Consider the following 112,744-nt stretch of genomic DNA (forward strand, 5'->3'; position numbering starts at 1 on the left):
CGTAAGGATGTCCTCTTTATAGATGCTTCAGGGGAAGAAAATTATGAAAAGGGTAAAAACCAAAATAAACTAAGAGAAGAAGATATAGAAAAGATTATTAAAACATATGAAAAATTCGAAGTGATTGAAAAATACTCTTATGTGGCGAATATAGATGAAATTAAGGATAACGACTTTAATCTTAACATTCCTAGATATGTAGATACATTTGAGGAAGAAGAGCAAGTCAATATGGAACAGGTAAAAGAAAAGATTATTGATATAAAACAAGAGCTTCAAGAAATAGAATCACAGATGGAAAAGTATTTAAAAGAGCTAGGATTGTAGGTGGTTACAATGAATAAAGCACTCGGAGAAAAAAAGTCCATTGTAAAAGAAGTTCCTGAAAATTGGGAAATCAAATTAGTAGGTGAAATAGCCAATATTTCAACAGGCAAAAAAGACACAATTAATAAAGTGACAAATGGTAAATACCCTTTTTTTGTTAGGTCCCAAACAATTGAACGAATAAATAGTTATTCATTTGATGGTGAAGCAGTTTTAACCGCTGGAGATGGAGTTGGTGTAGGAAAAGTATTCCATTACATAAATGGAAAATTTGATTACCACCAAAGAGTTTATAAAATAAGTGACTTTAACGATGTAAATGGACTTTTCTTTTTTTATTTTTTCAAGAGTAATTTCTATAAGCAAATTATGAAATATAATGCAAAAACTTCTGTTGATTCTGTAAGGTTGGAAATGATCTCAAAAATGGAAATCGCTATTCCTCCTATTAAAGAACAAATAAAAATTGCATCTATTATTAATATTTGGGACAGGGCAATTGAGCTTAAGGAAAAGCTCATAACTCAAAAAAAGGAGCAAAAAAAAGGATTAATTCAAAAGCTCTTGTCGGGTAAATTAAGATTTACTGGGTTTGTAGAGGAGTGGAACAAGGTACGTTTGGAAAATGTTATTGTAGGAAAAGGTTCTTACGGTATTAATGCTCCTTCAACAGATAAAGATTTATCATTACCAACTTATCTGAGAATTACAGACATTAGTGATGATGGATATATAATAAAGGACGGGTTAACATCGGTTGATCATCCCGATTCTGAGAATTATTACTTGGAGAAAAATGATATAGTCTTTGCACGAACAGGAGCATCAACAGGTAGAGCGTATCTATACGAAGAATCTGATGGAAGATTAGTTTATGCGGGATTTTTAATAAAATTTCAAATAGACTCAACAAGGGCAAACCCTAAATTCATTAAATACATTACACAAACAGAGAAATATTATAATTGGGTTAAAGTCATGAGTGTAAGAAGTGGTCAGCCAGGTATTAATGCGGAAGAATATAAACAATTACCTATTTTTTTACCTCCTCTTAAAGAACAACAAAAGATTGCAGACATATTATCTGATTTGGATAGGAATATTTCATTATTAATAAATGAAGTAGAGGAACTAAATAAGCAAAAGAATGGACTTATGCAAAAACTTTTAACAGGAAAAGTTCGAGTAAAGGTGTAATCCTTACAACTTTTCAGTGTTTGAAACGAAGGTGTGACGATGGAAAGAGATAAAAGTTATGATGAACGTTACATTAGCCAAAAGCCTGCAATAGAGGTTTTACAAAGTATAGGATATGAATATATTGCTCCTGAACATGCAGAGATTATGCGTGGAAATCTTAACAATGTTTTACTTAGAACGGTATTGGAAGAAAAAGTTAAAGAGTTTAACTTCTATGAATATAAAGGAAAAACATATAAGTTCAGTGATTCAAATATTCAACAAGCTATTCGCGATCTTGACGAACAACTAACAGATGGACTTATAAAAACTAATGAAAAGATTTTTGATACTCTAATGTTAGGACGAACTTATACCGAATTCCTGACAGATGGTTCAAAAAAATCTTTTACGATTCAGTTTGTTGACTGGGAAAATTTCCAGAATAATGTTTTCCATGTTGTAGAGGAATTCTCTGTCGAAAGAATGGATGGTCGTGGCAATGTTCGACCTGATATAGTCCTTTTTGTGAATGGTATTCCGTTTGCTGTGATAGAGTGTAAAAAAGCATCAATCTCTATGGAGCAAGGTATTAGCCAAATGATTAGAAATCAAGGAAAAGATTATGTTCCTCAGTTGTTCAAGTTTGTTCAAATTGTTATGTCCACAAACAAAAATGAAACCAAATATGCTACTTGTAATACACCGAAAAAATTTTGGTCTGTTTGGAAAGAAGAACAGGAACTATGGTTGGGAACTTTATTGGATAATAATATAAAAGGGCGTATGCCAACGATGCAGGATAAAAACATTATCTCATTGTTCCATCCTGAGCGTTTATTAGAGCTTACACATTTTTTTACTTTATTTGATAAGGATGTAAAAAAGGTCACTCGTTACCAACAATACTTCGCTATCAAGGAAATTATTAAGACCATTGAAGAGCGTGATGAAGAAGGTAATCGACAAAGTGGAGTAATTTGGCACACACAGGGATCTGGTAAGAGTTTAACTATGGTCATGTTGGCAAAGTATATTTTGTCTGACTTAAGCGACTTTAATCCACAGGTGGTTGTTGTGACTGACAGAGTGGAGTTGGATAAACAGATTCATAAGACATTTAATCATACTAGGTTAAAAGCGAGTCGAGCCACATCAGGCAGCCATTTAGTAAGTTTAATAAACGACAATAATGCTGATATTGTCACCACTTTAGTCCACAAGTTTGATACAGCTTCTACAAAACAGAAGCCAATTCAATCAAAAGACATTTTCATTTTAGTTGACGAATCGCATAGAACTCAATATGGTGAACTTCATATTAAAATGAAAAAAGTGTTCCCAAATGCTTGTTATTTAGGCTTTACAGGAACACCACTTATGAAAAAAGAAAAAAGTACAATGATTAAATTTGGGAAGCTCATTCATACCTATACTATTGCGGACGGAGTTAGAGATAAGGCAATTGTTCCATTGTTATATGAAGGAAAAATGGTGGAACAGTCAGTCAATCGGCAAGCGATTGATAATCGTCTTGAAATGATTACGCGAAATTTAAATGGTAAGCAAAAAGAAGATGTCATGAAAAAGTGGAGTATTTTTGAGAGAATAGCTTCATCAGATCAGCGAATAAGTATGATAGCCTTTGATATTAACCAGCACTTTTTAGACAACTATAAAACACAAGGCAATCAATTTAAAGGAATGCTTGCAACAAACAGTAAAATTGAAGCAATTCGTTATTTAGAAGCTTTTGAGGAGCTTGAGGATTTAAATTGTGCAGTGGTTGTTTCACCACCTGATCAACGAGAAGGACACGAGACGGTGGATGAGGAATCGAAAGATAAAGTACAACGTTTTTGGAAAAGAATGATGGATCGATATGGTACTCCTGAAGCGTATGAGGATGCCATAAAAGAAGAGTTTATAAATGGTGATGAAATAGACTTACTGATTGTCGTTGATAAATTACTTACTGGCTTTGATGCTCCCAGAGCAACAGTACTTTATATCGATAAATCGATGAAGGAACATACTCTACTTCAAGCCATTGCAAGGGTTAATCGACTTTATGAAGGAAAGGACTACGGTTTTATCCTTGATTATCGTGGCTTGTTGGAAAAACTTGACCAAGCACTGGAGATGTACTCAGGTGCAGGATTAGAGAATTTCGATCCAAAAGACATAAAAGGTGCAATCCATGATGTGATTAGTGTAATTGGACAATTACGTCAATGCCATTCTGATTTACAACAGCTTTTTGCTCCTGTAAAAAACAAGAAGGACGCAGAAGAATTTGAGGTTTTTCTTGAAGATGAAGAACTTAGAAGTGAATTTAACGATGTATTAAGTAAATTTGGTCGTAATTTAGGTATCGCATTGGAATCTGAAAAAATATACATTTCACTTCCACCTGGAGAGTTACAAATATATAAAAAAGATTTAAAGTTCTACCAAGAGCTACGGAAAAGTGTTAAGTTACGTTACTCGGATACAATTGATCATAAAGAGTATGAAGCCAAAATGCAAAAGCTAATGGACAACTACATATCAGCAGAACAAGTTATCCGTATTACAAACCCTGTTGATATTTTAAATGAAAAGGCATTTGAGGAAGAACTGAACCGATTGGGCTCAAAACGAGCAAAAGCAGATGCTATCCGTACTAGATTAACAAAAAGTGTGAGTAAGAAATGGGACGAAAATCCTGCTTTTTATAAAAAGTTCTCAAAACGTATTGAAGAAGCAATTCAAGCGTATAAGGATAAAAGAATTTCTGAATCAGAGTATTTGAATAAAATGAAGGACATAATGAAAGATTACCGAAAAGGTGAATCTGATGATAATTATCCAGATGCTATTAAAAAGAACCAAAATGCTCAAGCCTTTTATGGAGTTACAAAAGATATTATGAGTGAGGTTAAAGAAACATCGCAAATCTATGATGTACTAGGTAATTTAGCACTAAAAATGGATAATATTATTAAAGAATACAAAAAAGTTGATTGGCATGATAATATCCAGATCCACAATCGAATTGCTCAAGAGTTAGATGACCTCCTTTATGATTTTTCGATGGAACATAAAATGGATTTGGATTTCGATCAAATTGACAAGATTATAGAGCAGGTCAAATCAGTTGCTCTAAGACGTTACTAAGGTTGTGACCAACATGGAAAAACATCACGTTAAATATGGAACCAAGGTAATTGAGTTTATTATTGAGAGGAAGAATGTAAAAAATGTTAATCTCAGTATTAGACCTGATATGACGGTATCAGTATCTGCTTCAGAAAAAGTACCATTAAACTTTATATATGATTTTGTTAAAGGGAAAGGCGCATGGATTTCAAAGCACGTAAAGAATTTTGAGAACGTGCAACCCTATAAGCAAAGTGAAAGAGAATATGTTAGCGGAGAAGCATTCAAATATTTGGGTAAACAATATAGATTACGAGTCCAGGAAGTTGAATGTGAAGAAACCGTAAAGTATTTTCGAGGATTTATCTATTTGTATATAAAAGATAAGAACGATTTTAATCGAAAAGCAAAACTAATGGACCAATGGTACCGTGGAAAGGCAAACAAAGTATTTCAAGAGTCGTTAGATAAATTGTTTCCATTGGTACAAAAATACGGTATTGAAAAACCAACTCTTGAAATTCGAGTAATGAAAGCAAGATGGGGTTCAGCTTTAATTGATACAAGTACAATTCTTCTAAACCTGGACCTACTTAAAGCACCGAAACATAGTATTGATTATGTAGTATTACATGAACTAATTCACTTTAAATACAATGACCATAGCGACAGTTTTTACGGAATGCTTTACTCCCTAATGCCAGATTGGGAGAAAAGGAAAGCTATTTTGGATGAAGAGATTGTCAGAGAAATTTGATCTTTGGTACAAATCCCCACTTAATTGGAATAGTTGCCTACTGTGGATCGGCTATCCAATTTCGGGAAATACAGCGAGCGGAAGTCTGAATATACAATTTAAAGGAGGATCAATCCATGCCAGAAATTAAATTTGAAATTAAAGAAACAATAGGGACTTTATCACAGTCCCCTAAAGGGTGGAATAAAGAACTTAACCTTCTCAGCTGGAATGGAAAAGAGCCAAAGTATGATTTGCGTGATTGGGCACCAGAACATGAGAAGATGGGGAAAGGTGTAACGTTGACTAAGGAAGAGTTAAAAGAATTAAAGAAGCTACTAAATAGTATTGAATTATAAAGAACCATCAGAAGCAGGATCATCTGCTGGTGCGTTAATACACTATTGGAGACCCCCCCAGAACTAATAAGGTACCTCTCATTAGTTCTGGGGGAGTCTCCAATTTTGGGAGAAAGAAAAGTCATTTTAGATGTAAATTATTAACACCTCGTGAAGGGATATTTATGTGTTTATACTTTAATTGTTTCAACATATAAGTTTAGGATGCTAAATTCATAAATAATAAAAGTTGCAGTTTTCCGCCTTTTTATATCCAATGAACTCCCCGAAATTGTGAATCCACTTTGTATTTTCCATCGCCTAGTGATATAAAGTATTTTTTGTACGTTAAGCTATGAGTAAGAGATGCACCGTTGGTTAAACAGGCGTTGATATAATTGTCTGGTATATTCCATGATTTAGTTGAAGCGAAATTTCTTATATCTGTAATTGCAAAAGGCTCGTTAATTACTTGACCGTTTACTGCACCTACTATTTCTCTATTCAGCCCTCTACCGTATTTAACCATTTCATTTCCCCCTTTATATTAGTACTCCTATAAGATCAAACAGCGTTTTTAATCGTTCTTTATACAAAGATTCATAGTATTTTCCGATAAATTCCTTTGCTTTTTCAGGACGTTCAAGTTTAACTTCAATTTTAAAATTTCCATTAATTATAGTAGTTTTGTTAAACGTATTTTCAATTTTGGTTGTTCCAGTGCTTTTTAACAAGTCGGGATTTTTAGCTACAATGAAAGCTACTAATAAAAGAATGGTAAGATCAAGGTTACGGTGTAAAGGAAGTTCTTCACTTTGACGGCTCCATTTTTCACCCTTATCAGCATATCTCCACACTTTCACAGAAATTTCTTTTGGATTCCATTGTGCTATTCCCAAGCTTAACCCTTTGGCATCACTATCCCCAGCCCTATAACCATCCATGTCTTCATATTGCTCTACTACCATCAGGGGCTGGTGTTTTAGATTTCTTGGAACCATATAATCCATTTTAAGTCCTCCTTCAAAAATTTAAGATTATCATTCACTAAAATTCTACTGCGTATCTACTAAATATATAGTAAACATTTACTAAGTGATTGTCAAATATATGAATTAACAAGAAATTTAAGTTTGTTGATTATTTTTTAATCGAATATGTAACTATCGAATATAGATACAACTTTATATAATTAGGTTAAGAAAGGATGGTGCTGAAATTGAATTTGAAAAATTACCACAAACAAACACAGATTAGAACTAAATACCTAATTTTATTTAAAGTCCTTAAATTTCTTTCTTTTTCTTCATCGATTGAATGTACATTTTTGTTAGACGAAAATTTTGAAGAAATACCTGATGAACTCAAAAAAGACTTATTACTCGCAAAAAAAACTGAAGAAATTAGCAGAATGGCTTTCGGGTGGTTAACTACAAATGTTGAAAAAATATATAAAAAGCAATGGGTAAAGAGATATGGGCTGCTTGAAGAATTGCAAAAATATTTAATTTCGACGCAAATGTTAAAAGATAATGACCCAAGATTAAAAAAGATGTGGGAGAAATTAATAAATTCATTGATAGTTCAAGAGGAGAATTTAAAAGGGGCAAAACGTTCTCAAAAATTAAATTTAATATTAAATCAAATCAATGGAATTTATCCAAATAGAATGGTAATCAAGGATGCGATAAATAACTTTGGTAAGTTTGTTGAAGAAAATGAAAGTACAAAATTATATTATGCATTAAATGATTATTATGAATGCTTAGAGTCAGAAATGAAAGACGAGCAAATTAGTGTTTCTTATGGGAAGAACCTTATTTTATTTTTACGGTCTCAATTGTTGGAGAAAAAATATCAAAAATATGATCAAAAGTGTGAAAATCCTAAAAGTATATATGATTGGATTAAATATCAAGAATATAATCATTATGTTATTACCCTACACTTATGTAAATATATCAAGGAATTATTAAAATTTGATGATTCAATTATATCTAGCGAGTTAAAAAGTGATTTTCAAAATATCGACAGCATAGATTGTCCGTTTTTGATAACTGAAGAGTTAATCAAGAAAGCACATAATAGAGAAGGAGCTCAGGTGAGGAATACTCATTCTTTTAAGGTTAAAAGAGATACGATAAATCAAAATCATATGTTAATCCAGCATGTTACAGAAATGTATAAAGGTATAAAGAAGCCAAAGAGAAATAAAAAAAAAGTTACATTACTAGTTGAACATGATCTAAATAAAAAAAGTAAAGAATTAATGAGTCATGATGAGTATTCAGCAAAAGTTATTGAGATAAGCAAACAAAAGTTCAATTTATATAATGATATGGGGGAATAACAATGGAATATCTCAAGTTGGGGATGGATAAAGCATATATTGAAGGATTAAAAACTATAAATCAAACATATAGACGACCTGCTGGTTTAGGCTTAAATAAAGGTTTTCCTGAAACCATGACAACTTATAATAAAAACAGAAGGATAATAGGAAGAATGGAAAAGGAACATTATGAGCAATTAAAACAAATCGAGAAAGACTCGAAGAAAGAAACAAGGAAAGTTTAGGGTATCTTTATATCAGCCCAAGGCTAAGATTTTAACATCTATGCGATAGGATGGCTGGGCATCTTACTGGCATCAGCGAATTCTCCGCGAGATGGAATTAACGAGTGATGAAGCTATCGAATTTGCCAAGTTAAACGCAGGTGTAGTCATCCCATCCAAAACAGGTATAAATCCTTATTATCTTGGAGTAAAAATATTTGAGGATATTGAAGAACGCTGGAATAACCCGACAGAAGAAATGATGAAGCGGGGCGAGAAGCCAAATTCCGGACGTGAAAAAATATTCGAGGTAAGAGAAATTGAATCCGATATATCATTTTTACGAAATTATTTAACAAAGGACCTTGTTATGAGAGAAGACATGTATTTATTTCAAAAACAAGGCCGTGATTACAAAATTGTCGATAAGGAATGGAAGCAGGTTCGGGATCAGCTCGTCAGTATGCGTGTAAATGGTGGTTTTCCTTATATCACGGTCAATGATGGAGACTATATGAAAAATGGGGAACTCTATTTAAAGCACTGGTACGAAGGCATCGAGCTTGATTTAAAATATCTTGAAAAAGTATTGTCATATTTGCATCAGCTATGGGGAAGAACCGTTCATATGGAATCGGTTATCGAAGGTAAGGAAATGCTGTTTAGTTATGATGGCAGGAGTGTGCAGAGAAAGTATTTGTAATACAAAAAATCCATTTTATTTGAAAATGGTTATATAAAATTTATTTTGCATGAATTTATTTAGGTTAACTAAATCGGATTAGATTTTTAATTAGGATACACAAGACAAGGAAGATGTACTTCCTTGTTTTTTTATTTAGATTAGTGTTTCCTGCGATGGCATATACAGATACAGGGGTGGATACAAAGAATGCGTCTTTGCTATTTGGTACAGGTAGCCTAAGTTGGATAGTGTTCAGGCTTGTGAAACATAGGGAAGGTTTAATAAAAATTTGTTAATATAATGGTTAAAGGAGGTTATTATTTTGGTAATCCAATCAAATATGACTTCAAAAGCTATTCGTGAAATATGGGAAGAAACATCAGAAGTTTTTCAGAAATATAATGTTCCTATTATAGAAAAAGCATTACAAGAATTAGTTAATGACAACATTCTTCATCTATTAATAACTGAATTAAATAAAGTAGTAGGAAGCTCCAATGCTACTTGCATAGAAGGTGGCTGAAGAATGTCGTCTCGTACAGAGTAGGTTACTCCTCTTAAAATCTTTTTTAGGAAGTGGAAATGATGGACTATTGTAAAGATATGAGAGAAATGATTGGGGATTCTCCACTAATTATCGTACGGCCAAGTGCTGCAATCCTGAATAATAAAGGAGAAATTATACTGACCCGAAATGTAGGTGGAACATGGACTATTCCGGGGGGATTTTACAGTTAAATGAATCAGTTGAAGAGTGTATTACTCGAATTGTATTTGAAAATATAGGCGTAAAGATTAAATCATTAGAATTGTTTGGAGTCTATTCAGGTAAGGAATCAATCAATCGAGTCGACGAAAGGTATCATACTGTTGCAATAGGATATTTATGTACCGAGTATGAGGGAGAAATTACACCTAATAGTAATCAAGAAATAGAAACCGGATTTTTTAGATTAAATCAATTACATAAAGAAATGGATCCTTTTATTAAGAAAAAGTTAATCGAATGGAAAGATCGTTTAAAAAATAAGATCTAAAGGGGCTCGGCTGCACCAATCAACTCAGATTTATACTTTTCTTATTTGTAGACGATTATCATTTAAATATATTGTTCTGTTATAGCCTTTTTAACAGGAGATTATGGAGGGAAAACAAAGTATATTTATAATTACCAGAGCGGGATTAGGTAAAACGAACTTTGCGACCAAGTGTAAGTGAGTTCTTGCTGCGGTTAAAGGATATACACCAGTCGGGCAGCTTTGGACTGTTTTATTTGTTCAGGGGATTACACATGAATTCAAAACATAAACAATCCCTTATTCCCATCGCACTGATTGCAGCCTATTGCTAGTGGAGGAATCCATTCTTTATATTTTGCTGCCGACACATTTCTAAAAATATATGAAGAGACCGAGTTTGGTCTCTTTTATTTGTCTTTGCAAAATCTTAACAAAGATTTTCTTTAAGAAAACATATAAGTGATTTATTATATAAGTGGAAAGTTATATATTTTTTTCTTCATTATTAAAAAAGCAATTTTGAAAACGCATAAGTATATTATTTACTTATTTAAAAAGAAAGGAGGGTCAGGGATAACATGACCGAACCAACATTTCAAATAGAACAAGCTGCCAAAGTCTTAAAATTACTTGGTGATCAAACACGATTAACGATGATTAAAATGATGGATCATCATGATTGTTGTGTGTGTGAGTTTGTAGAAATATTTGAAACTAGTCAACCTGCTATTAGTCAGCACTTACGAAAGCTAAAAGATGCTGGCTTAGTGAAAGAATTTAGAATGGGACAATGGATTATCTATTCATTGAAAAAAGACAGTAAATATTATCCGTTAGTGCAGGATCTATTAGTACATATACCTGATCAGACTTTTCGATTAAAAGAGCTAGAAGCAAAAGGTAAGCGTATTTCATGTAATTAACAGGAGGATTCATCATTGGTTTCAACTATCTTAGCAGTATTTATTTTTTTAATCACCCTCATTTTAGTTATCTGGCAACCTAAAAAATTATCTATCGGGTGGTCCGCTTGTGGTGGAGCAGTTTTAGCCCTGCTAGTGGGAGTCGTTGATTTTCACGATGTAATAGAAGTAACGAAAATTGTGTGGAATGCTACATTTTCTTTTATCGCTATCATTATAATTTCTTTAATCTTAGATGAAATTGGCTTCTTTGAGTGGGCTGCTCTTCTTTTGGCAAGAACGGCAAAAGGAAATGGAATTAAAATGTTTGTTTACGTGAGTATTTTGGGAGCACTAGTCGCAGCTTTCTTTGCGAATGATGGAGCCGCTCTTATTCTTACGCCAATCGTATTGGCGATGGTTCGAAATTTAAACCTCGAAGAAAAAATGATTTTTCCGTTTATTATCGCTGGTGGATTTATCTCTGATACAACATCTCTTCCACTAGTCGTAAGCAATTTAGTCAACATTGTTTCAGCTGATTTTTTCGGAATTGGATTCGTTCAATATGCTACAAAAATGATCGTCCCTAACTTGTTTTCTTTAATAGCAAGTATTCTTGTGTTATTTCTATATTTTAGACGGAATATTCCAAGACAATATGATATATCAAAATTAAAAAATCCAGTCGACGCAATCCAAGATAGGAAAATGTTTCGGATGTCTTGGGTTGTGTTAGTAGTATTATTGGTAGGCTACTTTATCAGTCAGATATTCGATATTCCAATTTCCGTTATTTTAGGTGCCGTAGCTATCATCTTCTTAGTAATTGGAAGAGAAAGTAAGGCAATTGAAATCAAAAAGGTGCTTAAAGGTGCACCTTGGGCAATCGTATTTTTCTCAATTGGCATGTATGTGGTCGTATATGGACTACGAAATGCTGGTTTAACTACTTTATTAGGAGATGTGATTCAATCGGCAGCAAATCAAGGTTTACTGGTTGGAACAGTATCGATGGGATTTTTGGCAGCATTTCTGTCTTCTGTTATGAATAACTTGCCAACCGTAATGATTGATGCTCTTGCCATCGCCGGTACCAATACGGAAGGTGTGCTAAGAGAGGGACTGATATACGCGAATGTCATCGGTTCGGATTTAGGACCGAAAATTACGCCAATCGGCTCTTTAGCAACACTCTTATGGCTTCATGTATTAATATCCAAAGGTGTAAAAATATCATGGGGGACGTATTTTAAAACGGGTATTATTTTAACCATCCCTGTCTTATTGATCACCCTTTTAGGACTGTACCTATGGTTACGGCTTGTTTAACCTAAACGGAGTAAGGAGAATAATTATGTCTAAAAAAACAATCTACTTTTTATGTACTGGTAACTCTTGCCGAAGCCAAATGGCAGAAGGATGGGCCAAAAAATACTTAGGGGATGAATGGATTGTGAAAAGTGCTGGTATTGAAGCACATGGTTTGAATCCGAACGCCATAAAAGCAATGAAAGAAGTAGGGATTGATATATCCAATCAAACTTCCGACATTATTGACACAGAAATATCAAATAATGCGGACTTAGTGGTTACGTTGTGCGGGGATGCAGCAGATAAGTGCCCTGTCACACCATCGAAAGTGAAACGTGTTCATTGGGGATTTGACGATCCTGCTAAGGTGCAAGGAACAGATGAGGAAAAGTGCGCTTTCTTTAGACTTGTACGTGATAAGATAGGGGAACGTATAAAACAATTTTCAGAAACAGGAAATTAATTTATTTAGTCATTGGCCGATTTATATGTCTCCAAATCTTTAACCTATTACTTCCATCCTTAAACTATAGCGGTGGAGGTTTTTTTATGGTTTACATTTCATCAAATTTTTTTGATAAAACAATTGACAGATGAAAATGTTGGAAGTATGATTAATACATCAAGATAATTTGATTTATAAGAAGGTGAAAAGCATGAATCAAGAGATTCCATTACAAGATGTATCCTTGGAAAAAGCTTTTGAAAAATATGAGCAGAAGTTTAAAGCACTTGCGGATAAAAAGAGACTCAAAATTATGAATATATTAACTCAGCAGGGTACGATGTGTGTATGTGATTTAGCTCCAATGATGGATATGTCGCAATCAAAACTGTCTTACCATTTAAAAATCTTACTAGATGCTAATATTATATTAAAAGAGACGAAAGGTACATGGAGTTATTATACGCTAAATCAGGAAGAACTTAATCATTTACTTTCACATGAACTTTGTTGTTTATTTAAACCTGGTTGTTGTTAATTATTTTCGGATGATAAATCAATTTTTTTTGATTTAATAAATAAAATATTAAAATTATAGGAGGAAGAGCATATGTTAAATGAATATGAAATAATTCAATGGATTAAATTTCGCCAAGAAGAAATAGAAAGAAAAGCAAAGAATGCATGGAAACTACAAAGGGATTCTAATGAAACAAAACCTTTCATCAAGCGTGCTGTTTCTTTTAAATCTTCTATCCATCAACCATGCTGCAATTGTGCATAGCTATAAAGTGAGGGAGTAAAATGACGGTTAACCATGCTGGTATATTAAGCAAAGAATATTTTATCGCCTATTTGAAATTAATAATGTCTCTTTTCGTAACTTTGTTGAGGCTTATAATCAATTGATGGAGAATTAATCAAAAAAAGTTGATTAATATATTGATTCCAATCTTATATTGGAATCTAATATAGATATTATCTATTCAAGGGAGGAGGATGGAAAATGGAATTAACGAATAAAGGGAATGAAAAACAATCAACTTCGTGCTGCGGTACAAATTCGGCAGAAGAAAAAGAAAGTCAAACTGCTGCATCATCTTGTTGTGGATCCAACGCTAATACGGAATCATGTTGTGAATAATGTAATGTTTTATGACTCCTTTGATAAAAATTGAAGGAGTCATTTTAGGGTATAAACAATCTGTATACTTTGAAATCATGCTGAAAAAACAAAGTGCTTTTCAATAATTTCGTTCTTACCATGCAGTATTTATCACTTCTTTTCCTTGGATAATTTATCCCGATCCTGCGCTAATGGAGGTTGCTCTAACCACCTATTTTCAATCATCAAATCCAACCACTCACTCCCTATTTGAGCATTATCAGCAATAGCAGATAGATAATTCGGCTTCAAATCTCGCCTTGGAGAGGTTGCGAATCCTGTCTCGTAATAAATCATAGCCGTGGAATATAAAAATCCAACATGAAACATCATTAATTTATCTGAAAAAGGAGCGATATTTGTATCAGTTACCTCTGCATCTAGTAAAGATGGTACAGGAAGGTTATCCTTATTTAATATTTCATAAAAAGTTTTAATATGCTTATCTTTCGTCTCTACTGCTTTCAATAGAAATTTTCGAAGCTTTTCTGAATGGATAACTTGGCTATAAGCAATGGTTACTGCTTTAGCTAATATACTTTTCTTTAAGTTAAAATAAATATCAGTGATCTCAATACAACTTAAAGGTCTTATATCACCTAGCCATCCGGCAATAAATTGGTCAGATTGAACAAATTCCACTTTATCCGGTGGGAGCAGTGCTGGAGGTCTTTGGTACAACCCTTTATCTAACATAACATCTTTTGTTCGATTACATATTTCCATGGCAGAAATCATACATTCTGTAAAATAGTCACGGACATCCTTGCGAGAACAAGTAGTAACAGCTCCACTATAACCATGACATCCATGGATAGCCATAATGTTGATAAAATGTAAGCTCAAGTTATCGGAAAACAGAGGTTTTGTGTCCGCTATAGTATCATTTTCGGTAAAACCAATCGGTATCGGAAAATTCTCTGCTTTAAAAAATTCTTTTATCTTTTCCATATGTTTTTGACTAAGTAAGACTGCTTGTTCAAAAATGGCTTTTATTTCTGGATCCTGTAAGTGCATTAGGATATGTTTGTTAAAGCAAATGGCAGCGGAATCATTAAGATATTGGGACCAAAGTGCTGCAATCTCAGCTGAAGTTAGTTTTGGATTATGACTAGAATTCATTATTACACCTCAATGGAGTTTTATTTATGTTTTGCAATAAGAGAATTTAATATGCCATCTGGATACATGAGTGGACAAAAATATTGGGAAATACTGCATGAGAACTCTCGCGGGGGGAAGAAGACCATGATAAAATCGTAAATAAGGGATTTGAACGGTTTAACAGACATGAAAAGCTTAGGGAGGAATTTCGATTGGGACGTATTCTGGAGGTTTTAAAGGTTTCAACACGACTAGGACTCACGTCTTTTGGAGGACCTATTGCTCATTTAGGATACTTCCATGCGGAGTACGTAAAAAGGAAAAAATGGTTGGATGAGAAGAATTATGCTGATTTGGTTGCTCTTTGTCAGTTTCTTCCCGGACCAGCAAGCAGTCAAGTTGGAATTGCTATTGGCATTCAACGGGCTGGATTAATCGGTGGATTGATGGCATGGTTAGGATTTACTCTTCCTTCTGCCATCGCACTCATGATTTTTGCCTGGATACTGAAAGGGATTAATATCCAGCATGCAGGCTGGTTACATGGCCTAATGATTGTAGCAGTAGCTGTTGTGGCTCAAGCTGTCTGGGGCATGGCCAGTAAGCTTGCAACAGGAAGAATACGAGGTACCATTGCAATACTCTCAGCGGTAGTAACTTTATTGGTTCCTGCCTCAATGGTTCAAGTTGCGATCATTATCATAGCAGGAATGATTGGATGGTTATTTTTAAAAACGGATTCGCTACAGGAAATGAAACCGATACAAATTCCAATCAGTAAAAAAACAGGTATTGCTTTTTTATCCCTATTTTTTGGATGTCTTTTCCTCTTACCACTTTTAAGGCTCGGTTTTCATAATCAAGGCCTTGCCATGTTTGATAGTTTCTATCGTGCAGGAGCATTAGTATTTGGTGGTGGTCACGTAGTTTTACCTCTATTACAGCAGGATGTAGTGCCAACAGGGTGGATGACAAATGCACAATTTCTAGCAGGATATGGAGCTGCACAAGCTGTGCCAGGACCGCTTTTCACCTTTTCTGCCTATCTCGGTTTCGTAATGAAATCATTTCCTAATGGAATTATCGGTAGTTTGTTTGCACTATTAGCTATTTTTTTACCTGCATTTTTGCTGGTTGCAGGGGCCATGCCATTTTGGAATATTATTCGTATGAAACCTGGCTTTCAATCCGCCCTTGCTGGAATTAACGCATCAGTAGTAGGGATTTTGCTTGCATCTTTATATAATCCAGTATGGACCAGCGCAATTAAAACACCATATGATTTCTGCTTAGCAATTATAGCCATAGCTTTACTTATGATTTGGAAGCTTCCACCGTGGATTGTTGTAATTATTTGTGCACTCGGCGGGATCTTATTATCATGAAAAAAGGGGAAGGTTCTTTCGTTTGAATCGAGAAAACGAAAGAACCTTCTCCCTTTGTTTAATGGAAAGCCACTTTTGGAAATAAGGTATATACTGAATATTACTTTGATTGTAGGAAAAACTATGTAAAACACAAAAAGGGAGCTTTCTGTATGGACACGCTTAAACCAATTAATATAGACACACCGAAATCGGACCTGAGTGAAGAACTCACATCCGCCGAAATGGGAAAACTGTGGGCTACATATATGGGAAACAGTATGTCAAAATGTATTTTGAAGTATTATCTTCAACATGTTGATGATCCAGATATAAAAACTCTGTTAGAAAATGCATTAACATTAAGTACAGAGTTTCTAAAAATAACGGAAGGAATTTTTAAGAAAGAAAATTTCCCTCTTCCTAAGGGGTTTTCGGAAGAAGAGGATCTTAACATAGGTGCCCCTCGCTTGTTTCAAGATGAATTCTATGTGCATTATTTAAAATACGCAGCCAAAGCAGGGATGAGTATTTATAATGTGGCAGTACCTCTCGTTTTTAGAAAAGATGTGGAAGAGTTCTTTGTTTATTGTATGGATTCTACTATGGCATTAATGAAACAAATCAAAGAAATTTTAATTGGGAAAGGCCTCATTAGCAAACCACCTATTATACCAATCCCCGATAAAGTAGAATTTATACACAAGAATTTCTTAAATGGTTTTTTGGGTGATGTGCGGCCACTACATGCATTAGAGATTACCCATCTTTACGATAATATTGAAAACAATGTCACTAGTAAAGCACTCATAATGGCATTTAGCCAAGTGGTTAAATCAGATAAAATTCGAGATCTGTTTATTCGAGGAAAGAATTTCACTCATAAGCATGTTGAAAACTACATAGCAAAGCTTCATCATGAAGATTTGCCTGCACCATCTTTTATTGATCATTTGGTTACAACATCAACATTTGCTCCATTTTCAGATAAATTAATGTTATTTCATAAAATGGACATGTTCGCCATGAAAATTAGAGGATACGGGAATTCTGTGGCTGTAAGCGGAAGACATGATATCGGGCTTATGTATACAAAGTCATTAATGAACCTTGCATCATTTGTTGAAGATGCTGCAAAGCTTATTATAGAGAATGGTTGGTTTGAGCAGCCACCTTATGCCGTTGATAGAAACAAGCTGGCGAAAGACGAATAGCCATCACTTGAAGCAACTACCTGCTTTCAAAACATCCAAAAGAAAATGGTTGTCCGTGAAAAAATGAAGCAGTCATAGTTCTTTAGATGGGAGCCCATTCACTGGAGCTCCTTTCTTTATTAAAATTACTCGTTACTTTCTTTTATTTTTCTCCTATCCTCCATTTGCGGTGGTTCTTCCAACCAACCATACTTAATCATAAGCCTGATTCCTTCATCTGCATAAAAATATATATCTTTTACGCCCCATGCCGTTTTTAAGGAAAAATCATTTTCTTAAACTGAAAATAGTGCGGAAGCTGCCGCCTATAATACCGAAACCATTAGGCAGAAAAGAACAATACATCATTAATTTTTCGGGAAAGGTGCTATGGTTAACTTCGTTACTATTGCTCCGGAAGTCACAGAAAACTGAACATCACTTTCTATGAGTATCTCTTCAAATGTTTTAATTAGTTTTTTCGTAATCTTATTTGAAAATTTAATAAACTAAAAAACAGTGAATGTTTCAATACTAATAATAGAATTATTAGTGGATAACATCATTTTTTTTATCGATATACAAGCTTCCATCTTTTTGAACCTCCGCATAAAAAACATCTGAGATAGAGGGGATTCCTGCATCCTTGAGTTTTTCCTCTAACCACTGTTCATCTAAGTTCAATTTAGATAGATTCCCATTGATAATTTTACCTTCCGAAACAACTCCCGTTGCAATGGGGTAAATATCCATGTTTTGTGTGATATGCATATCACTTTTTGTTACAGATTGTTTTTCTTGTTTTTTTATAACAGATATACTTCCATCTGTTTCAAAGATTGCGTAATCTACATCAGCAACAGAAAAAACATTTTTTTTTCGCAATAGAGAATTTAATGTATTTACATCTAGCCGTGCCCTACTTAAAGTATCTTCTAATATTTCTCCTTTTCTGATAAGAATAATTGGCTCACCTTGAACAGCATAATGGACCTTTTTTGATTTTATGTCTAAATAATCCAGCGCTATTGTAAAAAGACTCCAACCTATTAACGCAATTAAACCATTGCGGATACTGGTAGATGGACTCATCGCAAGTGAGGCGCCAATTGTACCGATGGATATGGCAGAAACAAAATTGAAAAAGGTTATCTGAGAGATTTCTTTTCTCCCCATTATCCTAGTTAAAATAAGTAAGGTTATAAAGGCAATGGCAAGTCTTAGTATTAAAACTCCAACGGACAAGGTTTTATCCTCCTTCATCTGGAAAGATTTCGTTATTATTCTTTCTTACAGATGTAATTTCATACAGTATTTTCCTTCCATATAACAAATCTCTAATGCTGATACACCTTTGAAATAATTCGTAATAAACAATCCCGACTTTTCCATGACAGGATTAATTTCGGTAAATGTATGAATCAGGATATTATTACCTAAACCTCGCGAAATAGGTTCATAGCAATTATATGTGGCATTCAAATACAATCCCCAGATTTTGGATAATGAAATACTATGTTACAGCTGATAGCCTAGTAAGTAAGACAAACAGTGAAACAACTAGGAGGTTATATAGATGAATAAACTGAAAAAGCTACTCTTAGCGACAGGTTTAATCGCATCCATGTCGACCTTTGCATTAACAAATCAATCGGATGCAGCCACATCGAATTATAAGGTACAAAAAGGTGAAACATATTGGAAGATTGCAAATAAATTTGGTGTTTCGGTAAACAGTTTAATGGAAGCAAATCATGCGAAAAATTCTAATCTTAACGTTGGACAAAGTATCATCATCCCTAATTCAGCTGTATCGTCAGCAGATAAGGATCTAATGGCGAGGCTTGTACATGCTGAAGCAGTAGGTGAGCCGTATGCCGGGAAGGTTGCCGTTGCGACGGTTGTATTAAACCGTGTAAAAGATTCTAACTTTCCTTCCACCATTAAAGGGGTTATTTATCAAATAGAGTCGGGACATTATGCATTTACACCTGTTCAAAATGGAAGAATTAATCAACAGGCAGATGCAGAATCGAAAAGAGCGGTTAATGAAGCAATAGCATTTAATAGTCAAAGTCAAGGATCATTATATTTTTACAATCCAAAAACAGCAAAAAGCAGCTGGATATTTTCACGAAAAACAACCGTAACGATTGGGAATCATCGTTTTGCTAAATAATTCGAAAAGAGCCACTTCTACAAATTGGCTCTTTTCATTTTACCCTTGGAATTCAAATTACCATCTGTTAAACTATTTGTAATAAGATGGCGATGGAGTTCGCCAAAACCGCTTTTTAAGCTAATGACTCCTACCAGTAATATTTTTTATTGGTAGGAGTCTTTTTGTTGTACATATTAGTTTTTAGAGGTGAAATAATTGGTATATCTATTTGTTGGCATCGCAGGTATTATCGGGGCTTTATTAAGGTATTATTTTGGGGTTGCGGTACATTCATGGTGGCATTCGGCGTTTCCGCTTTCTACGCTATTACCCAATATAATTGGTTGTTTTGTACTTGGTTGGATCACTACATACTTATCAAAAATAGATAAAATTCCTTCCAATCTCATTACAGCATTTGGAACCGGGTTAATAGGTTCCTTTACAACCTTTTCAACCTTTAGTGTTGAAGCCGTTCAATTATTAGAGGACTCCCGATGGTATTTAGCAATAACCTATATATTAATCAGCATATGGGGTGGACTTCTGATGGCATGGGGTGGCTTTCGATTTGGCAGGTATCATATTCGAAAGTCGATCAGCCTTAAAGGTGGGAACAAATGATGGTCATAAACAGCCTTCTTGTAGCAATAGGCGGATTTTTTGGAGCAATCGCACGTTTTGGTATAAGCAATCTTGTGAAAAAGCACTATCATTCCTCCTTTCCCATTGCAACCATATTTGTCAATTTACTCGGTGCTTTTTTACTTGGATTTATGAAAGGAGAAGGGATTGGAGATATAGGGACATTACTGTTTGGGACGGGTTTTATGGGGGCATTCACTACTTTTTCCACCTTTAAGGTGGAGAATATCGAACTCTATGATCAGAAAAAATGGCTTGTAATGGTTTTGTATTTGGGAGTAAGTTATACATTTGGCATCCTGTTCGCATTTTTGGGGATGGTTTTAGGGAGTTAATAAGAAAAAGGAGAGGGGAGTCCTCTCCTTTCCTTAATTTATATTTTAAGTTCAATTATTGGACGAGTATATTTTTTGATAAAATAGCTTCCTAAAAATACACATATTCCAAATGAGAGAATGATTAGGGTTATATATTGATCAGACATCGCATCTAAGGTGTCGTTGGAAACAAATGACTGAATCGTCTTGATGATAAATCCATGTAACAAATACACATACAATGTCCGCTCTCCGATTACGGTTAATTTAAAGCCCCCTGAAGGAACGATGGATAAAAATCCATAAATGACAATTGCTGTTAGAAAATATTGCGAAGCACGAATAAGTCCATCCGTTATTTCTTTTGTTCCCATTCCTGCGTAAGAAGTATCACCTAACAGCCAAGAAACGGCATCTTTTGGAAACAACGTCCCGAATAGCAGCATCGTTCCAATAAGAACAGTAAAGCCGATTATCGTAGAGTATCTTACCTTTTTTACTAGCTGTAAATGTTGTGGTTCTAATAAATATCCCAAAAGAAAATAAGGGAAAAATACAAATGTCCTAGAAAGGGAAAGAAAGCTGCCGACATTGTCCAAATACCCTATTCCAATTCCAATTAATACGGCAATAGCCAAGCCAACCCATTTTAATCTTGCAAATACATAGAGTAAAAGATTCCAACAGAATAAGCTTAATAAAAACCACAATGTCCAATGTGGATTTAGCAGATCAAATTTTAGGTTTGATTCATGGCCATTCCAATAATAGAAAACAGAATAAATGACTTGAAAAATGATATATGGAAGCAAAATTTTCTTGATGGATTTCCAAAGATGCCCTTTTTTGTTAAAGCTTTTTGAAAAATAACCGGAGATTAAGATGAAAGCGGGCATATGAAATAAAAAGATAACCGTATATAAAGTAAATAATATGTCATCATTTCTTTTTAAGGGGCTAATTACATGACCGAACACTACTAAAAAAATTAATATGAATTTAGCGTTGTCGAAGTACTGACTCCTGGACGAGGAAGCCATACTTAACACCTCCTAAAGCAATTTAAACCTATACTAGTATAACTCTTTTTATACCCAAATTAAGTGTGGGTAAACTAGTATAAATATCACGAATCAATAAAACATGTAGAAAAAATGAAGTGATATTTTCGAGATAATAGTTGTCCAATCTACACAAATACTACTTTACGATATTAATATTACAATTACATGATAAAGGTTTTAAAAAGAGGTGATATATTAATATGTAATTTGCCATATTTGAAAACATTGAAATAAAGAAGATAAATTAGAGGCTGAATTGGGGGGAAGATTAAAAAATGTAGAAAAAAAAGACACTTTTATATCAAATGATAAAAGTGTCTTATAGAATCATCTTATTACTTTACAAGTTAGCCATGTCTAGCTCCAAGTGAAATTGCAACTCAAATTTCAATAAGTGAAATTGCAACTCAAATTTCAATAAGTGAAATTGCAACTCAAATTTCAATAGGTGAAATTGGCAATTCAAATTTCAATAAGTGAAATTGGCAATTCAAATTTCAATAAGTGAAATTGGCAATTCAAATTTCACTCATCCATACGCCGATATGCAAGGCGCTTACATCTTTCATATCAACAACAACGGTTAACTTTTCCACTTTCGTATTTTTCTTTTAAGGCATACATATAATATTCCTTTTCCGACATAATTGGCTCATTTGGATGCTTCCTTTTCCGATGGGCAACATATTGATCGTAATTAGGAAGTCCAAAGATGATTTTAATATTACATTGAATTTTCTTGATGGTAGCAGTAATGGTATTCATTTAGGATCACCTGCTGATTGGTACATTCGGAAATTTTGTCTGAACAAAAGGAGTTTCGTGCAATTCTGATTTCTTTTTCTTAATCAGAATATTATACCATACCCTTAAGGAGGCAATTACCATTAAAAGTACGATAGCAATAAATATAATAGTCAGGGTTGCATCCAGCCGGTCATTGAAAACAATTTGCTTCATGACATCCATATTGGTTGCTGGACCAATTACTTTTCCGCTATTGATACCATCCTGATATATTTTTGCATGGGCAAAAAATCCGATGGCAGGTACGGATGAAAATAGCTTCATAAAAGCTGCAGTAAGCGTAGTAACGGTCAAGAAAACATAAGGAACTATTGTCACCCAAGCGTAGCTTGCTTTCCCCATTTTAATGATTATGGTGGTTGCTACAGCCAAGGCAATAGCCGCTAGCATTTGGTTGGATATACCAAATAGTGCCCATAAGGAGTTTATTCCTCCGAACGGATCAATTGCACCTTGATAGGTGATATATGCCCAGCCAATCGTGATAAGTGCTGAGGCAATGATATTTGCCACAAGATTATTTGTTTTCCCAAATGGCTTATAGAAGTTTCCTACTAGATCCTGAAGCATAAAACGTCCAATTCTTGTTCCAGCATCAATAGTCGTTAAAATAAATAATGCTTCAAAGAGAATGGCGAAGTGATACCAAAATGCTTTCGCTCCAGCTAGAAAGCTTGTGAAAATTTCTGCCATTCCTACCGCAAGTGTTGGAGCACCACCAGTTCTGGAGAGAATGGAAGTTTCCCCAATTTCCTTTGCAGCATTTGTTATATCACTTGCTGACACTTGAAAACCCCAGCTTGAGATAACGGATGCTGCATTTGCCGCTTCCGTTCCAATGGTAGCTGCAGGAGCGTTCATTGCAAAATAAAGTCCAGGGTGGAGAGAACAAGCGGCAATTAATGCCATTATCGCTACACCAGATTCCATTAGCATTCCACCATAACCAATAAATCGGGAGTGGGATTCTTTTTCTAACATTTTTGGTGTAGTTCCAGATGAAACGAGTGAATGGAAGCCGGAAACAGCACCGCATGCAATGGTAATAAATAAAAATGGGAATAAGTTACCTGCAAAAACCGGACCACTTCCATCCATGAATTTGCTGATTTTTGGCATATGAAGATCAGGAAGTACAATTAAAATACCTGCGGCTAATAAAAAGATAACACCAATTTTTAAGAATGAGCTTAAGTAATCGCGAGGAGCAAGTAATAGCCAAACCGGAAGAATAGATGCAACAAATCCATAAATTCCAATCATTATAGCCAGTTGGCCGCCAGTAAAGGTGAATGCTTTTGCAAGTTCAGGGTCGGCCGCAATGTATTGTCCTCCCCAAAGAGCCATCATAAGTAGGATAAATCCAATAATAGACCCTTCTAATACTTTTCCTGGGCGAATAAAACGCATATAAATACCCATTAAGATAGCAATAGGAATCGTACAAGCAATAGTAAATACTCCCCATGGAGATCCAGCAAGCGCTTTCACTACAACGAGTGCTAAAACGGCTAGTAAAATAATCATAATAGCTAAGATGCCAATGGAAGCGATAATTCCCCCAAATGGACCAACTTCTTCTTTAGCCATTTGCCCTAGAGACTTTCCATTTCTTCGCATGGAACCCATTAATATTACAGCATCTTGAACTGCTCCCGCTAGAACAACTCCGATAATAATCCATAGAGCGCCAGGCAAATATCCCATTTGTGCAGCCAAAATTGGCCCTACAAGCGGTCCAGCCCCTGCAATCGCCGCAAAATGATGGCCAAACAGTACCCATTTATTCGTCGGTACATAGTCTTTTCCATCATCATTAATTTCAGCAGGTGTTGCTCGATTATCATTTAATTTGAAAATCTTATAGGCGATAAATTTACTATAAAAGCGGTATGCAACTGCATAAGTACAAACTGCGGCAATTACAAGCCATGCAGCAGAAATGGTCTCTCCATTTGCCAGCGCAAGCAATGCAAAAGCAACAGCACCTAGAATAGAAATAAGCGTCCAAACTAAAATGGATAGAATTTTCTTATTCAACTCTCTTAACTCCCCTCTTTTTATTATGAACCGGAAATATTGAGTTGTAAGAATTAACCCCCTTAACGAATGATTTAGAATATTCCCAATTCAACAAAAATGATAACCTAGACAAACTGTTTAATCAAGAGTAAAAATGGTTATTTTCCAGAATGAAACATGACATTTTACGACATTTGCACATGTTTGAAATTTTACGAAATCTCCTTTCTGCTATATGAATAACCACCTATTTAGGTTAGATTTGTTAAAATAAATAATAGTAAGGAGGAGAATCTATTGATTAGACATGCTAAAAAAAATGATCCGGAATTGTATGTTAAGGACATCTCAGAGTTAACATATGAGATTTTAAAAGACTTAGGAATAAATGTTCTTGATCAACAGTCAAAAGCTAAAATTGTGGAATTTCTAAAGGAATTGTTTTATAAAGAGGGCAATCGTTTTAGCTATCATAATATTTTAGTAAAGGAAATGGATGGTCGAATTGTTGGAATTGCGATAATTTATCATGGCAAGGATGCAGCAGATTATGATAAAAATTTCGTTTCTTTTCTGCAAGAAAAGTTTGATGCTACTCACGTTATTCTTTCAAAAGAAACGGAGACAGATGAATTTTATTTAGATTCATTAGCAGTTTCTGCAAACTATCGAAATAAAGGTATTGGTGGTCAACTGCTAAAAGCATTTGAAGAAAAAGGATACGCAATGGAATATAGTAAATTATCCTTGAATGTGGATAGGGACAACGAAAAAGCATATCACTTATATTTGAAAAATGGATATGAATATGAGTCTACATTTGATTTATATGGGCATCCTTATTTACATATGGTGAAGAAGCTTTCATAATTCATTTTATAACTGGTTGGAAAAAGTTTCGCTAGAACAACATTTTTAGAATGATTTCAAAGAGTTCACCTCATATTAAAAGCGTACATTCGGGCAAAAATCTTTCTCTAGACCCACCTGATAACGATTTGTTACGATAACCATGTTGCTTTTTATAAATCGTTATTTTTTAAATTAAAAAATCATTTAAGTAAAGTATTGGAGTATCTTTTCTTAGAGAAAAATAAATAGTAACAAGTATGAGAAAAGCAACTCAGGACGGAATACTATTAATTTTGAGGTGTTAATATAGTGGGTGCTCGTGAATCTTTAGCGAGAAGAGTCGCTTGGATAAGTGTTTGGAGTAATTTGTTCTTAACTGTAGGAAAGATTATTGCCGGTTGGTTTGGACGAAGTGATGCCGTTTTGGCTGACGGTATTCACTCAGCTGCTGATGTATTTGCCTCCATCATTGTTCTTTTGGTGATTAAAGTTGCTAACAAACCTGCCGATGAAGATCATCCATATGGACATGGGAAAGCGGAGGTCATCGTCTCCGGTGTAGTAGGAATTTTGTTATTTCTAATATCGTTTTACATTCTGTACGAAGGAATTACAGGATTTTTCCATCCTATAGAACCGCCAAGATTATTAGCAATGTGGATTGCCATTCTCTCCTATATTATTAAGGTGTTATTATACAAATGGTCTTATAAGGTTGCTAAACAGAATAGCAGCAAGGCAATTGAAGCAATTGCCTTAGATCACAAAGCTGATATTGTTGCTTCTATTGCAGCTGCCATTGGTGTATTTATATCCTTCCTTGGCATTCATTTCGATATGAAAATATTATTGTATGGAGATAAGGTCGCCAGTATTTTTGTCGCTTATTTAATTTTTAAAATATCAAAGGAAATGTTAAACGAGGCTTTTCAAATTTTGATTGAACGAAATATTGATATGGAAATTATCCAGGGGTATATTTCAATCATATCCGAGTTTGAAGAAGTAAGAAGGATTGATAAAATTCGAGCGCGTGAGCATGGAAATTATATTTTAGTTGATTTGCGAATTTCCGTTGATCATTTTAAAACAATCAAAGAAGGCCATGATCTTTCCCGAAAAATTAAACAGAAGCTCATGGAGAAAAATGATAATATTCGGGAAGTGCTTATTCATCTTAACCCTTATTTTCCGGCGGAGATGAAAGAAGAAAAATAATGAAGCATATGTACCGGTAGGAAAAATGTTCTGTGAAAGCTAGAATGAAAGACATTTTTCCTGTGTATTACGATAAAAAGTCCTTCACAGCCGGTATGAAGGACTTTTATTAGGTTCATCAACAATAAAAAGTTTTTTGAGAATTCCACCCCTACCTCCAAAAACTTAAATCTTATCATTAAACCAGCCTTTCTTTTTAAACCACAGCGGGAGTCCGATTCCGATTATAAGCATGATTATCCATACAATGATATATCCGTATTTCCATTTCAACTCGGGCATATTGTCAAAATTCATTCCATATACTCCAACAATAAAGGTTAGTGGAAGAAAGATCGCGCTTAACAGGGTAAGTTTAATGACAATTTGATTGCCGTGAAATGCATTTAAGGAAATGTAGGAATCTCGTATATCTGCAGTTAGTTCTCTTGAATCCTCCACAATCTCCGATAGCCTGAGCAAATGATCATATATATCGCTAAAATAGCCGTGATATTCCTGAATACCAGTAATGCGGCTTGAATTTAAAATTCTATACACTAAATCACGCATTGGATAGATTGTTCTTCTAAGACGTAGAAGATCGCTTCGAATATCGAATACCTCGTCCATTAATGCGGTTGTCGTTAACCCTTTTGTATTCTCCTCTGCATCATTCAACCTATCCTCCATCGCATAAATGATGGGGAAATAAAGGTCTACTGCCTCATCTAAAATAGAGTGGAAAATACGCAGTGGAGTCGGGAGATTTCCTGATTCAATTTTTTTATAAATTTTATCTAAATAAATGAGTGATTCAAAATGAAAGGTAACAATAAAATTTTGACCTAGGAAGCAATCTATTTCCTTTACTACGGAGGTATCGGGATTTAATGCATGAAATACAAAAAAAGTATAATCTTCGTAATGATCAAGCTTTGGTCTTTGGATATATAGAAGACAGTCTTCGATTGCTAAAGGATGAAAATGAAAAAAGCTTGATAATAGCTCCGATTCACTTTCGGTAGGTTTTTCAAAATCAACCCAATACCATTTATATTTAGCGAAGGATAAGTCATTTAAAGTAATATCTCTATGCAGTTTATTATCATGAGTTAGTGCTATAATCCGTAACATATAATTCACCTTGTCCTATGATCTATTCCCAGGTTTCATTTCGGATATACTCTTAGTCTAACCTTACTTTCAGAAAGCACCTGAGACAGCAGGTAGGGTAGTTTACCCCTCTAAAAAAGAAGCTCCATTTTTTTCATGGAGTCATTCAGTGTTCTTATTATAATATACTTTTTTGGTCCAAGGAAATCATCATTTGAATATAAATATTCTTGATACTTTTATCAAAAAACTTAAACGATTTTAAAATGGAAAATTTCTGGTGAAGGTCAATAAGAAATAATAAAAGATATTCTGTGTCTAGCAATGTGGTTTAATCGATTTGACATTAATTATTTCCTACCACTAATCCCTAAGATCTCATTATTGAAGTCATTAATAAAAACTTTAATTTCACCAAGGCTAGGGTCATTTTTTGTTATAAAAGTAACTTTTGTTACCTTTAGCCCTTTTATATTTATTTCTTTACCATTTAATTTATCTATAATAAATAAGTCTGTCTTTGGAGTGAAACTTTCTACCTTTGCATCTTTCCAATTTATTATAGTTTTTTTTGTCGTTGGCGCGAGGTAGTTATAGGATAATTCAATTCTTTTGCTATTTTCTGAGTTGCATCCTAACACTATTAAAATTATGGAAATACATAGAATAATTCTTAACCTTTTCATTAGCATAGTGCCTCCTAGACTGCAAAATAATTAGCAAACAGAATCTTGTAGGACATTTATGGCAAATATATAAATTGTAAATTATTTACTCTCAAATTTAGTTTAAATAGTCTTTATATAGTATTTCTAGTTCGCTCCTCCATTTATTATGTTTATCTAAGATTTCCTTTTCATATAAAAATGTTTCGAGGTCATCTAGGTTATTACGTTCATTTATTTGGAAAATTATATACTAGAAGTATATAATGAAAAATCTTAAAAATTTTAATCACTTTACAAGTTAGTGAACGATCACCTTCCCCCATCATCAATTCCTTTTAAAAATGTGTACCTCCCTTTGATTCGAGACACCTCATATATAGTGAATGTATTATTTATTTTATAGTTTAAAAAACGAATTATTAAATAAAATTGGGAATGTTTCAATATGAAAACCGACTATTAATGAATAAGCAAAATTTCTTTTATCATTAAATTAGTGAGTTAAATATTGGACTAATTTTATCCAGTGATGCAGTAAATGCAGAATAATAAATGAGTAATACAGTACAATCCTGAATTTTGGCAATTTGTTTTTTTGTATTCACCATTCTCTTTTTGGAACATTATAGTATGTGACTATAAAAGATCTGAACATCTATATTTCGAAAAACATGTCCTATGGATTTGAAAAAGTAGATTGACACTTAAAAAAATTTTTCAAATGATAAATAGTAATTATCGTAAATTCAAAAAATTGCGATATAATTAATTTGCAAAAGTTTTTTTCCATCATTTTCATAGCATGTTTTAAATCGTAATACAGATCAGTGTTTCAGAGGCATCTTTTCTTACTTACAATGTTGATTTATTTTTATCCAATTTAGTTGTTATCTAAGGTTTTTGGATACAAAAGGAATAATTTTAAGACAAGAGTATTTAAAGGAGGAGAAATACGGTGAAACCGATTATTGGAATTACGTCACATGTTGAGCTAGATTCGAAGCATACTCTTGCCAATGATTATATCCAGGCGGTGATAAAAGCAGGAGGAATTCCGGTTATCTTACCAATTGGAATTGACAGTGATGTAAAGCAATTAGCAGAAAAGTTTGATGGTTTGGTATTATCCGGTGGGGGAGATATAGATCCAACCTTATTTGGGGAAGAACCACACCCACATCTGGGGTCAATTTCTCCGGGAAGAGATTCTTTAGAAGTATTGCTTATCCAAGAAATGCTGCAAAGGGATAAGCCAATTCTAGCTATTTGCAGAGGTATTCAAATATTGAATATTGCAGCTGGCGGAGATATGTACCAAGATATCTATCATCAAATGGAAACTCCATTGCTACAGCATGCACAAAAAGCGGCGAGATCCCATTTATCTCATTATGTAAAAGTGGAACCAAATAGCCTGCTGGCTAGAATTGCAGGTCAAACCGAGTTTAAGGTGAATTCCTTCCATCATCAAGCTGTAAGAAATGTAGAACATCCGCTTGTTATATCTGCTGTTGCTTCAGACGGAGTGATCGAAGCGATTGAAAGTGTTGAGCACTCATTCGTGGTTGGGGTGCAATGGCATCCGGAACCATTATCCTTAAATGGTGATCATATTTCTAAACGAATATTCCATAAGTTTGTAGAGTGCTGCCAAAATATTAACGAGAGGTGAAAGGAATGAATATCATTGATCTACACTGTGATGCACTAATGAAAATTGCTGATAGCAAAGGTAAGTTAAATTACGCGGACGCTCCTGAATTAGATACTAATAAAAATCGCCTTCAGAAAGGCGGCGTAAAAGTACAATGCTTTGCTATTTTTATCCATCCAAATATGAAGGCGGAACAAAAATTTCAAGCAGCACTTGATCAAATTGATTATTTCTATAATGAAGTGCTTGCGAAAAATCCTGAAATGAAACAAATAAAGGATTGGGAGGATTTTGACCGTCTAATGCCGGGTGAAATCGGAGCAATGCTTACACTTGAGGGTGTAGATGCAATTGGTAATGACATGCATAAATTAAGCATATTATATCAATTAGGTGTCCGCTCCGTTGGATTAACCTGGAATAATGCTAATTTAGCTGCAGATGGTGCTGGTGAAGAACGTGGTGCTGGTTTAACTACTTTCGGCAAAGAAATTGTGCAGTTTAATAATCAGCATCGGGTTTTAACCGACGTTTCACATTTATGTGAGAAGGCTTTTTGGGATGTAATGGAATACGCTGACTATCCGATAGCAAGCCACTCAAATGCAAGAGCCGTTTGTGATCATGTCAGGAATTTATATGATCAGCAGGCAAAGGCTATGTTTGATAGGGGCGGACTTATTCATGTCGTATATTGTCCTCCGTTTGTAAAGTCAGGAGGGAAAAATGTAACGATTTCTGATTTAATCAAGCATATTGATCACTTCTGTTCTCTAGGAGGAGTTAGCCAGATCGGGTTTGGTTCAGACTTTGATGGAATTGATACGTATATTCATCATTTAGAAGATTCCTCCATGTATCAGAATCTTATTAATGAGCTATTAAAGTATTATTCTGAAGATCAAGTAAGGGGCTTTGCATATGAAAATTTTATGAATCATCGCCCGAAATAAACCATTTTCAGTGAAAAGAGAATACTTACAATACAATAGCATAACCCTATATATATCCAAGGTTTTGAAGGGATGAAGGTTTTTTTGGCGGGATAAAATCCCGTCGCCCTTCCCTCGATTTCTTGGATCACCTGCTCTCTCTTGCTTATTACCCGAAGAAAATGTTTGAAACTATGAAAAAAGGCAGAAAAGAAATCGCTTGCCCAAACAAAAATGATGCTGCCAACTAGTAAATAGACCAAGCCTATATAGAATAAGACATTGACCCAGTGCAGCAAACTCCAGTGATGAAACACAAGAAATATATAGAAGAATGATAAGATTAAAGTAATAAATGCGCTTGTATAGACTTTCCTCATTGTATTTCCCCTTTAAAAAGATTTAAATATTATTTTATCACATATTTTTAGAATATTTAAATTAGTATTGAAAATAGAATAAAAAGAGTATAAACTATTTCGTAAATAGAAAAAATTCTATCAATTAGGGGGAAGGATATGAAAAGAAAAAGAGTAATATCTTTTATCATTTTTATGTTAATTGCTGCCTTATCACTTACCGGATGCGGATTTGGTTCCAATAAGGAAACCGGATCACAGCAAAGCGAAAAAGGTAACAGTGGAAGTAAGAAACAAGTTTTAAATGTAACCGCTTCAGCAGAAATCCCAACCATGGACTCCACGAAAGCTCACGACGCAGTAGCCTTTACCGTATTAAACAATACAAATGAAGGACTGTACCGCCAAGACCAAAATAATCAACCAATATTAGCAATGGCAGAACAAGATAATGTTAGTGCAGATGGAAAAGTACACACCTTTACAATTCGAGATGCAAAATGGAGTAATGGAGATCCTGTTACTGCCCATGATTTTGAATATGCATGGAAAAGGGTAATGAAAGAAGCAGGTCCTTACAATTATATGTTTGTAACTGCAGATGTAAAAAATGCTCAGGCGATAATGGATGAAAAAATATCTGCAGATGAATTAGGAGTTAAAGCGTTAGATGACAAGACATTGGAAGTTACCTTGGAAAATCCAAATCCATTGTTAGAAACATTGCTTACCTTCGGAACATTCCTTCCACAAAACCAAAAGTTTGTAGAAAAAATGGGAGATAAGTATGCACTGGAGGCTGACAATCTATTATCCAACGGGCCTTTCAAATTGGCTGAATGGAAGCATGAATCAAGCTGGAAATATGTTAAAAATCCTACGTATTGGGATGCAAAAAGCGTAAAGCTTGATGAAATCAATGTTTATGTTGTAAAAGATGACACAACAGGCTTAAATCTGTATGAAAGCAAAAAAGTCGACAGAGTTGGCTTAACTGCCGCTACTGTAGATAATTATCGTGACGATAAAGAATTTAAAACAAACACATTAGCAGGTATTGGATTTTTACGTTTCAATCTAAATAATTCGATTCTAAAAAATAAAAATATCCGGAAAGCCATCAATTTTGCAATTGATAAAAAAGGCTTAACCGATATTGCATTAAATAACGGGGCTGTTCCGTTATATGGGGTTGTGCCTAAAAATTATTACTACTCCCCAGATAAAAAGGACTATCGCGAATTAAATGGAGAATTGTTAAAAGGTACAACGGATGATGCAAAAAAATATTGGAATGAGGGATTAAAAGAAACAGGTGCTAAATCTGTAAAATTATCTATCAATATATCAGATGCTGAATCCAGTAAACAAATGGCGGAGTTTATCCAATCTCAATTAGAAACAAATCTTCCTGGTTTCACATTAGAAATTAAAGCGGTACCATTTGAACAAAGACTGGAAATTGAAAAAGCCATAAAGTATGATATTTCCTTATCTACATGGGGACCTGATTATAGCGACCCGATGACATATTTGGATATGTGGGTAACCGGGGGCTCCGCTAACCGTGAACATTACTCTAATCCAAAATATGATGCACTAGTTGAAAAAGCTCGTCTTGAAACAGATAAGGCAAAGAGATATGAAATGCTTTTACAACTTGAAAAAATGCTGTTAGAGGAAGATGTAGCGATTGCTCCTTTATATCAATCTGGAGAAGCAATACTACAGCATAATAATATTAAAGATCTCATTGAACATCCGAGTGGGGCAGATTTCAGCTATAAATGGACTTATATAGAATAGAAACAAGGCTGCTTATCATTTATTTGGTATAAGTATAAGTTTATTACCATAAAATGTTTTACCAAGTTTAGTCTTGTCTAGCTCCAAGTGAAATTTGAAGTGCCAATTTCACTCATTCGTAAGCTAGATCCGCGGCGCTTGCGCTTTTCCTATTGGGGTGTATCAATTGGTGCATCCTCTTTCTTTTCTTCTTATATTAAGGTTGTTTTTGTATGGATTGTTAAATTCCAAAAGCTGATTTTGACCTGATGTTATACGTTTTTTGTTATAAAACCTAATAAAGTCGTAGCTCGGGGCATCTTTTCTTAAGAAAGTTATTCTTCATAACAAATCAGTTCATTACAAGATTTCGTCAGTAAAAGCAACCAAGTTTAAGGAAAGAGCCTATATGAATGAAATCCAACCGAATAGAGGTGTTCAAGTGAAAACGTACTTTTTAAAGAGACTTGTATATATGCTCGTTACCCTTTTTATCATCGTCACTTTTACCTTTTTCTTAATGCATCTTTTACCGGGAACCCCCTTCAATAATCCTGAAAAGCTTTCAGATAAGCAACTGCAAATATTGAATGCCAAATATGGTTTGGACAAGCCAGTTGCCATCCAATACCTTCGTTATTTAGGAAATCTCGTCCAAGGAGATTTAGGAATGTCCTTCCAATATCAGGGGAGAACCGTTGACAGTATGATTATAAGTCGTATAGGACCTTCTGCATTAATTGGATTTCAGGCTATGATATTGGGAACAATAGTGGGTCTAATTCTAGGGATTATCTCTGCACTAAGGCATAATACCATACTAGATTATGGTTCGGTCACATTAGCTGTCTTGGGAATGTCTATTCCTTCCTTTGTATTCGCAGCATTACTTCAATATTATGTTGGAGTTAAACTCGGATGGCTTCCACCCGCACTATGGGAAAGCTATGAATACACATTGCTTCCTTCCTTTGCCCTTTCAGTAGGTGTAATTGCAACGGTTTCACGATTTATCAGGACTGAAATGCTGGAAGTCTTAGGTCACGACTACATTATTACGGCAAGAGCAAAGGGGCTTTCAGAGTCCAAAGTAATTTCAAAGCATGTACTGCGCAATGCATTAATCCCAGTAGTAACCATGCTTGGTCCGATTGCTGTCGGAATTATGACGGGTACTTTGGTTATCGAGAAAATTTTTGCTGTTCCGGGGTTGGGGGAACAATTTACCTTGTCCATATTAGTCAACGATTATAGTGTCATTATGGGAATTACCATATTCTATAGTGCATTATTTATTTTTGTAGTATTTATCGTGGATATTCTATATGGAATCCTTGATCCTCGCATTAATTTAAAGAGAGGAGCGGAAATATGAAACTGGATTTAAATAATAATGCTTCCCTCCGAATGAAGCATCCGCAACCATTAGAGAAACAGGTAATCCCAACAGAGATTACGGATGATCTTTTTGTAGCTGCACCCATGGATTTAACGAAGCAAGACGAGATTTCATCTCCGCCGGTAACTTTTTGGAGGGAAGCAATTGGAAGGCTATTAAAAAATAAAGGGTCTGTTTTATCTATTATTATATTAGCTTTAATGATGTTACTGGCACTGCTTGGACCACAATTAAGTGGGTACACCTATAGACAGCAAAATATAGCCCATACGAATTTGCCACCCAAAATATCAGGCTTGGAATGGCTTGGTTTCAATGGAAAGGATGTTCATGGCATTGACCAATACAAAAAAAGAAATATTAAAACAAATCATTGGTTTGGAACTGATGAATTTGGAAGAGATTTGTGGACAAGGGTATGGAAAGGAACGCAAATATCTCTGTTTATTGCTTTAGTAGCGGCATTGCTTGATTTGATTATAGGTGTTTTGTATGGTGGCATTTCTGCCTTTTATGGGGGAAAAATAGATAATTACATGCAAAGAATTATTGAAATACTAGTAGGAATTCCAAATTTAATCGTTATTATTCTCTTTATTCTTATCCTTGAGCCAGGTATACGTTCTATCATACTAGCAATGATCGTAACAGGCTGGGTCTCAATGTCCAGGGTTGTTCGCGGACAAGTTCTTCAGTTAAAGGGTCAGGAATATGTGCTAGCCTCCCGAACATTGGGAGCTTCGAATGGACGATTGATAGGGAAGCATCTTCTTCCCAATTGTTTGGGTCCTATTATCGTTACTATAATGTTCACGATTCCAACCGCTATTTTCTTCGAGGCTTTTTTAAGCTTTATTGGACTTGGTTTGCAAGCACCGCTGGCATCACTTGGTGTTCTCATTGAGGATGGATATAAAGGGATGCGCTTTTTTACATATAAGCTTATCTTCCCTGCGGTTGTGATAAGTGCCATCATGATTAGCTTTAATCTTCTAGGAGATGGTCTTAGAGATGCGCTAGATCCTAAAATGAGAAAATAAAGGAGGATTTTCTTTGAAAGATCCAATCTTAGAAGTGGAAAATTTACATGTATCCTTTCACACTCAGAATGGTGTCGTAAACGCTGTAAGAGGTGTAGATTTTACATTAAATAAAGGAGAAACCTTAGCCATTGTAGGGGAATCAGGTTCAGGCAAATCCGTGACAGCAAAGGCAATCATGAGGTTGCTTCCAAAACAGAATGCAAGGATAACATCCGGAAAAATCAATTATGAGAATAAGAATTTAATAGAAATGCCTATAAAGAAGGTTCAACAAATTCGAGGCTCGGAAATTTCAATGGTATTTCAAGACCCAATGACTGCATTAAATCCTACTATGAAAATCGGAAAGCAAATAATGGAAGGTTTAAAAAAACATCAAGGTCTTACCAACCAACAAGCTAAAACAAAAGCGATTGAAATGCTGAAAATGGTTGGTATTCCTAATGCAGAGGAACGTTTGGATTCTTATCCTCACCAATATTCCGGAGGTATGAGGCAGCGTGTTGTCATTGCCATGGCATTGGCATGCAATCCCAAAATATTAATCGCAGATGAGCCAACAACAGCGTTAGATGTAACGATACAAGCACAAATATTGGAGCTAATGAAGGATTTACAGAAAAAGACAGGTGCTGCTATTATCATTATCACTCATGATCTCGGTGTTGTAGCGAATATGGCGGACCGGGTAGCTGTTATGTATGCGGGTGAAATGGTCGAGATGGGATCAGTAGATGAAATATTTTATAGCCCACAACATCCGTATACAATGGGATTACTGCAATCGATGCCTAAGCTTCATGAAAGCCGAACAAAGCCGTTAATCCCAATTCATGGATCTCCGCCCGATTTGGCTAATATGATTGCAGGATGCCCATTTGCTCCAAGATGTCCTTATACAATGAAGGTTTGTCATTATTTTTCTCCTGTTAAAACGGAGGTGAAAAATGGTCACTCTGTTTCTTGCTGGTTACAAGATCAAAGAACGCCAAAGGATTTGCAGCCTATTGGGATTGGAGGAACCGTCTAATGCGGGAAAGGAAGCCATTAATTGAGGTTGAAAATTTATCGAAGCATTTCTCTATCGGCAAAAACAAAACTCTTTATGCAGTGGATGAATTAAGTTTCACTATCCATAAAGGTGAAACATTGGGGTTAGTAGGGGAATCTGGATGTGGTAAGTCTACCGTAGGGAGGACACTAATTCAGCTTTATACACCTACTTCTGGGCGAATCAAATTTGCGGATGAGGATTTGGCGGATAAAAGAGGAAAAGGGGATAAAAAGTATATTCATAAAAATATGCAAATGATTTATCAGGATCCTTATTCGTCGCTTAATCCGCGAATGACTGTGCTGGAAATAATTTCGGAAGGATTAGTGATACACCATCCTGAAATGAGTTCAAAGGAAAGAAGACAGCGAGTGTTAGAGTTACTGGACCTGGTTGGTCTCAATCAAAATCATGCTAATCGTTACCCGCATGAATTCAGCGGAGGACAAAGACAGAGGGTAGGGATAGCTAGAGCATTAGCAGTAGACCCCCAATTCATCGTAGCGGACGAGCCAATTGCAGCATTGGATGTATCTATCCAAGCGCAAATTGTCAATTTACTTAAAAATTTGCAGGAAGAAAAAGGGTTAACGTATTTGTTTATTGCCCATGATTTATCCATGGTCAAGCATATTAGTGATCGGATTGCAGTAATGTATTTGGGACATATGATGGAGCTAGCGGAAAGCGAGGAATTATACAGCGACCCCCTCCATCCTTATACCCAAGCCCTACTATCTGCTATTCCCTTGCCAGACCCAAAATTAGAAAGGGCACGGGAAAGGATTATTCTTAAAGGGGATGTACCAAACCCCTTAAGTCCGCCAAGTGGATGCAGATTTCGAACAAGATGTCCGAAGGCAATGGATATTTGTTCGAAAGAAACACCAAAATGGTTGGAGGCGAAGAAAAACCATTTTGTAGCATGCCATTTATATTCGTAAACAACATAATAATTAATAGGAGAAGCAATTCGCTTCTCCTTTTTTCTTTCTTCTAGAGATTAATGTTAACCCGCCTATTTTTCAATAACTAAGTGACCACTGTGTGAAAAATGAATACAAATGAATAAGGATACATCATGATATTTGCTGGGGGGGTAGTGATGAGATATCTTGCAATTGGCGATGGGCTGTGCGCCGGAACAGGGGCGTCATTTTTAACGCCTGGTTTTACTTACAGACATGCAAGGATGGCAGAGGATGTTCTGAAAGAGCGAGTATATGTAACCAATGTAGCTCGCTCCACCTATCGTTCTCAAGACATTCTTAAGCTTCTCGAGGAAACGAGAGTGAAGGATTCGATAAAGAGCAGCGGTATTATTGTTCTTTCCGCTGGTCATCAGGATTTTATCGCTGCGATGGATAAATATAATGAGAACAATAATGAAGAAGAGTTTTTTCATTCATTAAAGACTTGCAAAAGTAATATTGATGACATTATTCAAAAAATAAAGGAAGTTAAATTGGAGCAAAAGGATAAATATATGTTATTCATCATAGGTTTGCATAATCCATATCATGACAACCTGATTGCTAAAAAGTGGATTAAAATATTAAACCGTCAAACCGATTGTATGGCAGGGAAGAAGCATATATATGCGGTTAATTTGTATAAGCACTTTAAGGGAAATGAAGACAAGTGGTGTACCAGGGATTTTCTTTATCCTAATAATGAGGGGCATCTAGAAATCGCAAGAAAATTGCACGATTTAGGATATGAGGCAATTCAAGAAGGAGTACATGTTAATGAAAAATAGCTAATAAGCCAATATAAAAAATCAGCAAAAGTCCCATAACGAAAAAGTTCAATAATGAATAGTGTGGGTATGTGAGCATTTTTTATTGAACTCCTTCTTAAGGAGGTGATAATTTATGTGTGGATGCGGCGGATATGGCATGGGATATGGAGGATATCCTGGATATGGCTATGGCGGCGGTTTTGGTGCCGGACGTGGATTCGCGTTAATAGTAGTATTGTTTATTCTTCTTATCATCGTTGGTGCTGCTTATGTATACTAGATAACCAAAGATCCATTCCCTAATATAAAGGAATGGATCTTTTTCTTTTACCATGGAATCAGTTTATAAAATGAGCTCTAGCCCTGTACGATTGTCCATCTCAATTTAATTGTATATCCATACACTAAAGTGTAGGAATTTATTGGAGGTGAACAACGAGTGAATTACTATCATATGTGTCAACGTGGGATTGGTAGACCCGTAGAAATTCGAACAAAAGATGGAAGAATTCATCGGGGAATTATTCATCGTGTAGATAATCGAATGGTCTATTTAAGACCTCTTTCAGGTGCTGGATATGGTGGATATGCATATCCATTCTATGGTGGTTATGGATATCCCTATTGGGGAGGCTGGGGCTGGGGCTGGGGCTTCGGCGCTGGAATTGCACTAGGTGCTATTGGTGCACTCGCCTTTTTGCCTTGGTTTTTCTGGTAAGAAATTCATAGATCAGTATAAACAATGGTGCTCTCCCAAAAAAAATGGGAGAGTAACTTTCATATAGGCTCTTTTCTTAAACTTTGTTGCTGTTTCAGTCAAAACCCATGAACGAACTAGCTTTTGGTAATGGTACACCTCCGAAAAAAGGCACGGAGCTAATTCTATATTAGGATTTATAACAATTACGGAAACCAACACTCTATACGAAAATAGCGGCATATATCATATTATGTATGAACGGTTACTGTACTAACTATTACTTGGTAAAGTTATCCTAAAAACAGTCCAATCATCTGTAGAGCTGCAAGTTAACGTACCTCCATGCTTTTCAATTGTATTCTTGCTAACATACAGTCCTAAGCCAGTCCCTGTTTTCTTTTGCGATACAAATGGTTCAAATATATGTTCTATAAATCCTTCGGGAATCTTAGGTCCATTATTGGCAATTTCTACTGAGATGAATTGTTCTTGTTCTGATAATTCAATGCGAATTACGGGTTCTTTTACATCTAATAAAACATCTATTGCATTAAAAATAATGTTAACGAAGACTTGTTTGATTTCATCATAGTACCCAAGAATATTGTAATCTTGTTTGATTTCTCGCTGTACTTCAACATTAACTTCCAATATACGTGGGTATAAAAAGGATAGAACCTGCTCTATTAATTCATGAAGTGAAATAACGGTCATTTCCTGTTCAATAATTTCTTTTTTTGATAGCATTAGAAATTGCGAGATACTAAACTTTAGCTGCTCAAGCTCATTAGATATGATGTCCAGATAAGGTAAAGTTGGGTAATCCGCTTTCAGCAATTGGACGAAACCGTGAATGGATGTTAGTGGATTGCGAAATTCATGGACAAAACTGGAGGTCATTTGTCCAAGAAGCGTTAATCGGTCATGATGGGTGCTTGTAATATACTCGTTTTTTTCTTTAATAATCATTTCCTGTGTTTCGGAATAATAAAAAACTGCATAGTAAAGAAATTGATCAAACGTGTAGTTTATTTGATCAATAGCCTGCTGCAGCTCTATCCAATCAGTATGAAGCTGATATAAATCCTGGAATATGATGGACCTACCCAGATTAACATTGAAGACAAATTCACCAATATTAATTTTCGCGTAACATCTTTCCTCCACAATCTTTTGTGCTAAAGGCTTTACTAGCTGATCTACTTGATTTTTTGACATCGTTATGGATTGAATAAGGATTCTATACATAGAATCAGCATTGGTACAAATTTCATTTTTAAATAAATCTTCGTCATTAATTAATATCTCACTCTTCCATTTTGCTAAAAAGGTTTCACGGTAATCCTCCAGATAACGAACAAAAACATCTCCTACCGGAATCATTGATTCACCTCCAATTACTTGCATAATGAATGATTGCATACTCATTTTAAATATATCAAAATAATCGAAAACTTTCCAATATTTTAGAAAAATATGCATTTTTTTCTTGTGAATAACCAAGCTTATTGTCGATTTTCAACAACATAAAGAGAAATCTATAAAAATGATTGTCAATTTCATAAATTCATAGTATATTTAAAATGATGAATTGAATATTCCCACAAGGGGAGCCATTTTGGCTGAGAGTGAACGTTAGAGTTCTGACCCTATGAACCTGTTAGATAATGCTAGCGCAGGGACTGTGGTTTGATGGAATGAAGCAATACATGGACTTTCCTTAAAACCGTCCTGTATTGCTTTTTTATTTTATGGCGGCAAGAAATGAGCCTCAAAAAAACAATACATTCTTCAACCTCCCAGTCTGGATATTCAATTGAAATAATGAATGGAGAAGGGGAAGATAATAGTGAATAGAAAGACTTTGTTTCTCGTAGAAGTTGCAGTTTTGGGGGCGCTTGCCTATTTGTTAGACCTAATATCAGGTGTTATTTGTCAAGCAATTTGGCCGGAGGGAGGATCGGTAACATTAGCAATGATTCCTGTTTTTATCATGGCTTATCGCTGGGGTATAAAGGGAGGATTATTAACAGGTTTTCTTTTAGGTTTATTGCAATTTGTAGCCGGATTCCCAAAAATATATACTGTAACACAAGGAATACTTGATTATTTTGTAGCCTTTACTGTTATTGGATTTGCTGGTATATTTGTAAATCAAATTCGGAGTGGATTATCAGCATCCAAAAAAGGAAAGTGGATTACTTATTCTATTATAGGCATTTTTGTTGGCAGTTTATTAAGATTCGCTGTTCATTTTTATACAGGTATAATCTTTTTTGGGTCATATGCACCACCTGGACAGCCAGTTGCCATTTATTCATTCCTATATAATGGCAGCTACATGCTTCCTAGCTTTATACTTAGTGTTATATTAGTAATATTTATTCTTCTGATCTCTCCGAGACTGGTTTTGCGAAAGGTGAATAATGGGTAAAAGGGAAGGGGTTGCCTTTCCTTTTTTTATTGATTTTTTTTGAGTTAAATAATATCCTTTAGCATAGTAATAAAGAAATGTTTATTACGATAAATGGAGTAAAAAAATAGAATATTCCAGACGAATAAGAAGGTAGGGAACAAAATGGAACGGTTACAGCAGTTTTGGACGGCTGTAAAACGGTTATGGAAGAAAGCACATATGAACCAAATAATACTTCTGGCAGCATCACTATTTTTGTTAGGATTTTTAGGCTTCTTTGCCTATTTTGCCAGCACTGTAAATATCGGTTCCTTAAAAAAGGGACTATCCCAATCAACAGCGATATATGATAAAGATGGTGATCTTGCTAGTAAAATATCAGCCAATCGAATAGATGGTGTGGCTATTAAACAAGTACCGACTAACTTAAAAAATGCGGTAGTGTCAATTGAGGATCATCGCTTTTATGAACATAGCGGATTTGATGTTAAAGGAATGACTAGTGCCTTTTTTAAAAATATAGCTGCAGGGGGTGTCACTGCAGGGGGCAGTACTATTACTCAACAATTAACAAAAAATGCACTTCTTTCACCTGAACGAACATATAAAAGAAAAGTGGAAGAACTCTTTTTAGCTGTTAAGATTGAAAAATATTATTCTAAAGACGATATTTTACAAATGTATTTAAACCAAATTTATTTCGGTCATGGTGCATGGGGAGTGCAAAATGCCTCTAGAAAGTACTTTGGAAAAAATGTGGAGAATGTGGATTTAAGTGAGGCAGCTACTTTGGCCGGAATTATTAATGCGCCTTCCGCTTTGGACCCATATCGACATATGGATAAGGCGATAGAACGTCGTAATGTAGTTTTGGGGGCAATGAAAAAATATGGCTACATTACAAAGGAACAATATAATAAAGCAGTAAATGAGAAATTAGTATTGAAGGATGCGGGCGGAGACTCGCTAAAGGGAAAATATCCTTATTATGTGGATGCTGTTTTAGATGAAGCAACCAAACGCTACGGTTTAACTCAAGATGAAATTTTGACTCGAGGCTATCGAATCTATACGGAAATGGATCAAAATATCCAATCAGCACTGGAACGAGTATACAAAAACGATGCAGTATTTCCTGCTGGCCGTGGTGGAGACCTTGTGCAAAGCGGGGGCATTTTACTGGATCCTCATTCAGGAGGTATTAGAGCGTTAGTTGGCGGAAGAGGAGAAAAGGTATTCCGGGGCTTTAATCGGGCAACGCAATTACAAAGGCAGCCGGGTTCTACAATGAAGCCTTTGGCGGTCTATACACCGGCGTTGGAGGAAGGCTATTCGGCAAATTCCTCACTGAAGGATGAGCAAATGACCTTTGGGAATTATGCTCCAAAAAATTATAATGGACAATATCTTGGCGAGGTCCCGATGTATAAAGCAGTGGAGGACTCCATCAACCTACCTGCAGTATGGCTATTAAATGAAATCGGCATTGACAAAGGGATGGATGCAGTCAAAAGATTTGGAATTCCACTTTCGAAAGAGGATAGGAATCTTGGTTTAGCACTCGGGGGATTGCGTAAAGGTGTGTCGCCATTGGAAATGGCCGAAGCTTTTTCCGTCTTTGCTAATGATGGTAAGCGTTACGATGGCCATATTATCAAGAAGATAGTTGGACCTACTGGAAATATAATAAAGGAAAGAAAACCGAAGGAAACAGATGTGACAAGCAAAAAAGTGGCGGATGAAATGACATCCATGCTTTTAAATGTCGTGGAAACGGGAACAGGTAGAGGGGTAAATGTACCAGGCTATACAATTGCAGGTAAAACAGGTTCCACTCAAACATCCTATAGCTCGAGCGGGACAACCGATCAGTGGTTTGTAGGATATACACCTAACATTGTTGGTGCAATATGGATTGGATATGATAAATCCGATTCAACGCATTATTTATCTGGACTTAGCTCACAAGGTGTTGTCCCAATTTTTCAAGCGGTAATGCAAAATACTTTAAAATATACAAAGCCAGGTAAATTTGATGTTCAATCCGTTAATACAATACAAAAGAACAAAGAGAATCAATCCTTAATGGATAAGGCGGAGGAATTTGACAAAAAATTAAGAGAAGGCACCAACAAACTAAAAGACAAGATTGAAAAACAAAAGGGTAAATGGAAAGAATTAGAGGAGCATTTAAAGAAAAAATGGAAAGAATTTAGAGGGCATTAATATTTTAACTCCAAACGATTGTGTTTGGGGTTATTTTATTGGAATAAAATCAGTCCAGAGACCGAGAAGAAACCGTTCACGAGATACTCCCGAATCAACCATTTGCAAAATATAATGAAGATAAATTAAACGAATGAGGTAAAAATAAATGAAAAAAATGATTGAATTATTTAAAAACCCTAGTTTCGTCAAATTATTTTTTGCAAATTTCACTTCACAAATGGGAACGGTTATTGGAATGACGGCTTTCACCTTCTATTTGCTCGACCGTTTTTCAAACCAACCGGGTTATGCTTCCACCGCTGAAATGATGTATTCTCTGCCTACTCTCTTTATCTTTTTTATAGTAGGTGTAGTAGCCGACAGAATGGATCGACAAAAAGTAGCATACTACTGTGATACCATCAGCATTTTTCTCACACTTGCTTTATTTGCGGCAATTTATATTGGGTGGATGCCGCTAGTCTTTGCTGTTCTGTTTTTGCGAAGTGGAGTTCGAAAATTTTTCGCTCCTGCAGAATCAGCTATTTTACAAGGCGTATTGAAAAAAGATGACTATGCTACTGCTGCCGGTCTCAATCAGATGGTATCAAGCATATTTATGCTTTTTGGCGGTGCCTTAGGAATTCTTGCATATAAATTGACTGGAGTATACGGTGCAGTAATAATCGATGCTTGTTCATTCTTCATAAGTGCAATATTAATTAAAGTAAATCGTTTCGATAAAAATGCTATACTTCCTAATGGTAAGCACACATGGAAGGATTTAAATGTTAAGCTTGTATTCAAGGATTTTAAAACAGGTGCTGCTTATATATATAATAATAAACTTTTACGCTCACTAATCATTGGTTTTATTGTATTTGGTGTAGCGAATGGAGGATTTTCCGTAATTCCTATTTTTATACTAAAATATAAGCTCGCACCAAACTCATACGAAGAGTATTCTGTATTAATCGGAATTATTTTTGGATGCGGAGTGTTAATTGGAAGTGTTATAAGTTCAATTTTAGTACAAAAGTATAAATTCCATCATTTAATTATTATCGGTTTATTGATTACTGGCGGTTTTGTTGCTTTATCAGGCTTCGCCACCTCTATTCCGATCTTTCTTGGCCTGACCTTTATATCAGCGCTTGCTTTACCTGTTATCAATGTATCGATAGGAGGCTGGATGCCGAGTATCGTGGATCCGAAATTAATGGGGCGTGTTCAGGGATGGATTGAGCCGTTAATGATGCTATTCCAAACGATTACATTGGCATTTATTGGTGTGGCTTTTCAAAAATTCCTGAGTATAGAAGCCTTATTCTGTATTGTCGGTGGTGCATTAATGCTTCCTGCTTTCTATTATATGATTGTTTTACCAAAGCTGGTAAAAGAGGACAAAATAATAGCAGATCAATCTCCGGCGATGTAATAGTAAGGCTGCTTTCTTATTAAGGGTTCCTTTTTGTAATAGTTATAAATCCTAATTAGACTTAGCTTCGGGGCATCTTTTCTTTAAAAGGATATTATTTTTAACACGTAAGAAATTAAATTGATTTCAATTTCTTTTACAAAAGCTACAAACTTTAAGAAAAGTGCCATGAACAAGCAAGTGAATTTAAGAAAAGAGTCAATAGTAAAGGTAGCTTCCGCTTCGAAGCTGCTTTTTTTAATTTTTAAAAGAATTATGAGAAAATAAACATGAAATAATAGGAATTGGGAAATTAATGAGTAGTAAGTATTTAGAAGATATAAAAAAGGAGGATGTTTGGATGGAATACCGCATTGAAAAAGATACATTAGGGGAAATGAAGGTTCCTGCAGATAAATATTGGGGCGCACAAACACAAAGAAGTAAGGAAAACTTTCCTATTGGCACTGAAAAGATGCCAATCCAGGTGATCCGTGCATTTGCACAGTTGAAGAAAGCTGCTGCCATTGTAAATTACAAGCTAGAAAAGCTGTCACAGGCGAAAAAAGAAGCGATTGTTAAAGCATGTGAAGAGGTATTAGAAGGGAAATTTGATGATCATTTTCCATTAGTGGTTTGGCAAACAGGGAGCGGCACTCAATCCAATATGAATGTGAATGAAGTGGTTGCAAGACGAGCAAATGAGATATTGCAATCAGAACATAGCGATGAAAAAATTCATCCTAATGATGATATTAATATGTCGCAAAGCTCTAATGATACATTTCCAACCGCCATGCATATTGCTGCAATCCATGAACTGCATACAAAATTATACCCATCATTAAAGCAATTAGCGGAAACTCTAACAAAAAAAGAGCAAGCATTTATGAATATTATCAAGATTGGTCGCACCCATTTGCAAGATGCAACTCCATTAACTCTTGGACAAGAGATTAGCGGCTGGAGAGCTATGCTGGAAAAAGCAGAACAAATGATAAAGGAAAGTGCCAATCATATACTGAATTTGGCCATTGGAGGAACTGCGGTTGGAACGGGAATCAATGCGGATCCGAAATTTGGCGATGAAGTAGCAAAACAATTAAGTGAGCAGCTGGGCTACACATTCCGCTCATCCGATAACAAATTTCACGCCTTAACCAGTCATGATGAAATCGTACACGTGCATGGTGCCCTTAAGGGACTTGCAGCAGATTTAATGAAAATTGCCAATGATGTAAGATGGCTTGCAAGTGGACCTAGAAGCGGTATTGGTGAGATCACCATTCCTGCTAATGAGCCGGGAAGCTCTATTATGCCAGGAAAAGTAAATCCCACTCAAAGTGAGGCCCTTACAATGGTTGCCGTTCAAGTGTTTGGAAATGATGCAGCCATCGGATTTGCAGCAAGTCAGGGGAATTTCGAATTAAATGTGTTCAAACCGGTAATCATCTATAACTTTTTACAATCTGTACACTTACTCGCGGATAGTATGAGATCATTTGATGAAAGATGTGCGGTGGGAATTGAGCCCAATAAAGAGGTAATTAATGAAAATGTTAACCGATCATTAATGCTGGTCACCGCTCTTAATCCGCATATTGGCTATGAAAAGGCAGCAGAAATTGCGAAACTAGCTTTTAAAGAAGGAACTACCTTAAAGGGAGCAGCTATCAAGACGGGATATTTATCCGCGGAGCAGTATGAAAAATGGATAGATCCAAGCAAGATGGTAAATTTAAAATAAAATTAATGGGAGACACATTTGAAAGTGTCTCCCATATCCATTACTATATTTGATTTTTTATTATTGATGGAAGCCTCCGCCTAATTGTTGTTCAGCCATTTGAACAAGACGTTTTGTGATTTCTCCTCCAACAGATCCGTTAGCGCGAGAAGTTGTATCTGGACCAAGGTTAACACCAAATTCAGAAGCAATTTCGTACTTCATTTGATCAATTGCTTGTTGAGCTCCAGGAGCTACTAATTGGTTAGAATTGTTGTTACGTGCCATAATTCTGTCATCTCCTCGTTGAATTTTGTTTTGGTTGGGTTAGCTGGAGTTGCACCAGCACACAAAGTAATTTGTGACCATCTATGGTTTAACCCAATGTTGTTTGCCGCTTGTACTAGTATTATGTTTTGTTAAACAAAAAATATACAACAAAAAAAACAGGAAATTTATTCCGTGAAGATTGTGTTTACATGATTAAATGTATGGATATTACACATTATAACTTTAAAAGGTTATATGGGGTGATCCGATGCAATGGTGCGAATTATGTAATGGAGTTTCCGAATCGACGATTGAGTGTATTCAATGTGGACAAGAAATGGAGGATCAAGGCAGAATATATGATTATTTTGATGACTACAGTCCTTATATGGAGATTGATTTAATTAAATTAGCCGATGGTGACCCGATAAGTTCGGAACAACCCATATGTGTTCATTTATTCAAATGTCGGGAATGCGGATTTGATTTGCAAAAAACCATTACAATTCAATAAAGGCTCTTTTCTTAGATTTTATTGCTTTTTCCAATAAAATTTTAAATTACAACCTAGCTCTTGGTCATAGAAGAATATCCTTCGTAAGAAAAGATGCCCTGAGAGTAAGTCCATATTAAAATTTGTAACAATATACGAAAAATAACTATCTATACGAAAACAGACGCCATAAAAAAAGCAATCGGATATTCCCGATTGCATGGAAATAAATATAAGATTACTCATCTTTACAAAAAATCCGTACTTATCAGATTATCGCCTGTAAATAGTAACAAGGTTTAAGAAAAGAGCTATTATCCATAAAAGGATAGAGAATATAATCGGAAAAGTCAGCTTATATTCATTTCTGTTTCTTGATCAAAGAAATGTACTTTGTTCATGTCTAATGCCAGCTCTACCTTATCACCAATTCGAATCTCTGTACGAGAATCAACTCTGGAAATAAAGTCTTGACCTTCAATTTGGGAATAAAGCATTGTTTCTGCCCCTGTTAATTCGGAAACTTCTATATTTGCGACAATTTTAGAGCCAGGTGAAGCATCAAGGAAAATTGGCTCGTCATGGATATCCTCCGGTCTTATACCTAAAACAATATCCTTGCCAACATAACCTTTTTCCCGAAGTACCTTCATCTTTCCGTCAGGCACCGCAATTTGTACTTTGTCGGAAATAATAAAGCTGCCATCTTCAAGCTTACCTTTAAAGAAGTTCATTGCAGGAGAGCCAATAAAACCTGCAACAAACATATTCACAGGGCTATCATATACTTCTTTCGGTGTACCTACCTGCTGGATCACTCCATCTTTCATAATGACGATTCTAGTAGCCATTGTCATCGCTTCTGTTTGGTCATGCGTTACATAAATAGTTGTTGTATCTAATCTTTGATGTAGTTTTACAAGCTCAGCGCGCATTTGTACCCTTAACTTAGCGTCCAAGTTTGAAAGGGGTTCATCCATTAAGAAAACCTTTGCATCACGAACAATGGCACGTCCTAATGCAACTCGCTGACGTTGACCTCCAGATAGAGCCTTTGGCTTTCGGTTTAAATATTCTTCCAAGCCAAGAATACTGGCAGCCTCTTTTACTCTTTTATCAATTTCTGCCTTTGAAACCTTTCTTAGCTTAAGACCGAACGCCATATTATCATAGACGCTCATATGTGGATAAAGTGCATAGTTTTGGAAAACCATCGCAATATCACGATCCTTTGGAGCTACATCATTTACACGCTTATCATCGATGTAGAAGTCTCCATCGGATATTTCCTCTAATCCGGCAATCATACGAAGGGTTGTTGATTTCCCGCATCCGGAAGGGCCGACAAATACAATGAACTCCTTATCTTGAATATGTAGATTAAAGTCTTTTACAGCGGTTACTTTATTATCATACACCTTGTATACATGCTCTAATTTTAACTCTGCCATTTATATACCCCCTTTAGTCTGTTATCATCATTCTAAAGAAAGCCCTTACATTATTAAATGGTCACTTTGCACAAAAATTCAAACTAGTTTTTAGGCATAATTTTTATTCAGGCTCATTCCCTTCGTAATCAAGACAAGCTAAATAAGCTGTGATGGCACCTGAAAAGCTTTTTATATCCACACCTGTTTTCTCTAAAAATTTATCTAATTTATATTGCAGGCTGTTTCGATGCATGAAAAGCTGCTTTGCAGTTTGACTTGTATTAGAATGATTCTCTAAATAAAGTTTAATGGTTTTCTTTAATTCGATGTCTTCCTGAAATACTTCGAATATTCTATTGAACAATAACTTTCTTGAAGTGATGTCTGTATTTTTTAATAAATATGACGGTAAAACGTTGGCGAATGTATGGATTCTTTTATTAGCCTTCTCTTGTAGGGCAAACTGAAATAATCGCTTTTCCAATTCGAATAACCTTTTCAGTGAATAATCCAATTGCCTAAATTGACCAATAAAGAAATGGATTTTAAAATAAAAATCACTTTCAAAGGCTTGTATCGAAGAAGAGAGATCCTGTTCTGAAATAGCAAGAGGATGATTTTTTTCCACAATAATTCCTTCTGTTGGAGAAGTGAATATTTGGGTAACAGGAAGGGAAAAAGTATTTATAAAAGCTTCCTGTAAATCTTTTAATTCAAATTGCTCTTTATACTCGGAAATGGACAACTGGATAATCCGATATTCTTGTCCATCCATTTCCGATGGAGGTTCAGAATCAGAATAAAATAAAAATTGCTGCCATTCCGAAGCCTTTTCCCCAAAAAGTATTCTGGACTGATCCGTTTGTAGAGGAAATATTGTGTTCAAAAGCTGAAGTTCTGATGGTGTCACATCTGCTTTGGGAACGGCTATATATTTTTTTTCGGATTCAATGTAAAAGGAGTAACAATGACTGAAATTTGGTAATGTAGTCTGGACAATGGCATTTGGATAATGCCTTTTTAATTGATTTATCATAATCCATACCTCTATTAATTGTCTTTTGTAAAAAAGGCTCTTTTCATAAAGATTGCTGTTTGAAAGGAAATCCCCTTTTAGAACCGCTTATTAATGATTTTCCTTTTAATGAAAAAATTCCCGAAACTAAGTCTATTATAGGATTAAACACCAATTATGAAAAGGAACATTATATCATAATCAGACTATAAAGATACTTCTATTAAACATTTCGATTTAATAAAATGGATTTTGTTAAAGAACCGGATGGAGCTTTTTAATGGTGTATAGAGACTAAATAACTAGAACATTATTTGATTTGGTCCAATTCTTAGACACTATCAAACATATAAAAGGTAACTTTACGATAACAAAAATGGTTTTAGACAGTTGTTCTATCTCCAATAATACATATTATGGTAAATTTATGAAAACGGAATTTTCCTAATGACAGAACGTTCATTGTTTCTTTACGGGCAGGTTAATTCAATAACCGGAAGGAAAAAGGTATATAGAAAGGGAACTATTTTATGTACAGATGCAAATAAAGGAGAGAAGGCTATGAGTAAATCATTTATTGAACAAGTACATTATATTAGAATTCCTGTAAAAGATTTAGAACTGTCTGCACAATGGTATAGAGTTGTATTAGGGCTCCAGTTAGTAAACATTACTGAGGAACTTGCGATTTTAAAAGTAAATGAAGGACCTTTCTTGCTTATCTTAGTTCCTACCGAAGATGAAACATTTGCACATTTTACAATTGATAATGAACAAGAATTTAGCATTGGTTTTACAAGTCCAGAATTATCTAAATTTCATCAACACTTAATTGATAATCAAGTTAAGGTCGAGGATATAAAAGAAGATAATGGTCATGCCTTTTTCCACTTTTACGACCCCACTGGTAATAAACTTCAAGTACACTGGTAAGATTATGATAAATAAATTACTTTATTTCATTAATGGGTGCATTAACAGAATAAAAGGGAGAACGACCAAATCAGACGTTCTCCTATTTTTTGCCTAAAAAACAACATTACTATTTAACAAAGCCAATAAAATAAGAAAACAATCCCTTTTATCGGGACTGTTTTCTTACATCATTAGACTTCAGTAGGAGGGTTTTCCTCGAAGAAATCGACCGCTTCTTCAATATTGGTTGAATCTTCCCTCATGTGAACAGAGCCGCCGGACATTCCCTCGTTAATCATTCTATCCACGTCTAAATATGCTTTGTCTTTCCCTTCATAATGCGTGTCGGGCAGAAACTCGGGGTCTTTGAAATTTGTCATACAGACACATCTCCTTATAAAACATTGTCTAACATAGTTTGAACAAGGAATGGCTGTTTGCATTCAAAAAAGTAAGTGGTAATTGTAACCTTGAGTTTACTTGTCATAAACATGGAATAGCATAATTTCATGGATCTGCTTTTTTAATTCGGTTTCCTTTTCTAAGTGAATTTCATCCGTCTTCCATTCAATCTGTCCATTAGGGTGGTATATTCCAGCTATCATTTGTTTTTGATAGTAAAAGGAGAAGGACCATCCTGGCAGATTTTCATTTGAGTATAAGGATTTATATTGGAAATGTTGGATCAATATTATCTCTCCTCCAGTGGATTCATCTATAACTTCATTATACAGCAAAAATAATTGCTAATAATTTGTAAGTTCATAAAAAAGCTGAATTAATTTTGTCATTTTATTTCTTTCGATTTCTATTTCATCAAATTTCATTGGCTTGGCATTGACTTCGAAAATCCACGGATTCCTATGGTTATCGATGCCTACATCTATAGAGAATTCACCAAAAAAACCAAGCTCATTGGACAGTGATTGCCCACATTCATTTACAATTTGACGGAATTTGTTAATCCACTTTTTATGAGAATGTTGCTCTAATGGGAGTATATCTCCGCCCTTAGATAGGTGGGTTGTAATCCCGTCTTTTTTTGCCATTCTTATTCCGATTCCAGTGATTCTGTATTGTCCATTCTCAAAATGGGAGAGAATCCGGAAATCGTACTTCTTGCCATTTACTAAATCACTGTCAATGGCTCTTTGGGCAATATAAGCTTGTTTGTTACAGAGTGATTCCAAATATCGGACAAGGACAGGATAGGAGGTAAGATATTCAATTTTTGAATTTGTTCTTATTTGAAATCTATTGTTTCTTTCTATGGTAATAAGTCTTATACCATTTCCTTGTGAGCTTTTTGTTGGTTTTAAATAAAGTTTATGATGGGTAGATCAAAATTGCTGGAAAGCATTTGGTTCTTTCTCAATAAGCATAGTCTCTGGTAACAGTGGTTTAAGATGACTATTTTTCGAAAAAATTTCATGCATCAAATATTTATCGATAAAACCAGGATTAAATAGCACAATATCATGTTGCCTCATCCAAGCAACATGGTTAAGAAACGCATCTTCCTCCTCTTGTTTCCTAGATGATATGCGATTATAAACAAGCTGAGGATAGGGGAAGGAAACTTGAATCCATCTATCCTCGTCTATGCAGTAGCAAATCCCTGTTATATATCCTTCCTTGAGATCCTCCAGACTGTAAAGAAAAGAGAGGCCACCCATTTTCTGCAATTCCTTTTGAATTCCGATATATAAATCACTGTCGCCTATTACATTATTACGACCATCTTTACTTATCAGTATTCCAATCAGCGGCCCTAATCTCATTTTGTCTATTCTCATTTTAAAAGGAAAAGAAAGGGAGAAATCCTCTTCCGATACAGGAAGAAAATCGTCATTTTTACCCCAAAAATACGGTCCATTCTGTTTATCTATATGAACGAATATATTTTTTTTGGGATGAAAATAAATGTTCATGAAAACAATTCCTCGGGTTTTTTTACGGCTTTTTCAGTTAAAAATACCGCAAAGGATAAAGAAAGCTTTCGTGTCAGTATATCGGAATTCTTTAAATGAGGATGCTTAAAAATGGATCTCCCAGGCTTGGAATTTGCTTCAAAAAGCCATACATTTCCTTTTGTATCGATCCCAAAGTCATATCCAATTTCCCCTATAATGCCCTCCATCTGCTCCTCAATAATGCTTGCTAAATCTAAGGCTGCTTTCTCCAGCTTTTCTTTGCAACTTTTGCATTCTTCAGGATGATCAAACACTTCCTCGATTGTTTTGATAGTGCCACCGTTTTTTACATGGGTTGTTGGGCTACCGTTTCCTGCAACCTTTGCAGCCATCGCACTAACTTCCCAGTTTCCATCCTTATTTTTATTAACATGAACCCGAAAATCGACAGGCAGATGATTATAACGCATTAATGGTATTCCCTGCTGCACGATCATCCGTTCTAAATTCTTTTTCCCAAATACCTTTTTCATTAAGGCCTCTAAAGATTTAAATTTCATTAGATGATTTGCCTCATCGTGATATCTGCAATAATATGCTTGTTCTTCACGATTATATAAAATTTGATGTACACCAAGACCTAAGCTCCCGTTCATTGGTTTAATATAAATATGGCCATATTTGGAAAGTAATTGTTCCATCTGTGAGAAGGAGGAAAAAGGATAGGTTTCAGGTAAATAGTTCTCGGCAATATCGCTTTGCAGCAATCTTTCATACACATCCAATTTATTGAAAAATCCAGGGTTATACCAAGGAATCATATATTCCTGACTAAGCTTTTCTTTTACATTTTTGGATGCTTTAAGCTTTTCGCTTCTTCTGTTTGGCAGGCGGTCATATACCACATTAGGGAACGGAACTTTCCTCTTCTCCCAGCCATCTTTTGTAAAGAAAAATCCCTCAATCATACCCTGATCCCAATCTATATGCTGTTCTCCAAAAAGAAATGGGACTACGCCTACAGAGGATTGGACTGATAATAGCTTTTCAAAAATGGTGGATCTTTCTCCGATTGGTTTTATTTGATAAGGCGTAAAACCGGAAGAGAAAATCCCAACTAGCGGTCCGATTACAAGAATGTCATCATTTTCAAATAGGTAGATGGATCGGACAAATTCAGGAAGCTGAAGCTTACGGGCAAGCCCCTTACTGATAGATATAATATTGCGCCCATTAGGCTGACGTTCACATTTTGTCTCTATAATATTGGATCCAAAAGAAATTCTTTGAATGGGGTCTTTTAGATTCATATTAATTGGAAAATAAAGCTTTAAACCTGAGTGTTCGAAAAACTCTATATTATAGCGGGTAGGCATGCTTATACCTCCTAATTTTCTTATGGATGTGCTTTTATATTAGATGCTAAGTACTGGCAGTATTTGAGAGGAGCTTCGTATAAAGAATCCAACTGGTTTGGATTAGTTAAACTAATAATTTTTCTGCCAGGTTTTGAATTAATATCCAAAATCCAAATGGATTGATTCTTGGCAATAATAATATCGATTCCTAGTTCAAATAACGGGTGGAACAATTCTTCAAGTTGAGTCGGAAGAATCTTAATTAAATCTTCTATTTCATTTTGTAAATAAAAATGATTGAAATTTGTTGCTTTAGAACGCCAAGCTTCATAAGAAAGGACACTGGCGCCTGCAGAAATATTGGTGAGTAAACCATGCTTTGCTCCAGTCCGAATGGCTCTTCCTCTTTCGAGCCAAGTACCATCTCCATCCTTTTGCAGCAATAGCCGCAAATCAAAAGGAGAACCATCTTTATTTCGATTATCTAATCTAGGCTGTATAAGAAATATTTGCTTTGTCAGTAATCTTTCCAGCCAGCTCTTTGCCTGCTCATGATTGATAAATTTCTTTTCAACCATTTTTTCTTGCTTTGTAGTTTGGATTTTTATTTCATTATCGATCTTTTGCAGAGAATACACGGCATATCCGTGTGCACCGTTAATCGGCTTTAAGATGATCTCATCATAACGCTTGAGCTCAGTTAGAACCTTCTCCGGACTAGAAGCTTTTTTGGTTAGTGGCAGATATGGAGCAAGATTCGGATTTTTGATCAATGTTTCGTACAATCTCCATTTGTTTGGTAATCCGTAGCCGAGGAATGTAATATCGTTTCTTGCCTTTAGCCAAGATACAATTGCGCCGGCATCATTCGATTTCCGTTCCTCTCCATAGAAACAACGATCGTAAAGGAACTCAGGTATTGGATACTCTTTGTTCACCCAATTTTCCTTTTCACTATCATAATAAAGCCCGTTTACTAGCAGCGAATTTGGATTAATTGCTAAAGGGGAGAATAGATGTATATCTATTCCGTAAGAGTGTGCACGTTTTGCTATTTCGTCAAAATAGGAGTTATTTTCATGTGGAATGAGTGTTAATATCCCCATTGTTATCATCGAGATGACTCCTTTCTTTCCAGACATTCATACAATAATGGATTATGGCCTTTGTGGAAGGGCGGATTTGCTTTTCATTAGAGTCAATTTGCTTGGACGGCTTAGAGTTTACCTCAATAAGCCAAGGATTTCCCTTTACATCTACTCCAATATCAATTCCTAACTCAGCAAAAAAGCCATCTATGGACTGGCCGATTATGTTTGAAACCTCCAAAGCTAAATCCTTCATTAATTTATAAATTAGTACAGCTTTTTCACGAGCAAAATGATTAGACAATATCTCCAATGGTTTCGCTAAGACTCCTCCTTGCGCAATGTTGGATACAAATTGGTCATCACCTGATATTCGGGCAACTGCTGAGGTAATCTTCCATTCATGGAGATTGATTTTATGACATAAAAAACGGAAATCTATTTTTTTGTTTTCATCAGTGATTAATGGGATAGTTTCCTGCATAATATAGGACTTCTTCATCATCCATTTTTGAATAGAAACTGCCGCCAGGCTGACCGACTTGAATGGATGCTTGGATGGTGTAGGGGAATTAGTTCGCTCGATAAAAATGACATTGTTTTCTAGAAATACATGGATAATTCCATGCCCTTGACTCCCATTGACAGGCTTAAGAAAAAGATCCTTATGTTGATTCATCCAAACTGGAAATAATATTGGATCAAAAAGGGAAGTTTTAGGTAAAAAAGCTTGTAGCTGTGATACTTTTTCTAATTGCTCGTGAACCTCCCATTTTGAAACAAAACAGGAATTAAAAAAAATTGTATTATCTTCCTTATACTCTGTTATTGCTTTTTTAAACAACTTACTATTTTCATTTTTTCTTGAATGAATTCTATTATAAATAAAATCTGGATGAGGCATTTTGGTTTCTGCCCAACCGTTTTCCATACAGAAAAACCCCTTATTGGGATACTTAGACAAAGAGGTAATGTATACTACTGCTCCTGTCTTTTGACTATAATGATGGAGCTCACCGCAATAATTATGGATAGAACCGAATGAAGGCGGTTGATTTTTATGAGGTCTAATCTCTGTCAGCACTGCGATTACTGGACCCAAACAAAGCCTATTTTCATGGTAATATGCTTGGAGATGGATTATTTCAAGGGGCAGAAACAATTCCTGATAGAGCCTTTGATTCATGTGGAGAATATTATTTTCGTCCTGTGAAATTATTAGTTCCGCCGTTACAATTTTTCTTCCAACCTTCACCTGTATGGTGTCATCCACAGTGATATTCAGTTGTTCCGATATACAAAGAGGGACTTGAATAATTGGCTTATCCCCATCAAACGGATTCGATTTTTGAATGGAAATTTGTAATGTCATCGTCATGTTCCTCATTTAAAATAATGTTTATTCCCTTGGGCTCTTGCTGATATCCTATGTATAAATTGGGGAATTGGTTCATTTCTTTTACGGGTAAAAAAATGAGATGGTTGCCAACTTGACTATATAGGATGCTCCGATAGTTTTAAATGGTAAAAAGGAGAGTTTTGTAGCAGATTGGATAGAATGCCCATACTTTGTTATAGTGGTAAAAGAACTATGAGGAGGTTTTTTATTTGGCAAGCAATATTTATGATTACGCATATGAATTGGAAAAAGCTTTGAAGAATAGCCAGGAATATACGACATTACAAGCAAGGTATGAGGAAGTAAGGAAGGATCCCGCTGCAAAACAGCTATTCGATCAGTTTCGTAACATTCAAATGAAGCTGCAAGAAAAACAAATGACAGGGCAAAACATTTCCCAAAATGATGTTCAAGAGGCTCAAAATGTCGCTGCCATTGTTCAGCAAAATCCAAAAATCGTTCAACTTATGGATGCCGAACAACAAATGAGCATTGCCATTAATGAATTAAATAAAATTATCATGAAACCGTTGGATGAATTATACGGTAGAATGAGTCAATAAAATAAGGATTTTTTCCTATGTTGAATTAGATTCGGAATTTTATAGGTAAAGATGAAAATATCTTTTCTAGAAGAGATGCTCGCCTACTTCTGAATTTTATCAATATTTGTACTGCAACAAGCTATAAGGAATAACTGCCTAAATAGATGTGGGCAATCCGTTAGATTCCAAACTTTCGGGTTGCTCTTTTATTTTGTCCTTCTATCATCATTCCAACTAATCCCCTTTTAAAAGTTCTACATTGTCAAAAAAACACATAAGTTTATAGAAACAAGTGATATTCCAAAGCCTTGGATCTGCAAACAAGAGGGGGAACACATCAATGATTTATAAACTGCTTGCGCTGAATATTGATAATACATTGTTGAACGGCAATGGACGTTTAAATAAAGCAACAAAGGAAGCGATTGAATACGCGGTTGACAAAGGCATTTATGTGTCCATTGTGACATCTAAGAACTTTTCAACAGCAAGTAGGCTTGGAAGTACCTTAAAAGTAAATGCACCATTAATCACCCATCAGGGAGCATTTATTGCTAATGAAAAGCAAAACCCAATATTAGTTAGGAAAATTAGCGAGAACACTACGATTGACCTTGTGCGTTTTTTGGAAGCATTTCATTGTCAAATCCGTGTAGTACATGAAGATTTTACCCTAGGTAACAAAATGAAAATGCCAAGCAACTTAATGGGCAAAATTGTTTTTCAATCATCCACCCGCTACTCATATTCGGAACAGTATGTTGATTCCTTGTTGGAAAAATTAAAGGAAAATCCTATTGCCACACCCAAAATAGAGGTTGTCTTTAATGACATGGAAGATTTAAGTGATGCAAGCAAGGCAATAAGAGAAATGTTCCATGAAATCGATTGTATTCAAAATGATGGCACGAAAATGGAAATAGTTCCGACAGGTGTTTCGAAACTAAAGGGTCTATTATATGTATGCGACCTATTAAATATCCATAGGGAAGAAGCAGTTGTCATCGGTTCCGGCTTCGATGATAAACCGCTGATTGAGTGGGCAGGACTTGGTGTAGTGATGGGGAATGCAGCGGCAGAGTTGAAAAAATCAGCGGACTGGGTTACACGCTCCAATAATCAAAATGGTGTAGCCTATCTGGTAAAGGAGCATTTCCGCAAGCAGCCGCCAATCGAGTTTTTGAAAAAAATGAATGTGATAAAGTAATGATTTAAAAAGGCAGGTTCTAAAGTGAACTTGTCTTTTTTTGAGGTGGGAACTAAGTAAAGGATATTTTGAATTTGTACAGTGAAATGTCCTATAGCAGTGTTCTATGAGAAAAAAATCAGGGTGAAGTTTTATATTATGTCCAATAACTCCTTTTTAAAATATACCTTCTTTTTAATATGACCAAATTACTGACAGACTTTTGTGAAAATAACATTTTACGAATGAATGTTCATTCAGTTATCCTATAGATAGGAGGAGATGAAAATGAATTCAGTATATAAAACAGTACTAGTGGAATTAAATGGTGAAGTGGCAAAAGTAACGCTAAATCGTCCAGAATCGCTGAACGCACTAAATACAGTGTTAATAAATGAGTTAAATGAAGTACTTCAAGAATTATCTTCCAATGAACATACTAAAATAGTTGTTTTATCAGGGGAAGGGCGTGCCTTTTCTTCCGGCGGAGATATAAAGGAAATGCTGCAACTTAGTGGTAAGGAACAATTCTTTACCATTATGGAGCAAATTAATAGCCTTGTCACAACCCTTTATACGATGCCGAAGCTTACAATTGCAGCAGTAAATGGCGCCGCAGCCGGCCTGGGACTTAGCTTAGCTCTTGGAGCGGACTATGTTGTTTGCCATGAAAATAGCAAGCTGGCAATGAACTTTATTGGAATTGGTCTTGTACCAGATGGCGGTGGACATTTCCATTTAGAAAGAAGAATTGGAGAGAAAAATGCTAAGCAGCTAATATGGGAAGGAAAAGTATTAAGTGGACCTGAGGTAAAACAAATAGGTCTAGTAGATGCAGTGGTAACAGACGTGGAAGAAGCAGTGAAACAGCAAATCACCTATTGGAAGGCGAAGCCAATGCTTTCCATGATCGAAACGAAAAAGATTTTTACAGCAATAAATAAAACTAAGTTAAAAACCATCCTAGAGCTAGAAACAAGCGCCCAGTGGAATATGAGGCAAACGTATGATCATCAAGAGGGAATTAAGGCATTTGTGGAAAAAAGGATACCAAACTTTCAAGGGAAATAAAAAATCGGCCGCTTTGGCCGATTTAACGATGAAATAATAATAGCTTTCCTGCCGGTGAGGTGCAGCGATGTGTTTTGTCGATTGCGCCTTTTTCCTTTAACATTACTTCACCTTTGCTTTTCGCTTCCGTGTCATTTGCCGCTTCAAATGATTCATCTAAAATTTTCTCCCCATTTGGTTCAAATGCTGTCAATTTGTAGATAGGCATATCTATTTCCCCTTTACTTAAAACTATACAATTAGTTTAACATATTTTTGAATATTCCCAGAATAAAAAAGTATAGGAAAACACAAGATTGTTGTATTTTCTATTAGAATCACTTTTTATATAAATGAAATTTGTTTATAATAAAAATTGAGAACATATATTCGAGGGAGTGCGCCTTAACTTGGAAAATATCACATTTATTCATTGTGCAGATTTGCATCTGGATAGCCCCTTTGTCGGATTGCAATATATGCCGAAGGAAATTTTTAATAGAATACAGGAAAGCACCTTCACTGCCTTTACGAAAGTAGTAGATGCTGCAATTTCTCAGAATGTTGATTTTGTCATCATTAGCGGTGATTTATATGACGGGGAAGACCGCAGCATCAAGGCTCAGGCCAGATTGCGAAAACAATTGGAGCGCCTGGCCAATGAGAAGATAGAAGTATACATCGTCCATGGAAACCATGATCATCTTGGTGGAGTATGGACAACGATTGAAATGCCAGACAATGCACATATATTTAGCGCTAATGTTGAGATGATGGAGTACATCTCAAAGACAGGTGTTAAAGTTCACTTATATGGATTTAGCTACCCCGAAAAGCATGTAAGGGAAAGAAGAATAGATTTATATAACAAAATACCTGGTGCAGACCTTGACATTGGTATTCTTCATGGCCATTGTGAGGGAGGAAGCTCCATCCATCAAACATATGCTCTTTTTTCCATCCGAGATTTATTGGAGAAGGATATGGACTATTGGGCGCTTGGCCATATACATAAGCGACAAATTTTACATCAAGATCCTTACATTGTGTATCCAGGAAACATTCAAGGCCGAAGCTTAAAGGAACAATCTATGAAAGGCTGTTATGCAGTTACCCTTTCGAAAAATGAAGCTTCTCTAAATTTTATAGAAACTTCGGATATTATTTGGGAATCTATAACTATCTCAGCACGGGGAATTACCTATTTTCACGATTTATTTACCAAGTGCAAGGAAGCAATCGAAGCAATTCGCAAACAAAATCAGGCAACTCTTCTTCAAGTGGACATTCAAGATACAGAACATTTAGAGGCCACAGCACATGGGAAAATTACAAATGGAGAATTATTAGAAATACTGCAGGATGGAGAAACGGAAGAGGATCAATTTGTTTGGACCTATCGGCTTAAACTAAATGAATATAATGCTGGTATACTAAATGACCATCAAATGTTTAAAAAAGAATTAGGAATAACCATAAAAGAATTGGAACAAAGTGAAGTTTTCGAAGAAGCGTTAGGAGAGCTTTTTTCTCATATTAAGAGTAACAGGTACTTAGAGAAGATTTCTTCTGAGGAGAAGAAAGAAATCGTAGATGAGGCAGAACAATGGTTAACACAGTTGCTTCAAGAAAAATTCTAGTAGGAGGTGATGAATGTGAGAATCAAAGAACTATTTATTTATGGATATGGAAAGCTTTCAGATATGCATATACCGTCCTTCTCTGCTTTACAAGTCGTATTTGGGGAAAATGAAGCAGGTAAATCTACATTGATGTCTTTTATCCATAGTATTCTATTTGGGTTCCCAACTAAGCAGCAATCAGAACTCCGATATGAGCCGAAAAATAGTGGAAAATATGGTGGAAAACTGGTCCTTGAAACAAAAGAATACGGCGAGGTCACCATTGAGCGGATAAGAGGAAAAGCATCAGGGGATGTAACGGTTACTCTGAGGGATGGAACGATTGGAAATGAGGAACTTTTAGCAAAAATCCTAAATGGTATGGACAGAAGGATGTTTCAAGCCATTTTTTCCTTCAATATTCATGGAATCCAAGATGTTGGCAGAATGAAGGGGGAGGAAATAAGTAAATATCTGTTGGCAGCAGGGACGGTTGGGACGGATACATTCTTACATGCAGAGGAACAACTGCAAAAGGTGCTGGACGCACTTTTTAAACCGAATGGACGTAAGCCTGAATTAAATCAACTGCTTGACCAGTTAAAAGAAAAGGAATCAGAGCTGAAAACAGGAAAGAGACAGAATGAATCGTATACTCATAAAAAACAGCAAGCTCTTAATTTGCAAGTGGAAATGGAGCAATTGCAGGAACACATACATACATATCAGCAAAACATTCAAAACTTGAACCAGCTTCTTCAAGATTGGCCACTCTTTCAAGAAAGACAAAAAATCCATCATCGTCTGTTAGAACTTGGTGAAACCGCCTTTCCGATTGATGGAATCAGCAGATTGGAGCATTTGGAGGACCAGCTGCGTTCTGCCAATAGCAATTTGACAACTGTTCAGGAACGGAGAAAACTTCTAGAAACACAATTAGAAGCGGCAATGCCAGACTCGAGAATAATAGAAAATGAATCGTACATCCAGCTGATTTTAGAGCAATGGCCGCAGGCACAGGATTGGCAGGAGCAAATACAAGCATTATTGTTTGATATAGAAAGAATAGAGGAACAGATAAAAAGATTGGGTAAAGATATTCATTTCGTGGAAAGTGAGCTGCATCTCGTTTCTACCATTGATTTAGGCATTGCGATGAAGGAACGTGTAAAAAAGGCAACGACGGAATATTTCTCTCTAACCACACGTCATAAAGAATTAATGAAGCAAGCTGAGTTAGAGGAAAAAGGCCTTCAGGAGATTGAGTGGAAGGTTGAAAGGATAGAAGAAAGACTGATACCGGAGGACGAATTCCGCAGGCTTTCGGAAAACCAAAAGAAGCATACTCGCATTCAGCAAATACAAATGGAATACCAGCATGTGAAAGAACAAGTTCAAATGTTAAGAATGACGAAGGGAAGTCAACAATCTATCACAAGCGGTTTTCGACTTCTTGCTTTCTTGGGGCTTTTAGGGTGCTTAATGGTCTATAGCTTCCTTTCTAAGCAAGGGTTTCTCTCCGTAATTTCTGCGGTAGGAATCGTAGTACTACTAGTTTCTAATTGGCTGGAAAGAGGAAAAAGAAAAGAATCTACAAAAGAGCTTTCAAGTTTATTAGAGAGAGAACAAGATCTCGCAGGCAAATTGAAGGAGCTGGATACAAATCCTGATCAGTCTGATAAATACACTGAACAATTAGATTTAAGGCAAGAATGGAAGGAACTCCTCCTCCAACTCGAAATACAGCAAAGCCGGTTCAAAAATGTTCAAGACACATTGGATAATTGGAAATTAGAATGGCGTGAAAACGCTGAGCATTTAACTAATATTAAAAACGAGTTGAGACTAGGCAACCATTTTTCAGCAGAACAACTACAAGATGCTTATGAAATTTTGAATGAGCTATTTCATTCTATTCAAAAGAAAGAACAAAAGATGGTAAAGTTGAATGCTTTAAAGGGTAAATACAGTGAATGGGCTGATAATGTAGACAAAATTGCCAATGTCGAATCCAATCATTCTTTGCCAATACAGGAAGCAATTATCCATATGAAAAACGAATGGAGAAAAGCAACGGAAAAACGTGATCAATATAAAGAATTATCCATCAAGCTTGAAGAATTGAATCGGGAGGAACAGAAATGGACAAACTCCAAGACTTCCTTAATGAACGCGATGGACGACTTATTAAAGAATGCTGATGCAAAGGATCCAGAGGAGTTTCGAAAGAAGGGGCTGGAAGATAAAGAATTCCAGGGGCTGCAAATAAAACTTGAAATGATTGATCAGAAATTGAATGTTCATTCTATTGAAAAGCTCGAACGAATCCAGTCACTTGATGAACTGGAAAGTGAAAGAGAAAAGTGGACAGAACTAGTTCAATCCAATTCGAAGAGACTTGAGATTGTTCATAAAGAATTAGCGCAAGTAAACTATGAAATTTCTGTTTTAGAAGAAGGTGGCACCTTTACGGAGAAGCTCCATGCATTTTATCAGGAAAAGGATATTTTTAATCAGAAAGCCAGAAAGTGGGCAAAAGCGGCAGTTGCAAAGCATATGCTTAAGCTTACAATGGATCGTTTAAAGAATGATCGATTTCCGAAAGTAATTGAAAAGGCGGAAGAATTTGTAAGAGTACTCACAAATAGTGAGTATACTCACTTGCACTTGCAGGAAGATGGAAAATTTGTTGCAGAAAGAAAAGACAGAACCATCTTTGTTCCTGAAGAGTTAAGCCAGGCAACTAGAGAGCAGCTATATGTAGCATTAAGGTTCGCGCTAGTCCATGTATTAAAAGAGGAATACCCTTATCCGTTAATTATAGATGATAGCTTTGTTAATTTTGATAGAAAGAGAACAAAAATGGTGCTTGAATTATTAAAAGAAATAAGCAATACAAATCAAGTGCTGTTTTTTAGCTGTCACGAGCATCTTTTAGAAGAGTTTTCGGAAGGAAATATTCTACACTTAACAGAAATACAATCAAAAGTAGAAAAATTGAAAGGAATTGGATAATTTTTTTAAAGAAGCAATTGTTAAAATTATGTTATACTCAGGTTAAATGGTAACAAGAGGAAATGGGGGTAAAATAGATGTCCAAAGGACTTATGCAATTTGAAGTTGGAGAACAAATAGAATTGTTTCTACTCGTAAAATCCTGCACAAAAGGAATAGCGAGTAATGGCAAACCATTTTTATCCTTAGTCTTACAGGACCGCACAGGTGATATCGAGGCAAAACTTTGGGATGCATCAGAGCAAGATGAAGAAACATATAAAGCGGAAACCGTCGTGAAGGTCAGTGGAGATATCCAAAATTATCGCGGTCGCTTGCAGTTAAGATTACGGCAAATCCGGCCTTCCCAACCTCTTGACAATGTGCAAGTATCTGATTTTGTCGAATCAGCTCCGTTAAGTCAGGATGAGATGATGAGTCAGATCACTCAATATATTTTTGAAATGAAGAACCCGAATTTGCAGCGTATTACTAGACATTTGTTAAAAAAATATAATAAAGGATTCTTAGTTTATCCTGCTGCAACCAAAAATCATCATGAATTTGTTTCGGGTCTTGCATACCATGTAGTATCCATGCTCAATTTGGCAAAAGCAATAGCAAATCTATATCCTTCTTTAGATAAGGATTTATTATATTCCGGTATCATCCTCCATGATTTAGGAAAAGTAATGGAGCTGTCTGGTCCTATTTCCACTACTTATACAGTTGAAGGGAATTTACTTGGCCACATTACTATTATGGTGAATGAAATTGGCAAAGCGGCAGATGAACTGGGCATTCATGGGGAGGAAGTAATGGTGCTTCAGCATTTGGTTTTAAGTCACCATGGCAAGCTGGAATGGGGCAGCGCCAAGACTCCAATGATTAAGGAAGCAGAAATATTACATTATATTGATAACGTTGATGCTAAGATGAACATGTTGGATCGTGCATTAAGACATGTGAAGCCAGGGGAATTTTCGGAAAGAATCTTTGCTTTGGAAAATCGTTCATTCTATAAGCCTACTTTTCATAATTAAAGTTTGTTATATGAACTCTTCAAAAAACGAGTCTGAAGCTGAATTTACAGCGGTGGACTCGTTTTTCTTTCTACTTACTAAAATAAATAAGGAACTAAATATTTCTTTTCTCCTTATGGGAAGTTATTAAGATCTGTAAATTTCGAAATTACTAAATGATTAAGCGATTTGGAACGAATCAAACTTTTAGTTGTTCCAACTAAGCGGACAGGAAATCTGTATTTTACATAAATGCCTCTAATTAAAGAATTTAGCGGACATAGTGAAACTAGAATAAAAAGTGGACACCCCTTTAACGAAAGTCATATTTGGATATGATGATAATAATTAGGAGGGTTTCCATGGGTGAACAACGTCAAAGATATAGTGATGAATTTAAACGTGAAACAGTCAAGTTTGCACAAGAGCAACAGAAAAAGAAGACAATGTCAGATATTGCTGATGAATTGAAGATTCCACTAAGCTGTCTTCATGACTGGATGACAAAATATAGAGTATTTGAAAATGAACCTATTGCAATTGAAGAACGTCTAAACAAGTTAGAACAACAGCTCCGAGATAAAGAACGTGAATTAAAAGAAAAAGATAGGAAATTAGCTAATACCGAAGAAGAACTAGCTATTTTAAAAAAGGCGGTGCACATCTTCAGCAGTCCAAAACCATAAGGTTTGAATTCATTGAAAACCATCGTTCGGAGTTTTCGGTGACGAAGATGTGTAAAGTTTTAGAGGTGTCTCCGAGCGGTTATTTCAAGTGGAGGAATCATGAGCCGAGCCAACAAGAAATGCGAAGGAATAAAGTTAAAGATCGTATTGTTTTTCATTATCATGATTCAGATAAAATATATGGCAGCCCTAAAATCACAAAGCTCCTACAGGATGAGGATTACACTATCAATGAGCGTACTGTTAGCAAGTACATGCAAGAATTAGGGCTACGATCATGTGTCTCTAAGATATTCAAGGTAACTACGACTAATTCGAATCATGATTATCCTATCGCCTCAAATAAATTGAATCAGAACTTTACTGCTTCCGCCCCAAACAAGGTGTGGGTTGCCGATATTACCTATATTCCCTGTCGGGAAGGTCGCTTATATTTAGCTAGTATTCTTGATTTGTTTACACGTGAAATTGTTGGTTGGCGTCTTTACGGACACATGGAGACCCAGTTAGTAATGGACGCATTGAAGGACGCTTATGAATCAAAAAAACCAGCCGAAGGCTTGCTTCATCATTCGGATCGTGGAACTCAGTATGCATCCAAAGACTATCGTGATCAACTTCTGGAGTACCGAATGGAAGCTAGTATGAGTCGAACAGGAAATTGTTATGACAATGCCTGTGCAGAAGCATTTTTTAGTCTTCTAAAAAAAGAATTAATTCAAAGTCGAAAGTTCCAAACAAAGGAACAAGCATACACTGAAATTTACCGTTATATTGAGTTTTTTTACAACCGTAAAAGAATACATGGATCTATAGGATATTTATCTCCTGTTGGATATGCGCAAAAATATTATAAGGAGATTTCTGCCTAATTAGTGATAGGCAGTTTGGTGGCTTGTCTTAACTTAGCGACTAGCCAGATGATACCGTGGAAGGGTCAAGCGGTTTGGGCTTGACGCTTCCACGGTATCATCTATAATTTGAAAAAGTTAAGACAAGCCAAGCACTATATTTCGCTATTTAGGTGTCCACTTTCTTGACAGAGCTCCACTATGTCCGCAAACATCGGAACATGAGCCATTTTGTCACAGATAAAGGATTGATATTGTACCCATATAGTAGACAGTTTTAGAAAACCGCACTCTTGAAAACCATGTTATAGTTTTTTTGTGGGGAAAGGGGAACGGTTTATATGAAAGCAAAAAAAATATATCCATACGAGTTAAAAAAACAGGTAGTAGAGGAATACATGGAGGGAAACTCCGCAAGTGAGTTGGGGGAAAAGTATGATGTGGATCGTAGACGAGTTCATGATTGGGTAAAGAGAGTAAAAGCAGGAGGGTTTCAAGCCTTAGTGGATAGTAGAGGAATAAAAAGCAAAGGCAAAAGAAAAAAAGAGGAAGAATCCCTACAAGAGAAATATGAGAAACTTCAGTTGGAGAACATGTATTTAAAAAAGTTATTGGATCTAAAAAGGGGGTGAATGACAAAGAAGTACATTTTGCTTTTATACATGCAAACTCCAAACAATATCCGATATCTAAATTAGTCACCATAACAGAAGTATCTCGGGCTGGGTACTATAAATGGGTAAAAAGATTAGGGAATAATGAGCAAGATAAAAAGGATGAAGAATTACTACCTTTTATATTTAAGATATATAAAGAAAGTAAGGGTACCTATGGAAGAAAGCGAATGAAGATAGCCTTAGAAAATGAGTATCATTTAAAAGTAAATGAGAAGCGCATCTCCAGAATGATGAGGAAGTATGGAATATATTGCAAGATTAGAAGGAAACGCTTTAAGAATAGGCCACAACCACATGGGGAATTTTCCAATATATTAAATAGAAATTTTAAAGCAATAAAGCCTGGAATTAAATTATCGATTGATATTAGTTATATGGAGGTAAAAAAAGGATCACAACGCTGGGTTTATGTATGTGCTATAAAAGATTTATTCAATGGGGAGATTATTGCCTATTCTGTTGGCACAAGTCAAGAGATGAAATTAGTGTATAGAGCATTAGATACCCTAAAAAAGAAAGGGTTTGTGAAAGGAGCACTTTTGCACAGTGATCAAGGCGTCCAATTCACAAACCGTGGCTACATTAAGCGTTTGAAAGACATGGGGATTACCCAGTCTATGTCCCGCAGAGGCAACTGCTGGGACAATGCTTGCATCGAAAACTTCTTTGGTCACATGAAGTGTGAAATGAACCATTTCAGCCAACCTGAAACAGTTCTAGAAGTTTACGAAGCTGTAGAATCATTCATTAATTATTATAACAATAATCGTATACAAACAAAACTTAAAATGAGTCCTGTTCAATATCGATTAAATGCAGGATAATTGTGCGGTTTTTAGTTTGTCTACTTGACGGGTACATGTTCAGATCTTGTGTCCACTTAGTTCAGATAGAACCGCTTTTAAACCCCTTAACCAGCTTTTTTTACTCGGTTTCAATTTTTTTTCGGTTATTCCACATACGTATTCGATATGCATGGATGGTGGTTTCGCCCAATTTCTCTAATAAATTATAATTGGCAAAGGCACCTACAGCAGCACCGATCCCCGGAACTAACTGCAGCATTTTGACAAAATCAATATGATCTCGATATTCCTGTTGCAATGCTCGCCAGTCAACGTCAAGCAGCTTACTCTTTTCTTGTTCCCAATTTTCGATGATGGTTAATACCATTTTACGATGCTTATCACTGGAGAAGGCAAGCTGAAATACATACAGTATGAATAAGCGTTCCTCATATTTGGAAGTGTCGTATCCGTGAAAAGCAGCAGCCTCAAATAAGAATTTCATCTTAATGGACAGAAGCAAAGGAAAATCGGCAAGACCGAGCAAAACTCCACCCGCTCCAGTCCCAGCACCTTCCACTGTAGCGGTTCTTCTATATGTCCCCAGCTTTTCCTTGATCATTATCTCCTTTTCTTCCAGAGATAATGCAGAAGTATTATGCTTTTTCGTTAAAAATTCAGACCCAAAAAGGGTTGCTTGAACCATTTTTTTTATGCTTTCTGTTAAGAGATTATGAGCTTTTTCGGGAATGAATTGATTTACTTTATCTTGAGCTTTTTCTGCAAACCTTTTTACCATACTGGAGCGCTTAGTTGCTTTTCGCTTCCACATTTCCGTTTCTGAATATGCCATTGATTCGTAATCCATCACAAGTCTCCTTTTGGAATGTACATAGACATTATCAATAGCTAGAATCTAATCTTTTTAATCGGGATGGAATATAAAGCTTCACAAGTAAGAATACAAAAACAATACCTATTACTAGAACCAGGACACCATTCATCCAAGTACTGCTAATAAGTGCTAAAATCCCGAAAATTACTGCCTGAATCAATAAGACGGTTTGAATAATCCTTAATAAGGAACTTGTCTTCCACTCTGGTGAAAGCGGATATAAGTTCAGCCAAATTTTTAATTCATGAAAACGCACCATTGGGATTAGTTGAAACCCCGTTAAATAAAGGAATAGGATGGCTGCACCGATCATCAAATAACGTTGATCGGCAAAGAGGAGTATTAATCCTCCAATAATCGTTAAACGAACGAATAATCCAAAATATTCACTCGTTCTGACAAAGGTTCTTGAAAATAAGTAGCGATACGTGTTGGATTGACCGTATTTTACCCTATTTAAAATTGGATCCAACCATTTTCTGCGTTTAACCTGTCCTTTTAATTTTGGAACATCAGTAAATAAATTAGCAAAACGATAAAACCCGGTAAGCCGTTTTTCTTCCTTTTCGATTAATAGATCCCATTTGATCGTTTTTCCTTTCGATGCTTGGTGAAAGTAGACAAATACGCCAATGTATAGAAGTATTACTATCCCAATCAGCGATAAGGATGCTTTTTCCACAATAAGAAATAGGAAAATGGAATTTAATGCGAAGCGGATAATCCAATCAGTGAATTCCATTTTTGGATCACGGAATTTTAAGATATCCCAATGCTGCAATAGATTCCAATATTTTAATACCCACACGATGATTAAATAAAAGAAAAAGGAACGAAAGCTACCGCCAGTTGAATGAACGTACATAGGCATTAAAACGGCTAAGACCATTAATAATATATATGCTTGAATGATGAAGCTTAGTGTTATTGCTTTGCGAAAGTAGAAAAGAAGCTTCGTTTCTAGAGGCAATAGGAAAACTTTATCTGCATTTTTCAAAAGAGTGTATATTGGGCTGATGGTCAAGACAAGACCTAATATAAGCCCCATAACCCAGCCAATCGGAAAATGCTCATCAAGCGTTTTGACCCAGCTACTGTAATAATATGCCCCTCCACTTAAGGCAAAAATAGCTACAAATAATAAGTGATCATTAAAAATGTATTTTAAGTACTTGCGCATTTCGACGGAATATAGATGCAGCCTTTCTTTCCAAAGGGTATCAATTTTCTTCATCAGAATCTTCCTTCGTTAATTGAATATATAAATCATCTAACGTTGCACCAGGCATATTAAATTGTTCCCTTAATTCCTCTAAGGTTCCTTTTGCCCTAATCGTTCCATTGTGCAAAATGATAAATCCGTCGCAATAACGCTCTGCAGTTGCCAAAATATGTGTAGACATTAAGATGCCTGCCCCGTTTTCTTTCATTTTTTTCATCAGATCAAGCAATGACAGTATCCCAAGTGGATCTAGTCCAAGAAAGGGCTCATCAATAATATACAAATCAGGCTCGGCTAAAAAGGCACACATAATCATCACCTTTTGCTTCATCCCTTTGGAAAAATGAGCTGGAAACCAGTTTAACTTTTTATGTAAGCGAAATTCTCTAAGAAGAGATACAATCCTTTCTTCATAAGTTTTTTCCTCGATTCCGTATGCCATGGCTGTCATTTTCAAATGTTCATCAAGGGTTAGTTCCTCGTAAAGAATTGGTGTTTCCGGGATATAGGAGAATTGCTTTCTATAGTCATCCGGGTCACTAGAGAGTTCTTTTCCGTTAATTTGGATGGATCCTTTTTTAGGTTCCATTAATCCGATAATATGTTTTATCGTTGTGCTTTTTCCGGCCCCATTCAAGCCGATAAGGCCGATGATTTCATTATGGTTTATCGAAAAAGAAATATCCTTTAATACCGGTTTTTTTGTATATCCCCCGGTTAATTGTTTGATATCAAGCAGAGACATTTTCTACGTCCTTTCCTTCTTTGATCGTTATAATTATTGTAACATTAACCATTCTGATAGTTAAAAAAGAATCTTGTCGTTATAAAAAAACTTGTATATCTTCTTACGAACTGCACATCATATTATCGAAGGGGATTTACCAAAACTTATAACGGGGTGGTTGTTAAAGACCGAGATCCGTAAATATAAGCTGATTAGGGAAAAGTCAAAATGACTCAACGTATGTACACCAACTGATAAATGAGGTGTTTGTCGTAGATCGCTTACTGTTTTAAAAGCATATATAAATGACTTTTAAACAATAAGGGGATGATCACGTTGAACAAAGGTCATTTACTCCACTAGCTTTATGAAACACATTCATCCGATAAATGAGGTGTTTATCAAAGGCTAATAAGACGAAACCTAAATCTGTTTCCCCTTCAGAGGGCGGGATCCATGCGGAAATCCCGCCCTTTTATTTTCCCCTTTCCATACTTAACCATTTCTTTGTATAATAATATAAAAAGCGAAAAGGTGGAATGAATGTGAGTGATTGTATTTTCTGCAAGATCATTAACGGTGAAATTCCAAGTGCAAAGGTGTATGAAGATGAGCATGTTTTTGCTTTCCTTGATATAAGCCAGGTAACAAAGGGACATACGCTAGTTATTCCGAAAGTACATAAGAAAAATGTTTTTGAACTGACTCCTGAAATTGCAGGAAATCTCTTTGAAGCAGTACCGAAAATTGCCAATGCTTTAAACAGAGCATATGAACCAATCGGAATGAATCTATTGAATAACAATGGAGAGTTTGCTGGGCAATCGGTATTCCATTTCCATCTCCATCTAATTCCTAGATATGGTAAGGGAGATGGTTTCGGTGCTGTATGGAAATCCCACCAGGATAGTTATAGTTCCGTGGATCTTCAAAAAATCTCCGGAGATATATCTAGTCATATTCAATAATAAATTACCAAAATCCTGCCCTGCGCAGGATTTTTTTCCTTTTCCTTTCCATTAATTTTTTCTTTAATAAAGGATAAGGGATATGGTAAAATACAAATAACTTTCGCTGCTGGCAATGAGTGCACAGTAGGAGAGAAATAGAAGAGAATAGTAAAGATGAGGAGAGTTGAGACAAATGAATACGAAGACACTTGTCAGCATGGCGTTGCTTATCGGCATTGGTACCGTGCTACACACCATTATTCCGGGGATTATTTTTAATATGAAACCGGACATGATGTTAACGATGATGTTCCTTGGAATTGTATTATTTCCTGAAAGGAAAAATGTTTTATTATTGGGAGCCTTAACAGGTGTAATTTCTGGTTTAACCTCTACATTCCCCGGAGGTATCGTTCCTAACATTATCGATAAGCTGATAACTAGTTATGTTTTCTTTGGATTGTATACTTTACTTTCCAGAAAAAGCTTTTCTGCAATGAAATTACTTTATCTAACAATAATCGGTACGATTGTTTCAGGTACAATATTTTTAACTTCTGCGTTATTGCTTGTTGGTTTGCCTGGACCATTCCTAGTTCTATATATTACTGTTTTGGTTGGAGCATTGTTTAATGCAGTTGCAGTATTTATTCTATACCCAATCTTGCAAACGATATTCAAAAGAACACATGTAATCAAAAGCGCTTAAATATACAAATGGCCCCGTATCTAGGGGCCATTTTAATTTGTAAGTAGCATGAATAGGAAACCAATTAAAGCAAAAATAATACCAGCACAACCAAGTAACTTAATTCTTTGTTTTAATATTCTTTTGGGTGGAAAAAACCCTGGCCTTGCATGCAAGGAGATATTGTAAACCATACCTGCCAGAAATAGAATACTTACTGCAAATAAGATTATTGTGATTTCGCTCATCTCCTTCCCTAGATATTCTATTGATTTCTCTTATCACTACAATATGCAAAACAAAGGGAGAGGATGATTTATATCCCTAAAAATTAATAGGGTTACATAATATTATTTTTTAATAACATTGAAACTTTTTAAATGTTTCAATCGTTTTTGATATAATAAATTAGATATAATTCACATTAATAGAAATAATATAGAGGTGGTAAAACATGAACAAACGATCTTTAGCTTACGGTATCCTTTTTGGCAGTGTTGCTGGTGCCATTACTGCTTTATTAACAGCACCTGTAGCCGGTAAAGAGCTTCGTATTCAATTAAAGGAAGCGACAGATGACTGGACCAATAACTTAAAAGATGTAAAAATAAATCTTAATCGAATTAAAAATTCTTTTTCTAAGTTATCTGGTGAAGGAAAGAATATGGCAATAGAGATAATTCATGATATTAAAACGTCGATTAACGAATGGCAAAAGGATATTGAGCCAACCAAACAATCACTTTTCAATGAATTAAAAGAAATCCAAAAAACCATTGAAGAATTAGAATTGAAAACGAATAAAAATGCTTGAAAAACTCCATCGTAGATGGGGTTTTTTTTATTTGGATAGCTGTTTCTAAAAATTTTGCCAATTTACATCTTTATTAATTTTTGTTTTATTGGCATAATGTTATTAAAGAGATAAAAGTGGGTGAAATAATGACAGGGGATCAATTTTCAATTAAAGAGGCATTGCTTTTTAGCCAAAGAATTGCACAATTAAGCAAGGCGTTGTGGAAGACTATAGAAAAGGATTGGCAGCAGTGGATTAAGCCCTATGATTTAAATATTAACGAGCACCACATTTTATGGATTGCCTATCATCTTCAAGGGGCATCTATCTCCGATGTAGCAAAATTTGGTGTTATGCATGTTTCTACCGCTTTCAATTTTTCAAAAAAATTAGAAGAGAGAGGCTTGTTGAGGTTCTCTAAAAAAGAGAATGATAAAAGAAATACGTATATTGAGATTACAAAAGAAGGGGAAGAGATTTTATTAAATTTAATGGAATCCTTCAATCCATCTAATAACACTGTTTTTCAAGGTGCTGTTCCAATTCGAAATATTTACGGTAAATTTCCAGAATTTATAGAACTTATGGCAGTGGTCCGTAATATATATGGTGAGGATTTTGTACAAATCTTTGAAAAGTCCTTTCATAATATCGAAACAGATTTTGTGGAGGATGAAGGAAAAATTAAAAAAATAGCATTGCAAAATGAGCATTCTTAATTAATATTTTTCATTAATATATTCATGAGCTTAGAATATAGGCCTTGATTTATACAAGCTTTTATCACTTCATTAGGCTGCAATTTAGGATGCAGCCTTTCTTTGAACTTTTCATATAGTGGAGAAAAGAAGACAAATTTGTCCTCCTTCTGCTCTTCATATTCATGGCTTAGGACCTCGCATAGTTCGAAGAATTGCGTAACATCTTCTTTCGTTAATTGATTTTCCATTATTAAATGATAAAATTCAAACCCTTCTTTTTGGGCCATTTGAATTAGTAATGATTGATAAAACTCCATCCTTTTAAGACGTTCTTCAAAATTCTCCATTTCCAAACCTCGGTTTTTGTCATTTTTACTTTTGTTCGAAAAATCTTGCTTTCACTTCCCAAAATTTTAAACATTTCATCCACACTTTACAACCATTTTTACTCACAGCTCCCAAATATAATTCATTTTCAGTCGATGTAATGGACTATTTTCATCTATCTTTTTTATTAAAATTCTGATATCCTAAATTATAGGAGATATGGGGAGGGGTTATTGGATGATCTCCATTTTTATTATTTTTGCTGTTATAATTTTGTATTCCTTTAATAGTTTGACCAATTCACTTTGTATTCAAAAAGAAATTCCGGAAGATCGCCAGCCAAAGGTTTTTAGGACTATCAATATATTAATAACAATCTTGCTGCTTTCTTCATATGTAGAAATAATTAATGCTTAGTGATTGATCATTTCGCACATATAGCGAATTATACTTTAAGTACATAAAATTAGTCAGGCTTGGAACAAGCCTGACTTTTTTATTCTCCTATTAATAAACCCAAGATGCTCCAATAATGATGAGTAAAATGAATAATACTACCAGCAATGCAAAGCCAGCTCCATATGCTCCTCCGGACATCATAACACCTCCTCTGTTCATCTAATTTATAGTATTCTTGACTAGTTATTATCGTTAAGGCATTCGTCTAATTGACAGCTATTTCTTCATGTTGTTTTCGCATATGTTATTAAAATCCAAAAGTCAATTTTCACTTATTGCTTTTCGTATATTGTTCTCCACCGTAGTATGGACTCTGGTTTCGGGGCATCATTTCTTAGTTGATTATTGATTCTTAACCAAAATAAGTATTGTTTTATGATTTTGCCCCAAAAGCAACAAAGTTTTTGAAAAGAGCCCTTCTTAACAAAGGAAAGCTGCACCTACGATGATGAGAAGGATAAATAGCACAACAATTAGAGCAAACCCGCCGCCTGCAAAATTCATTTTGAATACCTCCTTTTTCTCTTTCCCTTTCATGTTATGTGCGTTTGACTATTTGGTGTAGAGCAAATGCCCATCAAAGATAAAATAAAGAATGGGCTGGATATTTAAGTTACAGGTATATTAGAAATTCATTAGAATTCTGATAATATGTTTCTTTTCTTACAGGATTTGTGATATAGTATGTTTTGTAGATTTTTATGAAGACAAGAAGGATACGTAGTTAATATTAATGTTGGGAGTTGTTTATGAATGAAGAAGTGGATACTATCCCTAACACTTGCAGCAAGTGTGGTTGGACTAGCAGCCTGCGGTAGTAATGGCAGCGGTGGGGAAGTAGTTGTAAAAACAAAAGCTGGTAATATTACACAGGATGAATTATATAAAGCATTAAAAGATAAATACGGTGATCAAGTTCTGCAACAACTTATTTTTGATAAAGTCTTATCGAAAAAATATAAGGTTTCATCCAAAGATGTAGATAAGCAAGTACAGCAAGCTAAGGATCAGCTTGGGGCACAATTTGAATCTGCATTGGCTCAATACGGATATAAGGATGAGCAAGATTTCCGTAATACAATTAAGGTTGGTTTACTTGAAGAAAAAGCTGCAACAAAAGATGTAAAAGTAACGGATAAAGAGCTTCGCGACTATTACAATAATATTAAACCGGAAATCAAAGCACGTCACATTCTGGTAGCAGACAAAAAAACTGCGGATGATATTGAAAAGAAACTAAATGAAGGCCAAAAGTTTGAAGATTTGGCGAAAAAATATTCTACTGATACTGGCTCAGCTCAAAAAGGTGGAGACCTTGGTTGGTTTGGTCCAGGAAAAATGCTTCCTGAATTTGAAAATGCTGCTTATGCATTAAAAATAAACGAAATTAGTAAGCCAGTAAAATCACAATATGGATATCATATTATCCAGTTAACGGATAAAAAGAAAAAAGAATCATTTGAAAAGATGAAAAAGCAAATCACGCAAGAAGTGAAAACGCAAAAAGTAGGTCAAGCTGAAATTGCGAAGGCAATGAAAGCAGAAATTAAAAATGCTAACGTTAGCATTAAAGATAAAGACTTAAAGAGTGCATTAGATAACGTATTAAACGCAGATACAAGCAGCTCAGGCGCTACTAAGTAATGCATAAAAAAGGACAAGGATTTTTTCCTTGTCCTTTTGTTATTGCATAGAAATTTATACAGTTAAACCTTGTGGATAAAATTTTGTGAAGTTATCTTCGTGTAGCTTCGAGTGAAATTAGAAGTGCAAATTTCACCGAGTGAAATTAGAAGTGCAAATTTCACTCATCCATACGCCGATGGTGCAAGGACACCCGCGTATTTTGTTATTGGCTAACCTCTTTCACATTCTTTCGACGTTCTTTTTCCTCTTCCATACGTTCTATATACTCTTCGCCTTCTTTTTCAATCCATTCCATCTCTTGATCACGGTCTTCTTTTGCGGTTTTAACAGCCATATAAGCACTAATTACAATTCCTGCAATAACGAAATAAACCCAAATTGGCAATGACATGTGCTATCTCCTTCCTATAGTTTGTCCATTTCTACCATTCTATGCGTGAACTCTTTTTTTATGTTCGCAATTGTGGAAGGAAAATTAAAAAGTCTTCCAAGTGCTTGGAAGACTCTACAGAATATTTAATTTGAGGAGATTTGGGTGTTCTCTTCTTGATAATTTAAGGCTGCTGAACCTAATGTCTTTGCTGCTAGAAGCATTGCTTTTTCATTAATATCAAATTTAGGGTGGTGATGGGGATAAGGAGTGTCAACACCGTCAGGTTTTGCGCCGGTAAAGAAAAACGTTCCCTTTACATGTTGTAAATAATAAGCGAAATCCTCGCCACCCATTTCAGGATCGGTTTCTTTAATAGAATGAATATCATCTACTAGCTTTGCAGTAGAAACTATAAAATCCGTTTCAGCATCGTGATTGACAACTGCAGGATAGCCGCGGTCATACAAATATTCATACGTACTATCGGATGCTATGCAAGTTCCCTTAATTACTTTCTCTATTTCTGCCTCGATAAAATCACGAACGTCTTCATTGAAGGTACGAACAGTTCCGGTAATTTTGGCGGAATCAGCAATTACATTAAAAGCATTGTTTGCGACAAAAGAGCCTACCGATAAGACAGCGGAATCGATAGGATTTACTCTGCGACTGACAATTTGCTGAAGGTTCATAACCAATTGGGAGGCAACGACAATCGCATCCTTCGTTTTATGCGGCTGTGCTCCATGACCGCCAAAGCCTTGTATGGTAATTTCAAAACGGTCAGCTGCAGCCATAATTGGACCTTTTCGATATTGAATTTCCCCATAAGGAACTGGAGACCATAAATGGGTTCCGAATATAACATCCACTCCTTCTAGGCATCCGTCTTTAATCATCGAAATCGCTCCACCTGGTGCATACTCTTCTGCATGCTGATGGATCATGACATATTCTCCGGCAAGGTCGTCTTTTAATTCATCCAATACCTTCGCAAGAACTAAAAGCGTTGCAGTATGTCCATCATGGCCACAAGCATGCATCACTCCTGGAACAAGAGATTTATACGGGACATCATTTTCTTCCTGAATAGGGAGTGCGTCGAAATCTGCACGTAGTGCCACAGTACTTCCTGGTTTTGCTCCTTTAATTCTAGCAACTACACCATTTCCGCCAACATTTTCTCTCACTTCAATACCAAGTTTTTTATAGAAATCAGCTATGTACTTGGCAGTATTGACTTCTTTGAAGGATAGTTCTGGGTGTTGATGTAAATAGCGCCGAATTTCAACCATTTCGCTATAGTATTCTTCCAATTTTGTGAAAAGCTCTGGCAAATTCATTCTGATCACTCCTTATGAATTATTTCTATTATTATAGCACTTTTAGCAAATGGAAATATTCGATAAACTAAAAATTTCAGTTCAAATTAAAATCATTCATTTATATAATAATGTTGATAGTTAGAAGAAAATAGAGGCTTCCTAAAAAGCATGGGAATAACATGCTGGAAAACCTCTATTAATATAGTCATTTCAGATTAAATTAAAAATACAGCAACAATGGTTGTGACTACTAACCCTATTATGACTGGTATAAGATTTCTTCTAGCTAAATCGAAGGGGTCAACATTACAAATTGCAGCAGCTGGTATGAGAGCCCAAGGAATAATCGTACCACCGCCAACGAAAGACATTTCACATCGCTGAAAGAATGATAATCTCACGTGGCTTACCAGTTCCTCTTTTATATTCTTCTTTTGTATCAATAACAATTTGTGTGAACAATGTGGTGATCATTTGCTTTCGTTCATGATCGTTTGCAAATTCCCAAAGCGTATTAATGTTTTCGATTATATATTTAATTTCATGATTATCTTTATTGGAATTTTGTTTATATAGTTTTAACTCCGAAGTTATTTTCTTTTCTTTTTCCCGTAGTGATTCACTTTTTTGAATTAATTCATCAATATCAATGATATCAGCTTCAAACATTGCTTTTTGCTTCTTTAATAATTTTTGGGTAGATTTGAGTTCTTGTTCCAATTCATTAACCTTATCAACTGAAATATCAATAGTTTCTGTGGCACCTTGTATTTGATCTAGCAATTCATCTAATTGATTCAATACAGTCAATGTTAAATATTCTTCTTTAATAATATGGCTCGTGCATTTCTTCCCGGCTTTTTTACCAGAGCACCGATATGTTTTTCCAGATGGACTCTTATGACCTGACATTGAGTGACCGCATCTCCCACATTTTAAAATGGATGAGAAATAATAATTACTTGTTTCTCGCTTCCCCCCAAAAGTTCTTCTTTTATCGAGAATGTCTTGGAGTTCCCAAAAATATTCTCTAGAAATAATTTTTTCATGATTACCTTCATATAACTTTTTTTCTCTGGGTGGTTTTTTATATTCTTTAAGAGTTTCATTAAAAGTTAGATATCCCGCGTAAATTGGATTATTCGCTATATCTCTAACAGTATCTACATGCCACTCACTGCCTTTTCGAGTCTTATACCCATGATTTGTTAATGTTTTTGCAATTGTAAGGAATCCATATGTTTTACTTAGTTTGTAAATTAGTTTTACAACTTTTTCTTCATCTGAATCAATCACTAGCTCTTTTTCTACAATTTTATATCCATATGGTGGTGTACCGCCTTTCCATATTCCTAGTTTCACTTTCTTTTCCATACCCATTCGGACACGTTCTGCAGTATTTTCTCTTTCCCACTGAGCAATCGCTGCAACAAGAGTAATAAAAAGTCTACCCATAGCATTAGTTGTGTCATATACTTCCGTTGCACTCCTGAATTTACAGTTATGTTTATCTAATACTTTTAAAATCTTGTATAGATCAATAACAGATCTAGTTAACCTATCCAACCTATAAACTAATAAGACGTCAATATCATCATTTTTTATTTTATCCATCATTAGTTGAAATTTTGGTCTATTTAAGTCTTTTGCTGAATAACCATCGTCTATAAATGGAGTTCCAACAATTTCCCATCCTTGTGAAATACAAAATGCCTCTAATTTTTCTTGTTGTGCAGCAATTGAATAGCCATGCTTTGCTTGTTCGTCTGTAGAAACACGTATGTATATTACTGCTTTCATAAAAGTCCCACCTCATTTATAAGTTATTAGGTATGTATTGGAATAATGTATTTGAAGTTGTAGTGGATTTTTCGTAAGGAGTAAAGTATTTACTTGACCGTCGTGCCCAGTGAGATATACTCACTGTTTTTTCGACCAAACGAAATCGTAGAGATCTTCCATTTTCACGCTAAGTTGATACGATATATTCATTGCAGTTTTATATGACATGATTGTTTCGTTATTAGCATAAGCATTTATTTGTTGTTTTTTCATTCCTAGTTTGTCAGCTAATTCAACTTGAGACATCTTTTTGTTTTTTAAGATTTCATTCAGTCGACATTTGCCGACTTCAAACACCTTTTCACCCACCTATTGCATAATCGGACTAACACTGTATAAATATTTTCCTATGATTTTTATATCGTCGCAGTTTTCTTTTGTGTATTTTTGATCACTATAACTTTCATCGTAAGAACATGGTTCTAAGACAATTAAATCTGTAAACTTGTATACTCTTTTTAGAGTAGCATAGTTACCATTTACTATTACTGCAGCAATATCACCATTTTCCACTTCGCTTTGTTTTCGAAGTATAGCATAATTCCCTGAAGGTACTATTTTGTTCATGCTTTCACCATGCACCAATAATCCAAATATGTCAGATGAATTTGGAACGTTATATGCTGGGTATACCTCGTCGACAATATCCTCAATAGCTTCTATAGGTGTTCCAGCTGCAATTTTTCCTATAATGCGGATTTTATTATTATTGTTGTTTTCCGATACGAATGAAACAGGTTGATGTTTAGTGACATATTTTAATTCTCCATCAATTAGTTCAACGGCTAAATCTTTATAAGTCGTATCGATATCAGATTTTGATACACCGAAAACCAGTGACATTTTTTCTAAAACACCAGAACTTGGCTTTGCACGATAGTTCATATAATCACTCATAGTACTTTTAGCGATTTCGATTTTATCTGCTAATTCCGATTGAGTCATATTGTTTTCTTTGAGTAACCTTCTAATGTTTCTAACGATCGTTCTCTTTTGTTCTTCTATCAAACTATCACCACCTTCCTATTTGGTAAATTATTCTTTACAGGTATACTCTAACATATTACGAAAAATTCGTAAAGTATTATTTTAATACGAAAATTTCATAATTTTGTATTGTATTTACCTTAAATTAGTAATATGATTGGAAACATAAGGAGGCGATAGTAGATGATATCCAAACAATGGACAATCAGTGAATTACGGGAACGAACAGGTTACAGTCAGGCAAAGTTTGCAAAGGATATTTTGCATGTATCACCGAAAACACTCTGGTTATATGAACAAGATTCTAGCAATCTTCCAGATGATCTCATTAAAAAATATATGTACTTGTTCAATATAGCTTATGAGGATATTTTTTTTGGACCTAAGTACGAAAAAATCGTACTAGTACGAGATGAAATTCAAAAACGTATTGAGATGTTAACAAATATCCAACTTCTAGAGCAGTCCTCATGAGTATGCTTCATATAATGTTTCGAGGTGATCATCATGAAAATTGAAATTACAGAAGAAAAGCTTCGAAAATTACAACCAGTATTTGAAAGTATCTTATCACGTAAATACGGAAAAGAAATTAAGTTTAAATCTTTAACGGTAGGTGATGTAACGATAAAAACATAAAGGCTTAGGAATTTTTGAAAATTGTTGAAGTTAAAAAAACTATAGCATTTAAAAGAAGTAATTTTGAAAGGTTCTGATTAAATGTTTGAATGTTTTTACTTAGTAATAGTTTTCTTTGTTGGATATTTCTTAGGAGACTTTAATGCAGAAAAAACACATGAAAGAAAGTGACATTATTTTTTTAACAACATGGCGAAATTTGGTGAACGATTCAGGTTCTAAAACTTGAAGGGAGGTGAAAATGTAAATGAATGCATCCGAAGCAAGAGAAGTTTCAAATCATAATGTTCCTAAATTGGTCGAAGCCAATTATTTAATAGCAAAATCAAAAATTAATGATGCAATCAAAGGTACTGCTAGAGATGGGAATTTTTCTACAAGAGTTCCAATCATGTTGCCACATAACATCCAAGATGGAGTTATAGAAAAAATAGAAACTCATTATAGAGAATTAGGATATTTAATTGAGGTTCATAATTTTGGTCAACAGAGCAAATTGATTGATATATCTTGGTAATCATTCTGAAAGGAAGTGTATTTGTGAAGGAAGTAGAAAACCAAATGGTTAAACCTAATGGTTATGGCATTAAGGATCCACATCAAGAAGATGTATGTGAAGGTATAGATGCTTGTGGGGATGAGGTAGTTTCTGGCGATTACATACTTGAATACGACGGAGAAATTATCTTAGTGGAAAATGCAGCTAAATTCTTAATTGAACATTGTGGAGCCATTATAAAAGTAGCAGGTGAAGAATAATTGAATTTTTATCATGCAAATGATTTTGGTGTTTTTGCCGCAAAGAACAAATTTGTGATTGTGATTAAAGGAAATATGTATGGTCCGTTTCCTAACGAAAAATGGATGTGGGAAAAGATATTAAAGTTATTTGAAGAATAGCCCGTGCGCCAACACGAGCTCAAATTTCAACAAGTTAACTTCAGTTTATGAAATGTTCTAAAAAAAATCAACTGGAGGATGAAAAATGTATTTTGATACAAAAAATCGTACTGTTTTTAGTCCACAAAATGATAAGTTAATGCCTTTTTATAAGGTATTAGAGCAACATAACCAAACATTAGGTGGAAGTAACTTATTTGATGATTTAGTAGAAACCTATGAATATCTCGATTTTGTTTTCAAAGATAAGGAGGAAACACAAGATGAACCAATTACAAGTAGCTGAATTAGATGAATTAGGTGTAGAGGTAGCCACGGTTGAGGAACAGGAAGAATTAAAGCAAAGATTTCAGATTGATAGTATTGAAAGTCTTAATTGGGCATTTAGAAAGGTTTCTGCTTTACAGTCAAAGGCAAAGGAAGTAGAAACATTAGCAGCTGCCGAAAAACAACGTATTGATCAATGGGCAGTATCGGAATTGAAGCCAATCGAAAATAGTCTGGATTTCTTCAAGCAACTTATTACAGAGTATCATTCAAAGCAACTTGAAGCAGATCCAAAAGCGAAAACAATTAGCACTCCTTATGGTAAATCAAAAACTCGTAAATCCAGTGCTGCGCCTGAAAAAGCAAACGAAGAAGATATTCTCCAATATGTTTTCGAAAATAATCTTGATGAATTTGTCAAAAGTACTGTGAAATGGGGCGACCTTAAAAAGACATTAAAGATTGTGGAAATCAGCGGTGAAAAGGTCGTAGTGGATGATAATGGACAAATTGTTCCTGGTGTAACTGTTAAGCCGGAATCAATCTCCTATAGTGTGGAGGTATAGCCATTGGAAAATCGAGAGATTGATAAATTAGTTGCTGAAAAGGTCATGGGATATAGATTCGATTCAACCAAAAGTACTTATTTTAAAAATATTGGGCACGGTTGGGAGAATCCTGTATTTGATTTCCACCCATCAGAAGACATTGCAAGTGCTTGGTTAATAATCGAAGAACTGTATAAAAGAAAGCAAATAAGGATGTTTGTCAGTAATAACTTTCACCCACTTTGGGAAGCAAGATGTAAGAAAGATACAGGAGATTGGATTGGTCATGGATTTGATGAAGAAACAGCCCCTTTGGCAATTTGTAAAGCAGCATTAAATGTAGTTGGAGTGGAGGTGAATTAATTGGAAATCACAAATGGTTCTCAGATAACCAAAAGTGCAAAAGCAAAAATCATCATCTACTCTAAGCCTGGTGATGGAAAAACAACGGTAGCCGGTAAGCTTCCAGGTAAAACATTGGTATTCGATATTGATGGTACAAGCCAAGTGTTAGAGGGCTATGAAAATGTAGATGTTGCAAAAATTAATGGCGAAGATCCACATGGGAGCATTTTAGAATTTTTTGCTCATGCAAAAGCAAATATAGCAAACTATGACAATATCTTTGTGGACAACCTTACACATTATCAAAAACTATGGTTAATGCATAAAGGTGAAAACACTAAAAGTGGTATGCCGGAATTGAAAGATTATGCTCTATTCGACAATCACTTACTAAAGTTAATCGAAACCTTTAATTCACTTGATGCAAATTTGATTTATACGGCTTGGGAAACAACACGGAGCATTATTCATGATGATGGTCAACAATACAATCAATTTGTTCCAGACATTCGAGATAAAATTGTAAATCACGTCATGGGAATCGTTCATGTTGTTGCAAGATTAGTAAGAAAAGCTGATGGCACTAGAGGTTTTATGCTTGAAGGCAACCAAAGTATTTTTGCTAAGAATCATCTCGATCAGCGTAAAGGCTGCGTTCAAGAAGAATTAATTGTTGGTGTGAAAAATGAATGATTTAACAGGTCAAAAATTTGGGAGGTTAACAGTTGTAAGAAGGGACACATCAAGCAATAAGACATTCTTATGGGTATGTAAATGTGAATGTGGCAATGTAAAAACAGTACGTTCTTTTGATTTAAGGGATGGAAAGGTAAAAAGTTGTGGTTGTTTACATGCCGAAAAAGTTAGAACAAATACTAGAACTCACGGTAAAAGAAATACTTTAATTTATCACATATGGTGCAGCATAAAAGGACGTTGTTTTAGAACTACATGTAAAGATTTCCCGAATTACGGTGGCAGAGGAATAACAATGTGTGACTCTTGGAGAAATGACTTTATGTCATTTTACGAATGGTCAATGTCTAATGGTTATAAAGAAGGGTTAAGTATAGACAGGATAAATAATGATGGGAATTATGAGCCATCAAATTGCAGATGGGTGACGCAAGCAAAGCAATCCAGAAACAAGAGTAATAATAGGTTTATAACCATTGACGGAATGACAAAAACATTAGCCGATTGGTGTAAGTTTTATAAAGTTCATATATCAACTGCTCATTCCAGAATTAAAAGTGGGAAAACAGGAAAAGAAATTTTTATTAAAAATATATCGTAAAAAGGAGAATGAAGAATTATGAGTTTCTTTAAATTTGATAGCGAGAATGTTAATACGGGCTATGAGCTTGTGAGTGAAGGTAAGTACGAGGCAGTCATTGTTAATGCAGAATCCGGTAAAACACAAGCTGGTAAACCTAAATTATCGGTAGACTTCGAGATTCGTAGTGATGTTCCGCAAAATCATCAAGGTGCAAAAGTTCTTTATAACACATTTACATTCGAGCATGAGGTTTCAGTAAGGATTGTAAATTCATTACTAAAAGCGTGTGGATTTCAAAATGGCCATCCCTTTAAATCTGCTGATGATATGGCAAAACAGCTTATTAACAAAAATCTGAAAATCACAGTAAAACATGAAGAATATGAAAAAGTAGTTGATGGAGAGAAACAAAAACGAACTGCAGCAAAAGCAAAATATTACGATTTATCAGATGTGAATCCAATTATGCAGCCTGGCGGAATAACAATCAGCGATGATGAAATCCCGTTCTAAGAAAACTAAATAGAGAAGTTGGTATTTTGCTAGCTTCTCTTTTTTATACCCAAAATAACGAAATACATCTTATTGGAGGGCGAAATGAAAGAAAATCCATACAATTTCAACGAAATCCCTGCCGAACTAAAAGCCCTTCCTCAATGGATTTTGTGGAAATCGGAAAAACGAAACAACAAGCCAACAAAAGTACCATATCAAGTAAATGGAGAAATGGCTCAGGCGAATAATAGACGTACCTGGTCGACATTTGCAACTGCAGTCAAATTCTATTTAGAAGGTGACTATGACGGTATAGGGTTCGTATTTAGCAGACAGGATAACTATATCGGAATTGATATTGATAAGTGTGTTGTGGATGGCAAACCAAATACTTTCGCAACTGAAATTATCGATACACTAGACAGCTATACAGAGTTTTCACCAAGTGGAAAAGGCATTCACATTATCATCAAAGGGAATCTTCCACAATCTGTTTTAGGTACTGGAAGGAAAAATACTAAGCACGGATTAGAAATTTACTCATACGGACGGTATTTCAGCTTCACAGGAAACCGAGAAAATTCCAATGATGTTTACGAAAGAACTGATGAGTTGGCAAAAGTATTTGAGCAATATTTTGATGATAGTGACATTCAAGGACGTGTTAATCTAGCAGAATTTGAGAAAGACGAAATAAAAATTTCAAATGAAGCTTTATGGGAAAGGATTTTTAGATCTAAAAATGGTGATGAGATTCGCTCATTGTACAACGGAAATTTAATTAACAACGATCATTCAGCAAGTGATTTAGCATTATGTAACCATCTAGCTTTTTGGACAGGCAAATCCGCAACTCGAATGGATGCCATGTTCCGTGAATCAAGTCTAATGCGTGATAAATGGGATGTTATCCATTTCAGAGATACTAATGAAACTTATGGAGAAAGAACTATTGCAACTGCTATCTCTTCAACAGCTACAACAATTTTAGATAATAAAGAGCAGTTCGCAGAATTCTCCTTTGACTTCATAAATAGCAATGCTGCAGAAGTTGTTGAAGAAAAGCCTAAAAAGAAATTCCGATTAACAGAGCTAGGAAATGCTGAACGAATCGCTTATGAATATGGCCATGTTATCAAATATGTTTTGGATATGGGCTGGCTAATATGGGACGGCAAGCGATGGAAACTGGACACCAAGAAAGAAATTGAACGAATTACAGCTAAGGTCCTTCGTAGCCTTTATAAATCAGAGGATGAGGCAGAAACAAAATGGGCTAGAATGTGCGAGCGAAGGAATATTCGGATGAATAGCATTAAGGACCTTATGCCATTGGTTCCAGGAGAACGTGAGGAATTTGACCGGAACAAATATTTGTTCAATGTCGAAAATGGAATCATCGATTTGAAAACAGGGAAGTTGCAGCAGCATGATCGAGAATTTGGCATAACCAAAATTACTAACATCGAATTTGATGAAAAAGCAAAATGCCCAACATGGTCCGTTTTCTTAGAGCAAATTTTCAAAGGTGATAAAGAATTAATCGATTATATGCAAAGACTTGTTGGATACTCCCTAACTGGCGATATATCAGAGCAATCAATGTATTTCTTAGTAGGTGGCGGATCAAACGGAAAATCGACATTTGTTAATACAATCAAAAAATTAATGGGCGATTACGGAGCACAAACAAAGTCCGATACGTTCATCAAGAAAAAAGATACCGGAGCAAATAACGATATTGCTAGATTGGTAAACTCAAGATTTGTTTCTGCAGTCGAATCAGAAGAGGGAGAAAAATTACAGGAGTCACTTGTTAAGACAATTACAGGTGGCGAACCAATTTTGGCTCGATTTTTACGACAAGAGTATTTCGAATTTATTCCAGAATTTAAAGTGTTCTTCACAACAAATCATAAGCCGATTATCGGTGGTGTAGATGATGGTATCTGGAGACGTGTAAAAATCATCCCATTTACTTTAAGTCTTAAAGCGCATGAGCGTGATAAAAAGCTCGAAGAAAAGCTATCGTTTGAAATGCCAGGCATTTTGAATTGGGCGATTGAAGGCTGCTTAAAGTGGCAGAGGGACGGATTAAAGGAACCAAAAGTTGTGGTGGATGCAACAGGAAATTACAAAGAGGAAATGGATATTTTAGCACCGTTTTTATATGAAATCTGCTACATTGATGATCCGAAAAATGAAGCAATCAAAATCGAAGCAAAAGAATTATACAACGTTTATGACAATTGGTGCTTTAAGTCAGGAGAACGTACTTTAGGGAATAGATCCTTTTATCGGATGTTAGAAACTAAAGGATTCGGAAAAATGAAAGGCGCGGGAAATAAAACGTATCTTACAGGAATTACCTTAAAAGAACGGATGCCAGTTACTAAAGGTGTTACCGAAAATGAGCAAAACGGCTTTTTTAAGGTCATTCAATAACTCGAAAATCGTTTAAATAACTAATACATTATTTTCCAAGTGTTGTTATATCAATACTTAAAACTAGTTTTTTATTACTATAGTTATTTATGTTATTGGTTTTTTACATTAATTAAAAAAATAAAAAAATAAATATATATATTAGTAGAGTTAATGCAAAAACACCGATAACTTTAATAACTTTCGCTCTCTATCCCTTGTGGCTCTATGGTTATAACGATTTTCGTTTAATAACTTTTGATTTTTTTAAGCTAACTTTTAGATATTTAAGTAACTCAGAGGTGATGAAAAAGTGGAAGTTTATGCAGAACCATATATAGAACATGAAATTGAAGATTTTGTAAAACGAAGAATTAGAAGGTCAAATCGTGCTGAATGTACAGGATTAGAACTTTTCCAAAATTATAAACAGTGGTGTAGGGAGTACAACACTTTACCAAAATCGAGAAATAAATTTTATGAAACATTAGAAAAAGATTTTATTAAAGTTAGAGATAAAAAATACGGGATCATTTTTTTGAAAGTGAGATTAAGATGATGCAAGTATTAAAAATCCTTAGTTGGATATGGAGATCGGGTGCAGATATCTATCTTGATAAAGAAGATAATCGGATAGCAATAAAAAATCAAAATTTAATACCTAAAGAGGTTATGCAAGCTGCTGAGCAAGATTTTCAAAAAATAGATGAATGGTTTAAATCTTGGAAAAACGCAAGTAGTGACAAAATCACAATTATGAAAATGGTTCATCATTTTTGCGGGTGGCAGCACAATGAAAAATTAAATGAATGGTTATGTGCTGAAGATGACTCACTAATGATGTTTGATAATTGGATGGTCGTCCTTGCTAAGAATGGCTGGAAAGATGTCTATGAAGATTTTCGGCAATATGAAAATGATGAATCAAATGCAATGTCAAGAAAACTATACCAAAGAGCAATAACCTATGCGAAGAAAGGAGCATAGTTGAGTGATTCACTTTCATTATTCTGATACAGAATTAAATAAAATACTAAAAACACTCACGATCGTTATAGATACCCGTGAAAATGTAAATGGCCATATCCTAAACTATTTACACCAAAAGGAAATACCGATAAAAATTCAAAAATTAGATACTGGTGATTATGGCTGTATGATTCCGAAAAATGAAGAGTTAGGAATAGGACGCGATATCTTTCTAAATAGCCGGGTGGAACGTAAAGCGCATATTGATGAAATTACAGGGAATCTCCAAAAAGATACTCAAACAGCATTTGAAAATGAATTGATCCGTTCAAAGGACATACCTTTCACACTAATAGTTGAGGATCTACATGGCTATGAAAAAATTCTGAAAGGTGAGTATCGGTCTAAATATAATCCTTTAGCTTTGTTAGGCAGGCTTAATACATTCAAAGCAAAATACAATTTTGAAATCGTGTATTTGGACCAAAAATATAGTGGCAATTGGATATATCATCATTTTTATTACCAAGCGAAACATTATCTTAAAACAGGGATATTTTGATTCAAATCACATCATGAAATTACATAAAGAACAATTGAAAGGTTGGTTTTATGGAACAAACTTTATTACATTTCCAAAAGCATAATGTTTCAGAAAAAACTTTGGAATCTTTAAAAGAGGTTATGTATAAGCAAGATGATTTCGGAGTTAACAAATACGGTGTTGCCCTGGATCACTCACATAAATACGATTGGCTGAAAATGCTTCAAGAGGAATTAGCAGACGGTCTAAAATATCTCCAATGTGAAATGGAGAGGAAAGAATATATTATCAATCTTTTAAAAGCTGGAATACGTTCGGATGAACCAAAGACATTCATAGAGATTGCACTTGATTTATTAACTCAAGAGGGGACAGGTAAATGATTAAACAAGAAGATAAACTAAAATTATCAGTCCTTGTAGACGTTGATAACGAGCGCATTCGACAAAATAAAAAATGGGGAAAGCAACGTCATACAGTTGGTAAATGGTTAGGAATTTTAGGAGAAGAGTTTGGGGAAGTGTGCCAGGCGATAAATAGAATACATTTCCCAAGTGATGCAAAAGAAACAGATGCAGATAATTTATATGAGGAATTAATTCATACTGCTGCTGTAGCAGTTGCCTTTGCAGAACAAATCATGGAAGAGAGGGAACGCTCTCATGAAATGTCCACATTGCGGTCTCCTGATAACTGATAGAAAAGTATATGATTCAAGGAAATTTAAAAACACTATTAAGCGAACTAGAAGATGTAATCATTGTCAAAATAAGTTTCGAACTTATGAGGTAATGGAAAACGAATTTTTTAGTGATAGAACTCCCAAACGAAATCAGCAAATATGGTCTGAAGGTGAAATCATCAATTTAATAAAAATGCGTGAAAGTAATCTTACAGAAAAAGTGATTGCCGGAAAATTAGGTAGAACCTTTGGCAGTGTTCATAGGAAGACTCAGGAGTTACTTGAAAGCGGAGAATACTTTGTAATCCTAGATGAACTTGAAATGGATCGTGTTCATTAAATGCGAAAAAAGAATGAATATGCAGTTTACAAAGGTGATTCGTTTATCTGTTTAGGGACTATGGAGCAATGCGCGGCATATTTAGGGGTAAAGGAGTCGTCTATAAAATTCTATACATCCAGTGCATATAAAAGACGAGGCGCAAAACGAAAGGATCCTAATCGTTTAATAGTTTTTAAGATTGAGGATGATTGATAAACAGTAGACACAAAATGTGCAGCAAGAAAAGGAGGAAGTAGTCTTGCCGAAGATACCAAGTATTAAAATCCCATTGCTATCAGATTTATGTCATTACTGTATGGGGTCAGGAAAGCTTAAAGCTATGCAAAGAGAAAAACTGCTTAACTTAAATAAATCAATAAGAGTACAAGATACAGAAGTGGAATGTCCCCATTGTAATGGTACAGGAAGACATTAATTACTAATGTCTTATATCGAAGATTATACAAAACAAAAATTTTATTATAAAAGGAGCTAATACGATGACAAAAGTACAATTAAATCAAAAGGAACAACATTATGCAGATACACGTGAAGAAGCAGAGGAAATTATTTCAGCTGCTAAAGAAAATGATAATCTCCAAATGCACAAAATCACTGAGAAATATAACAAATACGGACAATATTTCTTAATTGATTTAACTTATGCATATCAAACTCCTAAAGAAGTTATGGAAAGCCGTCCGCAAAATGATAATGTACCAGAAGGACAAATGAGTATGGATGATCATGAGGGCATTGAGTATTCTGTGGACAAGAATGGCGGAGTCAGCATTTCAGATGGCCAACTTGAATTAGTAAAGTGATTCATAATTGCCCTAAGTCTAGGCTTGGGGCTCCTATATTCCACCGTACAGGAGGGGTCAACGAGTGGGAAGACAATTAACATTTAAACTTCCAGAGATAGATAGAAAACAAACTCAGGAAAATGTTGAGGCAGCTATTGAGACATATAGAATGTATTTACTTACTGTTCCTGAAGAAATTCTACCTAAAGTAACGACATCATTTTCATTAATTCCTCCTACTTATACTAATGCTTTTCATTCATCCACTGAAGATGTTGCAATTGCAAGAGTTGATGAAGAACGTGTTCGTATAGAATATATTGAGAACTTCCGTAAGGCTGTTAATAGGTTGAGTAAAAAAGAACGGGAAGCCTTAATTCTCAGATACTTAGGAGAAGAAGAATTATTTGATTATGAAGTTTACAATCAATTAGGCATGAGTGAATCGTATTATCATAACAAATTCAAACCAAGGATATTTTACAAATTAGCATTAGCTTTAAGAATTGAAGTTTATAAGAAGAAGGTGGATCAGTAATGGCTTATGCGAAATCAGAGCAAGAAACAGTTTTAGTCTTTGATTATGATCAGAATGTGTGGAGGGCATACTCAACGATTCCAAAACATATTCGAAAATTATTAAGCATTGCTGATATGGAAATTATAGAAACAGAAGATGATAGACCTATAGCAATTAAAGGTATATTAACAGACAAGCAAGTTTCAATGAAAAAACCTAGAGTCTACACTGAAAAACAATTAGAGGAATTACAACAGAGGGGCAAAATACTAGCAAGTAAAAAGGTATAGTTTTTGTAAGGAAAACAGAAGGAAAATGAAAAGGATTTAGAATGAGCATTTGGTTTTAAACATGGTAAATTAATATTATAGAAATTTGCGATAAGGCGGCACTTCTGGTTGAGAGTGTCGTCTCTTTTTATTAAAGCAGGATATTATCTCCTTTTGTCGAAATGAGTAGATGAAAGTGAGGTGGTTAGAATTAGTAAATATTCTGCATTATTTGTATCCTCATTAAATAAAGGTACCTCTATTCTTAATGAAGGAATAACAGACGAAAATGAACTAACACAAACGTTAGGATTACAGATTGAAGAAAAAGGTAAATTGCATTCGATAGTTCCTAAAATTAAAGAAGGAACCACAGTAGGCTATATGTTGATATTTGAAGACGAATAGTTGATATAAAGGCATCCATTTGGGTGTCTTTTTATTTTGTATCAAAGGGGATGATGATATGAAATTAGCTGATCATTTGGATAAAGATACAAGAAGGAAACTGGAGAAAATGGGGAAGAAAAAGAAACCTCCATCTAATGATAAGCCAGCTAAGAAAAGATGGCACACAGAGAAGTTAACTGCTGCAGATATCAGATATTTAATGGGTATGAATCGTGACACATATAAAAGAGTGAGGGGAGCTGTAAAAAGAAAATGATTATAGCCTTTCAAATAATATTGTTAATTGTTTTAGTAATCAGCTTTATTGGTGTAATTGGAGAGAAAGAAAAGAATCTAAGAGGACATTTAACTGCAGTATGTATCGCTTCAATTATTGCAGAACTAATTTCATTTTTTATATTTAAGTAGGAATGGTGGAGAAGGAAATGAAATTTCTAAAATTACCTCAGAGTAGTCCATCTAAGTTCATGCTTGATATGAATAGAACTAAAGATGATATCAGAAAAGAAAATTTAACTCTGTTCTGTTTGTGGTTATTCGTCATGGCTATCTGTTCAACTATTGTTTGTATCGTTAGCTATTTATGGTTGATATAAAAAGGAGCGTTGTGAAAGAAATGATTTTATATGAAGAAGACATTAATATATTGCAGTTGCGTAAAGAATTGATAGGAAGAGCTGCTGAAGCTTTTGAGAGAATACTTGATGAAATGATAAGCACATGGAATAACTTAGTAGAGTTCTTTAGGGACATTGATGTTATTGAAGTACCTAAGGTTAAATGGTCGTATCCATCAGTTATATCTATGAAGAGTCAAGTACTTAATCGTAAACCAATAGTGATTCGTGCGAGGTGTAATTGTTAAATGATTTCTCCAGAAAGACTTCAATGGCTTAATGGACTCATTGAACAAGATAAGATGATTCCATTTTATAAGTCTAAAGAGTGGAGAGCATTAAGGCAGCAGGCATTAGAGCGTGATAATTATGAATGCCAGGAGTGTAAGGAGAAAGGTACTGTAACTTCCAGAAATGCAAAGCTAGAAGTTCACCACATAAAAGAAGTTAAGACACATCCCAAGTTCGCATTGGAACTATGGAATTTAAAAACAGTATGTACTTCGTGTCACAACAAAGCTCATGATCGATTTGATATGAATAAAACATATAAGAAAAATAGATTTGCAGATGATGAGAGATGGTGATATGTGATGACGTCTTCTGTCATTAGATCTGAAATTAGAAAGATAGTTAATGATGTTGTAATAAAAAAGAAAATAACTTTATCAATTTCTAAGGAAATTCTAAAAAAAAATAAATCATAACACCCCCCGGGTAAAAAGTTTCGTCTTATTTCGGAGGGACGGGAAACGGGGAGGAGGCCCAACTCTCTAAAAATATTAAATAATAAGTCCTTCACATTAGGGGTGATTGGGGGGAGGGGTAATATGGAAAAAGTAAATTTTGATGAATTAAGAAAGCAATTATTAGCACGTATTGATACTGAAGATTTACTGGAAGTAAAGAAAGTAAATGATTTAATTCGCTTGCATGAATTGGATGCAGAATGCGATAAAGTGATTGATCGTGATGGAGTAAGTATTGTCATTGAAAATGGCTCACAAAAATTTATAAAGAGTCATCCTAGCATGAATGAGAAAATGAAAATTAACGCTCAAAAAATCGCATTGGAAAAATCGATTAAATTTAAATTAAAAGCAACTCCTGCCCCTGCAACCACATCTGTGGAAGGCAAACTAAAGCGTGGTAGTTTACTTTGATTAGTTATCCGTACATCGAAGAATATATTCGCCAGTGGCAAGATGGCAATATCATTTTAAATAAAAGGCGTATCAAGCTGCTGAAATTAATTGAGCGTGACATATTAACAGCCGATGATATGTATTTTGATAGTGAGCAAATTGAAAATTATATAGCTTTTACAGAGAAATATTATTTTCCGTTGACGCTTACTCAAAAGTTCAAAACATGTTTTATCTTTTTATTTTACAAAGATGGTTCATTGGTATTTGATGAACATGTAGATTATGAAGGCCGTGGCGGTGGGAAGACTGGCCGTATTTCTACACTGGCAAATTATTTTATTAGTGATCTGCACGGAATAGATGATTACAACGTATCGGTTGTAGCGAATAGCGAGAAGCAAGCGAAAATGTCGTTCACTGAAGTGTTTAACAAAATCGATAAAGACGACAGATTGAAAGGACATTTTCATCATAAAAAAGCTTTAATCGAATCTCGCGTCACGAAATCAGTGTTCCAATATCATACATCTAATGCAAATACAAAAGATGGTTTGCGAGACGGTTGTGTTATTTTCGAAGAAATCCATCAGTACGAAAATTCCTCCACAGTTGATGTATTTACATCCGGGCTTGGCAAAGTTCCAAATCCAAGAATCTTTTATGTTGGTTCGGATGGTTATGTGCGCGAAGGATTTTTAGACAAGCTATTAGAACGCGCTGATAATATTTTAGATGGCCAAGTGAGTATTCGTGAGGATGGTCTATTTCCGTTTTTGTGTTGCTTAGATAAAGAGGAAGAAATGCATAATCCGGATATGTGGCAGAAAGCAAATTCACAATTCCATCCGCCACTAACTGGGTATGCGAAGACACTATTAAAAACTGTAATGAAACAGTATAACAAATTAGAGCATAATCCAGACGGTTATGAAGAATTTGTTACAAAACGTATGAATCTACCAAAAGTGGATTTAGAAAAAAGCGTAACGTCATGGGAAAAAATCAAGGCAACCAATCAAGATTATGATTTAGATGAATTAAAAAAACGTGAATGTATTGGCTGTTTAGACTATGCGGCCGTTCGTGACTTTGTAGCAATGGGATTATTATTTTTGAAAAATGATAACTTTTATATACCAAAGGAACTCACGCATTCCTATATTTGTAAGCCTTTCGCAGATAAGCACTACGCGTATAGCAAGAAAAAAGCTGATAACAACAATAAGAAGGACCATCGTAAATTCGCACCTATTCGCGAATGGGAAAATGATGGTCTATTGACTGTCCTAGACATTGAAACGATGGATCCACATCTTGTTGTTAAATGGTTTGTCAGTAGACGTGAGGAAGGCTGGAACATAAAAAAAATAATCGGTGATAACTTTAAAATGGATATCTTAAAACCGTTATTTGAAGCGGCGGGATTTGAAGTTGAAGTGATTCGAAATCCAGATGCTGCAAGCGGTTTGTTAGCTCCACGAATAGAAATTGCTTTTGAAAATGAACAAATTATATTCGGTGACAATCCATTAATGCGTTGGTATACGAATAACGTCCTGGTTAAACGATTGCCTAATGGCAATAAGGTTTATAAAAAGAAAGAAGAAGTAAAAAGAAAGACTGATGGTTTTATGATGTTTTTATATGGAGTATGGGCATCTAGAGATTTAGATGATTATGATGTTACAGATACACTAGATGCATTAGATACATTGAACTTTTAGGGAGGGGGTGAATATGTAAATGGGATGGTTTAATGATGTACTAAAAAGAAATAGCGAACTGGAATGGTTGTTTGATTTAGATCTTATCAATGAGACAACACAACGAGTGTATTTAAAAAAAATGGCTCTGGAAACGTGTATTAACTTTATAGGTCGGACAATTAGCCAATCAGATTTTCGCTTTATGGAAAATGGCAAACGTCAAATAAATGATTGGCATTATCTTTTTAACGTACGTCCTAACACAGATCAATCGGCAGCAGATTTTTGGCAGAAGTTTATTTATGAATTGATTTATGAAAATGAAGTATTAGTGATTTTAACTGATACGAACGATTTATTAATTGCTGATAGCTTTACCAGAGATGAATATGCCGTTTATCCTGATGTTTTTCGTGATGTGACGGTCAAAGATTATACCTTTCAACGTTCTTTCAAAATGGATGAGGTTCTTTATCTAACTTTTAATAATGAAAAATTAAGTAAGTTTATGGATGGTATGTTTGATGACTTTGCTAATTTGTTTAGCAGAATGATAGAAGTTAGTTTAAGAAAAAATCAAATTCGCGGAACTGTTGGCATTGATTCAACTCAATCTCTGACAAAGGAAAATCAATCAAAGTTACAGCAATTTATCGATAAACTATTTACTTCTTTCAAAAATAATTCTGTCGCTTTAGTACCAAAATTAAGAGGTTTCGAATATGAGGAAGTAGCAAGCGGTGAGAATAATTGGCAGTCCATAGATGAACTTACGAAATTAAAGAAATCTCTCATTGATGATGTGGCAAATATACTAGGAATTCCTAATGCTTTAATCCACGGGGAATTAGCAGATTATGAAACAAGCATTAAAGCTTACGTAAAGTTTTGTATTGGCCCTTTAGTAAAAAAAATTAGTGATGAGTTAAATGCAAAATTAATCGATAAAAAGAGTTATTTAAATGGTGAAAGAATTGAGGTTCGTGGAGTTGCGGAGTTAAATCCATTAGAAGTAGCTGATGCTGTCGATAAACTTATTGCAAGTATGGCTTATTCTCCGAACGAAATTCGTGTAAAACTTGGGGACGAGCCATCACCGGATCCACGACTAGACGAGCATTACTTTACTAAAAACTATCAACCTGTAGATTCTGTTGAAGGAGGTGAGAATGGATGAAGAAAATCGACATTAAAGGTGTAATTGTTTTTGATGAATACAAGGAAATTTATGATTGGTTTGGTATTGAAAATACCAGCGTCAGTGATGTTGTAAACTCATTACCAGAAGATAACTCCCCTATTGAAATTATTATTAATTCTCCTGGAGGAATGGTTGATGCAGGTAGTGAGATTTATTCACGACTAAAAGATTACGCTGGGGAATCAACATCAAAGATATTTGCATTGGCTGCAAGTGCAGCATCTATTATTGCTATGGGTACTGATCAAACCCTGATAGCACCTACTGCTCAAATAATGATTCATAATGTATCTGGCTCATCAAATGGAGATTATCGGGAACTGATTAAAGAAGCAAGTATATTAGAAAACTACAATAAGGCTATAGCAAATGCCTATATGTTAAAAACCGGAAAATCCCAGGATGAAGTTCTTGCATTGATGAATAAAGAAAGCTGGTTTACTGCTCAAGAAGCGGTTGAACATGGTTTTGTTGACGGAATTTTGTTCGATATTCAGTTGCCGAAAACAGCTAGTTTAGGAGCAACATTGCTGCCACAAGCAGTAGTTGATAAAACCCGCCAAATGTTGAAGCAACAAACTAAAAATGATTTTTCATTGTCAAAGCAACAATTGGATTTAATTGTGGAGACTGTTACAAACAATCTAAAGCATAATATAAACCTAAAACAAAATATCAACATGTCAAATGAACCTACACCGCCTGCTCCTATGCATTCGAAACGTAAAGGGTTCATTTTTTAATTCTTAAAATATTGGAGGAATGAGAGAATGGTTTTAAAATTAAACAATCACACGGAAACTTACGAAATTGCGAAGAAAAATTATGCAGAAGTAGTGAAAAATGAAAATTCCACACCTGAGCAATTGGAAACGGCTTGGAATGAAATGCAGGATGCGTTGGTAAACTCTTTAACTACTCAAATTACTGAACAAGTAGCAAATAGAAACACTGACCAGTCTGTATTGGCTGCGCGTGGAGCAAACGTATTAACTTCAGAAGAAAGAAAATTCTTTAACGAAGTGGCACGTTCAGGTGGTTTTGAATCAGAAACAGTTCTACCATATACTACTGTCGATAGAATTTTTGAAGATTTAACAACAGATCACCCACTATTATCAATTATCAACTTTACAAACTTGGGTACTGTTAAGGCTGAAATTATTACGTCTGAAAAATCTGGTGCGTTTGCTTGGGGTCCTGTATTTAGTGAAATTCGCAGTCAATTAGACGCGGCATTCAATAAAGAAACTTTTGACCAATCTAAGCTTACTGCATTCGTAGTACTAGCAAAAGACCTTGATAAATTCGGACCTGAATGGGTAGAAGCTTATGTACGTACACAAATTACAGAAACATATGCTGTTGCTTTAGAACAAGGAATTATTCTTGGTGCCGGCCCAACAAAGTACGAGCCAATTGGATTAATTCGTGATCTTAAAAAAGCAGTGGATCCAAAAGATGGTCATGCAAAAAAGGATATTACAGGAGATTTAACATTTGCTGATCCTAAAACGTCAATCCAAGAAATCGGTGGTGTTTGCAAGAAATTATCTAAAACAGAAAAAGGCAAAACTATAAATGTTGGAGGGAAAGTGTACTTCCTATTAAATCCAATGGATGCATGGGATGTAAAAATTAATTTCACCATTCAAAATTCGCTAGGTGCCTATATCACTTCTTTACCATTCAACGTACAAATTGTTGAATCTGAATTCGCGACAGAAGGTGAGTTGGTCGCATTTGTTCGTGATCGTTACGACGCTTATTCAGCTGGCGGTGTATCTGTTAATAAATTTGACCAAACTCTAGCTATTGAAGATGCGAATCTTTACACAGCGAAAGGTTTTGCTTTTGGTAAAGCTAAAGATAACAATGCCGTATCCATTTATAAATTATCTAAAACAGATACTCCAGCTGTTTAAATAGGACGGTGAAATAATAATGGAATATAAAGTTGTGAATGATTTTATTGATACAAATGACAATAACACACGCTATAAAGTTGGTGATGTTTATCCTAAAGGGAGCTACAAACCAACCAAAAAACGCATTGAAGAATTATCTAAAGAACACCCAAAATATAAATGTAATTTTATCGAAAAAGTTGAAAAAGTACCGCCTTCAGAATAATGGAGGTGGTTCTTTTGTTAGAGAAACTTAAAAATTATCTTAGGGTAACTTGGGATGATGAAAACGAAGATTTAGATCAAATCCTCAAAAGAGGAAAGGATTACTTAAATGAAATAGCTGGGGTTGAATTGGATTTCGAAAAGGATTCTCTAGCTATTCAACTTTTACTTGATTTCGGTAGATATGTTTATAACAACTCTTTTGAATTGTTCGAAGCCAATTTTGAAAGTCAGCTTTTAAGACTATCTTTACGTGAAGGGTTGAAAGAGCATGCCGAAAATGAGTGAATATCAACGTGAAACATTTAATGACGGTGTCCTTCGGTATGGCCATAAAACTACCCAAAGGTCTGAAACTCGAAAACGAATAGGTGAGAAGTTCCAAGAAGAAGGCAAGCTCTTTTATCGTGAAATGTCCTATCGTGAAAGTGACTATTCACTAGCAGATGCGCTTGGATCTAAGTTGGATTTAAAAGTAAAAACTCTGTTTCCACCATCTTTTCGAAAAATCGATAAGAACAAGTTAATTGTGCTTATTGATGATGTAGAATATGAATCCATAAATGTGGACCATGATTCTTCTAAGATGTATCTATTTTTTTATCTGCAAAAGGTAGGTGGTCGCAATGAATGAGCAACAAAAGGAGTTCATGAAAAAACAAAAGAAAATGATTGTTGATAGCTTGAAGAAGTATTTCCCTACCATTCCACTTTTTGAAGATGAGATGGCCGAGGATGAAGAAAAGGAATTTATTAAAAACAAAAAATACCTTGCATTTGTCTTATCCATGGGTGATTTTACACCTTCTAATCTTGGTAATCTTACACAATCGTTTTCTATCGACTACTACTCAGAAGATCGTGACGATGTAGACGAAACTCTAATCGATATAATCAGTTTAGTTGAAAAGATACCTACAGTAAGTTTTGTTCGAACAACAAAAATGCGGGCCCGCGCTGCTAATACTGATCGTTTTGTAGACGTGGTTACTCTCGATTTTAGGAGATTCGTAAAGTATGAGTGTCGAGTATGATTTCGATTATGCGGAATTTCAACGATTAGCTGATAATATCGCAAAACTTGGAGATAAAGCAGAGCCAGCAATTAATGAATCACTGGCTAAGCATTCAGAAAAGCTGCTAGTGCCAAAGATAACAAACCTTATTCCTGTTTCTCGAAGTGTCAGGGATAAAGTACATGCCCGGAATAGCCAATGGCAGAAAATCGAAAAAGGCAATTTAGAGATAACAATCAAATCAGCCGGAGGAGCTGCCAATAAAAAAGGTTCCTATGGATACCTTGTCTTTCCGAATGAAGGTAGAGGTCCAAGAAACCATATAGAACAGCGATTCATGGAAAAAGGTCTAGAAGCAGGCATTCCAGAAGTCGTGGATGGAATACAAGTAGATTTAATTAAGAAGATTGAGGAGGAAATATAATGCCAGAAACTATCATTACTGAATTTGATGCGGTTAGCATTAAAAATCCTTATATAAAATTCGCTGGTGATACTGAAGCAGTATCTTTTGGTGGGATTGGGAAAGTTGATGGTGAAACAGAACTATCGGAAATCGTTAAGAAAGTCGAAGGGGTAGAAGTTAAAAAGAAAACTACCTTGCAAAAAATGACTTTGAAGTTAAGTGCCCACGTTCCTATTGCTCCTATGAGGAAGATATTTGGTCTATCTAATGAAAATTTAAAGCCAGGTGTCTATGCATACGGATCTGATAGCAAAACGAAATCGTTCACACTTACTGCGGATGTTATTGATGAATTTGAAGATATCACTAAATTAATTGCCTTTCCAAACTGTTCATCTTCCACAGGACTTACATTATCTATTGAAAATGGAGCATCCGAAGTGGCGGAGCTGCAATTGGAATTCACTGCTATGATTGATGTCAATAAAAAATGCTACTATGAAGCAATTGTAGATGAACTGGAAGATCCATTAATTGCAGAGACCTGGAGAAAGAACTTCAATCATGACTTAGTAGCAATCGCTACACCATAAGAGGACCTACTTTTTAGTAGGTTCTTTTTTATATTTTTGGGAGGTTAGAAACGTGAAAAAAATACACTCTATTATTTTGAAAGAAATCGAATTTAAAGAAACGGATGATGGATTCGAGGAAGTTGTCAAAAACGAAAAGAAATATCCAGTCTATTTAACGAATCATGCATTAAGGCGAGGTCGTGATCAGGGCATTGTTGACTCAAGCCTGCTATCGGATTTATTGGAAATTGAGAAGGGCTTCAATGGTAAAAAGCAAGAGGATGCAGCTCGGGCCGTAATTAACGGTTTATCAGAAGAAAAGATGTTAAATGTGATTTATTTAGCCTTTTTAGGCGCTAATCCAAATAGCGAATATACATTTGATGATTTTTTACTGCGCTACCATGGCGACTATAGTGAGATCATGACTCTTTACATTAATATTGTTTCCTCATCAATTTCAAGCAACAACAACAGATTTGCTAAAGCACTTCAAGACTCTACAAAGGCGCCGTCCAGTAAAGAAAAAAAGTAAAGACTCCACAGCTCACATTTGAGTGTGTGGAAGATAAATACGTTTGGTTTGTAGTTGGTCAGGGAATGGATTCCGACTTTTTTTGGCACGAGCCAATAGCTAATGTGGAAAGAGTATTTGAAGGTGCTGTTTCCCTCAAAGGGTGGATGAACAATCCTAAAACTGTGTAGAAAAGAGGTGAAATAATTGGCTAAAAAAGACGAAGTACAAATAAAAGTTAGTGTCTTTAATCAAAACTTTAATAAATCCATGAAAAGCATGAAGGACGATACCAGCAAGCTAAACCGTGAGTTTAAGCTTCAAAGTGAACAAATGAAGCTTACTGCTACCGATTCCGAAAAACTTGCTGCTAAAGTGGATTTTTTAAGTAAAAAACACGAACTGGCTAAACAAAAAGTTGCGGAGACAGAAAAGCAGTATGAAGCTGTAAAATCTCAATTTGGTGAAAACTCAAAAGCAGCCGAAGATATGGCTAAAAAATTGACTAGTGCTCAAATTGAAGAACAGCAACTTTCTAATAGTGTTCAAGAGACAGTAACAAGTTTAAACCGAGCAGAAGAAGCAGAAAAGCAACGTACAAGTGAATCTGCAAAGGCAGCACAAAAGCTAGAAGAATTAAGCGGTAAGGAAGATCAGCTTAATAATTCTACAGAAAAGTTGAATGCAGAGTACGATCTTCAAGTGGCCAAGTTAGGCGATAGTGCATCCGAGGCAGATAAGCTTAAATTAAAAGTAGAAAATTTAAGTCAGCAGCATGAACTGGCTGGGGAAAAGGTTCAGAACCTAGAACAACAACTAGAACAAGCTAAAAAGCAATATGGTGAAAATTCTGCAGAGGTTCAGCAATTAGAAAAACGTTTGATCGAGGCAAAAACAGAAGAACAAGAACTTGCGAATCAAATCAATTCAACGAATAAGGAATTGAAAAATCAAACGGATGTTGCACGCAAAACAGGTGAAAAACTTCAAGAAATTGGGGATAAGACTAAGGATATAGGAAAGAAAATGACTGTTGGTGTCACAGCTCCTATTCTTGGTGTCGGTGCAGCTGCATTTGCCGCATCTAAAAGCTATAATGATGCTTTTAATACAGTTATTAAAAAGACTGGTGCCACAGGTAAGGCAGCAGATGATTTAGAAAAAAGTTTTAAGAATGTAGCCGTCAACGGTCCTGATTCTCTTGAGGACGTTGGCCAAGCTGTAGGTGAAGTTAATACTCAATTTGGATTTACTGGACCTCTACTTGAAAATATCTCAGATTTAATGCTTCAATTCGCCACTATTAATGGTCAAGATGTAACTTCCACATCCATAGCAGCTAAAAAAGCAATTGAAGCATATGGTTTAAGTAATAAGGACCTTGAATCCGTGCTCGATGCAGTAACTAAGACAGCACAAGATACAGGACAAGCTACAAGTGACTTATTTGATAAGGCAGTTAAAGGTGCTCCACAGATTAAGGCATTAGGATTAACATTTGCAGAAGGTACTGCATTAATTGGTAGATTTGAACAGTCCGGTGTAGATTCTGCGGCTGCTCTTTCATCAATGGCTAAGGCACAGGGTGTATTTGCAAAACAAGGTAAAACACTTCAACAAGGTTTAGGTGAAACTATTAGTAAGATAACAGGTGCTAAGTCAGAGACAGAGGCACTCACAATAGCATCTAGTATTTTCGGTGCCAAAGCAGCACCTCGAATGGTAGATGCCATTCAGCGCGGCACTTTTAGCCTAAAAGATTTAGAGAAAGCTAGTTCTGATGCAAAAGGAGCAGTTAGGCAAACATTTAATGATACTCTAAAGCCTACTGATCAAGCTGCACAAGCAATGAATAGTGTAAAAATAGCACTTGCAGAAATTGGTAACGCTATACAGGTAGCTTTACTCCCTTTTTTGCAAAAAGCTACTGTGGTATTAAAGGAAGTTGCTGAATGGTTTGGTAATTTAAGTCCACATATGAAGCAGGTTATTATTGTGGTTGCTGGTGTAGCAGCTGCCATAGGACCTTTGATAGTCATTATAGGAACGTTAATATCATCAATTAGTACCATTATCGGAGTCATTGCTCCAGTAATTGGTGCAATTGCAGAAGCAGGTGGAGTCATAGCATTATTAACCAATCCTATAACATTAGTTATTGCTGCTATTGCTGGATTAGTTGCTATTTTCGTAACTTTATATAAAAAGAATGAGGAATTCAGAAATGTTGTTCAGAAGATATGGGAGAGCATCAAAAATGCCTTTAAAGTAGCTCTTGATTTTATAATGAAAATTGTTAAATCAGTCATGACAGATGTTATGGCTTTTTTTGGTTCTATCTTGTCTAAAATAAAGGCATTTTGGAAAGAAAATGGCGATCAAATCAAATCGATTGTTAAAAGCTTTATGAATACAATCGGGACAATCATTAAAAGCGTTATGGGTATTATTAAAGGCATTTTTGAAGTAGTGTGGCCGATTATCTCAGGTGTTGTTAAGATTGCCTGGGGATTAATTAAAACGGTTGTTAAGACAGGTATTGATTTGGTACTTGGAATTATCCAGACAGTGCTAAAAATCCTCAAAGGCGATTGGAAAGGTGCTTGGGAAACGATTAAACAAACAGTCGTGAATATTTGGAACAACATCAAGGACTTTTTCAAGAATGTAAAGCTATTCCAAATCGGTAAAGACATCATTAATGGTCTGATTAAAGGTATTAGCTCCATGGCAAAAGCAGTGTGGGGTGCCATAAAATCTATTGCTGGCGGAGTTACCAAGACAATTAAAAATGTTCTTGGAATCCATTCTCCATCTCGAGTCACTACAGATCTCGGTGAACATACTGGACAGGGTTTTGCTAATGGTATTTCTAACAAGAAAAAAACAGTTGAAAAATCAGCTAAATCCTTAGCAACTACAGCCCAAAAAGCCTTTTCTAATGCTATGGATGGCGCGTCTTATAAATTCAAGATGGGGAAAATTGACTCAGCTCAATATATTTCAGAACTACGTAAAATTCGTTCTGAATATGCAATAGCTCCTGACCAGGTAAGAAAAGTTAACCTTCAAATAAAAACAGTTCAAGATAAACATGAGAAAGAACTTCAAGCAATTCAGAAAAAGACTTTTGATGCTGCATTGAAACAAATTAAGGATAAAGCTGCAGCCGGGAAAACATCTTATCAACAAGAATTAGCGGAATTGCAAGCGTTGGCTGGACTTTACAAAAAGAACTCCAAGGAACGCTTGCAAATCGAAAAAGAAATAAAAGCAACAAAAGATAAGCTGTTAAAAGAACAGTTTGATAAAGAGAAAGAAGTCATTAAAAACAAAAAAGACCTTAACCAATTGTCTCTTACGGATGAGCTTAAACTCTATGAGAAATATTTAATTGAATACAAGAAAGGCTCAGAGCAAAGAAATTATTGGGAACAACAGGTTTTTGATGTGAAAAAGCGTATTAACGATCAACTTATTTCTATTAACAATGAGTATGTGCAAAAAATCCAAGATGCGAATCAAAAACTTATTGATGGTGAAAAAGCGTTAAATGATGAATATCAAAAAGCATTGGATGATAGACGACAATCATTGTATTCTTTTGCAGGAATCTTTGATGAAATAAAAGATAAATCCGACGTTACCGGAGAGCAATTGCTTCAGAATCTCCAGGATCAAGTAACCACATTCGCGAATTGGGCTGCGAATATGAAGTCACTATCCGGCAAAGGAATATTAGATATAGGGTTGATTGATGAATTACAGACAATGGGTCCGAAAGCAGCAGCTGAGATTGCAGCACTAAGTAACTTAACGGATGAACAACTCGCGCAATATAACGAACTTTGGAAAGCTAAAAATGAATTGGCGCGTCAACAGGCTACAGAAGAACTAGAAGGAATGAAAGCTGATACGCAGAAAAAAATAGAAGATTTGCGAGCAGAAACAAAAAAACAACTGGATCAGTATCAAAAAGAATGGGATGCAAAAATAACAGAGATTTCGAAAGGTACTAAAAAAGAATTCAATGCAATGACCGCGTCTATGCCGGCAATCGGGAAAAATACAATCCAAGGACTTATGGACGGTATGTCATCTATGACAGGACCATTACTTGCTCAAGCTCAATCTATAGCTGATTCTATCTCTAGCACCATTAAAAAAGCATTAGATATTCATTCTCCATCAAGAGAAGCACAGTGGATTGGTGAAATGTTTGGTGCCGGATTGGTAAACGGATTAAAAAGTTCTATTAACTCAGTTAATGCTATGTCTGAGCAAATTGCGGCTGCTATAACTCCAAAAATGTTAAATGTAAATGTTGCAGCCACTTCCGTTGGTAATGGAGGAATTCCTAAATTAGAGCAAAATATCACGATTAATAGTCCAAGGGCATTATCTCCAGCTGAAACAGGTCGACAAAATAGATTAGCGTTACAACAATTCGGTTTTCAATTTAGGAGGTGAGCGAATGCGTACCAAGGAAATTGTTTGTACTAATCAAAATGGGGACAGTTTGCTCATTTCTCCTAACAGCATTTATAAAATTCAGGATGATATTGATACAACAGGAGTAAAAGCAAACACTACCTATGTTACAAATTATAGAATCCAAGGGGCAACTGCCGTATCGTCACGATTAGAACAACGGGATCTCTCCTTAACATTTTTCATCGATGTGGAAGGAATGGATGAGGATTGGATTCAAGAACGCAGGGATGAAGTATTTAGAGTTTTTAATCCGATTTACAACCCGATAAAGGTATTGATAAAAACTGTTAATCGGTCTTTTTTTATTGATGCCCATGTGGAATTAACACCATCTATTAATCCGGATCCATCTAGTATGAATGAATCTTGGCATGATGTGCTAGTACAATTAAGCGCTGGTAATCCATTCTTCTTAGATTCAGAGAAACGAAAAGTAGAAATTGCTACCTGGCTTCCGATGCTCGAATTTCCACTTGAAATTAGTTCAGATGGAAGCGAAATTGGACAGCGTTCCCCTTCATTGATTGTGAATGTTTTGAATGAGGGACAAGTAGAAACTGGAATGACGATTCAATTCAAAGCACTAGGTACCGTCATTAACCCATCGTTGTTCAACGTGAACACACGAGAATATTTCAAAATAAATAAAACCATGACAGCCGGTGAAGTCATTACGGTAAATACCTACCAAGGAAAGAAACGCTTGGAATCAAGGTTAAATGGAATCACAACCAATATCTTTAACTTTATGGATTATCGAAGCAAGTTTATGCAATTAGAAGTGGGAGATAATCTGTTTCGTTATGATGCTGACAGTAATGTGGAAAATTTAGAAGTGTCCATTTACTTCACTCCACAATATTTGGGGGTGTAGCATGAATATATTTGTTTTTAATAATAAGTTTGAAATGCAAGGAATTGTGGACACTTTTGGTTCTCTTATTTGGCATCGTGAATATTATAAGACTGGAACATTTGAACTTCATTTAGATGTTCCAAAAGAAAATAAAGATGCATTATCACTTATTTTTCTACTTCGCAAAGGCAATGTGCTAGCTAAAGAAAATAGTATGGAAGAAGCCGGATATATTGAGGATATCAAACTGGATGACGAAAATGCAGAGAAATTAGTTGTCACAGGCTATTTTATTCAAAATATTATCTCTCATAAAATTGTGTGGAGGCAGCAAAGTAGCACAGGAACAGTTGAAGAAGTAATGAAATATTTTATCGATAAAAACTGTATTAATCCAGTAGATCCAAACCGAATAACTCCTCATTTAGTTTTATCAAATAACAGAGGGATATCTAAATTGGCGAATGAAATAAGCACCAATGACAATCTTGGTGAACTTATAGAGAACTTAGCAGTTAAGTATGATGTTGGATGGCGAGTGATTTTTGATTTACTTAATAAAGAATATATTTTTGATATATTTGAAGGTATAGATCGTTCCATTAATCAGTCTGTGAATCCACAGGCTGTTTTTTCATTGGAATTTGAAAATGTTATAAAGCAAACCTATACAGATAGCGACAATAATCTTAAAAATGTGGCTCTAATATGGGGAGAAAATCAAAAAGAAGTTGTGGTTAATAATAATATTTCTGGATTTGAACGTAGAGAAATATTTGTTGATTCTCAGTCATTATCCAAAACTATTAAAAATGATGATGGTACGGAAAAGACTTTAACGGATACAGAGTACCAGGAACTTCTTGTAGAGCAAGGAAACAGTAAACTAGCTGAAACTCAAAGAATATTAACCTTTGAAGCCGATGTTTCGGTGACTTCCAATCTTAAATACAAAGAAGACTTTGATCTGGGTGATATTGTCACCATAAAAAATGAACGTTGGGGAGTGCTTTTAAATACACGAATCACCACGGTAGAGGAAGTTTACGAGAATGATACTCTTGATATACGTGTCAATTTCGGAAGTAATATTCCAACGTTAATCGATAAAATAAAACAAAGAACGAGGTGAGATAGTGGAATTTTACAGCTTTTTTAATAGTGTTGGTGGAGATAGGAAGTATAAAGCTGATGATTGGGCACGTTATTTTAGCAAATTTATCACAAACGGTGTATTTCCCAATATAGCATCTAATCTTCAAGTTATTGCTGACGGTACAAACATGACCATTAAATTAAAGCCAGGAGCTGCATGGATTAATGGTTATATGTACGAGAACACATCTGATTTAGTTTTACCTATAGATGTAGCTGACGGACTTCTAAACCGCATAGATCGAGTTGTAATCCAATTAAGTTATTCAGAACGGTTAATCCGTGCAGTAGTTAAAAAAGGGGCATTTTTGAGCTCTCCTGTGGCTCCTACGTTGCAAAGAGATGCAGATATGTTCGAGTTGGGAATTGCAGATATTTATGTTGGAAAAGGTATTACCTCTGTCACTCAATCTATCATTACTGATTTGCGATTAAACACTAGTCTCTGTGGGATGGTTGCCAGTCTAGCTCAACCTGATACAACTGCTATATTCAATCAATATAAAGATTGGTTCGACCGTATTTCCAAAATGCACGAAGATGAAGCGCAACTCTATTTTCTAGCATTTAAAAATAAATTGGATTTGGATGAACAAGAATTTAATTCATGGTTTGATTCCATAAAAGGAAAACTTGATGGGGATGTTGCTGCTAAATTAGCCGGTGATCTTGCTTCTCTAGAAAATGATGTTACGGCACATAAGGCAGATTATGTAAAGCATCCAGGAACAGGTACAACAACAAATATAAAAAACGTCTATTACGTTACATTAAATCCTGCACCACCTAACGGATACGAAGATAAACTTGGACTTGTAATTACTATTAATGCTAATTCCACAGGTCCTGCTACGTTAAATTTGAATGAGTTGGGAGCAAAACCAATCCTTAAATCCAATGGAAATCAAGTGAACAATTTAAAAGCCAATGGTGTTTATACAGTCCGTTATAATCCTTCTGCAGATGGAGGGACAGGGGCTTTTATCTTACAGGGTGAAGGGGCTTCTGGTAATGCCGTTGCGTCTGACCTTCTCTCTGGAAAAACGGCAAGTACAGACGCAGGTGATATTACAGGAACTATGCCTAATAATGGTGTATTTAATTTACCTATGGGTGCAATTGTTCCGGCAGGATATTATAGCGGAGGTACTGTTCCTAGTGGAAAGAAGTGGGCAAGCGGTACTGTAACACCTGCAACTACTGATATAACTGTTACAGGATTAACATTCAAACCATCTATTATTATTATTGCACATCCAGCAAATACTCCTTGGTCTACTTTGTACATTAGTGCTAATCCTACCATATTTTCTATTGGTAATACCACATATAACATCGATGGTACTACGTTTTATATTACTAACAGTGGCTTTAAATTAAGAACATATAACAATGGAATAGCATATACTTGGTATGCTTTTGAATAGGAGGTAAACAATGAAAACATTAGTGATACACGATAACACTGGATATGTACTTTCTACTATTAGTGGAGAGCCTTCACCAAGAGAGCCAATTGGAGTACCATTTTTGTGGGTTGATATTCCAGAAGGAAAGCGGATAAAAATAACTGATGGAATTGGAGTAGATGTATATGTTACTCCACATAAAGTGATTTTAGAGGACATTCCACCAACGGAAACAGAATTATTAGGTATCCGAGTGAAACAGCAAGAAGACGCCCTCTTTGAATTAGCTGAATTACTATCGGAGGTGATTGGTTAATGGCAGTATTATATGCAAATCGAATCATAGAACAGTCCGGACAAGAAGAAGCGTTCACTATCGACAATGTACCAAATTTGTGGAAAAGCAAGACTTTAACGGAACTAAGTAATCGAGGTTATGACGGAAACGGAAATCTGTTGTAAATGAACATCAGGAAGATTATGCGACACAAACACCACTGAAAAGTAGGTGTATTTTTTTATGGAAAAAGGTGGTCTAATATTGTCAGAAAACGAACGTATCTTTATTGATTCTTTAGTATCTGATTTAGAAGATGTTTTTTGGATTACAGACAAAATTGAAAATGAGATACAAAAACTTGAATGTAAAGAAAAATATCAGCGAATATTAAATGCAATTAAAATGTTAGAACAAGAACACGATACTTTATATAAGTTAATTAATCAATAATTTATCATAACAACAACAGTATGCCACGTTCCGAGCGTGGCTATTTTATTTAAGGAGTGATTATTTTTGGATAAAATCTTTAAAACTATTATTACTGTATTAGGAGCGCTAGTTGGCTATTTATGGGGGTGGTCGCCATTGTTACCAATTCTTTTAATCTTTGTTGTTCTGGACTATATAAGTGGTATCATGGCATCTGCCACAGAAGGTAAGTTATCAAGCAAAATAGGATTCAAGTCGATTCCAAAGAAAATCATGATATTTGTTATGGTGGCAATAGCTCACCTAATAGATGGTGCATTCGGTAATAATCATATGTTCAGAGATGCAGCCATCTTTTTTTATCTAGCTAACGAGTTACTATCCATCACTGAAAATGCAGGGCGGATTGGGTTGCCAGTTCCTGAACAATTATTAAAAGCAATTGATGTATTAAAAGGGAAGTCAAAAGGAGAGAATCAGTAATGACCTTTATTTCTGAAATTGCTCCACATGCCCAACGTATTCAAAAAGAATTTGGTATATTAGCTTCTTTGGTAATAGCCCAAGCATGTTTGGAGTCTAATTACGGTAAAAGTGGACTAGCTGTAAATGGGAAAAACCTATTTGGAATTAAAGGAGCGTATAATGGTCAATCGGTTACAATGAAAACAACGGAATATGTAAACGGTAAGCCTGTAAAAGTTAACGCATCCTTTAGGAAATATCCTTCTTGGTACGAATCGCTTTGCGATCTAGCTAATTTATATAAAAACGGCGTTTCTTGGGATAGAAATAAATATAAAAACGTCATCGGAGAAACCGATTATAAAAAGGCTGCTAAAAAAGTTCAATCCGATGGATATGCTACGGATCCAAAGTATGCAGATAAATTAATCGCTACTATCGAATCTAATAAATTAACTCAATATGATGCTGTGGCAAAACCTGCACAAAAGGAAACAGTAAAGTTTAAAGAAGGTCAAAAGGTAAAAATCAGGTCATCTGCTAAGTATTATGCCACTGGCCAGACGATACCGGAACGCGTCAAAAATAAGCAATACACTATTATGCAAATAAAAGGCGATAAGGCGCTAATTAAAGAAATCTATAGTTGGGTTAAACAAAGCGATCTTGCGTGAAATTATAAAGCCCTTCTCATTCGAGAGGGGCTTTTTTAAAATGGGAAATTATGATCAGTTTCTTTTCGTTTTTCAATTTCCTTCACCATATCCGTAATATCCTCTTTTTCACAAATTACTTTTTCTAATGTTACATTCAATGGTGAGTTTCTCTTGATTTTTTCCCAAAATTCATAAGCTACTTGTTCTTTCCTTCTTCCTCTTAGATTGAATTCCCCTTTTTGTAATACTCTACTGTTAACATCCACAACGATATAGTGGATTTGTATGATGACAAAAACATACATTCATTTCTTCCTCATTTCAAAATAAAACCGCCCTTTTGGACGGTTTATTTAAATAATTTTCTAAGCATTTTGCCTGTAGTTTTACCAGCTGCTCTTCTAACAATTCTTTTGCCGACTTTTCCTTTTTGAACTGCGTTAATATCTCCAAGTAGCTTTTCTGTAGACCTTAAAGTTTTCCTCATTTTATTTAAAGACATATTTCCACTTCCTTACTTTTTTAATAATGCTGGATGCATAAAATACGAATCTGCTATTTGTTTGTAGTTTTCATAATTGAAATTTTTCCAATCAATTTTATTATATGTATCTCTAGTTAGTGTGATATTTAGTACATTTTGATCAGATTCTTTTCCGTATGAATCTACAAGAGGCATTTGCCAGAACACTGTAACTTTCGATACATCTTTATTTTTATAAATACTTTGAAATACATCTCCACTTTTCGATAATAAAGATTGTCTTGTAAAATTATTTGTTAAGATACTATCACCTGAAAGTTTAATATTAACTAACTTGTCATTGGATTCACCTAATGCAACAAGCTCTACAATTCTCTTTTTCTTTGTATTTGATTTAGAGCCAAGTTTTTTATTAATATCATCTGCGATCTTTTCTTCCAGTGATTTTGGTGTTGTTGTCTTTTTTTCTTTTTGTTTATTAGTAGTACTTTGTTTAGTTTCTGCTTTAGTATTTCCATTATTGCTTTCCTGTACTGCTCCAATAGCACCTAATACAACAATCACGGCGATTAACCAAAACCACCAAAGTTTGTAAAATGGTTTTTTCTTATTCTCGTTCATCTTTCATTTCCCCCAATTCATCCACACTAATTCCTAATATACGAGCCAATATAAAAGATTGTTTCAAATCTGGTTGAGTTATATTTCTGACCCAACTAGAAAAGGTTGCAGCTGATACTCCGCATTCTTTGGCTAAATATTTATGCTTAAATCCTTTTACATTTG

At 35.2% G+C, this 112,744-nt stretch carries 140 protein-coding genes, 4 pseudogenes and 2 riboswitches (2 of these 146 cut by a window edge); of the genes and pseudogenes, 104 read left to right on the plus strand and 40 right to left on the minus strand.

The genetic code is table 11. From position 1 onward, the window contains the following. The 5 genes from KHA87_RS00905 to KHA87_RS00925 all read left to right on the plus strand — a co-directional run. Positions 1-327, plus strand: partial view of a type I restriction-modification system subunit M gene (locus tag KHA87_RS00905; protein WP_213092248.1) — the 3' portion only. Its footprint begins 1,203 nt before the window's first position; the window shows 327 of its 1,530 coding nt (coding positions 1,204-1,530); its start codon lies beyond the left edge, outside the window; its stop codon occupies positions 325-327. A 9-nt stretch (positions 328-336) separates the two neighbouring features. Then, positions 337-1,524 (plus strand): restriction endonuclease subunit S, encoded by a 1,188-nt coding sequence (locus KHA87_RS00910; RefSeq protein ID WP_213092249.1) that lies wholly within the window; start codon positions 337-339, stop codon positions 1,522-1,524. A gap of 39 nt (positions 1,525-1,563) precedes the next feature. Beyond that, on the plus strand, positions 1,564-4,665 hold the full coding sequence (locus KHA87_RS00915) for a type I restriction endonuclease subunit R (protein WP_213092250.1): 3,102 nt from the start codon (positions 1,564-1,566) through the stop codon (positions 4,663-4,665). A 13-nt stretch (positions 4,666-4,678) separates the two neighbouring features. Further along, positions 4,679-5,404 carry a M48 family metallopeptidase gene (locus KHA87_RS00920; protein ID WP_213092251.1) on the plus strand — a complete coding sequence of 242 codons (726 nt, stop codon included), beginning with the start codon at positions 4,679-4,681 and terminating at the stop codon, positions 5,402-5,404. A 116-nt stretch (positions 5,405-5,520) separates the two neighbouring features. Next, on the plus strand, positions 5,521-5,742 hold the full coding sequence (locus tag KHA87_RS00925; protein WP_213092252.1) for a YdbC family protein: 222 nt from the start codon (positions 5,521-5,523) through the stop codon (positions 5,740-5,742). Between the two features lie 247 nt (positions 5,743-5,989). Here the strand turns inward: KHA87_RS00925 and KHA87_RS00930 are convergent, their stop codons facing one another. Both KHA87_RS00930 and KHA87_RS00935 read right to left on the minus strand, forming a co-directional pair. Next, entirely contained in the window at positions 5,990-6,250 is a 261-nt protein-coding gene (locus KHA87_RS00930) for a hypothetical protein (RefSeq protein WP_213092253.1), read from the minus strand. Between the two features lie 13 nt (positions 6,251-6,263). Beyond that, positions 6,264-6,731, minus strand: coding sequence for a DUF6530 family protein (locus KHA87_RS00935; RefSeq protein WP_213092254.1), 468 nt, complete (start codon positions 6,729-6,731; stop codon positions 6,264-6,266). Positions 6,732-6,940: 209 nt separating this feature from the next. On the opposite strand from KHA87_RS00935, the gene KHA87_RS00940 reads away from it, so the two are divergent. The 12 genes and pseudogenes from KHA87_RS00940 (at position 6,941) to KHA87_RS00990 (ending at position 13,820) form a co-directional block, all read left to right on the plus strand. Next, positions 6,941-8,071 carry a hypothetical protein gene (locus tag KHA87_RS00940; RefSeq protein ID WP_213092255.1) on the plus strand — a complete coding sequence of 377 codons (1,131 nt, stop codon included), beginning with the start codon at positions 6,941-6,943 and terminating at the stop codon, positions 8,069-8,071. Positions 8,072-8,073: 2 nt separating this feature from the next. Beyond that, the gene (locus KHA87_RS00945) at positions 8,074-8,298 is read left to right on the plus strand and encodes a hypothetical protein (RefSeq protein ID WP_213092256.1); all 225 of its coding nucleotides are present in this window, start codon (positions 8,074-8,076) and stop codon (positions 8,296-8,298) included. 49 nt (positions 8,299-8,347) lie between these two features. Then, positions 8,348-8,980 (plus strand): annotated as a pseudogene (locus tag KHA87_RS00950) (SpoVR family protein); the annotation flags it as partial. 304 nt (positions 8,981-9,284) lie between these two features. Further along, positions 9,285-9,485, plus strand: coding sequence for a hypothetical protein (locus tag KHA87_RS00955; protein WP_213092257.1), 201 nt, complete (start codon positions 9,285-9,287; stop codon positions 9,483-9,485). 62 nt (positions 9,486-9,547) lie between these two features. Continuing rightward, entirely contained in the window at positions 9,548-9,700 is a 153-nt protein-coding gene (locus KHA87_RS22080; RefSeq protein WP_249310037.1) for an NUDIX hydrolase, read from the plus strand. After that, positions 9,670-9,999, plus strand: coding sequence for an NUDIX domain-containing protein (locus tag KHA87_RS00960; protein WP_249310043.1), 330 nt, complete (start codon positions 9,670-9,672; stop codon positions 9,997-9,999). The genes KHA87_RS22080 and KHA87_RS00960 overlap by 31 nt, the downstream gene beginning before the upstream one ends. A gap of 560 nt (positions 10,000-10,559) precedes the next feature. Further along, positions 10,560-10,904, plus strand: coding sequence for an ArsR/SmtB family transcription factor (locus KHA87_RS00965; RefSeq protein WP_213092258.1), 345 nt, complete (start codon positions 10,560-10,562; stop codon positions 10,902-10,904). Positions 10,905-10,919: 15 nt separating this feature from the next. After that, the gene (locus tag KHA87_RS00970; protein WP_213092259.1) at positions 10,920-12,215 is read left to right on the plus strand and encodes an arsenic transporter; all 1,296 of its coding nucleotides are present in this window, start codon (positions 10,920-10,922) and stop codon (positions 12,213-12,215) included. A gap of 25 nt (positions 12,216-12,240) precedes the next feature. Next, positions 12,241-12,660 (plus strand): arsenate reductase (thioredoxin), encoded by a 420-nt coding sequence (gene arsC / locus KHA87_RS00975; protein ID WP_213092260.1) that lies wholly within the window; start codon positions 12,241-12,243, stop codon positions 12,658-12,660. 193 nt (positions 12,661-12,853) lie between these two features. Next, a complete protein-coding gene (locus KHA87_RS00980; RefSeq protein ID WP_213092261.1) occupies positions 12,854-13,180 on the plus strand; it encodes an ArsR/SmtB family transcription factor in 327 nt (108 codons plus the stop codon). A gap of 72 nt (positions 13,181-13,252) precedes the next feature. Then, positions 13,253-13,426: a hypothetical protein gene (locus tag KHA87_RS00985; protein ID WP_213092262.1), complete on the plus strand. Its 174-nt coding sequence runs from the start codon at positions 13,253-13,255 to the stop codon at positions 13,424-13,426. Positions 13,427-13,670: 244 nt separating this feature from the next. Continuing rightward, a complete protein-coding gene (locus KHA87_RS00990; protein WP_213092263.1) occupies positions 13,671-13,820 on the plus strand; it encodes a hypothetical protein in 150 nt (49 codons plus the stop codon). 98 nt (positions 13,821-13,918) lie between these two features. On the opposite strand, the gene KHA87_RS00995 is transcribed toward KHA87_RS00990, so the two are convergent. Beyond that, positions 13,919-14,929, minus strand: coding sequence for a DUF3231 family protein (locus tag KHA87_RS00995; protein ID WP_213092264.1), 1,011 nt, complete (start codon positions 14,927-14,929; stop codon positions 13,919-13,921). Positions 14,930-15,123: 194 nt separating this feature from the next. Between KHA87_RS00995 and chrA the strand changes: the two genes are divergently transcribed. Further along, entirely contained in the window at positions 15,124-16,296 is a 1,173-nt protein-coding gene (gene chrA / locus KHA87_RS01000; RefSeq protein ID WP_249310046.1) for a chromate efflux transporter, read from the plus strand. A 152-nt stretch (positions 16,297-16,448) separates the two neighbouring features. Continuing rightward, positions 16,449-17,489, plus strand: a complete 1,041-nt coding sequence (locus KHA87_RS01005) for a DUF3231 family protein (protein ID WP_213092265.1) — start codon at positions 16,449-16,451, stop codon at positions 17,487-17,489. Positions 17,490-17,614: 125 nt separating this feature from the next. On the opposite strand, the gene KHA87_RS22085 is transcribed toward KHA87_RS01005, so the two are convergent. Beyond that, on the minus strand, positions 17,615-17,722 hold the full coding sequence (locus KHA87_RS22085) for a hypothetical protein (protein ID WP_349305574.1): 108 nt from the start codon (positions 17,720-17,722) through the stop codon (positions 17,615-17,617). A 295-nt stretch (positions 17,723-18,017) separates the two neighbouring features. Next, a complete protein-coding gene (locus KHA87_RS01015; RefSeq protein ID WP_213092266.1) occupies positions 18,018-18,713 on the minus strand; it encodes a YetF domain-containing protein in 696 nt (231 codons plus the stop codon). Positions 18,714-19,044: 331 nt separating this feature from the next. Here KHA87_RS01015 and KHA87_RS01020 point away from each other — a divergent pair, with 331 nt between their 5' ends. The 3 genes from KHA87_RS01020 (at position 19,045) to crcB (KHA87_RS01030) (ending at position 20,609) form a co-directional block, all read left to right on the plus strand. Next, positions 19,045-19,647: a cell wall hydrolase gene (locus KHA87_RS01020; RefSeq protein WP_213092267.1), complete on the plus strand. Its 603-nt coding sequence runs from the start codon at positions 19,045-19,047 to the stop codon at positions 19,645-19,647. A gap of 79 nt (positions 19,648-19,726) precedes the next feature. Next, positions 19,727-19,787, plus strand: a riboswitch (Fluoride riboswitch). 58 nt (positions 19,788-19,845) lie between these two features. Next, entirely contained in the window at positions 19,846-20,253 is a 408-nt protein-coding gene (gene crcB / locus KHA87_RS01025; protein WP_213092268.1) for a fluoride efflux transporter CrcB, read from the plus strand. Continuing rightward, positions 20,253-20,609, plus strand: a complete 357-nt coding sequence (gene crcB, locus KHA87_RS01030; protein WP_213094194.1) for a fluoride efflux transporter CrcB — start codon at positions 20,253-20,255, stop codon at positions 20,607-20,609. Before crcB (KHA87_RS01025) ends, crcB (KHA87_RS01030) begins: the two co-directional genes overlap by 1 nt. Positions 20,610-20,647: 38 nt before the next feature. Here the strand turns inward: crcB (KHA87_RS01030) and KHA87_RS01035 are convergent, their stop codons facing one another. The 3 genes from KHA87_RS01035 to KHA87_RS01045 form a co-directional block, all read right to left on the minus strand. Further along, positions 20,648-21,631, minus strand: coding sequence for an acyltransferase family protein (locus KHA87_RS01035; protein ID WP_213092269.1), 984 nt, complete (start codon positions 21,629-21,631; stop codon positions 20,648-20,650). A gap of 594 nt (positions 21,632-22,225) precedes the next feature. Next, complete coding sequence (locus KHA87_RS01040; protein WP_213092270.1) at positions 22,226-22,420, minus strand: YbdD/YjiX family protein; 195 nt, start codon at positions 22,418-22,420, stop codon at positions 22,226-22,228. A 6-nt stretch (positions 22,421-22,426) separates the two neighbouring features. Further along, entirely contained in the window at positions 22,427-24,502 is a 2,076-nt protein-coding gene (locus KHA87_RS01045; RefSeq protein WP_213092271.1) for a carbon starvation CstA family protein, read from the minus strand. 279 nt (positions 24,503-24,781) lie between these two features. On the opposite strand from KHA87_RS01045, the gene KHA87_RS01050 reads away from it, so the two are divergent. Further along, on the plus strand, positions 24,782-25,354 hold the full coding sequence (locus KHA87_RS01050) for a GNAT family N-acetyltransferase (protein ID WP_213092272.1): 573 nt from the start codon (positions 24,782-24,784) through the stop codon (positions 25,352-25,354). A 288-nt stretch (positions 25,355-25,642) separates the two neighbouring features. Continuing rightward, complete coding sequence (locus KHA87_RS01055; RefSeq protein ID WP_213094195.1) at positions 25,643-26,554, plus strand: cation diffusion facilitator family transporter; 912 nt, start codon at positions 25,643-25,645, stop codon at positions 26,552-26,554. A 165-nt stretch (positions 26,555-26,719) separates the two neighbouring features. On the opposite strand, the gene corA is transcribed toward KHA87_RS01055, so the two are convergent. Both corA and KHA87_RS01065 read right to left on the minus strand, forming a co-directional pair. Continuing rightward, on the minus strand, positions 26,720-27,670 hold the full coding sequence (corA, locus tag KHA87_RS01060) for a magnesium/cobalt transporter CorA (protein WP_213092273.1): 951 nt from the start codon (positions 27,668-27,670) through the stop codon (positions 26,720-26,722). A 329-nt stretch (positions 27,671-27,999) separates the two neighbouring features. Continuing rightward, positions 28,000-28,335 (minus strand): hypothetical protein, encoded by a 336-nt coding sequence (locus KHA87_RS01065; RefSeq protein ID WP_213092274.1) that lies wholly within the window; start codon positions 28,333-28,335, stop codon positions 28,000-28,002. A 937-nt stretch (positions 28,336-29,272) separates the two neighbouring features. On the opposite strand from KHA87_RS01065, the gene KHA87_RS01070 reads away from it, so the two are divergent. Both KHA87_RS01070 and KHA87_RS01075 read left to right on the plus strand, forming a co-directional pair. Continuing rightward, on the plus strand, positions 29,273-29,989 hold the full coding sequence (locus KHA87_RS01070; protein ID WP_213092275.1) for a gamma-glutamyl-gamma-aminobutyrate hydrolase family protein: 717 nt from the start codon (positions 29,273-29,275) through the stop codon (positions 29,987-29,989). A gap of 5 nt (positions 29,990-29,994) precedes the next feature. Further along, positions 29,995-30,924, plus strand: coding sequence for a dipeptidase (locus tag KHA87_RS01075; RefSeq protein WP_213092276.1), 930 nt, complete (start codon positions 29,995-29,997; stop codon positions 30,922-30,924). Here KHA87_RS01075 and KHA87_RS22555 read toward each other — a convergent pair. Further along, on the minus strand, positions 30,909-31,283 hold the full coding sequence (locus KHA87_RS22555; RefSeq protein WP_213092277.1) for a DUF3899 domain-containing protein: 375 nt from the start codon (positions 31,281-31,283) through the stop codon (positions 30,909-30,911). The two genes, KHA87_RS01075 and KHA87_RS22555, sit on opposite strands and share 16 nt — an antisense overlap. A 138-nt stretch (positions 31,284-31,421) precedes the next feature. On the opposite strand from KHA87_RS22555, the gene KHA87_RS01085 reads away from it, so the two are divergent. The 8 genes from KHA87_RS01085 to KHA87_RS01120 all read left to right on the plus strand — a co-directional run bounded on the left by KHA87_RS01085 (position 31,422) and on the right by KHA87_RS01120 (position 39,002). Continuing rightward, complete coding sequence (locus tag KHA87_RS01085) at positions 31,422-33,068, plus strand: peptide ABC transporter substrate-binding protein (RefSeq protein WP_213092278.1); 1,647 nt, start codon at positions 31,422-31,424, stop codon at positions 33,066-33,068. A gap of 388 nt (positions 33,069-33,456) precedes the next feature. Then, positions 33,457-34,422, plus strand: coding sequence for an oligopeptide ABC transporter permease (gene opp3b / locus KHA87_RS01090; RefSeq protein WP_249310048.1), 966 nt, complete (start codon positions 33,457-33,459; stop codon positions 34,420-34,422). Between the two features lie 32 nt (positions 34,423-34,454). Continuing rightward, positions 34,455-35,486, plus strand: a complete 1,032-nt coding sequence (opp3C, locus tag KHA87_RS01095; RefSeq protein WP_213094197.1) for an oligopeptide ABC transporter permease — start codon at positions 34,455-34,457, stop codon at positions 35,484-35,486. 13 nt (positions 35,487-35,499) lie between these two features. Beyond that, entirely contained in the window at positions 35,500-36,519 is a 1,020-nt protein-coding gene (locus KHA87_RS01100) for an ABC transporter ATP-binding protein (RefSeq protein ID WP_213092279.1), read from the plus strand. Continuing rightward, positions 36,519-37,487: an ABC transporter ATP-binding protein gene (locus KHA87_RS01105; RefSeq protein ID WP_213092280.1), complete on the plus strand. Its 969-nt coding sequence runs from the start codon at positions 36,519-36,521 to the stop codon at positions 37,485-37,487. The genes KHA87_RS01100 and KHA87_RS01105 overlap by 1 nt, the downstream gene beginning before the upstream one ends. Positions 37,488-37,648: 161 nt before the next feature. Beyond that, entirely contained in the window at positions 37,649-38,302 is a 654-nt protein-coding gene (locus tag KHA87_RS01110) for a GDSL-type esterase/lipase family protein (RefSeq protein WP_213092281.1), read from the plus strand. Positions 38,303-38,417: 115 nt separating this feature from the next. After that, positions 38,418-38,564 carry a YjcZ family sporulation protein gene (locus KHA87_RS01115; protein ID WP_213092282.1) on the plus strand — a complete coding sequence of 49 codons (147 nt, stop codon included), beginning with the start codon at positions 38,418-38,420 and terminating at the stop codon, positions 38,562-38,564. 174 nt (positions 38,565-38,738) lie between these two features. Next, a complete protein-coding gene (locus tag KHA87_RS01120) occupies positions 38,739-39,002 on the plus strand; it encodes a hypothetical protein (RefSeq protein ID WP_249310273.1) in 264 nt (87 codons plus the stop codon). A 252-nt stretch (positions 39,003-39,254) separates the two neighbouring features. Here KHA87_RS01120 and KHA87_RS01125 read toward each other — a convergent pair whose 3' ends face one another. Beyond that, the gene (locus KHA87_RS01125) at positions 39,255-40,367 is read right to left on the minus strand and encodes a histidine kinase N-terminal domain-containing protein (RefSeq protein WP_213092284.1); all 1,113 of its coding nucleotides are present in this window, start codon (positions 40,365-40,367) and stop codon (positions 39,255-39,257) included. 213 nt (positions 40,368-40,580) lie between these two features. Beyond that, positions 40,581-40,684, plus strand: a riboswitch (TPP riboswitch). A gap of 149 nt (positions 40,685-40,833) precedes the next feature. Between KHA87_RS01125 and thiT the strand changes: the two genes are divergently transcribed. The 4 genes from thiT to fumC all read left to right on the plus strand — a co-directional run bounded on the left by thiT (position 40,834) and on the right by fumC (position 46,772). After that, entirely contained in the window at positions 40,834-41,418 is a 585-nt protein-coding gene (thiT, locus tag KHA87_RS01130; protein WP_349305544.1) for an energy-coupled thiamine transporter ThiT, read from the plus strand. 144 nt (positions 41,419-41,562) lie between these two features. Next, positions 41,563-43,626, plus strand: a complete 2,064-nt coding sequence (locus KHA87_RS01135) for a PBP1A family penicillin-binding protein (protein ID WP_213092285.1) — start codon at positions 41,563-41,565, stop codon at positions 43,624-43,626. A 148-nt stretch (positions 43,627-43,774) separates the two neighbouring features. Further along, positions 43,775-45,046 carry an MFS transporter gene (locus KHA87_RS01140; protein WP_213092286.1) on the plus strand — a complete coding sequence of 424 codons (1,272 nt, stop codon included), beginning with the start codon at positions 43,775-43,777 and terminating at the stop codon, positions 45,044-45,046. A gap of 340 nt (positions 45,047-45,386) precedes the next feature. Next, positions 45,387-46,772: a class II fumarate hydratase gene (fumC, locus tag KHA87_RS01145; protein WP_213092287.1), complete on the plus strand. Its 1,386-nt coding sequence runs from the start codon at positions 45,387-45,389 to the stop codon at positions 46,770-46,772. Positions 46,773-46,832: 60 nt separating this feature from the next. Here fumC and KHA87_RS01150 read toward each other — a convergent pair whose 3' ends face one another. After that, positions 46,833-47,039: an alpha/beta-type small acid-soluble spore protein gene (locus tag KHA87_RS01150; protein WP_213092288.1), complete on the minus strand. Its 207-nt coding sequence runs from the start codon at positions 47,037-47,039 to the stop codon at positions 46,833-46,835. A 250-nt stretch (positions 47,040-47,289) separates the two neighbouring features. Here KHA87_RS01150 and KHA87_RS01155 point away from each other — a divergent pair, with 250 nt between their 5' ends. Beyond that, on the plus strand, positions 47,290-47,535 hold the full coding sequence (locus KHA87_RS01155) for a hypothetical protein (RefSeq protein ID WP_213092289.1): 246 nt from the start codon (positions 47,290-47,292) through the stop codon (positions 47,533-47,535). Positions 47,536-47,864: 329 nt separating this feature from the next. On the opposite strand, the gene KHA87_RS01160 is transcribed toward KHA87_RS01155, so the two are convergent. Both KHA87_RS01160 and KHA87_RS01165 read right to left on the minus strand, forming a co-directional pair. Then, complete coding sequence (locus KHA87_RS01160; RefSeq protein ID WP_213092290.1) at positions 47,865-48,965, minus strand: ABC transporter ATP-binding protein; 1,101 nt, start codon at positions 48,963-48,965, stop codon at positions 47,865-47,867. Positions 48,966-49,068: 103 nt separating this feature from the next. Next, a complete protein-coding gene (locus KHA87_RS01165; RefSeq protein ID WP_213092291.1) occupies positions 49,069-49,983 on the minus strand; it encodes a PucR family transcriptional regulator in 915 nt (304 codons plus the stop codon). Between the two features lie 540 nt (positions 49,984-50,523). Here KHA87_RS01165 and KHA87_RS01170 point away from each other — a divergent pair. Continuing rightward, entirely contained in the window at positions 50,524-50,895 is a 372-nt protein-coding gene (locus tag KHA87_RS01170; protein ID WP_213094199.1) for a VOC family protein, read from the plus strand. Positions 50,896-51,068: 173 nt separating this feature from the next. Here KHA87_RS01170 and KHA87_RS01175 read toward each other — a convergent pair whose 3' ends face one another. The 7 genes and pseudogenes from KHA87_RS01175 to KHA87_RS01205 all read right to left on the minus strand — a co-directional run bounded on the left by KHA87_RS01175 (position 51,069) and on the right by KHA87_RS01205 (position 56,608). Beyond that, positions 51,069-51,257, minus strand: coding sequence for a hypothetical protein (locus KHA87_RS01175; protein WP_213092292.1), 189 nt, complete (start codon positions 51,255-51,257; stop codon positions 51,069-51,071). 96 nt (positions 51,258-51,353) lie between these two features. Further along, positions 51,354-51,566, minus strand: coding sequence for a YheE family protein (locus tag KHA87_RS01180; protein WP_213092293.1), 213 nt, complete (start codon positions 51,564-51,566; stop codon positions 51,354-51,356). 57 nt (positions 51,567-51,623) lie between these two features. Next, a pseudogene (locus KHA87_RS01185) lies at positions 51,624-52,202 on the minus strand (YheC/YheD family protein); the annotation flags it as partial. A gap of 15 nt (positions 52,203-52,217) precedes the next feature. Beyond that, entirely contained in the window at positions 52,218-52,808 is a 591-nt protein-coding gene (locus KHA87_RS01190; RefSeq protein ID WP_213092294.1) for an ATP-grasp domain-containing protein, read from the minus strand. Next, complete coding sequence (locus KHA87_RS01195) at positions 52,805-54,166, minus strand: YheC/YheD family endospore coat-associated protein (protein ID WP_213092295.1); 1,362 nt, start codon at positions 54,164-54,166, stop codon at positions 52,805-52,807. Before KHA87_RS01195 ends, KHA87_RS01190 begins: the two co-directional genes overlap by 4 nt. A 20-nt stretch (positions 54,167-54,186) precedes the next feature. Beyond that, a complete protein-coding gene (locus KHA87_RS01200) occupies positions 54,187-55,263 on the minus strand; it encodes a YheC/YheD family endospore coat-associated protein (RefSeq protein ID WP_213092296.1) in 1,077 nt (358 codons plus the stop codon). Beyond that, positions 55,226-56,608, minus strand: a complete 1,383-nt coding sequence (locus tag KHA87_RS01205) for a YheC/YheD family endospore coat-associated protein (protein ID WP_213092297.1) — start codon at positions 56,606-56,608, stop codon at positions 55,226-55,228. Before KHA87_RS01205 ends, KHA87_RS01200 begins: the two co-directional genes overlap by 38 nt. Before the next feature lie 236 nt (positions 56,609-56,844). Between KHA87_RS01205 and KHA87_RS01210 the strand changes: the two genes are divergently transcribed. The 3 genes from KHA87_RS01210 (at position 56,845) to KHA87_RS01220 (ending at position 59,437) form a co-directional block, all read left to right on the plus strand. Next, the gene (locus tag KHA87_RS01210) at positions 56,845-57,198 is read left to right on the plus strand and encodes a YlbF/YmcA family competence regulator (protein ID WP_213092298.1); all 354 of its coding nucleotides are present in this window, start codon (positions 56,845-56,847) and stop codon (positions 57,196-57,198) included. Positions 57,199-57,520: 322 nt separating this feature from the next. Beyond that, on the plus strand, positions 57,521-58,387 hold the full coding sequence (locus KHA87_RS01215) for a Cof-type HAD-IIB family hydrolase (protein WP_213092299.1): 867 nt from the start codon (positions 57,521-57,523) through the stop codon (positions 58,385-58,387). A 261-nt stretch (positions 58,388-58,648) separates the two neighbouring features. Continuing rightward, a complete protein-coding gene (locus tag KHA87_RS01220; RefSeq protein ID WP_213092300.1) occupies positions 58,649-59,437 on the plus strand; it encodes an enoyl-CoA hydratase in 789 nt (262 codons plus the stop codon). 22 nt (positions 59,438-59,459) lie between these two features. Here the strand turns inward: KHA87_RS01220 and KHA87_RS01225 are convergent, their stop codons facing one another. Continuing rightward, positions 59,460-59,645, minus strand: coding sequence for a YhzD family protein (locus KHA87_RS01225; RefSeq protein ID WP_213092301.1), 186 nt, complete (start codon positions 59,643-59,645; stop codon positions 59,460-59,462). A 181-nt stretch (positions 59,646-59,826) separates the two neighbouring features. On the opposite strand from KHA87_RS01225, the gene KHA87_RS01230 reads away from it, so the two are divergent. From KHA87_RS01230 to KHA87_RS01260, 7 genes are all read left to right on the plus strand, one after another. Continuing rightward, complete coding sequence (locus KHA87_RS01230; protein ID WP_213092302.1) at positions 59,827-61,056, plus strand: metallophosphoesterase family protein; 1,230 nt, start codon at positions 59,827-59,829, stop codon at positions 61,054-61,056. A 15-nt stretch (positions 61,057-61,071) separates the two neighbouring features. Beyond that, positions 61,072-64,053, plus strand: coding sequence for an ATP-binding protein (locus KHA87_RS01235; RefSeq protein WP_213092303.1), 2,982 nt, complete (start codon positions 61,072-61,074; stop codon positions 64,051-64,053). A 77-nt stretch (positions 64,054-64,130) separates the two neighbouring features. Next, positions 64,131-65,075 carry a 3'-5' exoribonuclease YhaM gene (gene yhaM, locus KHA87_RS01240; RefSeq protein ID WP_213092304.1) on the plus strand — a complete coding sequence of 315 codons (945 nt, stop codon included), beginning with the start codon at positions 64,131-64,133 and terminating at the stop codon, positions 65,073-65,075. Positions 65,076-65,416: 341 nt separating this feature from the next. Continuing rightward, positions 65,417-65,740, plus strand: a complete 324-nt coding sequence (locus KHA87_RS01245; protein ID WP_213092305.1) for a transposase — start codon at positions 65,417-65,419, stop codon at positions 65,738-65,740. Next, on the plus strand, positions 65,737-66,612 hold the full coding sequence (locus tag KHA87_RS01250; protein ID WP_349305575.1) for an IS3 family transposase: 876 nt from the start codon (positions 65,737-65,739) through the stop codon (positions 66,610-66,612). Before KHA87_RS01245 ends, KHA87_RS01250 begins: the two co-directional genes overlap by 4 nt. Positions 66,613-66,932: 320 nt before the next feature. Next, positions 66,933-67,223, plus strand: coding sequence for a helix-turn-helix domain-containing protein (locus tag KHA87_RS01255; RefSeq protein WP_213092306.1), 291 nt, complete (start codon positions 66,933-66,935; stop codon positions 67,221-67,223). Further along, positions 67,220-68,092, plus strand: coding sequence for an IS3 family transposase (locus KHA87_RS01260; protein WP_213092307.1), 873 nt, complete (start codon positions 67,220-67,222; stop codon positions 68,090-68,092). The genes KHA87_RS01255 and KHA87_RS01260 overlap by 4 nt, the downstream gene beginning before the upstream one ends. A 100-nt stretch (positions 68,093-68,192) precedes the next feature. Here KHA87_RS01260 and KHA87_RS01265 read toward each other — a convergent pair whose 3' ends face one another. From KHA87_RS01265 to KHA87_RS01275, 3 genes are read right to left on the minus strand one after another with little or no spacing between them, the layout of a single operon-like run. Next, entirely contained in the window at positions 68,193-68,921 is a 729-nt protein-coding gene (locus KHA87_RS01265; protein WP_213092308.1) for an EcsC family protein, read from the minus strand. 34 nt (positions 68,922-68,955) lie between these two features. Next, the gene (locus KHA87_RS01270; protein ID WP_213092309.1) at positions 68,956-70,182 is read right to left on the minus strand and encodes an ABC transporter permease; all 1,227 of its coding nucleotides are present in this window, start codon (positions 70,180-70,182) and stop codon (positions 68,956-68,958) included. Continuing rightward, on the minus strand, positions 70,169-70,915 hold the full coding sequence (locus tag KHA87_RS01275) for an ABC transporter ATP-binding protein (RefSeq protein ID WP_213092310.1): 747 nt from the start codon (positions 70,913-70,915) through the stop codon (positions 70,169-70,171). The genes KHA87_RS01270 and KHA87_RS01275 overlap by 14 nt, the downstream gene beginning before the upstream one ends. Before the next feature lie 527 nt (positions 70,916-71,442). Between KHA87_RS01275 and KHA87_RS01280 the strand changes: the two genes are divergently transcribed. Together KHA87_RS01280 and KHA87_RS01285 are read left to right on the plus strand one after the other, a co-directional pair. After that, the gene (locus KHA87_RS01280; protein ID WP_213092311.1) at positions 71,443-71,865 is read left to right on the plus strand and encodes an HIT family protein; all 423 of its coding nucleotides are present in this window, start codon (positions 71,443-71,445) and stop codon (positions 71,863-71,865) included. Positions 71,866-72,040: 175 nt separating this feature from the next. Then, complete coding sequence (locus tag KHA87_RS01285) at positions 72,041-72,556, plus strand: tryptophan transporter (RefSeq protein WP_213092312.1); 516 nt, start codon at positions 72,041-72,043, stop codon at positions 72,554-72,556. Between the two features lie 32 nt (positions 72,557-72,588). Here the strand turns inward: KHA87_RS01285 and yhzF are convergent, their stop codons facing one another. Next, positions 72,589-72,783, minus strand: coding sequence for a membrane protein YhzF (gene yhzF / locus KHA87_RS22560; RefSeq protein WP_481748332.1), 195 nt, complete (start codon positions 72,781-72,783; stop codon positions 72,589-72,591). A gap of 206 nt (positions 72,784-72,989) precedes the next feature. On the opposite strand from yhzF, the gene KHA87_RS01290 reads away from it, so the two are divergent. Together KHA87_RS01290 and KHA87_RS01295 are read left to right on the plus strand one after the other, a co-directional pair. Further along, positions 72,990-73,349 (plus strand): YtxH domain-containing protein, encoded by a 360-nt coding sequence (locus tag KHA87_RS01290; protein ID WP_213092313.1) that lies wholly within the window; start codon positions 72,990-72,992, stop codon positions 73,347-73,349. A 128-nt stretch (positions 73,350-73,477) separates the two neighbouring features. Continuing rightward, positions 73,478-74,050: an HTH-type transcriptional regulator Hpr gene (locus KHA87_RS01295; RefSeq protein ID WP_213094200.1), complete on the plus strand. Its 573-nt coding sequence runs from the start codon at positions 73,478-73,480 to the stop codon at positions 74,048-74,050. On the opposite strand, the gene KHA87_RS01300 is transcribed toward KHA87_RS01295, so the two are convergent. Further along, positions 74,047-74,379 carry a DUF1878 family protein gene (locus tag KHA87_RS01300; RefSeq protein WP_213092314.1) on the minus strand — a complete coding sequence of 111 codons (333 nt, stop codon included), beginning with the start codon at positions 74,377-74,379 and terminating at the stop codon, positions 74,047-74,049. The genes KHA87_RS01295 and KHA87_RS01300 overlap by 4 nt on opposite strands. A 217-nt stretch (positions 74,380-74,596) precedes the next feature. Here KHA87_RS01300 and KHA87_RS01305 point away from each other — a divergent pair, with 217 nt between their 5' ends. Further along, positions 74,597-74,776: a hypothetical protein gene (locus KHA87_RS01305; RefSeq protein ID WP_213092315.1), complete on the plus strand. Its 180-nt coding sequence runs from the start codon at positions 74,597-74,599 to the stop codon at positions 74,774-74,776. 90 nt (positions 74,777-74,866) lie between these two features. Here KHA87_RS01305 and KHA87_RS01310 read toward each other — a convergent pair whose 3' ends face one another. Both KHA87_RS01310 and KHA87_RS01315 read right to left on the minus strand, forming a co-directional pair. Further along, positions 74,867-74,977 (minus strand): YjcZ family sporulation protein, encoded by a 111-nt coding sequence (locus KHA87_RS01310; RefSeq protein ID WP_283249402.1) that lies wholly within the window; start codon positions 74,975-74,977, stop codon positions 74,867-74,869. Between the two features lie 261 nt (positions 74,978-75,238). Further along, positions 75,239-75,322: a YjcZ family sporulation protein gene (locus KHA87_RS01315; RefSeq protein ID WP_083489390.1), complete on the minus strand. Its 84-nt coding sequence runs from the start codon at positions 75,320-75,322 to the stop codon at positions 75,239-75,241. A gap of 249 nt (positions 75,323-75,571) precedes the next feature. Between KHA87_RS01315 and KHA87_RS01320 the strand changes: the two genes are divergently transcribed. Next, the gene (locus tag KHA87_RS01320) at positions 75,572-76,462 is read left to right on the plus strand and encodes a peptidylprolyl isomerase (RefSeq protein ID WP_213092317.1); all 891 of its coding nucleotides are present in this window, start codon (positions 75,572-75,574) and stop codon (positions 76,460-76,462) included. A gap of 205 nt (positions 76,463-76,667) precedes the next feature. On the opposite strand, the gene KHA87_RS01325 is transcribed toward KHA87_RS01320, so the two are convergent. The 6 genes and pseudogenes from KHA87_RS01325 to KHA87_RS01350 form a co-directional block, all read right to left on the minus strand. Then, a complete protein-coding gene (locus tag KHA87_RS01325; protein ID WP_213092318.1) occupies positions 76,668-76,856 on the minus strand; it encodes a sporulation YhaL family protein in 189 nt (62 codons plus the stop codon). A 125-nt stretch (positions 76,857-76,981) separates the two neighbouring features. After that, positions 76,982-78,181: a M20 family metallopeptidase gene (locus tag KHA87_RS01330; RefSeq protein WP_213092319.1), complete on the minus strand. Its 1,200-nt coding sequence runs from the start codon at positions 78,179-78,181 to the stop codon at positions 76,982-76,984. A gap of 197 nt (positions 78,182-78,378) precedes the next feature. Further along, a pseudogene (locus tag KHA87_RS01335) lies at positions 78,379-78,528 on the minus strand (hypothetical protein); the annotation flags it as partial. Between the two features lie 7 nt (positions 78,529-78,535). Next, positions 78,536-79,963: a recombinase family protein gene (locus KHA87_RS01340; RefSeq protein ID WP_213092320.1), complete on the minus strand. Its 1,428-nt coding sequence runs from the start codon at positions 79,961-79,963 to the stop codon at positions 78,536-78,538. A 120-nt stretch (positions 79,964-80,083) separates the two neighbouring features. Beyond that, entirely contained in the window at positions 80,084-80,302 is a 219-nt protein-coding gene (locus tag KHA87_RS01345) for a helix-turn-helix domain-containing protein (protein ID WP_213092321.1), read from the minus strand. A gap of 12 nt (positions 80,303-80,314) precedes the next feature. Next, entirely contained in the window at positions 80,315-81,013 is a 699-nt protein-coding gene (locus tag KHA87_RS01350) for a LexA family protein (RefSeq protein ID WP_213092322.1), read from the minus strand. A 162-nt stretch (positions 81,014-81,175) separates the two neighbouring features. On the opposite strand from KHA87_RS01350, the gene KHA87_RS01355 reads away from it, so the two are divergent. The 48 genes and pseudogenes from KHA87_RS01355 to KHA87_RS01585 all read left to right on the plus strand — a co-directional run. Further along, on the plus strand, positions 81,176-81,466 hold the full coding sequence (locus KHA87_RS01355; protein WP_213092323.1) for a helix-turn-helix transcriptional regulator: 291 nt from the start codon (positions 81,176-81,178) through the stop codon (positions 81,464-81,466). Between the two features lie 33 nt (positions 81,467-81,499). Next, positions 81,500-81,631: a hypothetical protein gene (locus tag KHA87_RS22320; protein ID WP_283249403.1), complete on the plus strand. Its 132-nt coding sequence runs from the start codon at positions 81,500-81,502 to the stop codon at positions 81,629-81,631. Positions 81,632-81,878: 247 nt separating this feature from the next. Continuing rightward, positions 81,879-82,148: a hypothetical protein gene (locus tag KHA87_RS01360; RefSeq protein ID WP_213092324.1), complete on the plus strand. Its 270-nt coding sequence runs from the start codon at positions 81,879-81,881 to the stop codon at positions 82,146-82,148. Between the two features lie 23 nt (positions 82,149-82,171). Further along, a complete protein-coding gene (locus KHA87_RS01365; RefSeq protein ID WP_213092325.1) occupies positions 82,172-82,390 on the plus strand; it encodes a YqaI family protein in 219 nt (72 codons plus the stop codon). Beyond that, entirely contained in the window at positions 82,391-82,531 is a 141-nt protein-coding gene (locus tag KHA87_RS01370; RefSeq protein ID WP_213092326.1) for a hypothetical protein, read from the plus strand. 85 nt (positions 82,532-82,616) lie between these two features. Beyond that, positions 82,617-82,817, plus strand: a complete 201-nt coding sequence (locus KHA87_RS01375; protein WP_213092327.1) for a hypothetical protein — start codon at positions 82,617-82,619, stop codon at positions 82,815-82,817. Continuing rightward, positions 82,795-83,364 carry a host-nuclease inhibitor Gam family protein gene (locus KHA87_RS01380; protein ID WP_213092328.1) on the plus strand — a complete coding sequence of 190 codons (570 nt, stop codon included), beginning with the start codon at positions 82,795-82,797 and terminating at the stop codon, positions 83,362-83,364. Before KHA87_RS01375 ends, KHA87_RS01380 begins: the two co-directional genes overlap by 23 nt. Before the next feature lie 3 nt (positions 83,365-83,367). Beyond that, positions 83,368-83,709: a BC1872 family protein gene (locus tag KHA87_RS01385; protein WP_213092329.1), complete on the plus strand. Its 342-nt coding sequence runs from the start codon at positions 83,368-83,370 to the stop codon at positions 83,707-83,709. Continuing rightward, the gene (locus KHA87_RS01390) at positions 83,710-84,384 is read left to right on the plus strand and encodes an AAA family ATPase (RefSeq protein ID WP_213092330.1); all 675 of its coding nucleotides are present in this window, start codon (positions 83,710-83,712) and stop codon (positions 84,382-84,384) included. Further along, a complete protein-coding gene (locus KHA87_RS01395) occupies positions 84,377-84,988 on the plus strand; it encodes a hypothetical protein (protein ID WP_213092331.1) in 612 nt (203 codons plus the stop codon). The genes KHA87_RS01390 and KHA87_RS01395 overlap by 8 nt, the downstream gene beginning before the upstream one ends. Positions 84,989-85,006: 18 nt before the next feature. After that, a complete protein-coding gene (locus KHA87_RS01400) occupies positions 85,007-85,483 on the plus strand; it encodes a DUF669 domain-containing protein (protein ID WP_213092332.1) in 477 nt (158 codons plus the stop codon). A gap of 84 nt (positions 85,484-85,567) precedes the next feature. Continuing rightward, positions 85,568-87,910, plus strand: a complete 2,343-nt coding sequence (locus tag KHA87_RS01405; protein ID WP_213092333.1) for a phage/plasmid primase, P4 family — start codon at positions 85,568-85,570, stop codon at positions 87,908-87,910. A 292-nt stretch (positions 87,911-88,202) separates the two neighbouring features. Next, the gene (locus KHA87_RS01410) at positions 88,203-88,448 is read left to right on the plus strand and encodes a hypothetical protein (protein WP_213092334.1); all 246 of its coding nucleotides are present in this window, start codon (positions 88,203-88,205) and stop codon (positions 88,446-88,448) included. Beyond that, on the plus strand, positions 88,448-88,876 hold the full coding sequence (locus KHA87_RS01415; protein WP_213094201.1) for a hypothetical protein: 429 nt from the start codon (positions 88,448-88,450) through the stop codon (positions 88,874-88,876). Before KHA87_RS01410 ends, KHA87_RS01415 begins: the two co-directional genes overlap by 1 nt. Positions 88,877-88,880: 4 nt before the next feature. After that, positions 88,881-89,420, plus strand: a complete 540-nt coding sequence (locus tag KHA87_RS01420; RefSeq protein ID WP_213092335.1) for an ERCC4 domain-containing protein — start codon at positions 88,881-88,883, stop codon at positions 89,418-89,420. 50 nt (positions 89,421-89,470) lie between these two features. Further along, the gene (locus tag KHA87_RS01425) at positions 89,471-89,785 is read left to right on the plus strand and encodes a hypothetical protein (protein WP_213092336.1); all 315 of its coding nucleotides are present in this window, start codon (positions 89,471-89,473) and stop codon (positions 89,783-89,785) included. Further along, positions 89,782-90,099, plus strand: a complete 318-nt coding sequence (locus tag KHA87_RS01430) for a nucleoside triphosphate pyrophosphohydrolase family protein (RefSeq protein ID WP_249310051.1) — start codon at positions 89,782-89,784, stop codon at positions 90,097-90,099. The genes KHA87_RS01425 and KHA87_RS01430 overlap by 4 nt, the downstream gene beginning before the upstream one ends. Positions 90,100-90,193: 94 nt before the next feature. Next, positions 90,194-90,424: a hypothetical protein gene (locus KHA87_RS01435; protein WP_213092337.1), complete on the plus strand. Its 231-nt coding sequence runs from the start codon at positions 90,194-90,196 to the stop codon at positions 90,422-90,424. A 241-nt stretch (positions 90,425-90,665) separates the two neighbouring features. Beyond that, entirely contained in the window at positions 90,666-90,842 is a 177-nt protein-coding gene (locus KHA87_RS01440) for a hypothetical protein (RefSeq protein WP_213092338.1), read from the plus strand. Positions 90,843-90,906: 64 nt separating this feature from the next. Beyond that, positions 90,907-91,230, plus strand: coding sequence for an organic solvent tolerance protein OstA (locus KHA87_RS01445; protein ID WP_213092339.1), 324 nt, complete (start codon positions 90,907-90,909; stop codon positions 91,228-91,230). 64 nt (positions 91,231-91,294) lie between these two features. Then, entirely contained in the window at positions 91,295-91,750 is a 456-nt protein-coding gene (locus KHA87_RS01450; protein WP_213092340.1) for an ArpU family phage packaging/lysis transcriptional regulator, read from the plus strand. Then, entirely contained in the window at positions 91,750-92,022 is a 273-nt protein-coding gene (locus KHA87_RS01455) for a hypothetical protein (RefSeq protein WP_213092341.1), read from the plus strand. Before KHA87_RS01450 ends, KHA87_RS01455 begins: the two co-directional genes overlap by 1 nt. A 180-nt stretch (positions 92,023-92,202) precedes the next feature. Beyond that, positions 92,203-92,409, plus strand: coding sequence for a hypothetical protein (locus KHA87_RS01460; RefSeq protein WP_213092342.1), 207 nt, complete (start codon positions 92,203-92,205; stop codon positions 92,407-92,409). A gap of 58 nt (positions 92,410-92,467) precedes the next feature. Next, positions 92,468-92,668, plus strand: coding sequence for a hypothetical protein (locus KHA87_RS01465; protein ID WP_213094330.1), 201 nt, complete (start codon positions 92,468-92,470; stop codon positions 92,666-92,668). Further along, complete coding sequence (locus KHA87_RS01470) at positions 92,665-92,820, plus strand: hypothetical protein (protein WP_213092343.1); 156 nt, start codon at positions 92,665-92,667, stop codon at positions 92,818-92,820. Before KHA87_RS01465 ends, KHA87_RS01470 begins: the two co-directional genes overlap by 4 nt. A gap of 199 nt (positions 92,821-93,019) precedes the next feature. Continuing rightward, complete coding sequence (locus KHA87_RS01475) at positions 93,020-93,277, plus strand: hypothetical protein (protein WP_213092344.1); 258 nt, start codon at positions 93,020-93,022, stop codon at positions 93,275-93,277. After that, entirely contained in the window at positions 93,278-93,616 is a 339-nt protein-coding gene (locus tag KHA87_RS01480) for an HNH endonuclease (RefSeq protein ID WP_213092345.1), read from the plus strand. Between the two features lie 243 nt (positions 93,617-93,859). Then, positions 93,860-94,192: a terminase gene (locus KHA87_RS01485; RefSeq protein ID WP_213092346.1), complete on the plus strand. Its 333-nt coding sequence runs from the start codon at positions 93,860-93,862 to the stop codon at positions 94,190-94,192. Next, on the plus strand, positions 94,189-95,901 hold the full coding sequence (locus KHA87_RS01490; protein ID WP_213092347.1) for a terminase TerL endonuclease subunit: 1,713 nt from the start codon (positions 94,189-94,191) through the stop codon (positions 95,899-95,901). Before KHA87_RS01485 ends, KHA87_RS01490 begins: the two co-directional genes overlap by 4 nt. A 19-nt stretch (positions 95,902-95,920) precedes the next feature. After that, a complete protein-coding gene (locus KHA87_RS01495; protein ID WP_213092348.1) occupies positions 95,921-97,060 on the plus strand; it encodes a phage portal protein in 1,140 nt (379 codons plus the stop codon). After that, positions 97,057-97,827: a head maturation protease, ClpP-related gene (locus tag KHA87_RS01500; RefSeq protein WP_213092349.1), complete on the plus strand. Its 771-nt coding sequence runs from the start codon at positions 97,057-97,059 to the stop codon at positions 97,825-97,827. Before KHA87_RS01495 ends, KHA87_RS01500 begins: the two co-directional genes overlap by 4 nt. Before the next feature lie 27 nt (positions 97,828-97,854). Then, positions 97,855-99,009: a phage major capsid protein gene (locus KHA87_RS01505; protein ID WP_213092350.1), complete on the plus strand. Its 1,155-nt coding sequence runs from the start codon at positions 97,855-97,857 to the stop codon at positions 99,007-99,009. 19 nt (positions 99,010-99,028) lie between these two features. After that, positions 99,029-99,217, plus strand: a complete 189-nt coding sequence (locus KHA87_RS01510) for a hypothetical protein (protein WP_213092351.1) — start codon at positions 99,029-99,031, stop codon at positions 99,215-99,217. 14 nt (positions 99,218-99,231) lie between these two features. After that, positions 99,232-99,504, plus strand: coding sequence for a hypothetical protein (locus KHA87_RS01515; RefSeq protein WP_213092352.1), 273 nt, complete (start codon positions 99,232-99,234; stop codon positions 99,502-99,504). After that, positions 99,488-99,850, plus strand: coding sequence for a phage head closure protein (locus tag KHA87_RS01520; protein ID WP_481748333.1), 363 nt, complete (start codon positions 99,488-99,490; stop codon positions 99,848-99,850). Before KHA87_RS01515 ends, KHA87_RS01520 begins: the two co-directional genes overlap by 17 nt. Then, a complete protein-coding gene (locus tag KHA87_RS01525) occupies positions 99,843-100,250 on the plus strand; it encodes a hypothetical protein (RefSeq protein WP_213092353.1) in 408 nt (135 codons plus the stop codon). The genes KHA87_RS01520 and KHA87_RS01525 overlap by 8 nt, the downstream gene beginning before the upstream one ends. After that, on the plus strand, positions 100,234-100,656 hold the full coding sequence (locus KHA87_RS01530) for a hypothetical protein (RefSeq protein WP_249310054.1): 423 nt from the start codon (positions 100,234-100,236) through the stop codon (positions 100,654-100,656). Before KHA87_RS01525 ends, KHA87_RS01530 begins: the two co-directional genes overlap by 17 nt. Continuing rightward, positions 100,656-101,231, plus strand: a complete 576-nt coding sequence (locus tag KHA87_RS01535; RefSeq protein WP_213092354.1) for a phage tail protein — start codon at positions 100,656-100,658, stop codon at positions 101,229-101,231. Before KHA87_RS01530 ends, KHA87_RS01535 begins: the two co-directional genes overlap by 1 nt. A 52-nt stretch (positions 101,232-101,283) precedes the next feature. Then, positions 101,284-101,748, plus strand: coding sequence for a hypothetical protein (locus KHA87_RS01540; protein ID WP_213092355.1), 465 nt, complete (start codon positions 101,284-101,286; stop codon positions 101,746-101,748). Between the two features lie 186 nt (positions 101,749-101,934). Then, positions 101,935-106,197, plus strand: a complete 4,263-nt coding sequence (locus KHA87_RS01545; RefSeq protein ID WP_213092356.1) for a phage tail tape measure protein — start codon at positions 101,935-101,937, stop codon at positions 106,195-106,197. A 4-nt stretch (positions 106,198-106,201) separates the two neighbouring features. Next, entirely contained in the window at positions 106,202-107,095 is an 894-nt protein-coding gene (locus KHA87_RS01550) for a phage tail family protein (RefSeq protein WP_213092357.1), read from the plus strand. Position 107,096: 1 nt separating this feature from the next. Further along, positions 107,097-108,209 (plus strand): siphovirus ReqiPepy6 Gp37-like family protein, encoded by a 1,113-nt coding sequence (locus KHA87_RS01555; protein WP_213092358.1) that lies wholly within the window; start codon positions 107,097-107,099, stop codon positions 108,207-108,209. Positions 108,210-108,213: 4 nt separating this feature from the next. Continuing rightward, positions 108,214-109,659, plus strand: a complete 1,446-nt coding sequence (locus KHA87_RS01560; protein WP_213092359.1) for a hypothetical protein — start codon at positions 108,214-108,216, stop codon at positions 109,657-109,659. Between the two features lie 10 nt (positions 109,660-109,669). Further along, positions 109,670-109,957 carry a hypothetical protein gene (locus KHA87_RS01565; RefSeq protein ID WP_213092360.1) on the plus strand — a complete coding sequence of 96 codons (288 nt, stop codon included), beginning with the start codon at positions 109,670-109,672 and terminating at the stop codon, positions 109,955-109,957. After that, entirely contained in the window at positions 109,957-110,103 is a 147-nt protein-coding gene (locus KHA87_RS01570; RefSeq protein WP_213092361.1) for a hypothetical protein, read from the plus strand. Before KHA87_RS01565 ends, KHA87_RS01570 begins: the two co-directional genes overlap by 1 nt. Before the next feature lie 58 nt (positions 110,104-110,161). Next, entirely contained in the window at positions 110,162-110,371 is a 210-nt protein-coding gene (locus KHA87_RS01575; RefSeq protein WP_213092362.1) for a hypothetical protein, read from the plus strand. Positions 110,372-110,437: 66 nt separating this feature from the next. Beyond that, entirely contained in the window at positions 110,438-110,836 is a 399-nt protein-coding gene (locus KHA87_RS01580) for a phage holin family protein (protein ID WP_213092363.1), read from the plus strand. Beyond that, positions 110,836-111,291: pseudogene (locus tag KHA87_RS01585) on the plus strand (glycoside hydrolase family 73 protein); the annotation flags it as partial. The gene KHA87_RS01580 and the pseudogene KHA87_RS01585, both read left to right, overlap by 1 nt. Positions 111,292-111,527: 236 nt before the next feature. On the opposite strand, the gene KHA87_RS01590 reads toward KHA87_RS01585, so the two are convergent. The 4 genes in view from KHA87_RS01590 to KHA87_RS01605 are tightly spaced (at most 44 nt apart) and all read right to left on the minus strand, a layout consistent with a single transcriptional unit that may run on beyond the window. After that, the gene (locus KHA87_RS01590; protein ID WP_213092365.1) at positions 111,528-111,779 is read right to left on the minus strand and encodes a hypothetical protein; all 252 of its coding nucleotides are present in this window, start codon (positions 111,777-111,779) and stop codon (positions 111,528-111,530) included. Between the two features lie 44 nt (positions 111,780-111,823). Next, positions 111,824-111,976: a hypothetical protein gene (locus KHA87_RS01595; protein ID WP_213092366.1), complete on the minus strand. Its 153-nt coding sequence runs from the start codon at positions 111,974-111,976 to the stop codon at positions 111,824-111,826. Between the two features lie 12 nt (positions 111,977-111,988). Next, the gene (locus tag KHA87_RS01600) at positions 111,989-112,579 is read right to left on the minus strand and encodes a hypothetical protein (RefSeq protein ID WP_213092367.1); all 591 of its coding nucleotides are present in this window, start codon (positions 112,577-112,579) and stop codon (positions 111,989-111,991) included. Then, positions 112,566-112,744, minus strand: partial view of a helix-turn-helix transcriptional regulator gene (locus KHA87_RS01605; protein ID WP_213092368.1) — the 3' portion only. It continues 28 nt past the right edge of the window; only the last 179 of its 207 coding nucleotides appear in the window; the start codon falls outside the window, past its right edge — the gene reads right to left on this strand; its stop codon occupies positions 112,566-112,568. Before KHA87_RS01605 ends, KHA87_RS01600 begins: the two co-directional genes overlap by 14 nt.

Origin of the sequence: Bacillus sp. FJAT-49736, from assembly GCF_018343615.1 — a bacterium.
Lineage (GTDB): Bacteria > Bacillota > Bacilli > Bacillales > Bacillaceae_C > Margalitia.

Coding starts and splice junctions, on each gene's coding strand:
- KHA87_RS00910 (WP_213092249.1), top strand. CDS start 337: ATGAATAAAGCACTCGGAGAAAAAAAGTCCATTGTAAAAGAAGTTCCT.
- KHA87_RS00915 (WP_213092250.1), top strand. CDS start 1,564: ATGGAAAGAGATAAAAGTTATGATGAACGTTACATTAGCCAAAAGCCT.
- KHA87_RS00920 (WP_213092251.1), top strand. CDS start 4,679: ATGGAAAAACATCACGTTAAATATGGAACCAAGGTAATTGAGTTTATT.
- KHA87_RS00925 (WP_213092252.1), top strand. CDS start 5,521: ATGCCAGAAATTAAATTTGAAATTAAAGAAACAATAGGGACTTTATCA.
- KHA87_RS00930 (WP_213092253.1), bottom strand. CDS start 6,250: ATGGTTAAATACGGTAGAGGGCTGAATAGAGAAATAGTAGGTGCAGTA.
- KHA87_RS00935 (WP_213092254.1), bottom strand. CDS start 6,731: ATGGATTATATGGTTCCAAGAAATCTAAAACACCAGCCCCTGATGGTA.
- KHA87_RS00945 (WP_213092256.1), top strand. CDS start 8,074: ATGGAATATCTCAAGTTGGGGATGGATAAAGCATATATTGAAGGATTA.
- KHA87_RS22080 (WP_249310037.1), top strand. CDS start 9,548: ATGGACTATTGTAAAGATATGAGAGAAATGATTGGGGATTCTCCACTA.
- KHA87_RS00960 (WP_249310043.1), top strand. CDS start 9,670: ATGGACTATTCCGGGGGGATTTTACAGTTAAATGAATCAGTTGAAGAG.
- KHA87_RS00965 (WP_213092258.1), top strand. CDS start 10,560: ATGACCGAACCAACATTTCAAATAGAACAAGCTGCCAAAGTCTTAAAA.
- arsC (WP_213092260.1), top strand. CDS start 12,241: ATGTCTAAAAAAACAATCTACTTTTTATGTACTGGTAACTCTTGCCGA.
- KHA87_RS00980 (WP_213092261.1), top strand. CDS start 12,854: ATGAATCAAGAGATTCCATTACAAGATGTATCCTTGGAAAAAGCTTTT.
- KHA87_RS00985 (WP_213092262.1), top strand. CDS start 13,253: ATGTTAAATGAATATGAAATAATTCAATGGATTAAATTTCGCCAAGAA.
- KHA87_RS00990 (WP_213092263.1), top strand. CDS start 13,671: ATGAAAAACAATCAACTTCGTGCTGCGGTACAAATTCGGCAGAAGAAA.
- KHA87_RS00995 (WP_213092264.1), bottom strand. CDS start 14,929: ATGAATTCTAGTCATAATCCAAAACTAACTTCAGCTGAGATTGCAGCA.
- KHA87_RS01005 (WP_213092265.1), top strand. CDS start 16,449: ATGGACACGCTTAAACCAATTAATATAGACACACCGAAATCGGACCTG.
- KHA87_RS01020 (WP_213092267.1), top strand. CDS start 19,045: ATGAATAAACTGAAAAAGCTACTCTTAGCGACAGGTTTAATCGCATCC.
- crcB (WP_213094194.1), top strand. CDS start 20,253: ATGGTCATAAACAGCCTTCTTGTAGCAATAGGCGGATTTTTTGGAGCA.
- KHA87_RS01035 (WP_213092269.1), bottom strand. CDS start 21,631: ATGGCTTCCTCGTCCAGGAGTCAGTACTTCGACAACGCTAAATTCATA.
- KHA87_RS01040 (WP_213092270.1), bottom strand. CDS start 22,420: ATGAATACCATTACTGCTACCATCAAGAAAATTCAATGTAATATTAAA.
- corA (WP_213092273.1), bottom strand. CDS start 27,670: ATGTTACGGATTATAGCACTAACTCATGATAATAAACTGCATAGAGAT.
- KHA87_RS01065 (WP_213092274.1), bottom strand. CDS start 28,335: ATGAAAAGGTTAAGAATTATTCTATGTATTTCCATAATTTTAATAGTG.
- KHA87_RS01075 (WP_213092276.1), top strand. CDS start 29,995: ATGAATATCATTGATCTACACTGTGATGCACTAATGAAAATTGCTGAT.
- KHA87_RS22555 (WP_213092277.1), bottom strand. CDS start 31,283: ATGAGGAAAGTCTATACAAGCGCATTTATTACTTTAATCTTATCATTC.
- KHA87_RS01085 (WP_213092278.1), top strand. CDS start 31,422: ATGAAAAGAAAAAGAGTAATATCTTTTATCATTTTTATGTTAATTGCT.
- opp3b (WP_249310048.1), top strand. CDS start 33,457: ATGAATGAAATCCAACCGAATAGAGGTGTTCAAGTGAAAACGTACTTT.
- opp3C (WP_213094197.1), top strand. CDS start 34,455: ATGAAGCATCCGCAACCATTAGAGAAACAGGTAATCCCAACAGAGATT.
- KHA87_RS01105 (WP_213092280.1), top strand. CDS start 36,519: ATGCGGGAAAGGAAGCCATTAATTGAGGTTGAAAATTTATCGAAGCAT.
- KHA87_RS01110 (WP_213092281.1), top strand. CDS start 37,649: ATGAGATATCTTGCAATTGGCGATGGGCTGTGCGCCGGAACAGGGGCG.
- KHA87_RS01115 (WP_213092282.1), top strand. CDS start 38,418: ATGTGTGGATGCGGCGGATATGGCATGGGATATGGAGGATATCCTGGA.
- KHA87_RS01120 (WP_249310273.1), top strand. CDS start 38,739: ATGTGTCAACGTGGGATTGGTAGACCCGTAGAAATTCGAACAAAAGAT.
- KHA87_RS01125 (WP_213092284.1), bottom strand. CDS start 40,367: ATGATTCCGGTAGGAGATGTTTTTGTTCGTTATCTGGAGGATTACCGT.
- KHA87_RS01135 (WP_213092285.1), top strand. CDS start 41,563: ATGGAACGGTTACAGCAGTTTTGGACGGCTGTAAAACGGTTATGGAAG.
- KHA87_RS01140 (WP_213092286.1), top strand. CDS start 43,775: ATGAAAAAAATGATTGAATTATTTAAAAACCCTAGTTTCGTCAAATTA.
- fumC (WP_213092287.1), top strand. CDS start 45,387: ATGGAATACCGCATTGAAAAAGATACATTAGGGGAAATGAAGGTTCCT.
- KHA87_RS01150 (WP_213092288.1), bottom strand. CDS start 47,039: ATGGCACGTAACAACAATTCTAACCAATTAGTAGCTCCTGGAGCTCAA.
- KHA87_RS01155 (WP_213092289.1), top strand. CDS start 47,290: ATGCAATGGTGCGAATTATGTAATGGAGTTTCCGAATCGACGATTGAG.
- KHA87_RS01160 (WP_213092290.1), bottom strand. CDS start 48,965: ATGGCAGAGTTAAAATTAGAGCATGTATACAAGGTGTATGATAATAAA.
- KHA87_RS01165 (WP_213092291.1), bottom strand. CDS start 49,983: ATGATAAATCAATTAAAAAGGCATTATCCAAATGCCATTGTCCAGACT.
- KHA87_RS01170 (WP_213094199.1), top strand. CDS start 50,524: ATGAGTAAATCATTTATTGAACAAGTACATTATATTAGAATTCCTGTA.
- KHA87_RS01175 (WP_213092292.1), bottom strand. CDS start 51,257: ATGACAAATTTCAAAGACCCCGAGTTTCTGCCCGACACGCATTATGAA.
- KHA87_RS01190 (WP_213092294.1), bottom strand. CDS start 52,808: ATGAACATTTATTTTCATCCCAAAAAAAATATATTCGTTCATATAGAT.
- KHA87_RS01195 (WP_213092295.1), bottom strand. CDS start 54,166: ATGCCTACCCGCTATAATATAGAGTTTTTCGAACACTCAGGTTTAAAG.
- KHA87_RS01200 (WP_213092296.1), bottom strand. CDS start 55,263: ATGATAACAATGGGGATATTAACACTCATTCCACATGAAAATAACTCC.
- KHA87_RS01205 (WP_213092297.1), bottom strand. CDS start 56,608: ATGACATTACAAATTTCCATTCAAAAATCGAATCCGTTTGATGGGGAT.
- KHA87_RS01215 (WP_213092299.1), top strand. CDS start 57,521: ATGATTTATAAACTGCTTGCGCTGAATATTGATAATACATTGTTGAAC.
- KHA87_RS01220 (WP_213092300.1), top strand. CDS start 58,649: ATGAAAATGAATTCAGTATATAAAACAGTACTAGTGGAATTAAATGGT.
- KHA87_RS01225 (WP_213092301.1), bottom strand. CDS start 59,645: ATGCCTATCTACAAATTGACAGCATTTGAACCAAATGGGGAGAAAATT.
- yhaM (WP_213092304.1), top strand. CDS start 64,131: ATGTCCAAAGGACTTATGCAATTTGAAGTTGGAGAACAAATAGAATTG.
- KHA87_RS01245 (WP_213092305.1), top strand. CDS start 65,417: ATGGGTGAACAACGTCAAAGATATAGTGATGAATTTAAACGTGAAACA.
- KHA87_RS01255 (WP_213092306.1), top strand. CDS start 66,933: ATGAAAGCAAAAAAAATATATCCATACGAGTTAAAAAAACAGGTAGTA.
- KHA87_RS01265 (WP_213092308.1), bottom strand. CDS start 68,921: ATGGATTACGAATCAATGGCATATTCAGAAACGGAAATGTGGAAGCGA.
- KHA87_RS01270 (WP_213092309.1), bottom strand. CDS start 70,182: ATGAAGAAAATTGATACCCTTTGGAAAGAAAGGCTGCATCTATATTCC.
- KHA87_RS01275 (WP_213092310.1), bottom strand. CDS start 70,915: ATGTCTCTGCTTGATATCAAACAATTAACCGGGGGATATACAAAAAAA.
- KHA87_RS01285 (WP_213092312.1), top strand. CDS start 72,041: ATGAATACGAAGACACTTGTCAGCATGGCGTTGCTTATCGGCATTGGT.
- yhzF (WP_481748332.1), bottom strand. CDS start 72,783: ATGAGCGAAATCACAATAATCTTATTTGCAGTAAGTATTCTATTTCTG.
- KHA87_RS01290 (WP_213092313.1), top strand. CDS start 72,990: ATGAACAAACGATCTTTAGCTTACGGTATCCTTTTTGGCAGTGTTGCT.
- KHA87_RS01295 (WP_213094200.1), top strand. CDS start 73,478: ATGACAGGGGATCAATTTTCAATTAAAGAGGCATTGCTTTTTAGCCAA.
- KHA87_RS01300 (WP_213092314.1), bottom strand. CDS start 74,379: ATGGAGAATTTTGAAGAACGTCTTAAAAGGATGGAGTTTTATCAATCA.
- KHA87_RS01305 (WP_213092315.1), top strand. CDS start 74,597: ATGATCTCCATTTTTATTATTTTTGCTGTTATAATTTTGTATTCCTTT.
- KHA87_RS01310 (WP_283249402.1), bottom strand. CDS start 74,977: ATGAACAGAGGAGGTGTTATGATGTCCGGAGGAGCATATGGAGCTGGC.
- KHA87_RS01315 (WP_083489390.1), bottom strand. CDS start 75,322: ATGAATTTTGCAGGCGGCGGGTTTGCTCTAATTGTTGTGCTATTTATC.
- KHA87_RS01320 (WP_213092317.1), top strand. CDS start 75,572: ATGAAGAAGTGGATACTATCCCTAACACTTGCAGCAAGTGTGGTTGGA.
- KHA87_RS01325 (WP_213092318.1), bottom strand. CDS start 76,856: ATGTCATTGCCAATTTGGGTTTATTTCGTTATTGCAGGAATTGTAATT.
- KHA87_RS01330 (WP_213092319.1), bottom strand. CDS start 78,181: ATGAATTTGCCAGAGCTTTTCACAAAATTGGAAGAATACTATAGCGAA.
- KHA87_RS01340 (WP_213092320.1), bottom strand. CDS start 79,963: ATGAAAGCAGTAATATACATACGTGTTTCTACAGACGAACAAGCAAAG.
- KHA87_RS01355 (WP_213092323.1), top strand. CDS start 81,176: ATGATATCCAAACAATGGACAATCAGTGAATTACGGGAACGAACAGGT.
- KHA87_RS22320 (WP_283249403.1), top strand. CDS start 81,500: ATGAAAATTGAAATTACAGAAGAAAAGCTTCGAAAATTACAACCAGTA.
- KHA87_RS01360 (WP_213092324.1), top strand. CDS start 81,879: ATGAATGCATCCGAAGCAAGAGAAGTTTCAAATCATAATGTTCCTAAA.
- KHA87_RS01375 (WP_213092327.1), top strand. CDS start 82,617: ATGTATTTTGATACAAAAAATCGTACTGTTTTTAGTCCACAAAATGAT.
- KHA87_RS01380 (WP_213092328.1), top strand. CDS start 82,795: ATGAACCAATTACAAGTAGCTGAATTAGATGAATTAGGTGTAGAGGTA.
- KHA87_RS01395 (WP_213092331.1), top strand. CDS start 84,377: ATGAATGATTTAACAGGTCAAAAATTTGGGAGGTTAACAGTTGTAAGA.
- KHA87_RS01400 (WP_213092332.1), top strand. CDS start 85,007: ATGAGTTTCTTTAAATTTGATAGCGAGAATGTTAATACGGGCTATGAG.
- KHA87_RS01405 (WP_213092333.1), top strand. CDS start 85,568: ATGAAAGAAAATCCATACAATTTCAACGAAATCCCTGCCGAACTAAAA.
- KHA87_RS01415 (WP_213094201.1), top strand. CDS start 88,448: ATGCAAGTATTAAAAATCCTTAGTTGGATATGGAGATCGGGTGCAGAT.
- KHA87_RS01425 (WP_213092336.1), top strand. CDS start 89,471: ATGGAACAAACTTTATTACATTTCCAAAAGCATAATGTTTCAGAAAAA.
- KHA87_RS01430 (WP_249310051.1), top strand. CDS start 89,782: ATGATTAAACAAGAAGATAAACTAAAATTATCAGTCCTTGTAGACGTT.
- KHA87_RS01435 (WP_213092337.1), top strand. CDS start 90,194: ATGGAAAACGAATTTTTTAGTGATAGAACTCCCAAACGAAATCAGCAA.
- KHA87_RS01445 (WP_213092339.1), top strand. CDS start 90,907: ATGACAAAAGTACAATTAAATCAAAAGGAACAACATTATGCAGATACA.
- KHA87_RS01455 (WP_213092341.1), top strand. CDS start 91,750: ATGGCTTATGCGAAATCAGAGCAAGAAACAGTTTTAGTCTTTGATTAT.
- KHA87_RS01465 (WP_213094330.1), top strand. CDS start 92,468: ATGAAATTAGCTGATCATTTGGATAAAGATACAAGAAGGAAACTGGAG.
- KHA87_RS01470 (WP_213092343.1), top strand. CDS start 92,665: ATGATTATAGCCTTTCAAATAATATTGTTAATTGTTTTAGTAATCAGC.
- KHA87_RS01480 (WP_213092345.1), top strand. CDS start 93,278: ATGATTTCTCCAGAAAGACTTCAATGGCTTAATGGACTCATTGAACAA.
- KHA87_RS01485 (WP_213092346.1), top strand. CDS start 93,860: ATGGAAAAAGTAAATTTTGATGAATTAAGAAAGCAATTATTAGCACGT.
- KHA87_RS01495 (WP_213092348.1), top strand. CDS start 95,921: ATGGGATGGTTTAATGATGTACTAAAAAGAAATAGCGAACTGGAATGG.
- KHA87_RS01500 (WP_213092349.1), top strand. CDS start 97,057: ATGAAGAAAATCGACATTAAAGGTGTAATTGTTTTTGATGAATACAAG.
- KHA87_RS01505 (WP_213092350.1), top strand. CDS start 97,855: ATGGTTTTAAAATTAAACAATCACACGGAAACTTACGAAATTGCGAAG.
- KHA87_RS01510 (WP_213092351.1), top strand. CDS start 99,029: ATGGAATATAAAGTTGTGAATGATTTTATTGATACAAATGACAATAAC.
- KHA87_RS01520 (WP_481748333.1), top strand. CDS start 99,488: ATGCCGAAAATGAGTGAATATCAACGTGAAACATTTAATGACGGTGTC.
- KHA87_RS01525 (WP_213092353.1), top strand. CDS start 99,843: ATGAATGAGCAACAAAAGGAGTTCATGAAAAAACAAAAGAAAATGATT.
- KHA87_RS01530 (WP_249310054.1), top strand. CDS start 100,234: ATGAGTGTCGAGTATGATTTCGATTATGCGGAATTTCAACGATTAGCT.
- KHA87_RS01535 (WP_213092354.1), top strand. CDS start 100,656: ATGCCAGAAACTATCATTACTGAATTTGATGCGGTTAGCATTAAAAAT.
- KHA87_RS01550 (WP_213092357.1), top strand. CDS start 106,202: ATGCGTACCAAGGAAATTGTTTGTACTAATCAAAATGGGGACAGTTTG.
- KHA87_RS01555 (WP_213092358.1), top strand. CDS start 107,097: ATGAATATATTTGTTTTTAATAATAAGTTTGAAATGCAAGGAATTGTG.
- KHA87_RS01565 (WP_213092360.1), top strand. CDS start 109,670: ATGAAAACATTAGTGATACACGATAACACTGGATATGTACTTTCTACT.
- KHA87_RS01570 (WP_213092361.1), top strand. CDS start 109,957: ATGGCAGTATTATATGCAAATCGAATCATAGAACAGTCCGGACAAGAA.
- KHA87_RS01575 (WP_213092362.1), top strand. CDS start 110,162: ATGGAAAAAGGTGGTCTAATATTGTCAGAAAACGAACGTATCTTTATT.
- KHA87_RS01590 (WP_213092365.1), bottom strand. CDS start 111,779: ATGTATGTTTTTGTCATCATACAAATCCACTATATCGTTGTGGATGTT.
- KHA87_RS01595 (WP_213092366.1), bottom strand. CDS start 111,976: ATGTCTTTAAATAAAATGAGGAAAACTTTAAGGTCTACAGAAAAGCTA.
- KHA87_RS01600 (WP_213092367.1), bottom strand. CDS start 112,579: ATGAACGAGAATAAGAAAAAACCATTTTACAAACTTTGGTGGTTTTGG.